Origin of the sequence: Mesorhizobium jarvisii (genome assembly GCF_003601985.1) — a bacterium.
Lineage (GTDB): Bacteria > Pseudomonadota > Alphaproteobacteria > Rhizobiales > Rhizobiaceae > Mesorhizobium > Mesorhizobium jarvisii.
Map to the genome: position 1 here is coordinate 342,415 of NZ_QZXA01000004.1, position 114,119 is coordinate 456,533.

Sequence of the window (114,119 nt, forward strand, 5' to 3'; positions counted from 1 at the left end):
AGGACAACTGGTCCCAATTGTCCGAGACGATGCCGCGCAACGGGAACCAGTCCCAGAACGAGCCGCCGGCGAACAGCACCATCAGCATGATGCCGAACAGGAAGCCGGGAATGGCATAGCCGACGATGACGACGCCGCTGGTCCAGACGTCGAAGGGCGTGCCGTCCTTGACCGCCTTGCGGATGCCGAGCGGAATGGAGATCAGATAGGACAAGAGCGTGATCCAAAGGCCGATCGAGATCGAAACCGGCATCTTCTCGAGGATCAGGTCAAGCACCGAGATATCGCGGAAATAGCTGTTGCCGAAATCGAACCGGATGTAGTTCCACAGCATCATGCCGAAGCGCTCAAGCGGCGGCTTGTCGAAGCCGAACTGCTTCTCCAGCTTCTTGATGAATTCCGGATCGAGCCCCTGCGCGCCGCGATATTTCGAGCTGACGTCGCCGGCGACGTCGAAATTGGAACCGCCCGCATCGCCGCCGCCACCGCCGAGGCGGTCGCTGCCGCCCTGATTGGTCAGCTTGGCGATGACCTGCTCGACCGGGCCGCCCGGCGCGAACTGGATGACGGCGAAGGAGATCGCCATGATGCCGAACAGGGTCGGGATCATCAAAAGGATGCGGCGCAGTATATAGGCGCCCATCAGGCTTCCTGCCCTTTTTGGACTGAGATCTCAGCCTTTGCCAATTTTTGCCGCCTTGCCCTTATCGACCCACCACAGCGCCTCGACCGGAAAGCCGAAATCGGGTTTTTGCTCGGGAAAGCCGAACATGTCCCAATAGGCGCTTCGGTGATTCGCCAGGAACCAACTAGGAATCCAATCGCACCGCGCGCGCAAGACCCGGTCGAGCGCCCGCATTGCCACGGTCAGGCTTTCGCGGTCCTTTGCGGCCCCCACCGCGTCGATCAGCGTGTCGATAGCCGAGTTTGCGACACCCGGCAGGTTGCGCGAGCCGGAGAGATTTGCAGATCTGGAATGGAAGAAACCTTCGAGATCGTCGCGCGTCGGTGTCGCGCTGAAGGAGAAGGCGGCAGACAGCAGATCGAAATCGAATGTGGCCTGTCTGGCCTGGTATTGGGCCGAGTCCACCAGCCGGATCGTGGCGTCGATACCGATCGCCTTCATATTGGCGACCCAGGGCGAATAGACCTGAACGAAGGTATCGTCGTCGACCATGAACTCGGCCGAAAGCCGGCCGCCCTTGTCGTTGACGACGAAATCGCCGGACCGTTTCCAACCCGCCGCGGCCAGAAGTTTTGCCGCCTGGCCAAGCAGCTTGCGATCACGGCCGGTGCCGTCCGATGCGGGCTGGCTTACCGCCGTGCCGAACGCTTCTGCCGGGAGCTGGCCGCGCAGCGGCTCCAGCAGCGCCAGCTCTTGCAGGGATGGTACACCCTCGGCGCGAAAATCCGATTTCTCGAAGCAGGACTGCGAGCGCTCGTAAGAGCCATAGAAGAAGTTCCGTCGTGTCCACTCGAAATCGAAGCAAAGCGCAATTGCCTGGCGCACCCGCGCATCGCGAAACTGTTCGCGCCGCTGATTGACCGCCGTTCCCTGCATCGTCGGTCGCTTCTCGGCCGGGAATTCGTGCTTGACCACCTTGCCTGCGGTCAGTGCCGGAAAGTCGTAGGCGGTCGCCCAGACGCGTGAGGTGAATTCCTCGCGGTAGGTGATCTCGCCCTTCTTGAATGCCTCGAAGGCGGCGGTGCGGTTCTGGTAGAATTCGATGCGGATACGATCGAAATTGTTTTGTCCCCGATTGACCGGGAGTTGGCGGCCCCAATAATCCGCGACCCGATCGTATTCGATCCAGGCGCCGGCCGAGAAGCGGCCGACCTTGTAAGCGCCGGAGCCGAGCGGCGGGTTCAACTGCGAGGAGTCGAACGGATTGGCCGTGTAGAAAGCCTTCGACAGGATGGGGAATTCCACGACGTTGAGCACGGTGCGAGCCGATTGCTTGCCGGAAAAGGTAAGCCGCAATGTGTGGTCGTCAACGGCAACGGCCTCGACCATGTGTGTCAGCGACAGCGACAGGTCTGGGTGGCCCTTGTCCTTGTAGAGCGAGAAGGTGAAGGCGGCATCCTGTGCCGTCAGCGGTGACCCGTCATGGAAGCGCGCTTCGGCACGAAGCGAGAAGGTGAAGGAGTTCCGGTCGTCCGACAGCGTTACGCCGTCGGCGATCTGGCCGTATACGGCGTCGGGCTCGTCGAGCGCGCGCACCATCAGCCCGTCGAAACACATCTCCATGCGCGGCGGCGCATCGCCCTTGTCGGTGAAGGAGTTCAGCGTGTTGAAGGTCTGAGTATCCTGGTTGTAGCCCCAGTTCGGCGGCGAGAAATTGAAGATCCCCCCAGCCGGCGCGTCCGGATTGACATAGTCGAAATGCGCAAAATCCGGTCTGTATTTGAGGTCGCCGAAGGCGGAGAGCCCATGCAATTTCACGCCGGTCGCGATATCGGCGAAGGCTCTGCCCGGCAACAGGGCCCCGGCAGCGGCGGCCCCGCTCAATGCCAGGAAATCGCGGCGCGGCAGCATCGTCATCAATTGCCGCCCTTGTATTTGGCGGCCAGCGCCTTCTCCTTGTCGAGGTCGATCCACCAGGAGTCGATATCGGCACCGACATAGGCAGGCTGCTTGTCGGGGAATTTGAACTTGTTCCAATAGGCCAGCCAGACCGCCGATCGATAATATTGCGGCACGACGTAGAAGTTCCACAGCAGCACCCTGTCGAGCGCATGTGTGGCGGCGACAAGATCCTCGCGGTCCGTGGCGAAGATGATGCGGTCGACCAGGGCGTCGACGGTCGGATCCTTGATTCCCATCAGATTGCGCGAGCCTGGCGTGTCGGCGGCCTTCGAGCTCCAGAAGTCCCGCTGTTCATTTCCTGGTGAATCCGATTGGCCGAACAGACCCGTGACGACGTCGAAATCGAAATGGTTGACCCGGTTGATGTACTGCGTCTGATCGATGATGCGCAGGGAAGCGTCTACGCCGATCTTGCGCAGGTTGGCGATATAGGGACTGGCGATCACCTGGTCGGTGTCGTTCCAGCCGAGGATCTCGAACTTGAACGGAGCGCCTGTCTTGGCGTTGACCATCTTGCCGCCCTTGATCACCCAGCCTGCCTTGGCGAAGAGATCGACCGCCTGTTTCAGGTACTTCCGTTCTGCCTGCGGCGAATCGTAGACCGGCAGCTTGAATTGCTGCGTGAAGAGTTCGGGTGGCAGCTTGTCGCGATATTTCTCGAGGATCTCCAATTCCTTGCCTTGTGGCAGCCCGCTCGACGCCAATTCGGTACCCTGGAAATAGCTCGACATGCGGGTGTTGAAGCCGAAGAACAGTGTGCGATTCATGCTCTCGAAATCGAACGGGATGGTCAGTGCCTCGCGGACAAGCCGGTCCTGGAACAGCGGCCTTCGCTGGTTGAGGACAAAGCCCTGCATCGGCTGCGGCGATTGGGTTTGGAAGTCCTTCTTGATGACGTCACCGGCCTGGACGGCTGGGAAATTATAGGCGGTCGCCCATTTGCGGGAGCTGTATTCGCGATTGATGTCTTCCAATCCGCCCTTGGTGAAAGCCAGCCAGGCGGCATTGTCGTCGAGGATGTAGGTATATCGGCGCGTGTCGAAATTCTCGCGGCCGATCTTCACCGGCAGCTTGGCGGCCCAATAGTCCGGCACGCGCTGCCAGACGATTTCCGAGCCCGGCTTGAAGCTGGCGATCTTGTAGGCCGCCGATCCCAGCGGAATCTCCAGCGTTGGCTTGGTGACGTCGCGCTTCTTGCCATTGGCGTCGGTGCCTTCCCACCAGTGCTTCGGCAGCACGGCGAGGTCGCCGATGATCTTCGGCAGTTCTCGGTTACCCTTCTGGTTGAAATGGAACTCGACCTCGCGGTCGGAGATCGCCACCGCGTCGGTGACGTTCTCGAAATAGCGGCTGTATTGTGGGCTGTTCGCTTTCAACACCTGGAACGACCAGATCACGTCGTCGACGGTGATCGGCTGGCCGTCATGCCATTTCGCGCGCGGGTCGAGCCGGTAGGTCGCCGAGGAATAGTCAGCCGGATATTTGTAAGCGTCGGCGATCAGCGGGTGGCTGGTGCTGCCCTCGTCGGTCGCTTGCTCCATCAGCGTGTCGTAGAGCAGGCCGCCGCCGAAGCCGACGAGCCCCGCCGCCGGCGATCCCTGAACAATGTAGGGGTTGAAGCTGTCATAAGTGCCGAGCAGCACCGAATTCAACGTGCCGCCCTTGGGCGCGTTCGGGTTCACGTAGTCGTAGTGCTGAAAATTGTCGCCGTACTTGGAATCGCCGATCAGCGATGAGGTGGTCCGCCACTCGTCGGCCAGGGTCGCCTGCAGTCCCGCCGCCAGAAGGGCCGCTGCCAGCAACGACCTGAGAAGCGTTCGGCCAACCGTCATGCACTATCCTCTTCGCGATGCGTTTCTCCGGACCATCCAGAAAGGGCAATCTAGATGATTTGGCGCTCGTGAAAACCGCCATGCGCGGCTTTGTCGCCGCATATGCGTTTTTCCTAACAAAAAGCCGGGCAGAACCCGGCTTTTCTATGAACGCTTTGATGACAATTCGGTTATTTGGCCGGTGCTGCCGGAGCCGCGGGAGCGGCAGGTTTGGCCGGTGCAGCGCCATCAGCCGGCTTCGCCGGAGCGGCGCCATCGGCCGGCTTGGCGGGCGCGCTGGCGTCGGCGGCGGCACCCGGTGCCGGCAGCGGCTTGGGATTGTCCGACAGCGTGCGCAGATAGGCGATGACGTTGGCGCGGTCCTCGTCCTTGGGCAGGCCGGCGAAGCCCATGGCCGTGCCCTTCACGAATTTCTTCGGCGAGGTGATGAAGTGGTTGATGTTGTCGTAGGTCCACTTCTCGGTGCCGCCCTTGGAAAATTCCTTCATGCCGGCCGAATAGGCGAAGCCTTCATGTTCGGCGACAGGACGGTCGACGAGGTCCCACAGATCGGGGCCGACCTTGTTGGGTCCGCCCTTTTCACCGGAATGGCAAGCCTGGCATTTCTTGAAGACGGCAGCACCCGCCTCGACATTGGCAGTCTGCAGCAGATCAGCGATCGGCTTGGCTGCGGCGGCCGGCGCTGCTGCGCCGCCTTCGGCGGGCTCGGCTGCCTCGATGGCGAAACCGGGCTTTTCAGGAGCCGGCGAGGCAAACAGCGCGTCAGATACCAGGCCGACCGAGAAAACGACGAAAACGGTTCCGAGCAATCCGGCGAGCAGTTTGTTGACTTCGTTGGAATCCATACGCCCCTTGCTCCCTTTTCCGGCGGACCGAACCGTCCACTCCGTCCGTCGGTATCGAGACCTGCCCTCCAGAGCCGGTCAAATCGGGCGGAAACTAGGTCTTTTGCTCCGGCGTTGCAACACCTATAAGGGCGCTGCCAGTGAGACCTTTTGCCACTTTTCCCCTCCTCTTTTCGAACGCCTTGCCACAGCGATGTCCACCTTGATCCTGATACCGGCCCGCATGGCCTCCACCCGCCTGCCGGGCAAGCCGCTGGCCGACATATCCGGCGCGCCCATGATCGTCCATGTCGCCCGCCGCGCGGCCGAAGCCGGCCTCGGCCGGGTGGTGGTGGCGACCGACACGCAAAGCGTCGCCGAAGCGGTGCGCGCGCATGGTTTCGAGGCGGTGATGACGCGCATCGACCATGAATCCGGCTCCGACCGCATCCACGAGGCGCTGGCCGCGCTCGATCCCGGACGCAAGGTCGAAACAATCGTCAATGTGCAGGGCGACCTGCCGACCATCGATCCCGGCATCATCGCCGCCTCGCTCAGGCCGTTCGAGAACGCGGCGGTGGATATTGCCACGCTTGGCGTCGAGATTGTCCGCGACGAGGAAAAGACCAACCCGAACGTCGTCAAGATCGTCGGTTCGCCGCTCTCCGGCACACGGCTGAGGGCGCTCTATTTCACCCGCGCCACAGCACCTTGGGGCGAGGGGCCGCTCTATCACCATGTCGGCCTCTACGCCTATCGGCGTGCCGCGCTCGAACGCTTCGTCGCGCTGAAACCGTCGCCGCTGGAGCGCCGCGAGCGGCTGGAGCAGTTGCGGGCGCTGGAAGCCGGCATGCGCATCGATGCCGAGATCGTCCGGTCGCTGCCGCTCGGCGTCGACACGCCGCAAGACCTTGAGCGCGCCCGAACCATCCTTTCAAACTGAGAAATCCTTCGACACCCGTGAATCGAGACCTGGCCCATGCCTGAAAAGACCAACAGAATATCCTTCCAGGGCGAGCCGGGCGCCAATTCCGACACCGCCTGCCGCAACGTCTATCCCTCGATGGAGCCGTTGCCGTGCCCGACCTTCGAGGATGCGTTCAACGCGGTCGAGACCGGCAAGGCCGACCTCGCCATGATCCCGATCGAGAACACCATCGCCGGACGCGTCGCCGACATCCACCATCTGCTGCCGGAATCGCGGATGCACATCGTCGGCGAATATTTCCTGCCGATCCATTTCCAGCTGATGGTGCTGCCCGGCGTCAAACGCGACGAGATCAAGACCGTGCACAGCCACATCCACGCGCTTGGCCAGTGCCGCAAATACATCCGCAAGAACGGCTGGAAGGCGGTCGTCGCCGGCGATACGGCCGGTGCCGCCAAGATGATCTCCGAGGTCAAGGATCGCACCATGGCCGCGCTGTCGCCGGCGCTGGCCGCGACGCTCTACGGGCTCGATATCATCGAGGAAAATGTCGAGGACACGGACTCCAACGTCACCCGTTTTGTCGTCCTGACCAAGAGCAAGCAATGGGCCGAGCGGCCGTCAGCCGACACCAAGATGATGACGACTTTCATCTTCCGCGTCCGCAACGTGCCGGCGGCCCTCTATAAGGCCATGGGCGGTTTCGCCACCAACGGCATCAACATGACCAAGCTGGAGAGCTACCAGCTCGGCGCCTTCACCGCGACGCTGTTCTACGCCGACATCGAGGGCCATCCCGACGATCCGCTGGTCAAGCTGGCGCTGGACGAGCTTCGCTTCTTCTCCCGCGAAGTGCGGATCCTGGGCGTCTACCCGGCCAGCGAGTCGCGTGAACAGTGGAAAGTGGCTGACTGATTGCCTTGAGCGTGATCGCTGGACAAACGGAAACCGTTTGTCCGAGAAAACCGGTTCCCACTTTACAAGATCATCTAAATCACAGCGCCCAGCGGCACATAGTCGATCTCGAGAAATTTCTCGACCTCAGGCACCCAGCGGTCGCGCACGAAGGCGACATGGTCGGGATGGTCGTTGTATCTGGTGTAGGCTGCCTGGTCGGCGAACTCCATCGAGAAGCCGAATCGATAGTCGTTCTTGGGGCTGATCTGCCGCAATTGCTCGAAATGCGTGACGCCCCGGATCGCCGTCAGGATTTTCTTGGCGTCGACGAGGAACCGCTTTTCCTCGAGCGAGTGCGGTGGGTGCTTCAACGTGAAGACGACGGTGTGACGGATCATTTGTCTCTCCTGCAATGACTTTCAGTATTCGCTGTCGACCCAGGCGCGGATGAGGTGATGCGCGATCGCCCCTTTCGGCGGCGTGACCAGATTGTCGGCATGCTCCCGGGCCAGCATCAGACGCACCTCGTCGCGGCCGAACCAGCGGCAGTCTTCCAACTCGTTGAGGTCGGCCTGGATGTCCTCGTTGAGCGGCTCGCCGAAGCAGCCGATCATCAGCGAATAGGGAAACGGCCAGGGCTGGCTGGCATGGTAGACGACGCGGCCGAGCCGGATGCCGGCTTCCTCCAGCGTTTCGCGGCGCACCGCGGCCTCGATCGTCTCGCCCGGTTCGATGAAGCCGGCAAGCGCCGAATACATGCCCGGCGCGAAATGCCGGCCGCGCCCGAGCAGGCATTTTTCCCGCGTCGCCGTCAGCATGATCGCCACCGGGTCGGTGCGCGGAAAATGCTCGGTGCCGCAATTCGGGCAATGGCGTTTGTAGCCGCCGGCCCGCATTTGCGATTGCGTGCCACATTTGCTGCAGAAACGATGGCTGGCATGCCAGGCGAGCAGGGCCGCCCCTTGCGCCATCGCCCCCGCCGCCGCTTCGTCGATCAGCCCTTGCATGTAGACCGACCGATAGTCGATCGCCTTGACGGTCTCGGGCAGCTGTTCGGCCTCGATTGCGACAGGCATCGCCAGCACCGGCCCCTGTTCGGAAAAGCCGAGCAGCACAGCCCCGGCGAAGGACGGCTTGAAGGGTTCGCTCCCCGCGGCGTCGAACCAGGGATCGAGACTGCCGCTATTACCAAGCTTCAGGTGGAGCCGGCCGCCATTCATCAGCAAAAGCCGCGTCGTTGGATCCGCCAGCGCCTTGTCGACCGAATCGTCGGCTCGATTCTCGGATTGCCGGTCGATCGTATTGCCGGCAAAGCCGACGAACTGGCTCGGCTCGCGCAAAGGCGCGTCAAACAGGCGGAAGCTCATGCGGTCTCTGATGCTTTGGGATGGACATGTCTGGGAATGAACGTGTCTTGGAATAAACACTGGGGAAGGCTTATAGCGCCGCCCTTATGGTTTCGGCAAACCGGCGCAGGTCGGAACGCTGATAGGGCTCGCGCAGGCCATACCCCCACACCGGGCCGGGCCAGCCGGGATCGCCTTCTGACCGAGCGACGATATGGATATGCAGTTGGCGCACTATATTGCCGAGCGCGCCGGTGTTGATTTTGGTGCAGCCGCTGACTTTCTTCAGCGCCTGCGCCACCATATTGGTCTCGAAGGTCAGCATCGCCTGGTCGAGCGGCGTCATGTCGTGGATTTCTTCCGCGCCCGGCCGCTGCGGCACCAAGACCAGCCATGGCCAGCGGCGATCGTTCATCACCCGCAATTCGCACAGCCCAAGCCACATCAACTGCTCGCTGTCCGCCTCCAGCCGGGCATCCAGCGTGAATCCGGCCTTCAGGCCCGGCAACATCGGCGTTTCCCTTGCTTTTCTTGGTTTCTTCAAACCATGAACGCTAGAGCGGCTGCATCGGGGCTGCAAGCAAATCTCTTGTGTGATCGCGCCGATTTGCCTGCGCACTTGCATTTCGTCGCGCAATTGCCGATATGGACAGCGGGAGGTTGGTGGTGGACGATCCACTCGCCAACCGGGTCAGGTCCGGAAGGAAGCAGCCCTAACGAGCCCGGAACGGGTCATTGTTCCAGCCTCCCACCTCATCGGCCCTCCTCGCGACATTGACGACGCATTGCAGCGCGGGCGAGACTATGCGCAGGAACGGCGCCTTGGGGCGCGGCCTTTTGGAGCTTAACGGGCGAATGAGCGAAGCCGGAAATTCGGGGCCAAAAAGCCCGGAGAATGGAAAGGCCGCCGCCTACCGCGTGCTGGCGCGCAAATACCGTCCTTCGAATTTTTCCGAGCTGGTCGGCCAAGAACCGATGGTTCGCACCCTCACCAACGCCTTTGCCACGGGCCGCATAGCCCAGGCCTGGATGCTGACCGGCGTGCGCGGTGTCGGCAAGACCACCACGGCGCGTATCCTGGCACGGGCGCTGAACTACAAGACCGCGACCGTCGACCAGCCTTCCGTCGACCTCGCCGTGCTCGGCGAGCATTGCCAGGCGATCATGGAAGGCCGCCATGTCGACGTCATCGAGATGGACGCCGCCTCGCACACCGGCATCGACGACATCAGGGACATCATCGAGCGCGTGCGCTATGCGCCGGTCGCGGCCCGCTACAAGGTCTACATCATCGACGAAGTGCACATGCTGTCGACGCAGGCCTTCAACGGCCTGCTGAAAACGCTGGAAGAGCCGCCGCCGCACGTCAAATTCATTTTCGCCACCACCGAAATCCGCAAGGTTCCGATCACCGTCCTGTCGCGCTGCCAGCGCTTTGACCTCAGGCGCATCGACGCCGGCGCGCTGGTCGCGCATCTCTCCTCGATCGCCGACAAGGAAGGCATTTCGGTCGACGACGACGCGCTGGCGATGATCGCGCGCGCGGCCGAAGGCTCGGCTCGCGATTCGCTCTCCATCCTCGACCAGGCGATCGCGCACGGAGCCGGCGCCGTCAGCGCCGAAGCGGTGCGGGCCATGCTGGGCCTGGCCGACCGCGCCCGCATCGTCGACTTGTTCGAACATGTGATGAAGGGCGACGTGGCGGCGGCACTCGCCGAATTCCGCACGCAATACGACACCGGCGCCGATCCGGCTGCCGTGCTGACCGATCTTGCCGAATTCAACCATCTCGTCACCCGGTTGCGTTTCGTGCCGACCGCCATGGACGATGCATCGCTGTCGCAGGACGAGCGCCAGCGCGGCGCTGATTTCGCCAGGGCGCTGTCGGTCCGCGTGCTGTCGCGGACCTGGCAGATGTTGCTCAAGGGCATTCCCGAGGTGCAGTCCTCCAACCGGCCGGTCAGTGCCGCCGAAATGGTGTTGATCCGGCTGGCGCACGCCGCCGACTTGCCGACTCTGGACGAGGCGTTGCGATCACTGGACAGGGCAGCAACAGCTCAGAATGGCGCACCGCGCCCGAATGGCGCCCCTGCCGGTCCTGGCAATGGCGGCGCGGCCAGCGCGGTGGCGCAGGCGCGCATGCCATCCGGTTCCGGTGGCGCGCAGACCATGCGGCTGGTCGAGGCCTCGCCGGCGCCGGCCGCCTTCGTCGCACCGCCCGCGCCGGTTTCCGAGCCACAGCAGGTGCCGGTCAGGTCGCTGGCCGACATCGTTGCGCTTGCCGACGCGCAGCGGGACATAGCCTTCAAGGTGCTGGTCAAGCGTTGCATCCGTCCCGTCCGCTTCGAGCCTGGCCGCATCGACGTCAGCCTGACCGACGATGCGCCCAAGCTGCTGCTCAACGACCTGACGACGAAACTGCGCGCCTGGACCGGCCGCAACTGGCTGGTGTCGCTGTCGAAGGAAGAGGGCGGCCAGACACTAGCCGAAATGGAATCGACCAAGCGCGAAAATGCCTTCCTCGATGCCAAGAGCGATCCGACTGTCGCCGCCATCCTGGCGCGCTTTCCCGGCGCCAAGATCATCGACGTGCGCATTCCCGACGCGCCGGAGGCAGACGCGACCGAAGCCGAAGTGCCGGTCGAGCCGCCGGCGGATGATGACGAGACCTGATAAACCAAGACAAGGATCGGACCATGAAAGATCTTCTCGGCCTGATGGGTAAGGCGAAGGAAATGCAGGCCAAGTTCCAGGCCATGCAGGATGAGATCGCTACGGTCGAATCCGTCGGCCAGGCCGGCGGTGGCCTGGTCAGCGTCACCTTGAGTGGTAAGTTCGAGATGAAGTCGCTGAAGATCGACCCGTCTTTGTTCAAGGAGGACGAGGTCGAGATCCTCGAGGATCTGATTCTGGCCGCCCACAACGACGCCAAGGCCAAGGTCGAGCAGATCATGCAGGAAAAGACCAAGGCGCTGACTGCTGGCCTGCCGATCCCGCCGGGAATGAAACTGCCGTTCTGATGCGTCTCGCCCAAGACCGTGCAGCGGTTTTGGGGCAACGGCATGCATGAAAGTTTAACTCAGCGGCGATGCGCCCATGACCGAAGAGCCGTCCGAAAGACTGATCGAGCAACGTATCCGCAACAGGATCTACGAGATTCTGGAAATTCTGGCCGATTGCGATGCCGGCGTCGATATTGTCGGCATCAAGGGCTACTTCTACCTGTTCGAGGATTTCGTGCACCGGCCGTCGATCGAGGCCGGCACGTCGGCGCTTTCGAAGGACGAGCGCGCTGTCGTGCTGGAGATCGCCGAATTCCTCGAGGCGGCCTCCGAAACAAATCCCGATTTCACCAAAGCCGAATTCATCGACAGCGACTGGCCGGGCAAGATCGCGCCGGCGGCCAGGGACGCGCGGGCGCTGTTTCTCAGGCGCGGCCTGTTTTCAGAGAAATTCGAGGAGCTCGAGCCTGGTCAGCCGGCTGCGATTGCGGCCGGGCGGTAGCGATTCCCCGGACAAACGGGACGCAGTTTGCCCTCGGCAATTGCGGCGAAACCAAGAGAGAGCGGTCATCGCTTTCGTGAAATGACGGCTCGATCTATCTGGAAAGGCTCAAAATTGTGCCTTTTCGGCAACAGTACGTTGTTAATAACGTTTTGGCCATCATTTTGCCCGAAAGTGTCTCATTCTTGCCGCAGCCTGGGGGCGGGCATCGAAGTGAGAGGGTAACCTGTTGATCGTTACGCGATGGAAGACGCCGCTGTTGCTCGGCGTCATCACGTCTCCCCTGTTTTTGGCTGCCTGCAGCCAGACCACTTCGCACGGCATGTCTGTTGCAGGCCTGACAGACGCCATCACGCCGAGCTTCCTGACGTCGCGCGCCTCCAGCCACTCGCCGAAGGACAGGGAGTGCCTGGAAAGGGCGATGTTCTTCGAATCCAACCGCTCGAGCCGCGATGGCATGATCGCTGTCGGCACCGTGGTCATGAACCGGTTGCGCTCCGGCAACCACGGCAGCACCATCTGCCAGGTGGTCGGCGAGCCGGGGCAATTCGCGCCGGGCGTCATGACCAGGCCGATGAATTCGCGCGCCATGCCCGATGTCGAGGAAGCGGCCGATGCAGTGCTCAAGGGCGAGCGCAAGGCCAAGCTGAAGAACACGATGTATTTCCACACGGCGGGTCTGCGCTTCCCCTACAAGAACATGCACTACACCATGGTTGCCGGCGGCAATGCTTTCTACGAGAAGCGCGGCCGCAACTGGCAGCCGCTGCCGGATGAACCAATGGTGGCGGTTGCCTCGGCCGGGTCCGAGATCGTGAAACCGGCCGCGCCGGTGACGATGGTTGCCTCGGCCGAGCCGGCGCGCCCCGCCAAAACGTCCCGGACCGCTCCGGCGCAGCAGGTCTTCATGACCGCCGCCGCGGAACCGGCTCGCCAGCTCAAGACCAAGACCGCCCCGGCTCAAGAGACCTTTATGACCGCGGCTGCGGCGCCCGCGGCGAAGTCGGCGCGCGTGGCCGTGAAGCCGACAATGGTCGCGATGCAGGAGCCGATGGAAGAACCGGATGCCGCCCGTTTCGGCGGAACCTTGAACACCCGCGTCATTTCCTCGGTTCAGGGTGCGCCGCAAGAGGCGGCGATGGGATTCCAGTCGACGCCTGAGAACACCGACGCCATCGGTGCGATGATCGTCAGCCAGTCTCGACCGCTCGAGGTCAACTGATTCGTACCGCCACGGCTTCGCGTGGCAGCATGGCGACCATGCGCGAACGCGGGATGTTCCAAAGCGCTCCAATATTTTTTTGACGCAATTCCCATGGGAAAGCGCTTTGCGCTTTTCCCGGGAAAACCGCTTCGCACTTTTCCTGAAATTGCTCTAGATCAGAGCAATGTCCAAGCGAATCGCCGGTCCCGAGATCGAACGCCTGATCCAGCTCCTGGCCAAGGTGCCGGGGCTCGGGCCCCGTTCGGCCAGGCGCGCTGCCCTGCATCTGATCAAGAAGAAGGAACAGCTGCTGTCGCCGCTCGCCGCCGCCATGGGCGAGGCGGCCGACAAGGTGCGCATCTGTTCAACTTGCGGCAATGTCGACACATCGGACCCTTGCATGATCTGCACTGATCCGCGCCGCGACGCCGCCACCCTCATCGTCGTCGAGGACGTCTCGGATCTCTGGGCGTTGGAGCGGGCAGCCGCCATGAACGTGCGCTACCATGTGCTCGGCGGCACGCTGTCGCCGCTCGACGGCATCGGCCCCGACCAGCTCAACATCCGCTCGTTGATCGACCGCGTCGCCGGCGGCGAGGTCAAGGAGATCATCCTCGCCGTCAACGCAACGGTCGAGGGCCAGACCACCGCGCACTACCTCACCGACCAGCTGTCCGGCTTCGACATCAAGGTGACGAGGCTGGCGCATGGCGTACCGGTCGGCGGTGAACTCGACTATCTCGACGAGGGCACGCTCGCCGCCGCGCTGCGCTCACGGACGGCGTTTTGACGCAATTAGCGGGAAGGGTGCGGATCATGATTGTTGCGCGCCCTTCGAGGCTGGTGCCAAGCACCGATACTGAACGCGGACTTCGCCAGCTCTGTCTGGCATTTTTCCTGGCTGCGCTTGCCTTCCTCGTCTTTTCTGCCCCCGCCTCGGCCGCCAAGATCGACGACCAATTCCGCGCCTGGCTGCAGAACGACCTCTGGCCCGAGGCCAAGGCCAAAGGCATTTCCAAGCAGACATTCGATGCCGCCTTCGATGGCATAAAGCCCAATCTGAAGCTACCCGACCTTGTCATGCCCGGCGAGAAGCCGAAGACGCCGCAGAAGCAGCATCAGGCCGAGTTCGGCTCGCCCGGCGCCTATTTCGCCGAGAAGACGGTTCGTGCGGTGACGTCAGGCGGCCGCGCGCGCGAAGCCGCCAACGCCAGGACGCTTGCCGCGATTGAAAAGCGCTATGGCGTGCCCGGCGAGATCCTCCTGGCGATCTGGGGCCGTGAGACCGGCTTCGGCGCGGCAAAGATGCCTTACGACGCCTTCGAGGTTCTCGGCACCAAGGCATTCATGTCGACGAAGCAGGATTTCTTCCGCACCGAGCTTTTGGCCGCGCTGGAAATCGTCCAACGCGGACTGGCCCCGGTCGGCGCGATGAAATCGTCCTGGGCCGGTGCGCTTGGCCAGCCGCAATTCATGCCGACCTCCTTTCTCAAGCATGCCGTGGATTTCGACGGCGATGGACGTGTCGACATCTGGAATTCGACGCCCGACGTGCTCGCCTCGATCGCCAATTATCTCGTCCATTATGGCTGGGTGAGGGGACGCGGCTGGGGTTTCGAGGTGACCGTACCCGAGAGCGTCTCCTGCTCGCTGGAAGGTCCCGATCAGGGCAAGAAGATCTCTGAGTGGGCTGGTATGGGCATCAAGCGAGTCGGCGGCAAGCCGTTTGCGGCGAGCGAGTTGAAGGCGCAGGGCTTCCTGCTCATGCCGGCCGGCCGCAGCGGGCCGGCTTTCATCGCCACCCCCAATTTCTATGTGCTGAAGGAATACAACACCAGCGACCTCTATGCGCTGTTCATCGGCCACGGCGCCGACCGCATTGCGCATGGCGACCAGAATTTTTCCGGCAGCTGGGGTCCGGTCGGCGATCTCCATCGCTCCGACATCGCCGCCCTGCAGCGGGCGCTGGAGGCCAAGGGCTATGATGTCGGCAGCGCCGACGGCCTGCCGGGCTTCAAGACCCGCCGTTCGATCGGCAAGTGGCAGGCCAAGAATGGCCAGGCCGCGACCTGCTTTCCCGATGCGGGCCTGGTCACCGCGCTGAAATAACTCAAAAATTGGCAGATCTTTCTCGTTCGGCTGCCTCGATCGGTCGGCGTATGCGTCGACGCGCCATCCGCCATTCGCCTTCAATAGGCCGTTCTGCAAATGCTCGTTGCCCGTCACAAAGTGGCCGGATATGCTGTTGACCAATTGGACAAAAACCACGACGGTAAGGGGTTAGAGGCCGTCCTTTGGCCCCGACAAGAATTCTACAATCCTGAGCCGGGAACTCAGGTCAACAACCAACAAAACAGGGAACAATCACCATGATGATGGAAAAGTTTGCTCTTCGCTCGCGTGCCTTGCTAGCGGGCGCGGCGGTGTCCGCGCTGCTTATTGGCGCAGCACCCGCCTTCGCCGTCACACCCGCCGACACGCTGGTCGAGGGCTTCGCCATCGACGACATCATCTCCATGGATCCGGGCGAAGCGTTCGAACTGTCGACCGCCGAAGTCACCGGCAACACCTATGACCTGCTGGTCCGTCTCGACCTCAGCGACACCTCCAAGGTCAAGCCGGATCTCGCAGAGAGCTGGACCGTCTCCGACGATGGCCTGACCTATACGTTCAAGCTCAAGCCAGGCCTCAAATTCGCCTCGGGCAATCCGATCACCGCGGCCGACGTCGCCTATTCGTTCGAGCGCGCCGTCAAGCTGGACAAGAGCCCGGCCTTCATCATCGACCAGTTCGGCATCAGCGGCGACAACGTCACCGAAAAGGCCAAGGCAATCGACGACACCACCTTCCAGTTCACCGTCGACAAGGCCTATGCGCCGAGCTTCGTGCTGAACTGCCTGTCGGCCACGGTCGCTTCCGTTGTCGACGCCAAGCTGGTCAAGGAGCATGTCGCCGCGGTGACGCCGAGCGCCGACTACAAATGGGACAATGACTTCGGCAATGCCTGGCTGAAGACCGGCTATGCCGGCTCCGGCGCCTACAAGCTGCGCGAATGGCGCGCCAACGAAGCCGTCGTCATGGAGCGCAACGACAATTATCACGGTGAAAAGGCCAAGCTCGCCCGCGTCATCTACCGCAACATGAAGGAAAGCTCGGCCCAGCGCCTGGCGCTCGAAGCCGGCGACATCGACGTTGCCCGCAACCTCGAGCCGAACGACCTCGACGCCATCGCCAAGAACGCCGATCTCACCACCACCAGCGCGCCGAAGGGCACGGTCTATTACATCAGCCTGAACCAGAAGAACCCGAACCTCGCCAAGCCCGAGGTTCGCCAGGCCTTCAAATACCTGGTCGACTACGATGCGCTGAGCTCGACCATCCTCAAGGGTATCGGCGAAATCCACCAGTCATTCCTGCCCAAGGGCGATCTCGGGGCCATCGACACCAATCCCTTCAAGCTCGACGTTGCCAAAGCCAAGGAATTGCTGGCCAAGGCCGGCCTGGCCGACGGCTTCAGCGTCACCATGGACGTACGCACCGGCCAGCCGACGACCGGAATGGCCGAATCGATCCAGCAGACGCTCGGCCAGGCCGGCATCAAGCTGGAGATCATTCCAGGTGACGGCAAGCAGACGCTGACCAAGTACCGCGCCCGCAACCATGACATCTATATCGGCAATTGGGGCCAGGATTATTTCGATCCGAACTCCAACGCCCAGACCTTCGCCTCCAACCCCGACAATTCGGATGCCGGCAAGTCGCACACGCTCGCCTGGCGCAATTCCTGGGACATTCCGGACCTGACCAAGGAAACCGAAGCGGCACTGCTGGAGAAGGATGCAGGCAAGCGGGCTGATATGTACAAGGATTTGCAGCAGAAGATCCTCGACACCAGCCCCTTCGTGATCATCCATCAGCAATTGGAAGTGGCCGGGCTGCGCAAGAACCTCAAGGGCTTCGCGCTTGGTCCGAGCTTCGACAGCAACTTCGTCGGCCCGGTCTCGAAAGAATAAAGCCGACGGACGCGCCGCATGAGCGCGATTGAAAACGAGAGCGGGCGCGGCAGTGCCCGCGCGGTCGCCATTGCCTCGGCGATCGGCCGTTTCCTGGTCATCGCGGTCACGACCTATCTTGGTCTTCTCGCGGTGACCTTCTTCATCGGCCGTGTCATCCCGATCGATCCGGTGCTGGCGGTGCTCGGCGATCGGGCGCCTCTCAATGTCGTGGAGCGCACGCGCCGCGAGATGGGCCTCGACCTGCCGCTGATCGAACAGTTCTACATCTATGTGAAAAATGCCCTGAACGGTGATTTCGGCACATCGGTGCTGACCACCAACCCGGTCATGACTGACATTCGCCGCGCCCTTCCAGCAACGACGGAACTGGCGACGCTGGGGACACTGATCGGTGCGCTGTTCGGCGTGCCGCTCGGCGTGCTGGCCGCGGTCAGGCGCGGCAGCATCATCGACCAGATCGTGCGCGTCATTGGCCTGATCGGCTATTCCGTGCCGATCTTCTGGCTCGGCCTGCTTGGCCTCGTCCTGTTCTACGCCAAATTGCAATGGGTGGCTTTTCCGGCTCGGCTCGATGTCGTCTACGAATACACCTTCACGCCGATCACCGGTTTCTACCTTCTCGATTCGGCGATGCAGGGTCAGTGGGATGTCTTCTGGGATGCCTTCCGCCACATCATCTTGCCGGCCTCGCTGCTCGGCTATTTCTCGCTCGCCTATATCAGCCGCATGACGCGCTCGTTCATGCTCAACGAACTTGCGCAGGAATACATCGTCGCCGCCCGCGCCAAGGGCCTGTCGGAAACCCGCATCATCTGGGGCCACGCGCTACGCAATGCCGCGGTGCCGATGGTGACGGTGATCGCGCTCTCCTATGCTGGGTTGCTCGAAGGCTCGGTGCTGACCGAGACTGTCTTCTCCTGGCCGGGCATCGGCCTCTACATTACCAACTCGCTGCAGAACGCCGATATGAATGCCGTCCTTGGCGGCACCATCGTCATCGGTTCGGTGTTCATCGCCATCAACCTTCTGTCGGATCTTCTCTACCGCGTGCTGGACCCGAGGACGAAGACAGGATGAGCGCAGACACCATCCAGAGCCGTCGCGACTGGCTGCTCAGCGAGCGGCCGGCCTCGCGCATGCAGGCTAGGCTCGGACGCGCCTATGTCGCGTGGCGGCGTTTCTCGGCCAACCGGCTGGCTTTTGTCGGCCTGCTGATCATCATCGCCTTGCTGGTCATCGCAGCCCTTGCCGGCGTGCTGGCGCCCTATTCGCCGACCTTCGGTGATCTCAAGAATTCCCGGCTGCTGGCGCCCAGCGCCGAGCACTGGTTCGGCACGGACGACCTCGGCCGCGATATCCTTTCGCGCATCCTCTACGGTTCGCGCTGGACGCTCTATGTCGTCATCCTGGTCGCCATCATCGCCGCCCCCATCGGCCTGCTGGTGGGCACCGTCGCCGGTTACGCCGGCGGCTGGACCGATGCCATCCTGATGCGCATCACCGACATCTTCCTCGCCTTCCCCAAGCTCGTTCTGGCGCTGGCCTTTGTCGCTGCCCTCGGCCCCGGCATCGAAAACGCGGTGCTGGCGATAGCCATCACCTCATGGCCGCCTTACGCTCGAATTGCTCGCGCGGAAACGCTGACGGTGCGCAATTCCGATTACATCAAGGCTGTGCAGCTGATGGGCGCGTCGCCCTTCCGCATCGTGCTGCGCCACATCATGCCGCTCTGCATCTCCTCGCTGATCGTCCGGGTGACGCTCGACATGGCCGGCATCATCCTCACCGCCGCCGGCCTCGGCTTCCTCGGCCTCGGCGCGCAGCCGCCGCTGCCTGAGTGGGGCACGATGATCGCGTCGGGCCGCCGCTTCATCCTCGATCAATGGTGGGTGGCCGGCGCGCCGGGCTTCGCCATTCTCATCGTCAGCCTCGGCTTCAACCTGCTCGGCGACGGCCTGCGCGATGCCCTCGATCCCCGGAGCGGTGACCAATGAGCGGCACACTGCTTGAAGTCGACGACCTTCGGGTCGATTTTCCGACCCGAACCGGCCTGGTCCAGGCCGTGCGCGGTGTGTCCTTCACGCTCGGCCGCGAGCGGCTCGGCATTGTCGGCGAAAGCGGCTCGGGAAAATCGCAGACCGGCCGCGCCATCATGGGCCTGACGCCGCCGCAGGCCAGGATATCGGCCAGGAAACTGGCCTTCGACGGCATTGACCTGCTCGGCATCTCGCCGCGCCAGCGCCGGGCATTGCGGGGCAACCGCATCGCCATGATCCTCCAGGATCCGAAATACTCGCTCGACCCGGTGATGAGCATCGGCCGCCAGATCGTCGAGACGCTGCGCACCCACGAAAAAGTCAGCAAGGCCGAAGCGCGCGAGCGCGCGCTGGCCATGCTGGAAGCGGTCCAGATCCGCGATCCCAAACGCGTCTTCGACCTGCATCCGCATGAGGTCTCAGGCGGCATGGGCCAGCGCGCCATGATCGCCATGATGCTGATCGCCGGGCCGGAAATGATGATTGCCGACGAGCCGACCTCGGCGCTCGACGTCACCGTGCAACTCGACGTGCTCGGCATCCTCGATAAATTGGTCAGCGATCGCGGCATGGGGCTGATCTTCATTTCGCACGATCTGCGCCTGGTCTCGTCCTTCTGCGACCGCGTCATCGTCATGTATGCCGGCAAGGTGGTCGAGCAGCTAAAGGCCTCCGAACTCGGCCAGGCCCAGCATCCCTACACACGCGGCCTGCTCAACTGCATGCCCAGGATCGGCTTCGAGCGCCACCCGCTGCCGGTGCTCGACCGCAAGCCGGAGTGGGCGGCATGACAGCTGCGATCACCGTCGACGGGCTGGAAGTGATCTTCGACCGGTTTCGCGCGCTGAAAGGCGTCAGCCTCGAAGTCAGGTCAGGCGAATCCTTCGGCCTGGTCGGCGAGAGTGGTTCCGGCAAGTCGACGCTGCTCAGGGCGATCGCCGGCCTCGCGCCGGTCGCATCGGGCAGCATCAACGTCAACGGCAAGACGCTCGGCACGCGCCGCGACAAGGCCTTTTATCGCGAAGTGCAGATGGTCTTCCAGGATCCCTATGGCTCGCTGCACCCGCGCCAGACCGTCGACCGCCTGCTGCAGGAACCGCTTGCCATCCACGGCTTTGCCGATGGCGAGAAGCGCATCGAACGCGCGCTCGACGAGGTCGGCCTCGGCAACGGCTTTCGCTTCCGCTACGCGCATCAGTTGTCGGGCGGCCAGCGCCAGCGCGTGGCGATCGCACGTGCGCTCATCCTCGAACCCTCGATCCTGCTGCTCGACGAGCCGACCTCGGCGCTGGATGCCTCGGTGCAGGCGGAAGTGCTCAACCTTTTGGAAGAGGTCCGCCGACGGCGCAAGCTGACCTTCCTGATGGTCAGCCACGACCTCGCCATCATCACCCATATGTGCGAGCGGCTGATGGTGATGCAAAGCGGCGAGGCGGTCGAGAATCTCACGGCGGCCCAACTTGTCGCGCACCGCGTGACAGAGGATTATACGCGCAATCTGCTCAGGGCCAGCGAGGGGTTTGTGAGGGCGTAGCCAAGCTTTTTAAATCGACTTCCTTGGCGCCACGCGAGCGTCAGGCGGCTCCGCCCTCAGGCAAGGCTCCGCTGTGTCCAGCTTGGCTCGATTGCTTCGGCTCCTTGATCCGGAACCACGTCACATAAAGCGCCGGCAGGAACAGCAGCGTGATCGCCGTACCCGCGATGATGCCGCCCATCATCGCGTAGGCCATCGGTCCCCAGAACACTTCGCGCGCGATTGGGATCAGCGCCAGGCTGGCGGCGGCCGCGGTCAGCGCGATCGGCCGCATCCGGTGTTCCGTCGCCTCGATGACGGCCGCCCAGCGGTCCTTGCCTTCGGCGACGAGGTCCTCGATCTGCACGATCAGGATGACCGAGTTGCGGATCAGGATGCCAATCAGCGCCAGCACGCCCAGGATGGCGACGAAGCCGAGCGGCGCGCCGCTCGGCACCAGGGCCGCGACCACGCCGATCAGCCCGAGCGGCGCCACCGCCACCACCAGGAACAGGCGCTGGAAGCTCTGCAACTGGATCATCAGGATCGTGGCCATGACGAAAAGCATCAGCGGCACCACGGCCGCGATCGGCCCCTGGCTCTTGGCGCTTTCCTCGACCGAGCCGGCGGTCTCGACCGAATAGCCCGGCGGCAGCTTGGCGATGAAGGCATCGACCGATGGCTTCAGCTCGTTGACCACGGTGGCAGGCAGCACGTCGCCGACCAGTCCGGCGCGCACGGTGATCGTCGGAATGCGGTCGCGCCGCCAAACCGTTGGCTGTTCGAGCTCGTAGCGGAAATTGGCCACCGCCGCGAGCGGGATCGCCTCGCCGGTGCTGGTCGGCAACTGCATGTTCTGCAGCGTCCCGATCGAGCCGCGTTCGGCATCGCGTGAGCGTGCCACGACATTGATGAGATAGGTGGCGTCGCGCACCTGCGTGATGGTGGCGCCGCCGACCGTGCTGTTGAGCGCGCTGGCGATATCGGAAGAGGTGATGCCGAGCTGGCGCGCCTTGTCCTGCAGCACGTCGACCCTCAGCACGCGTTGCGGCTCGTTCCAGTCGAAGGTGGGGGCCGCCAGTTTCGAATTGGCCGAGATCACACCGGCGAATTGTTGCGCCAGCTCGCGCACCGCCTGGATGTCGGGACCGCCGACGCGGTATTGCACCGGACGGCCGACAGGCGGGCCGAGCTCGAGCAGCTTGACGAAGGCGTCGGTGCCGACAAATTCCTCGCGCAGCAGCCTTTCCAGCGCCGGCTTGACCCGGTTGCGGGCCTCGATGCTCTTGGTGACGATCACGGTCTGGCCGAAATAGGGGTTGGCCGGCTGCACGTCGTAGGCCAGCACGAAGCGCACCGCGCCCTGGCCGATATAGGACGAGAAATGGTCGATGTCGGGATTGCCGACCAGCGCCCGCTGCTCGAAGCGCTCCATCTGGTCGCGCGTCTCCGCGATAGAGGAATTCTGCGGCAGGTTCCAGTCGACGATCAGCTCGGGCCGGTCGGAGGGCGGGAAGAACTGCTGCTGGACGAGACCGAAGCCGGCGATCGAGGCGGCAAACAACAGCACTGTGGCGATGATGGTCAGCCAGTGGTGGCGCACCGAGCCGACAAGCACGCGCCGGAACAGCGAGGTGAAGCGTCCCGGCTGGTCGTGGTGTTTCGTCTTCATCGTCGCCGGCAGGATAGTGACGCCGAGCAGCGGCGCGAACAGCACCGCCACGATCCACGACACCAGCAGCGACACGGCGATGACGACGAACAGCGTGAAAGTGTATTCGCCGGCTGCACTCGAATTGAGCCCGATCGGGATGAAGCCGGCGACCGTCACCAGCGTGCCGGTCAGCATCGGGAAGGCGGTCGATGTGTAGACATAGGTCGCCGCCTTGCGCAGATTGTCGCCGACCTCCAGCCGCGCCACCATCATCTCGACGGCGATCATGGCGTCGTCGACCAAAAGGCCGAGCGCGATGATCAGCGCGCCGAGTGAAATGCGCTGCAGCGAAATGCCGAGATAGGCCATGACCGTGAAGGTGATGGCCAGCACCAGCGGGATCGACAGCGCCACGACGAAGCCGGCGCGCATGCCGAGGCTGATGAACGACACCGCAAGCACGATGGCCACCGCCTCGAACAGGGCGCGGGTGAAGCCCGAGACGGCCTCCTCGACGATGACCGGCTGGTCGGCGACCAGGTGCACGCCGACACCGACCGGCAGGTCGGCCAGCACCTTGTTCATCTCCTCGTGCAGCGCCTCGCCGAACTGCAGCAGATTGGCATTGGGCTTCATGCCGATGGCGAGCCCGATCGCGTCCTGGCCGTTGAAGCGGAAAAGCGCCGTTGGCGGATCGGCATAGCCGCGCGTGATCGTCGCCACGTCGCTCAGCCGGAAGAAGCGGTCGTTGACGCGTAGGTTGATGGCGCGAAGGCTGTCCTCGGAGGTGAACTGGCCGCCGACGCGTACGCTGATGCGCTCCGGTCCGGACTGGATGACGCCGGACGGCGTGATCGCGTTCTGCGCCTGCAGGCTTGCCACGATCGCCTGCTGGTTGAGGCCGAGGGCGGCGATCTGGCGGGTCGAGAATTCGAGATAGATCGCTTCGTCCTGCGCGCCGACGAGATCGACCTTGCCGGCATTGGGCACGGTCAGGATCTTGGTGCGGACATCCTCGACATAGTCGCGCAATTGGCGCGGCGTCAGCCCGTCAGAAGTGAAGGCGTAGATGTTGCCGTAGACATCGCCGAAGCGGTCGTTGAAGAACGGTCCCTGCACGCCTTGCGGAAACTGCGCCTTGATGTCGTTGACCATGTTGCGCACCTGAAGCCAGTTCGGCACGACATCGCGCGCCTTGGTGGTGTCCTTCAGGTTGACGAAGATGACGGTCTGGCCGGCGGTGGTGACGGACTTGGTATAGTCGAGGCTGTCGAGTTCCTCGAGCTTCTTCTCGATGCGATCGGTTACCTGCTGCACGGTCTCCTTGACCGATGCGCCCGGCCAGTTGGCCTGGATGATCATCGTCTTGATGGTGAAGTTGGGGTCTTCCTCACGACCGAGATTGAGGTAGGAGAAGATGCCGGCCACGACGAAGACCAGCATGAAATACCACACCATGGAGCGGTGGCTGAGCGCCCAGTCGGAGAGATTGAAGCCCTTCATCAGACGCCGCCCTCCAGCACTTTGACCTTCTGGCCTTCGCTCAGGCTGTGGACGCCCGCGGTGACGACGCGCATGCCGGCGTTGAGCCCTTCAGCCACTGTGAAGGCGCCGCCATTCTTCGACGCGACCTTGATGTCGCGCGTGCTCACGCTCGATGTCTGCGGGTCGACGATCCACACCTTGTCGGCGCCGTTCTTTTCCAGCAGCGCCGAGATGGGCAGTTCGATCGTCGGCGCCACCTTGGTCACGCGGGTCGCCGTCACCGTCGAGCCGAGCCGAAAGGCCTGTGGCGGATCGGTGAGTGTCAGCTTGACGCGCCGGGTGCGGGTCGAGCCTTCGGCCTGCGGCGCGATCTCGCGCAGCTTGGCCTGGGTCTCGATCGTCGGCAGCGATTGCAGGATCACCTGGAACGGCGTGCCGGTGGTGAGATCGCCGGTCAACTGATCGGGGATATCGACCACGGCTTCGCGCAGATCCGAGCGCGCCACGGTGACGACCGTCTGGCCGGCCGAGACGGTCTGTCCGACCTCGGCGCCGACGGCGGTGACGACGCCGTCGAAATCCGAGAACAACCTGGCGTAGCCGAGCTGCTCCTGCGATTTGGCCAGCGAAGCCTTGGCCCGCTCGACATTGGCCTCCGCGGCCTTGCGTGCCTGCTGCGCGGCATCGAAGACGGCCTGCGAGGCGTTGGCCGCGGCAAGCAGCTGGCGCTGGCGCTCCTCGCTGGCGGCAGCATTGGCGAACTGTGCCTCGGCATTGGAGAGCTCGGCCTTGGCTGCTTGCACCGCCAGCTCCAGCGCGGTCGGATCGAGCGCGGCGATCGTCGTGCCCTTGCTGACGATGTCGCCGACCTTGACGTCGCGCGAGACGACCCGGCCAAGCAGGCGGAAGGCAAGGTCGGCGCTGATCTGCGGCTCGACCGAGCCGGCAAAGCCGAAGGTCTGCGTCGTGCGCGGCTCGACCACCATCGACAGCACCGGCCGGATGACCTCCGGTGGCTTTTCCTCCGATTTCGAGCAGGCGGCGAGCGCGCCAAGCGCGAACAGGCCAAGCATGATGGACCGGTTCATTGGCCCGCCCCCGATATCTCGACCGTCTGGCCGGGACTGAGCAACTGCCCGCCCGCGGTCACGACGCTTTGGCCCTCGTTCAGTCCGCTGGCGATGACGACCGTGCCCGAATCGAAAGCCAGCACCTCGACCGGCGTCGGCGCCACCGCCTTGGTCGAGGGGTCGACGATCCAGACCGCCGGTTTGCCCGCGCTGGATGTCAGCGCCTGCCAGGGCAGCAGGATCGCCTTCGCCGGCTTGGCGCTGACCGACCCGATGACGGCCGCCCCGAGCGGCATGCCGGCGGGCGTGTCGGCAATGCCGACCTTGACCCGGATCGAACCGGAAGCCTGGTCGACCGCCGGCGAGATCTCGCGCACCTTGCCTGTCGCCCGGACCTGCGGGTCGGACAACAATGTGATCGTCACCGCCGGCGAGGCCGGCGTCTTGGCGACCAGCGTCTCTTGCACGTTGAACACCGCATCGCGGTCACCGTCCTCGGCGACCGTGAAGACGGTTTGTGCCGCCTGCACCACCTGGCCGGTTTCGACCTGGCGGGCGGTGATCACACCGGCGGCACCCGCCTTGAGCTCGGTGAAGGACAGGTTCTGCTGGGCGTTGGCGAATGCGCTCTGCGCGGCATCGACGCTGCCTTGCGCCACCTTCAGCGCCTGGTCGGCGGCATCATAGTCGCGCCTTGTGGTGAAGCCCTGGGCAAGCAGCGTCTTCTGCCGCTCGAAGGCGGCGGCGGACTGGGTCAGCTGCGCTTGTGCTGCGTCAAGATCGGCCTGTGCGGAGCGCAGATCGGATTGCTGCTCCTGCGGATCGATGCGGGCAAGCACCGCGCCCTGGTCGACATGCTGGCCGACATCAACAAGCCGCTCGGCAATGCGGCCGCCGACGCGGAACGACAGATTGTTCAGCGTGCGCGCCGCGATGACCCCGGTCAGCGAGGTTCTCGGCGCATAGTCGGCCATCGCCACTGTTTCGGTGCGCACCATGATCGGCAGTTTCTTGTCCGCCGCTTCCTGCTTCTGGCAGCCGGCCAGAAGCAATGCGGCTGCGCAGACGCACATTGCCGAGGCGATTGGAAATGACAAAAGACTGGAGGTTCTGACGGATGGCGGCGAGACGAACGATGTCGCGTTCCTGCTCATGGGCTCCCCAAGCCGCGGGTTGCTGATCCTCGCGGATGTCAGGAGGATAATCGATCCCCGGAAAAAGGAAACCGGCCTCGTACGGGTATCGCCCGACTGGCTAAGGCCCGGATCTTCTCGTCGCAGGCCCAATCGCCCGCCGGTGGTGCCGACTTGAGGAAAACATGAAATAAGGTCAGAAGACATCTGATCAACGAGGACGGGCGCCGGCCCGATGAGGGATATCATGAAGAATTCAGCCATTTCCGAACGCAAAAACCAGTCGATCTCGCGCGGCGTCGGCATGACCACGCAAATCTATGCCGACCGGGCCGAAAATTCGGAAATCTGGGATGTCGAAGGCCGTCGCTACATCGACTTTTCCTCGGGCATCGCCGTCGTCAACACCGGCCACCGCCACCCCAGGGTGATCGAAGCGGTCAAGGCGCAGCTCGACCGTTTCACCCACACCTGCCACCAGGTCGTGCCCTATGAGAGCTACGTCAGGCTGGCCGAACGGCTGAATGCCATGCTGCCCGGCAAGTTCGAGAAGAAGACGATCTTCGTCACCACCGGCGCCGAGGCGGTCGAGAACGCCATCAAGATCGCCCGCAATGCCACCGGACGCCCGGCCGTCATCGCCTTCGCCGGCGGCTTCCATGGCCGCACCTTCATGGGCATGGCGCTGACCGGCAAGGTCGTGCCCTACAAGGTCGGCTTCGGCGCCATGCCGGGCGACGTCTATCACGCGCCGTTCCCGGTGCCGCTGCATGGTGTGTCGGTTGCCGATTCGCTGGCCGCACTCGACCGGTTGTTCAAGGCCGATGTCGATCCGGCCCGCGTCGCCGCCATCATTGTCGAGCCGGTTCAGGGCGAGGGCGGCTTCTACGAGGCGCCGCGCGAATTCTTGACCGCGCTGCGCAAGCTCTGCGACCAGCACGGCATGCTTTTGATCGCCGACGAGGTGCAGACCGGCTTTGCCCGCACCGGCAAGATGTTCGCGATGGATCACCATGAAGTCGCGGCCGACATCACCACCATGGCCAAGAGCCTGGCCGGCGGCTTCCCGCTGTCGGCCGTCACCGGCCGCGCCGAAATCATGGATGCGCCCGGCCCCGGCGGCCTCGGCGGCACCTATGGCGGCAGCCCGATCGGGGTTGCCGCGGCACACGCGGTTCTCGACGTGATCGAGCACGAAAAGCTTTGCGACCGCGCCAACACCCTGGGCGCGCGGCTGAAGCAGCGCCTGCAGTCGATCCGCGACGACGTGCCCGAGATCGTCGATATCAGGGGCCTCGGCTTCATGAACGCGGTCGAGTTCAACGACGTCAAGAAGGGCCTGCCGTCGGCCGAGATCGCCAACGCCATCCGGCTGAAAGCGCTCGACAAGGGCCTGATCCTGCTGACCTGCGGCGTCTACGGCAACGTCATCCGCTTCCTTGCGCCAATCACCATCCAGGACGAGGTCATGAACGAGGCGCTCGACATTCTGGAAAGCTCGATCCGCGAAGTCTGCGCCGCCTGAACCGCTTTACCTCCCCCTCGTGGGGAGGTCGGACTGAGGTCCGTGTGGGGGGCTTGGCGCCCACCCCGCTGCTTCGCAGCGACCCTCCCCACAAGGGGGAGGGTAAGGCGGCTATCCCGCAGCTCTTGCCGGCTCATCCTGCTGAAAGGCAGCCAGAGCCGCCTTCAACCCCTCGGGACCCATTGCCACCGTCTCCGGCGTCGGCGAGAAGCCGGCGCCCAGCATCTTGCGGCCAAGCATGTGGTCGCCGGGGCGGTTGACGGACTCGATGCCGAGCAACCGGTCGCCGGCATAGTGGTAGATCGAGAACTTGTTGTCGGGCAGGTCGCCCAGCACGACATGGCTGTCGCCGCCGGCGGTCAGCCCGACCATCTGCAGCTTCATGTCGCCAATATCGGACCAGAACCATGGCACCGCCGAATAGGCATCCGCGTGACCGGTGATCGTGCGCGCCGCGAGGCGGGCCTGGTCGGTGGCGTTCTGTACCGATTCCAGCCGCACATCGCCGCCGGTGAACCAGTGTCGGTAGGAGGCAACGTCGCCGATGGCCAGGATTTCCGGCACCGAACTGCGCATCTGGTGATCGACACGGATGCCGTTGGCGATGGCAAGGCCGGCGTCCTGCGCCAGTTCGACATTGGCCACGGCGCCGATGCCGACGATAACCATGCGCGCCGGCAATTTTTCACCCGACGAGGTCATGGCGGCGACGACATGACCGTTTTCGCCTTCGAGCCTTGAAATCGAGGTGCCGGTGAGGATGCGCACGCCGGCCGCTTCCAGCCTTTGGCGGACATGGCTTGCCACCACCGGCGCCACGGCGCGGCCGAGTAGCCGGTCGACCGCTTCCACCACCGTCACCGTGCGGCCGGCCGCACGCAGCGTCGCGGCGATCTCCAGCCCGATAAAGCCGCCACCGAGGATGACGACATCTTCGCTCCGTGCGCTCAAGTCGCGGATCCGCCGGGCATCGGCCAGCGAACGCAGCGACAGGACGCCGGACAGATCCGAGCCAGGCAGCGGCAGGAGGCGCGGGCGCGACCCGGTCGCCAGGATCAGATGGTCGAAGGCAAGCACGCCGCCGCCTGATATCTCCAGGCTGCGGCCGCCGGCATCGATGCGTTCGATCCGCACGCCCGGTCGGTAGTCGATGGCGTTGCCGGTATAGAAGGCCTCACCCCGAAGCGGTTGCGGTTTGGCGTCGGCATCCTTGATGAAGGTCTTCGACAGCGGTGGCTTATGGTAGGGCAGTTCGTTCTCGTCACTGATGAGGATCACCGGCCCGTCATAGCCGTCCTCGCGCAAACTGGCGGCCGCTTGCACGCCCGCATGACCGCCACCGACAATGACCACGCCGTTCTTCATCGCGTCCCAAATCCTGTTTCGATCCTAGGATCTCTCGGCAGGTGGCAATTGTCTGGCGCCGCCGCAAGAGAGCGTTTGCGGGTCGCACCCGGAACGGCGGCTGTCAATCGTACAGTTCGACAGCGAAGCCGGCGCAGCCGAGGTGTAAAGTTGACTTCTGTAGTTTAGAATAATTCTAAACTATTGTTTCAATTGGCTTTTCCCGTAGATTTTCGTTGACTTCCATCGGCGCCGAAGCTTTATGGGAGCCTGCGTATTGGCGCATCCCTTTGATGTCTGGGCCTTGAACCCGTTCGATTGGAGGCATTTTGGTGTCTTTTTTCCCCGAACCGCGCAATGGCGCGGCAAGTCTTGGCGCTTTTGGCAACGACGTGGCCCCGCGCCGGTCGCCGCGCGCGCCCCTTACGGAATTTCCGAGAAACTGGAGAGTGATGATGACAGCACGGTATGGCGGCAGGCTGGCGGCGATTGGTGCCACGGCGCTGCTGACGGCGGCGGTGTTCGTGCTGCCTGCCAAGGCGGAAACCGACGCGAAAGCGGTCATCAAGACCTATTCCGATATCGCGCTTGCCAAATATGAGGATTCACTGACCAGGGCGCAGGCTCTCGACAAGGCCGTCGATGCGCTGCTGGCCAACCCCTCGGTGGAAACGCTCAATGCCGCCCGCGAGGCCTGGAAGGCATCGCGCGTGCCCTACCAGCAGACCGAGGTCTACCGCTTCGGCAACAAGATCGTCGACGACTGGGAAGGCGAGGTGAATTCCTGGCCGCTGGACGAAGGCCTGATCGACTATGTCGCCAAGAGCTACGGCACGGAATCGGACACGAATTCGCTCTATACCGCCAATGTGATCGCCAACAAGGAAATCGAGATCAACGGCAGGAAGGTCGATGCCTCGAAGCTTTCGCCGGAATTCCTCTCCGGCACGTTGCAGCAAGCCGGCGGCGTCGAGGCCAATGTCGCCACCGGCTATCACGCCATCGAATTCCTGCTCTGGGGCCAGGACCTGCACGGCACCGGCCCGGGCGCCGGCGAGCGCCCTTACACCGACTACGACCTCAAGAACTGCACCGGCGGCAATTGTGACCGCCGTGCCGAATATCTGAAGTCCGTCACCACCCTTCTGGTTTCGGACCTGCAGAAGATGGTTAACGACTGGAAGGCAGACGGGGCCGCACGCAAGAACCTGGTCGATGGCGAGCCGAACACGGCGATCTCGGTCATCTTCACCGGCATGGGCTCTCTGTCCTACGGCGAACTGGCCGGTGAACGCATGAAACTCGGCTTGATGCTGCATGATCCGGAGGAGGAGCAAGACTGCTTCTCCGACAACACCTACAATTCGCACCTCTATGATGCGATCGGTATCCGCGCCGCCTACCTGGCCAGCTACACGCGCCTCGACGGCACTGTCGTTTCCGGACCTTCGGTGCATGACATGGTCAAGGCGGCCGATCCGGCGATCGACAAGGAACTGTCCGACAAGCTCGACGTCACCGTCGCCAAGATGGAGGCGATCAAGGCGCGGGCCGAGGCCGGCGAGGCCTATGACCAACAGATCGCCGAGGGTAACGCGGCGGGCAACGCCACCGTGCAGGCGGCGATCGACGCCTTGATCGACCAGACCAAGTCGATCGAACGTGCGGTCGGCTCGCTGAAACTCAACGCCATCGCCTTCGAAGGCTCCGACAGCCTCGACGCACCCGACAAGGTGTTCAAGTAAGCGCCGAAACCTGGAGCCTGGCCGGAAGCTGATAATCGGCTCCGGAATGGGCTCCGGGACCTGAACAAGCCACACGGCGCGGGAGGCGCCGTCAGCCATCCGAGCACTGTAAATGCTGATCTGCCATTGCAACATCATCACCGAGAAGGAGATCGAGCAGACGATCATCGGGCTGCTGGACCAGGACCCCTGGCAACTCATCGTGCCGGCCAAGGTCTATCACGCGATGCAAAAGCGTGGCCGCTGTTGCGGCTGTTTCCCAAATGTGGTCGAAACGATCATTCGGGTTACCGAAAATTACCACGCCCGCTCGGAGGCGAGCGGCGTCGATGTCGTTTCACATCTGGATCGCGTCAGAGGCCTGCGCGTCCAATACGGGAGCAGAACCCATGAAGGGCGAAAGTCTGATCATCGAGCGGCTTAACGAGGCTCTTTTCCTAGAGCTTGGAGCGGTCAATCAATATTGGGTGCATTTCCGTCTGCTGGAGGATTGGGGGTACACGAAGCTGGCCAAGAAGGAGCGGGCGGAATCGATTGAGGAGATGCACCACGCCGACAGGCTCATCGCCCGGATCATCTTCCTTGAAGGCCATCCGAACCTGCAGTCCGTGGCGCCGCTGCGCATCGGGCAGAACGTCAAGGAAGTGCTCGAATCCGACCTTGCCGGCGAATATGACGCGCGCACGGCCTACAAGCGTTCGCGCGAAATCTGCCATGAGGTGGGCGACTACGTGACGATGAAACTGTTTGAGGATCTGCTGGCTGACGAGGAAGGTCACATCGACTTCCTCGAGACGCAGCTCGACCTGCTCGCCTCGATCGGCGAGGAGAAATATGGCCAGCTCAACGCCGACTCGGCCAACGAGGCGGAGTAAAGGCATGCGGGAATGCGGCGCCTGCTAGAATTCCCGCGCCGCTTGCGGCGGGCCGACGGCTCGCCGTTCCGCCTGAACAGACCTGCTGGATTGGCTCGTCGATGCTGCGCCATTCTCGTGTTGGCGCTGACATCGTCCGCGCTTGCCGGTGAGCTTCAGTCGGCCGGGCTCGCCACCACGCGCAGCGACCTCAATGCCAAGTATCAGGCGCGCGTCGCCGCCGTCACCAGGCCGACCACGGATTTCTCCAAGCCCGAGCCGTTCGAACTGATGCAAGGTGGCGCCGGCACATCACGGAAGGACGTCAGCCGCGATTCCTTCTCCCAATCCTCAGCCAACATCACCTTCGAGGAAGAGGGCACTTTCAAGCTCGGCAACGCCCTCTTCCGCAAGAACTGGGTGTCGTCGCCATCTTCGACGCAGGCGTCGGACGGGCTGGGTCCGCTGTTCAACGAACGCGCCTGCCAGAACTGCCATCTGAAGGACGGCCGCGGTCGCCCGCCGCAAGGCGATACCGGCACCACCTCGATGTTCCTGCGGCTGGCGCGCGATGCCAGCAACGCCGAGGAAAAGGCAGCCCTTGCCGACCGCGAGCTGACCAATTTCCCCGACCCGGTCTATGGAACGCAATTGCAGGAGCTGGCTGTGCCCGGCTTGCGCGGCGAAGGCCGGATGCGCGTCGATTATCAGGAACGGCAGGTGACGCTGGCGGACGGCACGGCGGTTTCCCTGCGCAAGCCCAGCTATTCCGTCACCGATCTCGCCTATGGGCCGCTTGATCCGCGCACCACGCTGTCGCCGCGTCTGACGCCGCCGATGATCGGCCTTGGCCTGATCGAGCAGATCGCACCGGCCGATATTCTTGCTCACGCCGATCCGGAAGACCGCAATAATGACGGCATCTCCGGCAAGCCGAACATTGTGCGTGACGGGCTGAGTGGCAACCTGACGCTGGGCCGTTTCGGCTGGAAAGCACAGACCGCGACGATCCGCCAGCAGGCGGCGGACGCCTTCGCCGGCGACATCGGCATCTCGACGCCGGAAGAACCAAAGCACTGGGGCGATTGCACCGCCGCTGAGGCAAAATGCCTGGCCATGCCGAATGGCGTGCAGGCCCGCCTCGGTCCGGTCGAGGCGTCGCCGCCGGTGATGGATCTCGTCACCTTCTATTCGCAGAACCTGGCCGTGCCTGCACGCCGCGACCTCGCTGCGCCTGATGTGCTCGCCGGCAAGAAGCTCTTTTACGAGATCGGCTGCGTTTCCTGCCACACGCCGAAATTCGTCACCCGCCGCGACGCGCCCAAAAAGGCGCAGGCCTTCCAGTTGATCTGGCCTTATTCTGACTTCCTGCTGCACGACATGGGGCCTGACCTGGCCGACGGCCAGGCGGTGGGCGATGCGACGGGCAGCGAATGGCGCACCCCGCCGCTGTGGGGCGTCGGCCTCACCGAAACCGTCAACGGCAATTCCTTCTTTCTGCATGATGGCCGCGCGCGCAGCCTGACCGAGGCGATCCTGTGGCATGGTGGCGAGGCGCAGAAGGCGCGCGACCGCTTTGCCTCCGCCAACGCGGCCGAGCGCGATGCGCTGGTCAAATTCCTGGAGTCACTGTGATGTTGAAGCGCTCTACACTGGTTCTCGTCCTTCCGCTGGCTCTGCTCGGTATTTTCCCCGCTTCGGCGGCGGTAAAAGCCTCCGACATCATCCAGCGGGCGATCGACGGCTTTGTCCGTCCGGCCTATGCCGGCTTGCACCAGCATGCCGAAGCGTTGACGCAAGCGATGCACAGGCTCTGCGAAGCGCCCTCGCAAGGGGAACTCGATGCGGTGCGGGCCGAATTTTCCGCCACGGTCTATGCCTGGTCGTCGGCCGAAATCATCGGCTTCGGACCGATCAAGGAGAACAACCGGCTGGAGCGCACGCTCTACTGGCCGGATCGCAAGAGCATTGGCCTCAAACAGGTGCAGGCGGCGCTGGCGGACAAGGATCCGACCGCCACCGATCCGAAACAACTGGCCGGCAAGAGCGTCGCCATGCAGGGGCTGGGCGCGCTGGAATTCGTGCTTTTCGGCGACGGTGCCGATGCGCTGGCGGGCAAGGACGATCCCTATCGCTGCGCCTATGGCGCGGCGGTTGCCGGCAATATCGAAACCATGGCCGGTGACGTCAGCGCGGCCTGGAACAAGCCGGACGGCTTTGCGGCGCTTTGGGCCAATCCGGGACCGCAGAACGCGCTCTACCGCGACGGCAACGAAGCGGTCACCGAACTAGTCGGTGTTTTCATCAACGAGCTGGAAATGATGAGGGATGTCCGCCTGAAGGGGTTCCTTGGCGGCAAGCCGGATGCCGACAAACCGAAACAGGCGATCTACTGGCGGTCGCAAAACACCGCCAATGCGCTGGCCGGGAATCTCGCCGGCGTGGACGCGCTGTTCCAGGCCTCGAAACTTGGCGATGCTCTGCCGCCCGATGCACGCTGGATGGCGGAGTCCGTCCATATCCAGCTGGTCAACGGCGTCGCCACCGCAAAATCCATTCAGGGTCCGATCGACAAGACGCTCGCCGATCCGGCGCTGCGCGAAAAACTCGAGCATTTCGCGCTGATCACCTCCAGCCTGTCGACCCTGATCGGGACCCGGCTGACCGCAGAATTCGGCCTGACGGCCGGGTTTTCCTCGCTGGATGGGGACTGAGCATGCGTACGCCGCTTATCGATCGCCGGGATTTCCTCAAGGCCGGGGGTGTCGGCTTCGTTGCCGCGATGGCGCCGTCGGCCTGGGCGAAGACGCTTGCCGCCGACGCCGTTTTCGCCACCGCTTTCGTCAAGCGCGACGGCAGTTTTGGTGCCGCCGTGCTGTCCGAGGCCGGCAAGGTGCTGCATGCGATCGACCTGCCCGATCGCGGCCATGACGTCACCTTTGATCCCGTATCGAAGCGTTCGGTGGTCTTCGCCCGCCAGCCCGGCACCTTCGCCGTCGTTTTCGATCATTCGGGCCGTGACGCGCCGCAGACCATCGCCAGCATCGCCGGCCGGCATTTCTTCGGCCATGGCGTGTTCTCGCCCGACGGCGCGCTGCTCTATGCTACCGAGAACGATTTCGACAATGCGGCCGGCGTCGTCGGCGTCTACGATGCGCGGGCGAAATTCACTCGCATCGGCGAATTCCCGACCTATGGCGTAGGCCCGCACGAACTCCTGCTCATCGGCGACGGCCGGACGATCGCGGTCGCCAATGGCGGCATCGAGACCCATCCCGATTATGGCCGTGCCGAGCTCAACATCGCCACCATGAAGCCGTCCTATGTGCTCATCGACCGCCTCACCGGTGACCTGATCGAAAAGCATGAATTGCCGGCTTCCCTGCACCAGCTGTCGATCCGCCACATGGACACCGACCCATTTGGCACCGTCTGGTTTGGCTGCCAGTACCGGGGGCCGGGTACGGATCGTCCGCTGCTGGTTGGCCGCGCCGTGCGCGGCAAGGAGTTGCGGCTTCTCGACATGCCGCGGGACGTGCTGTCCGGCTTCCGCAACTATATCGGCTCGGTTGCCGCAAATTCGGCTGCCGGCACCATTGCCGTCTCGTCGCCGGAAGGCAATTCGCTTGTCGTGATCGATGCGGCCAGCGGCCGGATCGTATCGTCCAGCGCGCTGGTCGAGGTCTGCGGCCTGGCGCCGGACGGATCGGGCTTCATGGCCACCACAGGCGCCGGCGAGATTATCGAGGGCAGCGGCGCGACACGGTCAGAGCCGGACTATGTCTGGGACAACCACATGCTGCGCATCGAACCGGTCTGACAGCGCGCCGGCGGAACCGAAGCCGCTTAACAAATTATGCTTGCGGTGGCGCGCCCTGGCGGGCACAGGGAAGTGTTTCTCGGAACCGGTCGTTTCATGAAAGTGCTTGCCATCGACTGTGCCGCCAGCCTCTGCGCCGCCTGCGTCTACGACGCGGCGGCCGGGCGGGAGCTTGGCCGCGCGGTGCTCGATCTCGGCAAGGGCCATGCCGAGCACCTGATGGCCGTCATCGCCGAGGCGCTGAACGCCGCCGCAACCGACTATCCCGGCCTTGGCGCCATTGCCGTTTCCGTCGGCCCCGGCTCCTTCACCGGTCTGCGCGTCGGCGTGTCGACCGCGCGTGGCTTGGCACTGGCATTAAAGATTCCGGCGATCGGCGTGACGACGCTCGAAGCGCTCGCCGCCGAAGCCGCAACTGCGTTTCCCGGCCGCGTGGTGCTGGCGGCGCTCGATGCCGGCCGCGAGGAGATCCACGCAGCGTTGTATGACAAAGCGTTAGTTTTAACTTACGGCCCAGCAGTGACCACGCTGCCTGAAGCCACTGCCTTGGCGATGGACAACTCTGCTGTGCTGGCAGGTACCGCAGCGGCACAGGTCGCGGGCTTGGACGGCCGTGGTTTCGATATCGGGCCACAGACGGCGACCGCTGATATTCTCACCTACGCCCGTCTGGCCGCCGCCAAGGGCGAGGGCGAAAGGCCGAAACCACTTTACCTGCGCGGCGCGGATGCAAAGCCGCAAGCCGGATTTATTCTTTCGAGGCAACAAAATTAATGCGCATACCCTTTCTCCAACCACGCCGCCGGGACTATGCGCTCGAGCCGCTCAGGATCACCGACAGCCCCGCGGTCTCGGTGCTGCATCGTGAGGATTTTGTCCGTCCCTGGACCGATGGCGAGTTCGCCGCCCTGCTCGAACAGGACACCGTGTTCGGTTACGCCGCACGCGAGACCGGACAGGGCGGCAAGCCGCCTGTCGGCTTCGTGCTGGCCCGTCTGGCCGCTGGCGAGGGCGAGATCCTGACGGTCGCGGTGGCGCGCTCGCACCGCCGCCAGGGACTAGGCTGGCAGCTGATGGATGCGGTGCTGCGCGAACTGCACGCCCAGCGCGCCGAAGCGCTGTTCCTCGAGGTCGACGAGACCAATGTCGCCGCGATCGCCCTCTACCGTCGCTTGGGCTTTCGCGAAGTCGGCAAGCGCCCGGACTACTACAAGTCGCCCGATCGCGGACCGACCGGCGCGCTTGTCATGCGCCGCGATCTTCGCTAGCGAGACGCCGCATGATCCCGACAATCGGTTCCGATTTTCGGAAAGGATCATGCGCCACAATTAGGGTGTTACAGCGTCCTTTGCGCATCCAAGAGGACGCGCGGCGCTGTAATGGCAGGGCCAGGACAGTATGATCGGAAAAATCAGGATTTTCCTGGCCCTGGGCCTTGTCGTCGCCGGTTCGCTGGTCCTGGTGCCTTTGCAGATCCTGTCGATGAAGACCGGCTGGTGGCCGGAAACCGTCATTCTCAAGATCTGGCACAGGCTGATCCTCAGGGCGCTCGGCATGTGCGTCCATGTCAAGGGAACGCTATCCGACAAGCGCCCCTTGCTGGTTGCCTCCAACCACATCTCCTGGACCGACATCATGGTGCTTGGGTCCTTTGCCGATGTGAAGTTCATCGCCAGGGCCGATATGGAAGGTTGGCCGCTGATCGGCATGCTGTCGAAACTGCAGCGCACTGTCTTCATCGAGCGCGAACGCAAGCGTTCTTCCGGCGACCAGGCAAGCGAGATCGCCAATCGCATGGCCAAGGGCGATGCCATGGTGCTGTTCGCGGAGGGATCGACCGGTGACGGCAATGCCGTCCTGCCGTTCAAGAGCACGCTCTTCGGCGCCGCCTCGATGGCGCTTTCGGAGGGCGCGGCCGAGCAAGTGTTCATCCAGCCCGTGGCGATCGCCTATACGCGCCTGCACGGCGTGCCGCTCGGCCGTCGCCACCGGCCGATCTCGGCCTGGATCGGCGACGAGGACCTGATGCCGCATCTCAAGGTGCTGATGGCGGAGGGCGCGCTCGACGTCGAAGTGCATTTCGGCCAGCCGGTCGCCTTTGCCAAGGGCTCGAATCGCAAGGAAACGGCCAGGCTGATGGAAAGCCAGGTGCGCGAGATGATGCAGGCGGCACTCGCCGATCCGCGCCCGAGCCGCTAGCCCGGACCCTGCGCCTGCGCATGCACACCGAGAATCGTCTGTTTTTTGTCACGGAAAGGCGTTAGAAGCCGCCGGATGGACTTGAACACGATTGAAAGCGACGACATTGGCACGGTGGCCGGACAGTCGGCAAAGCGCGCCACGGCAGCGAAAAAGGTCTTCATCAAGACCTATGGCTGCCAGATGAACGTCTATGATTCACAGCGCATGGGCGATGCGCTGGCCGCCGACGGCTACGCCGCGACCGATGCCATCGACGAGGCCGATCTGGTGCTGCTCAACACCTGCCATATCAGGGAGAAGGCGGCCGAAAAGGTCTATTCCGAGCTCGGCCGCATCCGTGACATGAAGGCGGAGCGCGCCCTTGCCGGCCGCGAACTGCTAATCGGCGTCGCCGGCTGCGTGGCGCAGGCCGAGGGTGCCGAGATCATCCGGCGCTCGCCGGCCGTCGACCTGGTCATCGGACCGCAGACCTATCACCGTCTGCCCGACGTGTTGGCGCGGGTGCGCGGCGGCGAGAAGATCGTCGAGACCGACTACGCCATCGAAGACAAGTTCGACCATCTGCCGCAACCCAAGCGCGCCGAGGTCATCAAGCGCGGAGTAACCGCCTTCCTCACCGTGCAGGAAGGCTGCGACAAGTTCTGCACCTTCTGCGTCGTGCCTTATACAAGGGGCTCGGAAGTGTCGCGGACGGTGGCGCAGATCGTCGCCGAGGCCGAGCGCCTGGCCGAGGCCGGCGTGCGCGAGGTGACGCTGCTTGGCCAGAACGTCAATGCCTGGCACGGCCAGGGCGAGAACGGCGAGGAATGGGGCCTTGGCCGCCTGCTGTTCCGGCTGGCCGAAATTCCCGGCCTGGCGCGGCTGCGCTACACCACCAGCCACCCGCGCGACATGGATGACGAACTGATATCAGCCCACCGCGACCTGCCGTCGCTGATGCCCTATCTGCATCTGCCGGTGCAATCGGGCTCCGACCGCATCTTGAAGGCGATGAACCGCAGGCATACGGCCAGGGACTATCTGGCGCTGCTCGACCGCATCCGCGCTGCCCGACCCGATATCGCTTTGTCCGGCGATTTCATCGTCGGCTTCCCCGGCGAGACAGAGGCCGATTTCGAGGCGACGATGGAACTGGTGCGCCAGGTGAAATACGCCTCGGCCTTTTCGTTCAAATATTCGCCGCGTCCCGGCACGCCGGGCGCCGAAATGGCCGATCATGTCCCGGAAACGGTCAAGGACGAGAGACTGCAGCGCCTGCAGGCATTGCTGTTGAAGCAGCAGCAGGACTTCGGTTCGAGCCTGGTCGGCAGCACCATCGACACGCTGATCGAGAAGCCCGGCCGGCAGGCCGGCCAGAAGGTCGGCCGCTCACCTTGGCTGCAGCCGGTTATTGTTGATGAAAAGGCCGGCGAAATCGGTGACATTATCCAGGTGCGAATCACGAAGACGGGCTACAATAGCCTGTTCGCCGAATTGGCCTGATGGTTTCGGCAGATGAGGAGAGACGGTTGAGCGCAGCAGAGCTGAAGAACCTGCCCCCGGTACCGGCATCTGGGGCTTCTGACATGGCGCACATCGTTCTGACTTTCGACAACAACAAGCTTGCCAGCGCCCTTTACGGTCAGTTCGACGAGAACCTCGCCCGGCTCGAGCAGAAGCTCGGCGTCGACATCCGCTCGCGCGGCAACCAGCTGACCATCAAGGGGTCGGCTTCGGCCGCCGAACAGGCGCGCCGTGCCTTGGACAATCTCTACGGCATTCTGCAGAAGGGCGTCGATATCGGCCAATCCGACGTTGACGGCGCCGTGCGCATGGCGGTCGCCGCCGACGATCAGCTGACGCTGCCGACGCTGGAGCGCAAGGGCAAGGTCTCCGCGGCCCAGATCGCCACCCGCAAGAAGACCATCTATGCCCGTTCGCTGAACCAGGACGCCTATATGCGGGCGCTGGAACGGTCGGAACTCGTGTTCGGCATCGGTCCGGCGGGCACCGGCAAGACCTATCTGGCGGTGGCGCACGCGGCGATGCTGCTCGAGCGCGGCATGGTCGAGCGCATCATCCTGTCGCGGCCGGCCGTCGAAGCCGGCGAACGGCTGGGCTTCCTGCCCGGCGACATGAAGGAAAAGGTCGATCCCTATCTGCGGCCGCTCTACGATGCGCTCTACGACATGATGCCGGCCGACAAGGTCGAGCGCGCTATTGCCGCCGAAGTCATTGAAATCGCGCCGCTCGCCTTCATGCGCGGCCGTACGTTGGCGCATGCCGCGGTCATCCTCGACGAGGCGCAGAACACCACGCCGATGCAGATGAAGATGTTCCTGACCCGTCTCGGCGAGAATTCGCGCATGATCGTCACCGGCGATCCGACGCAGATCGACCTTCCCCCGAGCACCAAATCGGGCCTGGTCGAAGCCTTGCGTGTCCTCGATGGCGTGGCCGGCGCGGTCACTGTGCGTTTCAACGATGTCGACGTCGTTCGCCATCCGCTGGTGGCGGAAATCGTCAGGGCCTATGACCGCGACGCCAAGCTGGCGCGCGGCCTCGGCGCCGAGAATTGATTTTTGACGATGCGGCTTCATGCCTGAGGACAATTCATCCGGCGACGGGGAGCCTCCCGTCGACATCGATATATCGGTCGAAGCGGGTGATTGGCCCGATGAGGCAAGCCTGACACGGCTAGTCGATCGGGCGGTTGGTGCTGCTTTCACCGAGACCGGTGTGATGGGCCGTTCCGAACTCAGCGTCGTTTTTTCCGACGACGCCCATATACGTATGCTCAATGCCGAATGGCGGGGTAAGGACAAACCTACCAACGTCTTGTCTTTCCCGGCTTTTCCGTTTGTGCAAGGCGGCCCACTGCCGCCGATGCTGGGCGATATCGTGCTCGCCGCCGAGACGGTTTCTCGCGAGGCGGCACTGGAAGACAAGCCAGTGCAGAACCATATCACCCATCTTGTGATCCACGGCCTGCTGCATTTGCTGGGCCATGATCACGAGACCGACGCCGAGGCCGAGGAGATGGAGGCCATCGAACGCGCAGCGCTCGCAAGGCTTGCCATTCCCGATCCCTACGCGTAACTACATCTGACAATTGACCGGACGACGATGAACGACAAACCAGAGACTGCCGCCCGCCCCGACGCCGGCAGTGCGCCCAAGGCTTCCGATACGTCGGAAGAGGGATCAAGTCCGAGTACCGTTACCACTGGTGTTGCCAACACCGGCGGCGCAGCCAGCGAGCCTTCGCCTGCCGGACCCTCCCTGTTCGATCGTGTTTTGGGCCTGTTTCGGCAGCGCAACGGCACCAGCCTGCGCGAGGAAATCGCTGACGCTCTGGCCGAGACGGCGAGCGATGCCGAATCCTTCTCGCCTGGCGAGCGCGCCATGCTCAACAACATCCTGCGGCTGCGCGAAGTGCGCGTCGAGGATGTCATGGTGCCGCGCGCCGATATCGAGGCGGTCGAGATCACCACGACGCTCGGCGATCTCCTGGGCACCTTCGAACAATCCGGCCATTCCCGCATGCCGGTCTATTCCGAGACGCTCGACGATCCACGTGGCATGGTCCATATCCGCGACGTGCTGGCCCACATCACCAAGCTCGCGCGCGTCAAGAAGGGGCGCACGACCAGGAAGACGCCCGTCGCCACGCAGCTCGATCTCGCCCAGGTCGACCTCGCGCGCACCATCGGCGAGCTCAATCTGATCCGCCAGGTCCTGTTCGTGCCGCCCTCGATGCTTGCTTCCGACCTGATGGGCCGCATGCAGACGACGCGCACGCAGATGGCGCTGGTCATCGACGAGTATGGCGGCACGGATGGCCTTGTCTCGCTCGAGGACATTGTCGAAATGGTCGTCGGCGACATCGAGGACGAGCATGACGACGACGAGCCGATGATCACCCAGGCCGGCGACGGCGTCTTCATCGTCGACGGCAAGGCCGAGATCGACGAGGTCGCCAAGATGATCGGCGAGGATTTTGCCGCCGGCGAACATGGCGAGTACGTCGACACGATCGGCGGCATGATCTTCAACACGCTTGGCCGCGTGCCGGCGCGCGGCGAGGTGGTGCAGGCCATTCCGGGCTTCGAGTTCCATGTCCTCGATGCCGATCCGCGCCGCGTCAAGCGCGTGCGCATCGTGCAAAGCCAGAAGGGCGAGCGCCGTCGCCGCGCCACGGCCCGCACCGAACAGGCCTGAGTTTCCGCTGCCGATGACGGTTGACGACCCGTTCAAGCATTCAAGTCTGGGTTCCGGTGTCTTATACAGGGATCCGCGTGCCGCGCTGGCGTGGCTCGAAGCGGCTTTCGGCTTCGAGCGCAGCATGGTGGTGAGCGATGCCGATGGAAACCTCGTCCACGCCGAGATGCGGTTCGGCGACTGCACTATCATCGTCGATTCCGAATGGAGCGATTATGTCGCGAGCCCGGCTTCGGTCTCGGGCAAGAACACGCAGTCGGTCTATGTCGGGCTGAAGGATGGCCTGGATGCGCATTGCGAGCAGGCGCGGGCGGCCGGCGCCGACATAATCCAGGAGCCGATGGACCAATTCTACGGCGAACGCCAGTATCGGGCTCGCGATCCCGAGGGCCATGTCTGGACCTTCACCCAGCCCATCCGTTGCGTTTCCCGCGAAGAGGCCGAGCGGCTGAGCGGTCTCAGCATCGACGGCTGGCACCGGTAGAGCTGTGGCTGGGTCATTGCGGCTGATCAGCCGGCGTTTGGAGCGCGGGCCGCGGCCTGATAAATCTTGCGTCCTGATTCGCGCGACTCGGAAGTATGCATGGAGCGCCTGGCCGGCCGGATAATTCTGCTTTGGGGTTGGCGGCGTGCGCTCGTGGCCTTTCTTGCCGGGGCGCTGGCTGTGCTCGGCCAGGCGCCCTACGATTTCTTCGCCGCCTGCTTCATCTCGTTTCCGCTGCTGGTCTGGCTGCTCGACGGCGCGACCGGCGAAGCTTCAGGCAGCCTTTTCAGACGCTTGCGGCCGGCCTTCGCCGTCGGCTGGTGGTTCGGCTTCGGCTATTTCCTCGCCGGTCTCTGGTGGATCGGCTCGGCGCTGCTGGTCGAGGCCGATGAGTTTGCCTGGGCGCTTCCCTTCGCCGTGGTCGGCATTCCCTTCGCACTCGCCTTTTTCTATGGCTTCGCGACGATGGTCGCCCGGCTTCTGTGGAGCAGCGATATCGGCCGCATCGCCGCCCTTGCCTTCGGCTTCGGGCTGATGGAGTGGCTGCGCGGCTTCCTGTTCACCGGTTTTCCCTGGAATGCCATAGGCTACGCGGCAATGCCGGTGCCTCTCCTCATGCAGAGCGTGTCGGTGACCGGCATGATCGGCATGAACGTGCTTGCCGTGTTCCTCTTTTCATTACCGGCGCTGCTGGCGGCGCGCCGGCATCTGCGCCTGGGTGCGGCACTGTTCATCCTGCTTGCGTCAGCCCATGTCGGTTTCGGCTACATCAGGCTTACCGCTCCTGAAAAACCGGCGGAGCGCAGTCTCGATGTCCGCATCGTTCAGCCTTCCGTCGACCTCAGTGAAAAATGGGACGCCTCGGTGCGCGACCGCATCTTCGCCACCTTGCTCGGCCTGTCCGCCAAGGCGCCGGACCCTGGTCACGGCAAGCCGCAACTCATTCTTTGGCCGGAAACCTCGGTTCCGTTCCTCTTCACCGAGCGCCCCGACGCGTTGACGGCGCTGGGCGACATGCTGGCCGATGGCCAGATGCTGATCGCCGGCGTCGTTCGCGAGGAAGGCGGCTCGGCGGCCAGCACCGACAGCCGCTATTACAATTCCGTGGTGGCGATCAACGACAGAGGCGAGATCGTCGATGCCGTCGACAAGGTCCATCTGGTGCCGTTCGGCGAGTACCTGCCTTTTGCCGACCTGCTCAACCGTTTCGGCATCGCGCAGCTTGTCGCCGGACCGGTGACGTTCACCGCCGGCAACGAGCGCCACGCCATCACACTGCCGGGCGGCATCCGTGCCCTGCCTTTTATCTGTTACGAGGTGATCTTTCCCGATCTGGTGGCAGTTGACGCTACGTCAGCGCAGCTTATTGTGAACGTTACCAATGATGCCTGGTTCGGGGACACACCGGGACCGTATCAGCATTTCAGGCAGGCCCAGATTCGCGCGGTGGAGAACGGATTGCCCTTGCTGCGTGCTGCCAACAACGGCATCTCGGCCGTCGTCGACCCACACGGACGCATCGTCGATGCACTGGCCATCGACGCTCGCGGAGCCATCGATGTGAAGGTGCCGATTGCCGGACAGACGGTCATTTCCTCGGGCCAGCGGCGCATTAACGGAATCCTGATCATGTTGCTGTTTGCGCTCGGAGGAGCGCTATTGAGCGTAAGGCAAAGGCTACGGGTGAATTGACAGTCGACACATTAGAAACTCATACTGTATCGCCTGAAAATTTCTCGAAGTCGGTGGATCGGTCTGTTGGGGCAGTCGCCCCCGGCTTTTTTTGGGCGGGAAAAAATCACAAAGCCGAAAAAATTCGGCGAGGAAAAAATGACAGAAGAAAACAAGAAGAAACCCAATCCCATAGACATTCACGTTGGAAGCCGCATCCGGCTTCGCCGCAACATGCTCGGAATGAGCCAGGAAAAGCTGGGCGAGAATCTCGGCATCACATTTCAACAGATCCAGAAATATGAAAAGGGCACCAACCGCGTCGGCGCCAGCCGGCTACAGGCGATAGCCTCGATACTCGGCGTGCCCGTCGCCTTCTTCTTCGAGGATGCGCCGGGCCAGGAAGCGGTGGCCGGCCGCGGCTTTTCCGAGGATGCGTCGATGGCTTTCGCCGTCGAATTCTGCGGCAGTCCCGAAGGCCTTCAGCTCAACCGGGCCTTCGTCAAGATCGCCGACGTCAAGGTGCGCCGCAGGATCATCGACCTGGTGAAGTCACTCGCCGCCGACGATCTCGACTGACCCTCGATACGCCTCGAACCGGCGGCATTCGCCGCCGGTGGCACAAGATATCGACATCGACAGTCGTGCCAGAATGGCGGCAACGCTTGACGAGCGGCGCTTTGCCCCGCTAACACGTGGCGCGCCAAAATCGGCAGCCTGCCGATCGTTTTTCAAGAGGGGACACCCGTGACGCGGCAGAACTACTTCTTTACCTCGGAATCCGTTGCCGAGGGCCATCCCGACAAAGTCTGCGACCGGATCTCCGACGAGATTGTCGATCTGGTCTACCGTGAGGCCAAGAAGACCGGCATGGACCCATGGAAGGTCCGTGTCGCCTGCGAGACGCTCGCCACCACCAACCGCGTCGTCATCGCCGGCGAAGTGCGCGTCCCCGAGACGCTGCTGAAAAAGGACAAGGCTGGCAACATCCTCAAGGACGCCGCGGGCCACCCGGTGGTGAATCCGGCAAAATTCAAATCAGTCGCCCGCAAGGCGATCCGCGAGATCGGCTACGAGCAGGCCGGCTTCCACTGGAAGACGGCCAAGATCGAGGTTCTCCTGCATGGCCAGTCGCCAGACATCGGCCAGGGCGTCGACAACGCCGCCGACCGCCAGGGCGAGGAAGGTGCGGGCGATCAGGGCATCATGTTCGGCTATGCCTGCCGCGAGACGCCGGACCTGATGCCGGCGCCGATCTACTACAGCCACAAGATCCTCGAACTGCTGGCCGCCGCCCGCCACCAAAACAACGGCGAGGCCGGCAAGCTCGGCCCGGACGCCAAGAGTCAGGTCACCGTCCGCTACGTCGACGGCAAGGCCGCCGAGGCAACCCAGATCGTGCTGTCGACCCAGCATCTCGACGCGACATGGGACTCCAAGAAGGTCCGCAAGGTTGTCGAACCCTACATCCGCGAGGCGCTTGGTGATCTCAAGATCGCCGACGATTGCATGTGGTATATCAATCCGACCGGCAAGTTCGTCATCGGCGGCCCGGACGGTGACGCTGGCCTCACCGGCCGCAAGATCATCGTCGACACTTATGGCGGCGCGGCACCACATGGCGGCGGCGCCTTCTCGGGCAAGGACACCACCAAGGTCGACCGGTCGGCAGCCTATGCGGCGCGCTATCTGGCCAAGAATGTCGTGGCGGCGAAGCTTGCCGACCGTTGCACCATCCAGCTTTCCTACGCCATCGGCGTCGCCCAGCCTCTGTCGGTCTATGTCGACCTGCACGGCACCGGCAAGGTCGACGAGGCAAAGCTCGAGGACGCGCTGCGCACCGTGATGGACCTGTCGCCGTCGGGCATCCGCCGTCACCTCGACCTTAACAAGCCGATCTATGCCAAGACGTCGTCCTACGGCCATTTCGGCCGCAAGGCCGGCCGCGACGGATCTTTTTCCTGGGAAAAGACCGATCTCGCCAAGGCGCTCAAGGATGCTGTCGCGGCCTGAAGCTGCGACAGACCCAGCACCGCCAGATGAGCCCGCAAGACAGGCCAAGCCGTACGACCGAAGCCTTTTTCGGTCGTCGGCGCGGCAAGCCCGTCCGTCCGCAGCAGGCGGCGGCCCTGGAAAGCGGGCTTGATGCCTATCGGCTCGATCTGACGGCTGATGCGCCGTCGGATCTGCGCACTCTGTTTGAAACTGAAGTTTCGGCCGTCCGGCTCGAGATCGGCTTTGGCGGCGGCGAGCATCTTCTGCACCGCGCCATCGAGGCGCCGACAACGGGCTTCATCGGCGTCGAGCCCTTCGTCAACGGCATGGCCAAGATGATGATGGCGGTGCGGACAAGGCCGCTGGCCAATTTGCGGGTCCATGACGATGACGCCACCCGGCTGCTCGACTGGCTGCCGCCGGCCTCGCTCGACGGCATCGATCTTCTCTATCCCGATCCATGGCCGAAGAAGAAGCACTGGAAGCGGCGTTTCGTCAGTCCGGTCAATCTCGAGCGTTTCGCGCGCGTCTTGAAACCGGGCTCAAAATTCCGCTTCGCGTCCGATATCGATACCTATGTAAACTGGACCTTGCTGCATTGCCGGGCGCATGGCGCCTTCGCATGGCAGGCGGCCGAAGCCGCCGACTGGCATCGTCCCTATGAGGGCTGGCCTGGCACGCGTTACGAGGCGAAGGCCGTTCGCGAAGGCCGGCGGCCTGCCTATCTGACCTTTGTCAGGAAATAGGCGCGCGCCCCCTCGCCAGATTTTCAGAAACGGCCGATTCTGTTGAAGATGGCCGGATCCATGCCGAGCTTGCGCAAGTCGTCGGCGCGCGGCTTGCGGCCGGCTTCCACGGCGCGCGACGCGGCAACCGCGCCGCCAAATGCGGTGAAGAGGTCGCCCAGGGCGGAAAATAGTCTGCGATTGCTCATGATCTTGTCCTTTCGCGCGCCACCGCGCGCCGCTCCTGTTCGTGTCGTGGCTAATAAATAAGAGCGCCCCTCCGGATGTCACAGGGGGATTGGCGCATGGTGGCCATGCGCCTGGAGCAATGCTGACGCTGTCGACCCTTTTGCCGGTTCGGCACGGCGGGCTTGAAACACCGGCCATGTTCGTTTATATCAGCGTCAAATTCTTGGTCGGTATGACGAAGAGTGGGTCCACCCGGTCCCGCTCTTTTTTATTACCTGCCGATAGGTTCGAAACGACAGGTACTTGATGACTGCAACGGCAAGCGAAGGTGACGACCGCATCATCCGCGAAAGCGGCATTGATGCGCGCATTGCGCTGATCGTCCAGCCGGTGCTGCGCGGCATCGGCTTTCGCCTCGTGCGGGTGCATCTGTCCGGCCAGAACGGGCTGACGCTGCAGATCATGGCCGAACGCGAGGACGGCACCATGACCGTCGAGGACTGCGAAGAGGTCAGCCGCGCGGTGTCACCGGCGCTCGATGTCGATGATCCGATCGAAAAGGCCTATCATCTCGAAGTCTCTTCGCCCGGCATCGACCGGCCGTTGGTGCGAAAATCGGATTTCGTGACCTGGACCGGTCATCTGGTAAAGATGGAAACATCGGTCATCGTCGCGGATCGCAAGCGATTCAAGGGCAAGATCGCCGAGGCCGGTGAGAACGACGTGTTGATCGAGCGCGACAAGGCGGCCTATGGCGAGGAACCGACAGTGCGCGTGCCTTACGACGCCATTGCCGAAACCCGGCTGATCCTGACCGACGACCTCATTCGCGATGCGTTGTCGAAGGACAACAGGGCGCGCAAGGAAGCCAAGAAACGCCGCGGCGAACCGGATGACGACGTGCCCGAGGGTGCTGAGACGGACGCCACGGAAGAACACGAACAGGAAAGTTGATTGAGCTGCCGGCCCCAAAGGTCCGGCAAACAGGCTCGGGAGAAAAACATGGTAGTAAGCGCCAACAGACTTGAACTGCTGCAGATTGCCGATGCGGTCGCGCGTGAAAAGTCGATCGACAAGTCGATCGTCATCGCCGCCATGGCCGATGCGATCCAGAAGGCGGCGCGTTCGCGTTACGGCCAGGAGACCAACATCCGCGCCGACATCAACCCGAACACCGGCGAGATGAAGCTGCAGCGGCTGATGGAAGTGGTCGAAAAGGTCGACGACTACGCCACCCAGATCGCCATTTCCTCGGCTCGCGAGCGCAATCCCGACGCGCAGCTCGGCGACTTCATCGCCGAACAGCTGCCGCCAATGGATTTCGGCCGCATCGCCGCGCAGTCGGCCAAGCAGGTCATCGTCCAGAAAGTGCGCGAGGCCGAGCGCGACCGCCAGTATGACGAATACAAGGACCGCATCGGCGAGATCGTCAACGGCACCGTCAAGCGTGTCGAATATGGCAATGTCATAGTCGATCTCGGCCGTGGCGAGGCGATCATCCGCCGCGATGAGCTGATTCCGCGCGAAAACTACAAATATGGCGACCGCGTCCGCGCCTATGTCTACGACGTGCGCCGCGAGCAGCGCGGCCCGCAGATCTTCCTGTCGCGTACGCATCCGCAGTTCATGGCCAAGCTGTTCACCATGGAAGTGCCGGAAATCTATGACGGCATCATCGAGATCAAGTCGGTCGCCCGCGACCCGGGCTCGCGCGCCAAGATCGCCGTCATCTCGCGTGACAGTTCGATCGATCCGGTCGGCGCCTGCGTCGGTATGCGCGGCAGCCGCGTCCAGGCCGTCGTCGGCGAATTGCAGGGCGAGAAGATCGACATCATTCCGTGGTCGCCCTCGGCCGCCTCCTTCATCGTCAATGCGCTTCAGCCGGCGGAAGTCGCCAAGGTCGTGCTCGACGAGGACGCCGAGCGCATCGAGGTGGTGGTTCCCGACGATCAGCTGTCGCTGGCCATCGGCCGTCGCGGCCAGAACGTGCGTCTCGCCTCGCAACTCACCGGCTGGGATATCGACATCCTGACGGAAGCCGAGGAATCCGAGCGCCGCCAGAAGGAATTCGTCGAGCGGTCGGCGCTGTTCATGGAAGCCCTCGATGTCGACGAGATGGTCGGCCAGGTGCTGGCCTCCGAAGGCTTCACCAGCGTCGAGGAAGTCGCCTATGTCGACGCCGGCGAAATCGCCTCGATCGACGGCTTCGACGACGACACCGCTTCCGAAATCCAGACCCGTGCCCGCGAGTACCTCGAAAAGATCGAGGCCGAGCATGACGAGAAGCGCAAGGCGCTGGGCGTCAAGGACGAACTGCGCGAAATTCCCGGCATCACCACCGCCATGATGGTGACGCTCGGCGAGGATGGCGTGAAGACGATCGAGGATTTCGCCGGCTATGCCGCCGACGACCTGACCGGTTGGAAGGAACGCAAGGACGGCGAGACCAAGGTCTATCCGGGCGTGCTGGCCAATCACGGTGTTTCGCGCGCCGATGCCGAACAGATGGTGCTCAATGCCCGTCTCAAGGCCGGCTGGATTTCCGAAGACGAGCTTGTGGCCGAAGAAGCATCGGCTGACGAAGCCGTTGGTGCGTGAGGTGAAACCGCATCGCACACAACCCGCCCTTGGACGAGATGAACGATCGCACCTGCATCGTTACCCGCAAGCAGGCCGAACCGGATGAACTGATCCGGTTCGTCGTCGGCCCGGATTCGGCCGTCGTTCCCGATCTCAAGAGAAATCTGCCCGGCCGCGGTTGCTGGGTGAGCGCCGACCGCCTACATATCGAGAAGGCGGCGGCCAAGAACCTTTTTGCCCGCGCCTTCAAGGCACAGGTGGTTGTGCCGCCGGATCTTGGCGGCATGGTCGATGGGCTGCTTTCCAGATCCGCTCTGGGCATGCTGGGTCTCGCCCGCAAGGCAGGCGCGATTTCTCTTGGCGCCACCAAGGTTGAGAGTGCCGTGCGCGGCGGGCTGGCGCTTTTCGTGCTCCACGCGACCGAAGCATCGGACGATGGCGTACGCAAGATCAGCCAGGCGCGGCGGGCGACCGTCCATATTGGCGGCCCTTCCATACTTGCCTACAAACTTTTCTCCGAGGCCGAGTTGAGCTTGGCATTGGGGGGTACAAATGTGATACATGCTGCCGTTCTCGCGGGAGACGCGGGTAAGGCGGTCCAGAAGCGCATGGTTGCGCTCGACCGGTATCGGGGCGGTACCCCGGACGATCTGGCAATGCTTGCGGCCGTTGCTGACGAAGATGAGGCCGCAGAGGATATGGAATGAGCGATACGAAATCGGGCGACGACAAGACGTTGAGTGTTACACCTAAGAAGACCTTGACGCTGAAGCGCCCCGGCATGGAACAGGGCACCGTGCGCCAGAACTTCTCGCATGGCCGTACCAAGTCGGTCGTGGTCGAGACCAAGAAGCGCAAATTCTCCCTGCCCGGCGACAAGCCGGAGCCGGTTGCCGCTGCCCCTGTGCCCGTCTTCACGCCGAAGCCGCCCGTCGCCGCGGCCCCTGTCGTGCAGGAAGCGCCGAAGGCTGCGCCTCCGGCTCCCCCGCCGGCTCCGGTCGAGCGCAGCGGCATGGTGCTGAACGAACTGTCGCGCAGCGAAATGGAAGCCCGCCGCAGAGCGCTGGAAGGGTCCAAGGTCCGCGAGGTCGAAGACCGTCAGCGCGCCGCCGAGGAAGCCAAGCGCCGGGCCGAGGACGAAGAGCGCCGCAAGCGCGAGCGCGAGGAATCCGCGCGCCGCCAGGCCGAGGAAGAGGCACGGCTGCAGGCCGAGGCCGAATCGCGCCGCCGCGCAGAAGAAGAGGCCCGCCGCCGCGCGCCGCTGGCCGCGGAGCTGGCAACGGCCGACGAAGAGGAAGAGGTCAAGCCGAAGCGGGCTGGCGCCGGCGCCCCGGTGCGTCGCCTGGTCACGCCCGAAGTGGCGCGTCCGGCCAAGCCGACCAAGGGCGAGGAAGACCGTCGCCGTGGCAAGCTGACTCTGAATTCCGCGCTTTCCGATGAGGATGCGCGGGCCCGTTCGCTGTCGTCGATGCGTCGCCGCCAGGAGAAGTTCAAGCGCGCGATGCACAATGAGCCGCGCGAGAAAGTCATGCGCGAAGTGATCCTGCCCGAGACCATCACCATCCAGGAACTGGCGCAGCGCATGTCCGAACGTGCGGTCGATGTGGTCAAGTTCTTCATGAAGCAGGGCCAGATCCTGAAGCCGGGCGACGTCATCGACGCCGACACGGCCGAGTTGGTCGCCACCGAATTCGGCCACACGGTCCGCCGCGTTGCCGAATCCGACATCGAGGAAGGCCTGTTCAACATCGCCGACAACGCCGAGGATCTGGTGTCGCGTCCGCCGGTCGTGACCATCATGGGCCACGTCGACCACGGCAAGACCTCGCTGCTCGATGCCATCCGCAACGCCAATGTCGTCTCCGGCGAGGCCGGCGGCATCACCCAGCATATCGGGGCCTATCAGGTCGAGAAGAACGGTCAGAAGATCACCTTCATCGATACGCCCGGCCACGCCGCCTTCACGGCGATGCGTGCTCGCGGCGCCCAGGCCACCGACATCGCTATCCTGGTGGTGGCGGCCGACGACAGCGTGATGCCGCAGACGATCGAATCGATCAGTCATGCCAAGGCGGCCGGCGTTCCGATCATCGTGGCCATCAACAAGATCGACAAGCATGACGCCGATCCGCAGAAGGTGCGCTCCGAACTGCTGCGCCATGAGGTCTTCGTCGAATCGATGGGCGGTGAAGTGCTTGACGTCGAAGTGTCGGCGACCAAGGGCACCAATCTCGACAAGCTGCTCGAGGCGATCCTGCTGCAAGCCGAAATCCTCGACCTGAAGGCCAATCCGGACCGTACCGCCGAGGGTGTCGTCATCGAAGCGCAGCTCGACAAGGGCCGTGGCCCCGTCGCCACCGTGCTGGTGCAGACCGGCACCTTGATGCCGGGCGACATCCTCGTCGCCGGCAACGAATGGGGCCGCGTGCGCGCTTTGGTCAACGATCGCGGCGAGCAGATCAAGGAGGCGCCGCCGGCGATGCCGGTCGAGGTGCTCGGCCTTCAGGGTACTCCGTTGGCCGGCGACCGCTTCGCCGTGGTCAACAATGAGGCCCGCGCCCGCGAGATCACCGAGTATCGCCAGCGCCTGGCGCGTGAGAAGGCGGTGGCCAAGCATGCCGGCCAGCGCGGCTCGCTCGAACAGATGATGTCGCAGTTGCAGACGAGCGGGTTGAAGGAATTCCCGTTGGTCATCAAGGGCGACGTGCAGGGCTCGATCGAGGCGATCAACGCCGCGTTGGACAAGCTCGGCACCGACGAGGTGCGTGCGCGCATCGTCCATGCCGGAGCCGGCGCCATCACCGAAAGCGACGTCTCGCTGGCGGAAACGTCTGGTGCGGCAATCATCGGCTTCAACGTCCGTGCCAACGTACAGGCACGTGCCGCGGCAGCCGCCGCGGGCATCGAAATCCGCTACTACTCGATCATCTACAACCTCGTGGATGATGTGAAGGCGGCTTTGTCGGGCCTGCTGTCGCCGGAGCGTCGCGAGACCTTCATCGGCAATGCCGAGATCCTCGAGATCTTCGACATCACCAAGGTCGGCAAGATCGCCGGCTGCCGTGTCACCGAAGGCAAGGTCGAGCGTGGCGCGGGCGTGCGCCTGATCCGCGACAACGTCGTCATCCACGAAGGCACGCTGAAGACGCTCAAGCGCTTCAAGGACGAGGTTTCGGAAGTCCCCGGCGGCCAGGAGTGCGGCATGGCCTTCCAGAACTACGAGGACATGCGCGTCGGCGACGTCATCGAGTGCTTCCGCGTCGAGATGGTAACCCGGACGCTCTGAGTTCGCGTGACTTGTCCATGCCGGGCGGTGGTCGAAAGACCGCCGCCCGGAGTTTATTGTGAAATTGCGCATCGTGCTTTTCGAAACCGAATTCGATTTCGGGCTGATGCGTTGACATGTGAGACATGCGGCACGGTCCCATCCCGTGCCTCACGCTTTCAGGATTGAGAAAAAATGCCCCGTCCAACCACATCCAGCCCGTCCCAGCGTATGCTGCGCGTTGCCGAACAGGTGCGCCACGCGCTCTCCGAAACGTTGCAACGCGGCGAAATCATCGATCCGTTGATCGAAAATACCGTTGTGTCGGTCTCGGAAGTGCGCATGTCGCCCGACCTGAGGGTTGCCACCGCCTTCGTTTCGCCGCTTGGCGCCAAGGACACCGACGCTGTTGTCGAGGCGTTGAACAAGCATGCGAAATTCGTCCGTGGCCGTGTCTCCGGCGCTCTGCGGCAGATGAAGTTCATGCCGGAGTTCCGCTTCAAGCTCGACACTTCCTTCGACAATTTCGCCAGGATCAATGATCTGCTGAAGTCGCCTGAAGTGGCACGCGATCTCGATGCGGACGACGACAAGACCAAAGACGACAAGGCCAAAGACGATAAGGCCAAAGACGACAAGGCCAAAGACGACAGGGACAGCGAATAATGGGGCGCCGCGGCAAGAAGAAGGGCCGGCCGGTCTCCGGCTGGGTGGTGCTGGACAAGCCGGTAGGCATGGGCTCGACCGAGGCCGTGTCGAAGATCAAATGGCTGTTCCAGGCGGAAAAGGCCGGCCATGCCGGCACGCTCGATCCGCTGGCTTCCGGCATGCTGCCGATCGCGCTCGGTGAGGCCACCAAGACCGTTCCCTACGTGCAGGACGGCGCCAAGATTTACCGCTTCACCGTCGCCTGGGGGCAGGAGCGCTCGACCGATGATCTTGAAGGGCCGGTGACGAAGAGTTCAGACCTCCGTCCGGCGGAAGTAGAGGTCAAGGCGCTGCTGCCGAAATACACCGGCGTCATCATGCAGACGCCGCCGCAATTCTCGGCCATCAAGATCGCAGGCGAACGCGCCTACGACCTCGCCCGCGAAGGCGAGACTGTCGATATCCCCGCGCGCGAGATCGAGATCGGCCGCCTCGACGTCATCGAACACCACGCGGACCACACCGTTTTCGAGGTCGAATGCGGCAAGGGCACCTATGTGCGCTCGCTGGCCCGTGACATGGGCCGCGACCTTGGCTGCTTCGGCCATATCAGCGATTTGCGCCGAGTCGAGGTCGAGCCGTTCACATCCGAGGATTTCGTCACCATCGCCGAACTGGAAGCGGCCCGTTTCGGTGCGCAAGGCGAGGACAAGCCGGAGCCTGCCGACGACGCCGATGCGATTGACGTGCCGGTAGACTTCAGCGCGATCGACGCGCTTCTGGTCGACACGTCGGCGGCTCTCGACTGCCTGCCGCAGATCGCCATCAGCGACGATGCGGCGACCAAGATCCGCCTCGGCAATCCGGTCATCATTCGCGGCCGCGATGCGCCTGTCGAGGCCGAGGAAGCCTGTGCGACGGCTCGCGGCAAGCTGGTGGCCATCGGCGCGATCGAACAAGGCATGTTCAAGCCCAAGCGGGTCTTTGCCGGGTGACGGCTCTCGTCTAACTTCACGTCGATTCTACGATCGAGGGGCAGATGGCAAAGGCCGATGCGGTGAAGAAGCGGGCGCCGGTGAAGACGCGGCGGCCGCCCGTCGGCGCTTCGCCGGGCACGCTGATCGCCGATCCGGCGGCGCGACGCTCCGAATTGCGGCTGACCCTGATCTCGCCGCAGAAGTTCAAGACCATCGACAATGCCAGCATCGACGATGTCGAGGCCAATTGCCACAAATGGCCGGTGATCTGGCTCGACTGCACCGGCCTCGCCAACATCCCGCTGATCGAGGAGATCGGCCGCATCTTCAGCCTGCATCCGCTGGCGCTGGAGGATGTCGTCAACACCGGCCAGCGGCCCAAGGTCGATTTCTTCGAGGATCATGCCTTCGTCGTCGTGCGCATGATCGACGATGTCACCGCCCATCGCTACGAACAGATCGCCCTCTTCGTCGGCGAGAACTTCGTCGTCACTTTCCAGGAGCGCGAGGGCGATCCGTTCGACCCGGTGCGCAAGCGCATCGAGAGTTCGGCGCCCAACCGCTTGCGCACGCGCGGCGCCGACTATCTGGCCTACGCGCTGATCGACGCCATCGTCGACAGCTATTTCCCGCCAATCGAGGCGGCCGGCGACCTGGTCGACGGCATCGAGGATGAGATGCTGCATTCCACGCACAAGCATCAGATGCGGCAGCTGCACGAATTGCGGCGCGACGCCAATGTGCTGAAGGGCGTGCTGTGGCCGATGCGCGATGCGCTGGCGACGCTGATCCGCAACGACGTGCCCTATGTCAGAGCCGAGACCAAGGTCTTCCTCAATGACACGCTCGACCACTCGCTCAGGCTGATCGAACTGGTCGAGACCCAGCGCGACATGCTGACCGGGCTGATCGAGATGCACCTGTCGCTGAGCCAGGCGCGCACCAACGACGTCATCAGCTATCTCACCATCGTCTCGGTCATCTTTATGCCGCTCACCTTCCTGGTCGGCGTCTGGGGCATGAATTTCAGTCCCGATACCTCGCCATGGAACATGCCGGAGCTGCGGTCTTACTATGGTTATCCGGCGGCACTCGTCTTCATGCTGCTTGTCGCGGTCGGCCTGATTGCCTTCTTCAAATGGAAGAAATGGCTTTAAAGCCGACAAAACTTGCCATTTTGAGCTGAAAAGCCGGCTTGGTGAATTGGGCTGGTGTTTTGCCGGGAATTGCACTATATGCGCCGCAGCATAGCGCCACGACGCTTTGCCTGCACCGGCCCCTGCTGGACGACATCCCGGCTGAGGGCGACCCGTTTCCTCAAACAGATAAGGAAAAACACGATGTCGATTACTGCCGAGCGCAAAAAGGAATTGATGGGTGAATTCGCGACCGCCAAGGGCGATACCGGGTCTCCGGAAGTCCAGGTGGCCATCCTTTCCGAGCGCATCAAGAACCTGACCGACCATTTCAAGGACCACAAGAAGGATAACCATTCCCGCCGTGGTCTGCTCGCTCTCGTGTCCCAGCGCCGCAGCCTGCTTGATTACCTCAAGCGCAAGGACGACGCGCGCTATCAGACACTGATCGAGAAGCTCGGTCTGCGCCGTTGACGAATTGACCGGCGGGCTCCCTCAAGGAGTCCGCCGGTCGCGCATTCGAGCACCGGGGCCAATCCGATCTCGAATGCAGGACTGGAGCGCCGCGCACCCCATCGGGATGCCGGACGGACGCTCCGAAAAGCTGAATTGCGCATGACGTGTTCCGTAAACCGGGGTCGTGCGCGGGCCGGTCGATCGATTGGCCATATCCGGCTTCGAGCGCGCAGAGGGCCACTCGGAGCCACCCATGGACGGTCATGGGGCAGGATTGCAGGACGCTCGTATGGCCACCGTGCCGACAGACCCGAGCCTCCCGTTGTCTTGCCCGTGGCTGCCCGAGAAAGGAAGCCAGGGGAAAGGGCACCCGCGCACGCTGAAACGGCGCGGCCCTTCCTCATACAAAGGACAAGACATGTTCAATCAGCACAAAGTGGAAATCGAATGGGGCGGTCGCCCGCTCATCCTCGAAACCGGCAAGATCGCCCGTCAGGCTGACGGCGCCGTGCTCGCCACCTACGGCGAGACCAAGGTTCTGGCCACCGTCGTTTCGATGAAGGAGCCCAAGCCCGGCCTCGATTTCTTTCCGCTGACCGTCAACTACCAGGAAAAGACCTATGCCGCCGGCAAGATCCCGGGCGGCTATTTCAAGCGGGAAGGCCGTCCGAGCGAAAAGGAAACGCTGGTTTCGCGCCTCATCGACCGCCCGATCCGTCCGCTCTTCGCCGACGGCTACAAGAACGACACGCAGATCGTCGTCACCGTCGTCCAGCACGATCTCGAAAATGATCCGGACATCCTGTCGATCGTCGCCACCTCGGCCGCCCTGACCCTGTCGGGCGTTCCCTTCATGGGCCCGGTCGGCGGCGCGCGCGTCGGCTACATCAACGGCGAATACGTCCTGAACCCGCACATCGACGAAATGCAGGAATCCAAGCTCGACCTCGTCGTCGCCGGCACCGCTGACGCCGTGCTGATGGTTGAGTCGGAAGCCAAGGAACTTGGCGAAGAGCTGATGCTCGGCGCTGTCATGTTCGGCCACAAGGGCTTCCAGCCGGTCATCGACGCCATCATCAAGCTGGCCGAAGTCGCCGCCAAGGAGCCGCGCGACTTCACCGCGCCGGACTATTCCGCGCTTGAAGGCGAGATGCTGAAGATCGTCGGCGACGAGCTCAGCAATGCCTACAAGATCACCGACAAGCAGCAGCGCTATGCCGCCGTCGACGCCGTCAAGGCGAAGGTCAAGGCAGCCTTTGCTCCGGCCGAAGGCGAAGAGGCCAAGTACACCTCCGAGCAGATCGGCTCGGTGTTCAAGGAACTCCAGGCCAAGGTCGTGCGCTGGAACATCCTCGACACCGGCTCGCGCATCGACGGTCGCGACCTGAAGACGGTCCGCAAGATCGTTTCGGAAGTCGGCGTCCTGCCGCGCACCCATGGTTCGGCCCTGTTCACGCGCGGCGAGACCCAGGCGCTGGTCGTTGCCACGCTCGGCACCGGCGAAGACGAGCAGTATGTCGATTCGCTGACCGGCATGTACAAGGAGAAGTTCCTCCTTCACTACAACTTCCCTCCCTATTCCGTCGGTGAGACCGGCCGCATGGGTTCGCCGGGCCGCCGCGAAATTGGCCACGGCAAGCTCGCCTGGCGCGCCATCCGTCCGATGCTGCCGAGCGCTGACCAGTTCCCCTACACGCTGCGCGTCGTCTCGGAGATCACCGAGTCCAACGGCTCGTCCTCGATGGCCACCGTCTGCGGCACCTCGCTGGCGCTGATGGATGCCGGCGTGCCGCTGGCCAAGCCCGTTGCCGGTATCGCCATGGGCCTGATCAAGGAAGGTGAGCGCTTCGCCGTGCTCTCCGACATCCTGGGCGACGAGGATCACCTCGGCGACATGGACTTCAAGGTCGCCGGCACCGCCAACGGCATCACCTCGCTGCAGATGGACATCAAGATCGAGGGCATCACCGAGGAGATCATGAAGATCGCGCTGGATCAGGCCAAGGACGGCCGCCAGCATATCCTCGGCGAAATGGCGCATGCCCTGACCGGCGCCCGCCCCGAACTCGGCGAGTTCGCGCCGCGCATCGAGGTCATGCATATCCCGACCGACAAGATCCGCGATGTCATCGGTTCGGGCGGCAAGGTCATCCGCGAGATCGTCGAGAAGACCGGCGCTAAGATCAACATCGAGGACGACGGCACGGTGAAGATCGCTTCCTCGAACGCCAAGGAGATCGAGGCGGCGAAGAAGTGGATCCACACCATCGTCGCCGAGCCGGAAGTCGGCGAGATCTACGAAGGCACGGTCGTCAAGACCGCCGACTTCGGCGCCTTCGTCAACTTCTTCGGTCCGCGTGACGGCCTCGTCCACATCTCGCAGCTCGCCAATGAGCGGGTCGCCAAGACCTCGGACGTCGTCAAGGAAGGCGACAAGGTCTGGGTCAAGCTGATGGGCTTCGACGAACGCGGCAAGGTCCGCCTGTCCATGAAGGTCGTCGACCAGGCCACAGGCAAGGAAATCGTGCGCGACAAGAAGGCCGAAGGCGAAGAAGACGCCGCCTGAGCGCTCTGACAGAAAAATCGAAGCGGGCGCGGCTTATGTCGCGCCCGTTTTCGTTTGGAGCAGTTTCAGGAAAGTATGAGGCGCTTTCCCTTGGGAATTGCGCAAGACTCTGGGAGCACTTCTATGGCTGCTGAAGCGCTGAAGACGCTTTTCCATCCGTTCGAGGCCGAGGCTCTCTCCTTGCCGCGAAAGGGCGAACGCATCCTCTTCCTCGGCGCCGAGCCCGGCCTGCGCGTGCCGTCGGGTTTCGAGGCCACGCTGCATCTCGTGCAGGGCTTCCGGCCATATTTCCGTGCATTGCAGGCGGCCGGCTTTGCCGTCACACCGCAAACCGAGGGGGACGGGTTTGATGCCGCGCTGGTGCTCGCGGGCCGTCACCGCGGCCAGAACGAACTGCGTGTCGCCGAGGCCCTCGAGCGCGTGGCGCCAGGCGGACTTGTCGTCGTCGCCGGCGGCAAGGACGACGGCATTGCCAGCCTGCGCAAGCGCGTCGACGAGCTCGTGCCGCTCCACGGCCATATGCCGAAATATCACGGCATCGCCTTCTGGCTGCGCCGCCCGGTGGATATGCAGGCCGCAGCCACGCTTCGCGCCGCCAATCCCGCTTTGCTGATCGAGGAGCGGTTCCACACCGCACCCGGCATGTTCTCCTTCGATCGCGTCGATGCGGGTTCGAAGCTGCTGGTCGACAATTTGCCTGGTGACCTGCGCGGCAATGCGGCCGATTTCTGCGCCGGCTGGGGGTATGTCGCGGCTGAGATGGCTGCCCGCTCGTCAGGCCTGTCGGGCCTCGATCTCTATGAGGCCGATTTCGATGCGCTGGAGGCGGCCAAGGGCAACCTCGCCAACACAGTGGCGCAGGGCTTCTTCTGGACCGATCTGCTCGCCGAGCCTGTCGAGCGCCGGTATGACGTCATCGCCATGAACCCGCCCTTCCACCGCAGCCGTGCGGCCGAGCCGGAGATCGGTGCCGGCATGATCCGCGCGGCGGCCAAGGCGTTGAAGCCCGGTGGCAGGCTGTTCATGGTCGCCAACCGCCAGCTTCCCTACAAGCCCGTGCTGTCGGCTGCCTTTGCCAGTCACGCGGAGCTTGCCCGCGATGGCATGTTCAAGGTGTTTTCCGCCCGGCGCTGACTTGCCTAATGCAGGTTGGCGACGCGCCGGACCTCGTCGGTGGCGTGCTCGTCGCCAAGCCTGAACTTGAGTGGCGCCGGACGGCCGAACAGGTAACCCTGCACCACCTCGCAGCCGGCGGCCCGCAACAGCGTCGCCTGGCTCTCGGTCTCGACGCCTTCGGCGATGATGCTGACGCCGAGCGCGCGCGAAAGCCCGACGATGGTCGAGACGACAGCGCCGGAGCTGGAATCGGTATCGATGCGGCTGACGAAGGAACGGTCGATCTTTAGCTTGCCGAATGAGAAGTCGATGAGGTAGCTGAGGTTGGAATAGCCGGTGCCGAAATCGTCGACGGCAACCGAGATGCCCATTTCGGCAAGCTCTTTCAGGATGGCGGCCGCGCGGTCGCGGTCCTGCATCATCGCCGTCTCGGTGACTTCCAGCTCAAGCCGCGACGGCTTGATGCCGGTGGCCCGCATGGTGTCACGCACGATGCCGACGAAGTCCTTGGTCATGAACTGAACCGGCGAGATGTTCACGGCGACGAAACAGTCGTCCGGCAGATGGCGGGCGTCGCTGCAGGCCTTGCGCAGAACCCATTCGCCGATCGGGTTGATCATCCCGGTTTCCTCGGCGATTTGGATGAACTCCATGGGCGGGATCATGCCACGTTCGGGATGGTTCCAGCGGATCAGCGCCTCGTAGCCGATGATGCGGCCGGTCGGCAGGTCGAGCTGCGGCTGATAGTGGAGGTCGAAGTCTCCGCGCTCGAAAGCGGTGTGCAGTTCGGATTCGACCCATTGACGATGATCGGCGACACGCCCCATCTCGCTGTCGAACACCGACCAGTTGCCGACCCCGCCGGCGCGCGCATTCTGCAGCGCCAGGTTGGAGCGGCGCAGGATAAGGACCGGATCGACGCCATCCTTGGGCATGGCCACGATACCCACCGACAGGCTCACCGACTGCTGATGGGTGCTCAGCTCATAGGGCTCCATCATTTCGTCGATGAGCCTTTCGACCATGCTTTCCATCGTTCCCTGGATCTGATGATCCGCAAGCAGCACCGCGAACTCGCCGGCGCCGATACGCCCGACCAGGGCGCGTGCGGGCACGCAGGCCTGCAGCCGCTTGGTGAAGGCGCGGATCAACTCGTCGCCCTGCGTATAGCCGATCGCGTCGTTGATCTGCTTGAACCGGTCGATGTCGATGTCGATCAGGAACACCGGTTCTCCGGTCCGGCTTGTCGCGCATGCCGCCTCGGCGATCTTGCCGACCATCGCCGGGCGCGCCAGCAGTCCGGTCAGCTTGTCGAAATGGGTTTCGTTGAAGACGAAATCGGCCGATTCATCGACGCCGGCGAAGAACGACATGGCCGCCACCGACGCCGCCAGCGCGCAGAGCGCAGCCATGATCGCGACCATCATGTCCATCGATATGCCGGCAAACCCGTCGCCGAGGCCGTGCTTCAAGCCCCAGATGCCGAGGACAAAACTGCCAATGCCCGAACTCGCTATCGTGAGCAGTCGGAACACCGGTGTTCGCTTCGGGTTGCTGACGGCAGTCATTCAAAGGTCCCCAGATTGCGGGACTCTATAGCGGAAATCTACTTAAAATGAGTTTCCGCGAATGTATCCAATTTTACTGGAGAAGATTATTTTCTTTACTGGAAAAGAGCCATTTTTCCAAAACGGTTGCCCATAGCTTGGCGCCTTGATTCTTAACGGCCAGTTAGCCATCCGTCTGCTTCAACTCGTCGAGCGTCGGCATCGAGACGATGTGATAGCCGGAATCGACATAGTGGATTTCGCCGGTGACGCCCGATGCGAGGTCGGACAGCAAATAAAGCGCGGAGCCGCCGACCTCGTCTATGGTCACCGTGCGGCGCAACGGCGAGTTGCGCTGCTGGTAGGAGAACATGTGACGGGCGTCCGAAATGCCGGCGCCGGCGAGCGTGCGCACCGGGCCCGCCGAGATGCCGTTCACCCGGATGCCACGCGGACCGTAGTCGTTGGCAAGGTAGCGCACGCTGGCCTCGAGGCCGGCCTTGGCGACGCCCATGACATTGTAGTTCGGCATGACGCGGACCGAACCGGCATAGGTCAGCGTGATCATCGAGCCGCCTTCGGTCATCAGTGCCGCCGCGTTGCGGGCCACTTCGGTGAAGGAGTAGCAGGAAATCACCATGGTGCGGACGAAATTGTCCCGGCTGGTGTCGGCGTAGAGCCCCTTCAACTCATTCTTGTCGGAAAAGCCGATGGCGTGGACGACGAAGTCCAGTCCGCCCCATTCCTTGCCGAGCGTTTCGAACGTGGCGGCGACCGAAGCGCTGTCCTCGACATCGCAGGGAACGACCAGTGAGGCGCCGAGCTTGTCGGCGAGCGGCTTGACCCGGCGGCCGAAGGCCTCGCCCTGGTAGGTGAAGGCGAGCTCCGCCCCATGTTCGGACAATTTCTTGGCGATGCCCCAGGCGATCGAATGATCGTTGGCAACACCCATGACAAGCCCGCGCTTGCCCTTCATCAATCCGTCCATGGCAGGCAATCCCCTTAGAAAACCGCTGGCCTTATGCGGAATAGCGCTGGAAAACGAGCGTTGCGTTGGTGCCACCGAAACCGAAGGAATTTGACAGGACGGTGTCGATCTTGGCGTTGTCGATGCGCTTGCGCACGATCGGCATGCCCTCGAATTCGGGGTCGAGGGTTTCGATATGGGCGCTTTCGCCGATGAAGCCGCCTTGCATCATCAGGATCGAATAGATGGACTCCTGAACGCCGGCCGCGCCCAGCGAATGGCCGGTCAGCGACTTTGTCGAGGTGATGAACGGCATCTTTTCGCCGAAGACTTCGCGGATGGCGCCCATTTCCTTGGAATCTCCCACCGGCGTCGAGGTGCCGTGGGTGTTGATGTAGTCGACGGGCGTGGAGACCGTCGCCAGCGCCTGGCGCATGCAGCGGACCGCGCCTTCGCCGGAGGGGGCCACCATGTCGTAGCCGTCCGAGGTCGCGCCGTAGCCGACGATCTCGGCGTAGATCTTGGCGCCGCGCGCCTTGGCATGCTCAAGCTCCTCAAGCACCAGCACGCCGGCGCCGCCGGCGATGACGAAGCCGTCGCGATTGACGTCATAGGCGCGGGACGCGGCCGAGGGCCTGTCGTTGAACTTGGACGACATGGCGCCCATTGCGTCGAACAGATCCGACATCGTCCAGTCGAGATCCTCGTGGCCGCCGGCAAAGACCATGTCCTGCTTGCCCCATTGGATCAGCTCGTAGCCATTGCCGATGCAATGCGCCGAGGTCGAGCAGGCCGACGAGATCGAATAGTTGACGCCGTGGATTTTGAACCAGGTGGCCAGCGTTGCCGACGCGGTCGACGACATCGCCTTCGGCACCGCGAAGGGGCCGATGCGCTTGGGGCTGCCGTTCTTCAGCGTGGTTTCGGCCGCCTCGACGATGGTGCGGGTGGAGGGGCCGCCCGAGCCCATGACGATGCCGGTGCGCTCATTGGTGATGTCGCTTTCGCCGAGGCCCGCATCGGCGATCGCCTGGTCCATGGCGACGTGGTTCCAGGCAGCACCTTGGCTCAGGAAGCGCATCGCGCGGCGATCGATCATGGCCGAGGGGTCGAGTGTCGGTGCGCCCCAGACCTGGCAGCGGAAGCCGTGCTCGGCAAAGGAATCGGAAAAGCTGATGCCGGATCTGGCGTCATGCAGCGAGGTCTGCACCTCGTTGGCATTGTTGCCGATCGACGACACGATGCCGAGGCCTGTGACTACGACACGTCTCATTCGCAACTCCTTCCAGGGATGCTGGCCAGTGGGTCGGCCAAGGGTGCGGTCAAGCGACCGCCGACTGCTTGGACAGACCGACCTTCAGGTCCGTCGCCGCATATATGGGCTCGCCATCCGCCTTCATCCAGCCATCGGCGATGCCCAGCACCAACCGGCCGCGCATGACACGCTTGAAATCCACGCCATACTCGACCTTCTTGACCGATGGCGTGACCATGCCCTTGAACTTGACCTCACCGGTCGACAGCGCCATTCCCTTGCCGGGTTCGCCGAGCCAGCCAAGATAGAAGCCGGTCAACTGCCACAAGGCGTCCAGGCCGAGGCATCCTGGCATGATCGGATTGCCGATGAAATGGCAGGCGAAGAACCACAGGTCCGGTTTGATGTCGAACTCCGCACGGATGAAGCCCTTGTCGAAGGCACCGCCGGTCTCGCTGATCTCGGTGATACGATCGAACATCAGCATCGGCGGGTAGGGCAGCTGGGCATTGCCCTCTCCGAACAGCTCGCCGCGGGCGCAGGCCAGCAATTCTTCGTAGTCGTAGCTGGATTTACCCGCCATCAATCTCGTCCCCATATCGTCCGGGCGGTAGCGCGCCCTTGTCGTTGGTGTCCTAACACAATCTGTTTCAGGCCGGAAACCGGCGTTTGCGCTTAACCCGCCAGTCTGCTCGGGTCAATGCGCGCTATTGATCGCATTCGGACGACAGAATATATGTCAACAGGGGTCCGGTTTCGGCAGACATTCATTTTTTTGCCATTCTGGGCGTGTCTTGAAGCGGGACTGTTGGCTTGGAAGACCAGATGGACCGGGGCTGCCGGAAGGAAAATGTCGCTGTGGACAAGCGGGTACGTGAAGCCGGCCTAAGGCCGACGCGGCAGCGCATTGCGCTGGCCGACCTGCTTTTCGCCAAGGGCGATCGCCATCTCTCGGCCGAGGAACTGCACGAGGAGGCGCTGGCCGCCGGCGTGCCGGTGTCGCTGGCCACGGTCTACAACGCGCTCCACCAGTTCACCCAGGCGGGTCTGCTGCGCATCCTCGCCGTCGAGGGCGCCAAGACCTATTTCGACACCAACACCTCCGACCACCATCATTTCTACATCGAAGGCGAAAACCGGATTTTCGACATCGCCAATGGTCCGGTGACGGTCACCAACCTGCCGGATCCGCCCGAGGGCATGGAAATCGCCAATGTCGACATCGTGGTGAGGCTGCGCCCCAAGCGCCAGGAATGAACCGGTGAGGCCAGAACGATCGGCCCGGCCGGGAATGATCTGTCCGGCCAGAATAATCTGTCCGGGATGAAACCCCTCGAGCTGATAATCCGGCTCGAATGGGCTGTCGTGGCGGCCGTTGCGATCGTCTTCTACGCTTGGTCAGGCGTTTCCTGGTGGCTCTTCGGATTGCTCATCCTGGCGCCGGACCTGTCAATGTTCGGCTATCTCGGCGGGCCGCGCATCGGCGCCATCGCCTACAACGCCTTGCACATCCTCATCGTACCGGTGCTGCTGCTGCTCGTCGGGTCCCTGTCCGGTCATGCGGTCGCGGGCGCGGTCGCACTGATCTGGATCGCCCACATCGCCATCGACCGTGCACTGGGCTACGGCCTGAAACTGTCAACCGGTTTTCAGGACACCCACCTTGGCCCCATCGGGCGCAAGCGGGACGGCCTCAGTCCTTGACCCGCTCGCCGGGATAGGCGCCCCAGACCGCCGCCTGGGCGAGCCAGCCGGTGTGGCCGTCGAGCGTCATTTCGCACCACTGGCCGTCGCAGGACTTAATCGTGCCCATGACGCCCGGCTCGACGATCGCCACCACACGGGCATCCTTGTCGGGGCTTTTCATAAGGTTGATCTGGGCGCCCTTGCCGCGCTGCCAGGGCGCGATGATCGCCGTGCGCCGGCCTGACAGCAGCGACTGATTGATCCAGCCCTCCGAGCCATCCGCATCGCGCACGCGGCGCCACGTGTCGAATTCCTGGACGACCTCCATCGGCAGGCCGGCCTTCATATACATCCAGTCGACCGAGTAGTTGGCGCCGGGGCCGACGCGCGAATTGACGCGGCCGGACTTCAGGCTGACGAATCGCGGCAGCGGCAGGCCGCTCGGCCCGAGCGTGACGGCGCTCTGGGCGGGCGCGGCCGCGCTCTGCGCCGCGGCAAGCGGGGGATAGAGGAGAGCGCCGAGAAATGCTGCGCTGAGGGCCAGGCGAAGCGACGCGAAACCAGACACTTTCGTTCCTTTCGGCGCCGGCCTGGTGGCCTTGGCACCCCTTTTTCTTTGTCTTCGGCGGCACCGCTTGTTACATGGGTAAATCGGCTACCGCGACCGGCTTTCAGTTTCGCCGGTCTTGGTTAAAGAGGTCTCAACGAGGGAAACAATGGTAGGCAAAAAGAAGCCTCTCGTGGTCATCACGCGAAAGCTGCCCGACCCGGTCGAGACCCGCATGCGCGAGCTGTTCGACGCCAGGCTGAATGTCGAGGACAGGCCGATGACGCAGCCGGAGCTGGTCGCCGCGGTCAAGGAAGCCGACGTGCTGGTGCCGACGGTGACCGACCAGATCGACGCGGCGCTGATCGCCCAGGCCGGCGACAACCTCAAGCTGATCGCCAATTTCGGCAACGGCGTCGACAAGATCGACGTGGCCGCGGCCGCCAAGAGGGGCATCACCGTCACCAACACGCCCAATGTGCTGACCGAAGATACCGCCGACATGACAATGGCGCTGATGCTGGCGGTGCCGCGCCGGCTCGCGGAGGGCGCCAATGTGCTCACCGGCGACAAGAAATGGGCCGGCTGGTCGCCGACCTGGATGCTTGGCCGGCGCATCTGGGGCAAGCGGCTGGGCATTGTCGGCATGGGCCGCATCGGCACGGCCGTCGCGCGCCGGGCCAAGGCTTTCGGCCTTTCCATCCACTATCACAACCGCCATCGCGTTTTGCCGGCGGTCGAGGACGGGCTGGAGGCGACCTATTGGGAGAGCCTCGACCAGATGCTGGCCCGCATGGACATCATCTCCGTCAATTGTCCGTCGACGCCCGCGACCTTCCATCTTTTGTCGGCACGGCGCCTGGCACTGCTGCAGCCCACGGCCTATGTCGTCAACACCGCGCGTGGCGACATCATCGACGAGGAAGCGCTGGTCAAGCTGATTCAGGACGGCAAGATCGCCGGCGCCGGCCTCGACGTCTACGAGCATGAGCCGGCGCTCAATGCCAAGCTGCTCAAGCTCGCCGCCCGGCACAAGGTCGTGCTTTTGCCGCATATGGGTTCGGCGACGCTCGAGGGCCGCATCGACATGGGCGAGAAGGTCATCATCAACATCCGCGCCTTCGTTGACGGTCACCGCCCGCCGGACCGCGTGCTGCCGCTCAGAACCTGACGGTATCGCGGCGGCGCGCTCCTGGTTCGTTCTTCAAATGCAAGCCAAGGCTTACGAAAGAGCCTTGCGCATGGTGATAGAGGTCGGCCTGGCGTAGCCCTCATGCGCCGTCCGCCCAGTCTCGTGAAAGCCGAGGCGGGCAAAGGCGGCGTGATTGGCGGTGAGTTCGATACGCGTCTGCAACTTCAGCGCCGCCTTGCCGCGGTCGAGCGCGAGACGTTCGACCGCCTGTATCAGCCGCCGGCCAATGCCTCGCCTCTGGCAGTCCGGGGCGACGGCGAGCTTGCCGACATAAAGATCGTCAGCCCTTTCCTGGGCAAAGACGCAGCCGACGATCCTGTCGTCATCGAGAGCCACGAAACCGGTCTCGCGCAAGGCCTTGTCGCGCAGTGTATCGACGGTGAGCAGGTGAGCCGAGGACGGCGGGTCGATGACGCCGTCCATGAAGGCGAAGGCATGCATGATCAAGGCAAGCGCCTCGTCCCAGCGGCCGAAATCGGCCGGAATGCGGTCGATTGTCAGGGGCATGGTCCGCTCCAAGATCAGCGTCTGCCGTAGCGGATCGTCTCAAAGCGCGCGGCGAGCGCATCGTAGAGCAGCAGCCGGCCGACCAGCGGCTCGCCAATGCCAGTGATCAGCTTGATGGCCTCCATCGCCTGCAGCGTGCCGACGACGCCGGTCAGCGCACCAAGCACCCCGGCCTCGGCGCAGGAGGGCACCAGGCCGGGCGGTGGCGCTTCGGGAAAGAGATCGCGATAGCCCGGGTTAGGCTTGCCATCCTTGCCGACCCCGAAAGGCTTCAGCACCGTCACCGAGCCGTCGAAGCGGCCAACGGCGGCATGCACCAGGGGTTTACGCGCGCTCGCACAGGCGTCGGCCACAGTATAACGGGTCTCGAAGTTGTCGGAACCGTCGACCACTATGTCATATCGGGCAACGAGGGCAGGGGCGTTGTCCGCGCTCAGCCGGAACGTGTGCGTCTCGACCGCGGTGTTGGGATTGATGCGGGCGATTGCCGCCCTGGCGCTGTCGGTTTTCAGCTTGCCGACCGTATCGGTGTCGTGGATGACCTGACGCTGCAAATTGGAGAGCGACACGGTGTCGTCGTCGACAATGCCGAGCGTGCCGACGCCGGCCGCCGCAAGGTATTCGAGCACCGGCGCGCCCAGCCCGCCGGCGCCTATCACCAGTACGCGCGCCTGCTTGAGCTTCTGTTGGCCCGCACCGCCGACCTCCGGCAGCACGATGTGGCGGGCATAGCGTTCGATCTCGTCGGCGGTGAGGGTGGTCGTCATGTCAGGACAATACAGCGGCCGAAAAACCTTGTCAGGCGTCTTCGGTTGGCCCAACCGTGCCATGGTCGACCGTCAGGAACTGTGCGCGCCCCTTGAGGCTGGAAAACAGCGCGGCATCGGTTCCCGTCATGAAGGCCTGGCAGTTCAACTCCTCGAGGATCGAGAACAGTGCCGCCCGCCGCCCGCCGTCGAGGTGTGCTGCGATCTCATCCAGCAGCAGAATCGGCGTCATACCGGACATCTCGCCGGTTAGCCGTGCGTGCGAGAGCACGATGCCGACCAGCAAGGCCTTCTGCTCGCCGGTCGAACAGAGCTCGGCCGGCATCGCCTTGGGCCGGTGCCGCACCAGAAGATCGGAACGGTGCGGGCCTTCCAGCGTTCGTCCCGCGGCACGATCGCGATCACGTCCGCCGGCGAGCGCCCGGCGGAACCGCTCCTCGACATCGACCGCCGGTGCGCTGGAAACCTCGGCTTCCAGATCGCCTGAAAGGCTGATGTCGGCCTGAGGGAAAGGCCCTGTGTCGGGCAGCCTGTCGATCATGGCGGCGAGCAAGCGCACCAGTTCGGCGCGCGCCGCCGCAATAGCGACGCCCGTTTCGGCCATCTGCGTCTCGATCGCCTCGAACCAGCGATCATCCCGAGATCCGTCCGTAAGTAGGCGATTACGGCTCCGCATCGCCTTTTCGTAGTCGAGCGCACGCTGGCCGTGGCCGGGATCGATCGCCAGCACCAGCCGGTCGAGAAAGCGCCGGCGATCCGCGGCCGGGCCGGTGAACAGCGCATCCATGGCCGGCGTCAGCCACACCACGCGCAGCCATTCCAGCATGTCTTCGGCCGATCGGGCGGTCGCGCCGTTGATGCGAACCCGCCTGCCACCCTCGCCTTCGCCAACCGAAATGCCCGTGCCGATCTCGACCTGGCCGTCGGGCCCGTCGAGCCGGGCATGCAGCGCAAAGCCGCCGTCGCCGCCTTCGCGCGCGACATCGGCGTAAGGGGCACGGCGCAGGCCACGCCCGGGCGTCAGAAAGGAAATCGCTTCGAGCAGGTTGGTTTTGCCGGCACCATTGTCGCCGGAAAACACAACGGCGCCCGGGGCGAGATCGATCGCCAGCGCCGCATAGTTGCGGAAATTAGTAAGTGTAAGCTTACTTATATGCGTCTGTGCCGGCAACCGCTATCCGCCTATAGAAGTGCCGCAACCATTGCTGAGTCGGATCGATGACCCGCAGGCTACACCCGCATCGGCATCAGCACGTAAAGCGCGGTCTCGTCGGCCATGTCGTGGATCAGGGTCGGCGAACCGGCATCGGCCAGCATGAATTTGGCTTCCGTGCCGGTCAACTGCGCGGCGACATCGAGCAGATATTTGGCGTTGAAGCCGATCTCGATCGGGTCGGACGAGTAATCGGCCGCCAGTTCCTCGGTGGCGCTGCCGGAATCCGGGTTGTTGACCGCAAGCGTCACCTGGCCTTCGCTGATCGAAAGCTTCACCGCGCGGCCGCGTTCGGAGGAAATGGTCGAGACGCGATCGACCGCGGCGGCAAAGCTCTGGCGGTCGAGGATCAGCTTCTTGTCGTTGCCCGTCGGAATGACCCGCTGATAATCGGGGAAGGTGCCGTCGATCAGCTTCGAGGTCAGGACCACGCTGCCGATGGTGAAGCGGATCTTGGTATCGGACAGTTCGGTGGTCACGGCGACATCCGGATCGTCGACCAGTTTCTGCAGCTCGCTCACCGTCTTGCGCGGAATGATGATGCCCGGCATGCCTTCGGAACCCGCCGGCGCGTCGATTTCGGCGCGCGCCAGGCGGTGGCCGTCGGTCGCCACCGAGCGCAGCTTCAGCTTGCCGCCGACTTCATGCGTGTGCAGGTAGATGCCGTTGAGATAATAGCGCGTCTCCTCGGTGGAAATGGCGAACTGCGTCTTCTCGATCAGCCCCTTCAGGGCAACCGAGTCGAGCCGGAAGATATGCGAGAAGGATCCGGCCGAAAGTTCGGGGAAATCGGATTGCGGCAGGCACTGCAGGCGGAAGCTCGAGCGGCCCGACGTCACCGTCATGGCGTTGCCGTCCTCGTCCGTCTTCAGCATCACCTCGGCGCCGTCCGAGAGCTTGCGCACGATGTCGTAGAGCAGATGCGCGGGAACCGTCGTCGCCCCGCCACGCTCCACCTTGGCTGGGGTTGCTTCCGTCACCTCCAGGTCGAGGTCGGTGGCCTTCATTTCCAGGCTGGCGCCTTCGGCGCTGAGCAGCACATTGGACAGGATCGGTATCGTGTTGCGCCGTTCGACCACACGGTGGACGTGGTTGAGCGACTTCAGGAGATTTGACCGTTCCAGGATAACACGCATGACGAAACAGGCTCGCTTGAAAGGATGAGCGGGTCTCCGGCTGGCGGCGCCCCGCGAAAGGTCTGAACAGGCTCAGAATCTGCGTAAACTGACAGGAAAAAGCCAGCAAACGCAAGCCCGCGACACCGGTTCGGGCCGGCTGCGCGGGCTTTCTGGGGATAAACACCGCGAAGACCGTCAGTCGGTGTGCTGAATCCGGAATCCGGATCGTCGCCAGCCGATGCCGCGAGCCCATTCCGGGCTCACCGCCGGGCAGGTAAGCTGTTGAATTCCAGCGCAGTTCCGGCTTGCCTGTCCGGAACGGTCAGGCCTGGTCGTTGATCAGCCGTCGCAACAGCTCGAGTTCCTGTGCCAGCGTGTTGTCGTTGCCGGAAAGGTCCTCGATCTTGCGCACGGCGTGCAGCACCGTGGTGTGGTCGCGGCCGCCGAAGCGCCGTCCGATCTCGGGCAGGGAACGCGGTGTCATCACCTTCGACAGGTACATCGCGACCTGCCGCGGCTTGACGATGGTGCGCGTGCGCCTATTGGACAGCAATTCGGTCTTCGACACATTGTAGTGGCGCGCCACGATGCGCTGGATATCCTCGATGCGAACCCGCTTCGGCTCGCCGGTGCGATAGATGTGCCCGAGGATCTCATCGATGCGGTCGATGGTGATCTGCGGCTCGAACGACTGCCGGAACAGCAGTTGATTGAACGCGCCCTCCAGTTCGCGTCCGCTGCCGGTCACGGTGCGGGCGACGTGATTGAGGATCTCTTCGGAAATGTCGAGCGATGCGTCGTCGATCCTGGCCGTGGCCAGGCGCAGTTTGAGCATGCCGAGGCGCATGGCGAAATCGGGCGCCGACATTTCAAGCGCGACGCCGCCATTGAGGCGCGAGCGGACGCGCGGCTCCAGCGATTCCAGCTCCGACGGCGGCCGGTCGGCAGCGACAACGACCTGCTTGGCGCTGTCGAGCAGCATGTTGATCAAATGGCAGAATTCATGCTGGATCGACTTGCCCTGCAGGAACTGCATGTCGTCGATGATCAGGAGGTCGATGTCGCGCAGCTGCTCCTTGAGCGTCAGCGCGTTGTTGTCGCGGATCGCCGTGGCGAAGCGCCACATGAAATATTCCGCGGTGAGATAGACGACGCGGGACTTCGGGTTCTGCTTCAGCGATTCCGCCGCGATGGCCTGCAGCAGGTGGGTCTTGCCGAGCCCGACGGTCGCATGCAGGAATAGCGGATTGAAGCGCACGGCGCTCGACTGCGATTCCGCCACGGCCTTGGCGGCGGCGAAGGCCACCCGGTTCGACGGCCCCTCGATGAAGGAGCCGAACGTGTAGCGCGGATCAAGCGGCGACCCCAGCACATTGTGGCGGAACTCGCTCTCGACCGCCGCACCCGGGCGCGGCACGGGGGGGCGTTCCACCCTGCCGGGGCTTACGGTGCCGGCGGCCAGCGCCGTCTGCGTCTGTCGTGTCATCTTGCGCGCCGGCGCCAATTCCGGTTCGACATGGCTGCGCCCCTGACGGGTGGCCGTGCGCACCACGATCTCGATCTTGAGGAGATCGGCATCCTCCTGCTTCCACAGGTCGGAGATCAGGTCGAGATAATGGCCATTGATCCACGAGCGCAGGAACGCGGTGGGGACCGAGATGCGGACAATGCCCTTGGACGCTTCCGCGACCTTCATGCGGCCGAACCAGCTCGAATAGACTTCAGCTCCCAGACGCGCCTTCAACTGGGCCTTGACCCGGTCGAACTTCTGTTCCGCGTCGCTGGAGACCGCCATCTCGTTTGCTCCGATCAAAGTTCCAGGAAATGGGAGGTCGCCCGTAAGCTCCCTTTCGATGCCGCTCTGCATGATCGAGTTCCTTGTCTTTCTAGTACCTGTTTTTTCGCCGGGGATGCGCCTCCTGCATCCTTGTTTCCAGCGACTGTGTCTTCGCTACGATGCCCGTTGCCGCCGCCGGCAATGAACGTCGCCCAGTATCGAAGGGAACCGGTGCCGGCCCATGGAAGCCAGTCCGCGTTGGGTATGTCCGGGCAATACAACATCGTCCGGCGAAAAACGCCGGCGCGCTGTCAACCTGCCATGTCTCGTTACGCCAGTCCCCTACCGTATCGAAAAGAGCAAACCAAAGCCGTCCGCGGACTTGATCCGCGTCGCAAATCCCGCCAATTTAAGCTGGCCGCGTCAGGCTGGGTTAAGGGCCAGAGGCCCGTCCCCTTCGATGGATGGACATTACCGAAATCGCTGTGGATAGGGCAAGGCCACGTCTAACGGATTTTTAAGGAATCTGGTTACCTCCGGCGCCTTCGGGCGCCATACCGCAGCTGCGTATTTTGACAAAGCCATTGTGATTCAAACCCTTTTCCGGCGAATATGAAAAAGCCGGGGCGATACGAAATATTCTGAAATAATTCGCTTGACAGGCAGTTGTCCTCCCGTCCCTTTGGGGTGCTGTGGACAGGCTGTGGATGACCGTGAGTAACTATCTGAAAAATATTGCTTATTTATGATAATCGAGAATTTCTAGAGCGGCACTTTTTAAGCATATCAACCATCAGCGGGCATGTATGTGCCGGCAAAGCATTTCGAAGCTTGGAATCCGCCTTGGGCGACGTCTCCGAGCATTCTTTTTAAGTACTTGCCGGCAAACGAAAAAAACCCGGCACAATCGGCCGGGTTTTAGACAAGCTAGTCTGTATAGGCGATGTTAGGCCGACAGCACCTTGAGTCGTGCAGCCAGACGCGAGACCTTGCGGGACGCTGTGTTCTTGTGGATGACGCCTTTGGTTGCGGCACGCATCAATTCCGGCTCGGCGGCCTTGAAGGCGGCCTGCGCGGCAGTCTTGTCACCGGAGGCGAGCGCCTCCTCGACCTGGCGGACATAGGTGCGCACGCGCGAGCGGCGGTTCTTGTTGATCGCTGCGCGGCGGGCGATCTTGCGCGTTGCCTTTTTGGCCGAGGATGTGTTGGCCATGATGCCTCTCTTCTGATCTGGTCGGCGCACGCGGCATGCCGCAGGGCGCAAAAAACAAACGGGCAGCCACAGGGCCGCCTCGGTTGGTGCGGCTTATAGTTCAGCTTTTCCGGCGCGTCAACGCTGCCTGGCGTTCTTTTTGGCCGACGCCACAGGGTTTCGATCGCGGGCGGGCACGGCTCTACCGGTTGGCGAAATTCGGCTTCCGCTTTTCGGCGAAGGCCGCCATGCCTTCCTTCTGGTCTTCGAGCGCGAAAAGCGAGTGGAACAGACGACGTTCGAACCGCAATCCCTCGGCCAGCGTCGTCTCATAGGAACGGTTGACGGCTTCCTTCGCCATCATCACCGACGGAAGCGAGAAGTCGGCGATCTTGGCCGCCGCCTTGACCACCTCCTCGACAAGCTCGGCGGCGGGCACGACCCGCGACACCAGGCCTGAGCGCTCGGCTTCCGCCGCATCCATCATCCTTCCGGTCAGGCACATGTCCATCGCCTTCGACTTGCCGACAAACCGGGTCAGGCGTTGCGACCCGCCCATGCCGGGAATGACGCCGAGGGTGATTTCGGGCTGGCCGAATTTGGCCGTGTCGGCGGCAATGATGAAGTCGCACATCATTGCCAACTCGCATCCGCCGCCGAGCGCGTAGCCGGCCACCGCGGCGATAACGGGTTTCCGCACCCGCGTCAGCTCTTCCCAGCCGACGAACAGGTCCTGCAGATACGCATCTGCAAAGGAGATTGCCTGCATTTCCTTGATGTCGGCGCCGGCGGCAAAGGCCTTGTCGGAACCTGTAATGACCACGGCGCCGATGCCGGCGTCGGCATCGAAGTCTTTCACGGCTGCGACCAGTTCGGCGAGTAGCTGAAGGTTCAGCGCATTGAGCGCCTTTGGCCGGTTCAGAGTGACCAGTCCGACCTTGCCGCGCGTCTCGGTGATGATCGTTTCATAGGCCATGGCTGCTTCTCCTCGCTCGACCCCGGTCTAACTAGCTCTGACACGTCCGGCAATAGAAGGTCGAGCGTCCGCTCTGCACGACGCGCTCGATATGGCCGCCGCAGCCGGGCTTCGGGCAGGGCTCGCCCTCACGGTCGTAGACGGCGAAGGAATGCTGGAAATAGCCCAGCGATCCATCGGTGTGCATGTAGTCGCGCAGCGAAGACCCGCCGGCGGCGATGGCGTCCGATATGACAGAGCGGATCGCCTCGGCCAGGCGTTCGCTTTGTTGTCTGGCCTTCTTGCCCGGCTTGGCGATGGTGCCCGCCTCGCGCAAGGGCGACAGGCCGGCGCGCCAAAGCGCCTCCGAGACATAAATATTGCCTAGTCCCGCGATCAGCTTCTGGTCAAGAAGTGCTGCCTTCAGCGGCGATCCGCGGCCTTGCAGCAACGAGGCGAGCAGCGCGCCGTCCAGCGTATTGCCCGTTGGCTCGACGCCCAGTCCGGCCAGCATCGGGTGCGTCTCCGGCGATCCTTCCGCAAACAGCATGAAACCGAAGCGGCGCGGGTCGTTGAAGATCACGCGTGACCGGGCGCCGTCGGCACCGACCACATCGAACACGACATGGTCGTGTGCCGTGCTTTTCGAGCGCTCGTGGTGGAACACGCCGGGTGTCTCGCCGTCGTCGCCGGTCTCGATGCGAAAGGAGCCCGACATGCCGAGATGGCAGATCAGCACCGGGCCGTCCTGCACATGCATGGTCAGATATTTGGCCCGGCGGCCGAGTGCAGTGATGGTCCTGCCGGTCAGCCTTTCCGAAAACCGTTCGGGAAAGGGAAACCGCAGGTCTGGCCGACGCGCCTCGACCCTGGTCAGACGGGCACCTTCCAGGACCGGCTGCAGGCCACGCCGGACCGTTTCGACTTCGGGCAATTCAGGCATGGCCGCCAATCATCGCATGGAAAGAAGTGCCGTGGCGGCCAGGCGCCAGCCCGAGGTGTTCGGCGACGGTTTCGCCGATATCGGCGAAGGTCGTTCTCAGTCCGATGTCGCCACCTGCCAGACCCGGTCCCATGCCGATCACCGGGATGCGTTCACGCGTGTGATCGGTCCCTCGCCAGGTCGGATCATTGCCGTGGTCGGCCGTCAGGATGAGCAGGTCGCCCTGCCGCAGCTTGGCGAATGCTTCCGGCAGCCGTCGGTCGAAGGCCTCGAGCGCGGCGGCATAGCCGGCGACGTCGCGGCGATGGCCGAATTCGGTGTCGAAATCGACGAAATTGGCGAAAACGAGATCGCCGTCGCCGGCATCGTCCATCGCACCGAGCGCCTTGTCGAACATGGCCATGTTGCCGGCAGCCTTGCGCACTTCCGAAATCCCGCGATGGGCGAAGATGTCGCCGATCTTGCCGACGGCGATGACGCGGCTTCCCCGCGCCGTCAGCCGGTCAAGCAAGGTCGGCTCCGGCGGTGGCACGGCATAGTCATGGCGGTTGTAGGTCCGCTGGAAGGTGGCGGCGGTCTCGCCGACGAACGGCCGTGCGATCACGCGTCCGATTCTGAGCGGATCAACCAGCCGGCGCACCACCTGACAGAATTCATAAAGCCGATCCAACCCGAAATGAACTTCATGCGCGGCGATCTGCAGGACCGAGTCGACGGAGGTGTAGCAGATCGGCTTGCCGGTACGGATGTGTTCCTCGCCGAACCGTTCGATGATCTCGGTGCCCGGCGCATGGCAGTTGCCGAGAATGCCTGGCACCTCGCCCTCGCGGATCATCGCCGCGGTCAGATCTGCCGGAAAGGCGGGAACCGTATCCGGAAAGTAACCCCAGTCGAAACGCACCGGCAGCCCGGCGATCTCCCAGTGGCCGGAGGGCGTGTCCTTGCCGCTCGAAACTTCCTGTGCCGCGCCATGGAAGGCGTTGGCGACCAGATCCGTCCCGAAATGGGCAAAACCCAACCCTGTCGCCGTCTCCGCTGCCTTGCCAAGCCCGAGCGACGCCATATGCGGGACGAACAGCGGCCCTTGCCGAAGCCGCTCGCGATCCGCGCGCCCTTCGGCGCAAGCTTCGGCGATATGCGCAAGCGTGTTGGCGCCGGCGTCGCCATAGCGTTCGGCGTCGGCCGCACCGCCGATGCCGAAAGAGTCCAGGACGAAGAGGAAAGCGCGCGCCATCGGGTCATTGTTGCCAGTTTGGACGCCCAGACATAGGGTTCCAAGGCGGCATTGGCAATTCGGAAACCAAACGGCAACGGCTTGGCGCGATAGTCCTGTCCATGTCGCCCGAAAGTGCGCAGCGGTTTTGGGTCAACGACATGGACAAACCAAGAGAGCATGTCGCCCATAAGTGCGCGCAGGTTTGGGGCAACGACGGCAGGCCCAATCCGACATGTAAAGCGTCACGACGCACGGGCTTGGGCATGGATCGAAGGAAATGCAGGACGGTCTTGTCATGAACGCCGCGCTGAAGACATGTGCTGCCCTTGTGGTTATGCACGGCGCGCTCTGCTGTGGTCCGGCGCGGGCCGACTGGCGCGACGATATCGGCACATTCCGCATTGGCATCGTCGCCGAGCCCGGCGCCGGCAACACCGTTCCGGGACTGGCGCTGCTGACGCAATCCTTTACCAACGCCCTTGGCATGAAGGTGGAGTTCGTCGTTGCGCGCGATTACGCGGCACTGATCGAGGCGCAGGCCAACGCCCGGATCGAGTATGCCATCTATTCGACGACGGCCTACGCGACGGCGCTGCAGCGTTGCGGATGTGTCGAACCGCTTGTGGCTCCGGTCGATTCCGATGGTGCGGCCGGCATCCGCTCCGTGCTGTTGACCCGGGACGGCAAGCTGTCCGGCCTGGCGGCGATGGAGACGCACCGGATCGCCATGCCGCCGCCGGACAGTGTCGGGGGCTCGCTTTTGCCGCTGACAGAGCTGGCCGCCGAACACGCTGAGATTGCGGACGATGCCCCGTTTCTCATCCATACCGATACGGCGTCCGCGGCGGAAACCATGCTTGTCGACGGCCGGGCCGACGCCACGTTCGGCTGGGTGAGGGCCGCGGCCGACGGCCAGCCGCTGCTATCCGGTGGCACGCAGGCCAGGCTCGAAGCGGCCGGCCTTTCGCCATCGGCCCTCCAGGTCGTGTGGATGTCGAGCCTGCTGAGATACGGTCCCCATGCCGTGCGCAGCGATCTCGACCCGGAAGCCAGGCGCCGGCTGACCGTGTTTCTCACCAACCTCAAATCGACGACGCCGGATGTCTACGATCTCCTGGAATCGAAGCACTCCGGCGGCTTTCTGACCGTGGCCCGAAAGGATTATGCGACGGCCGAGGCCATCGTGCGCCTGGGGTCGGCCGATGGTGGCCGGCAGTAAAAGGCTTCAGCAATCGCCGCAGGGGATGGTCAGGCTTCTGCGCGGACGCAGATAGTAGGTCTCGCCCATCGGGATCGTGGTGGTGAGGGATTTGGTCAGCCCAAGCTTTTGTTGGGTGTCCGTCGTCCAGCCTATGATCGGCGTATAGCTCAGATTGCTGTCCACGCGGATGAGAAAGGTGCCGGCCACCTTGAGCGTTGCCGGAACCGTTGTGGCCGTGCCCGCGGCGGCCGCGGCACTATAGACGCCAGTGTCAACCTTGCGCGACCACACGACCAGGACCTTGGGCGGTGTATCGGTGGTGACCTGTATTGCCGTGATGGTGATGTTCGGGGTCGAGCGGTTGTAGGGCTGAATGGTCGAGGTGCCGATTTTCATGATGGCGTCGAGATCCGCCTTGACGATGGTCGGCTGCTGCGTGACGAGATCGGCAACCATGCTGCCGATGCGGCTGACCTTCTTGCTGGTCTCGATGGCCTGCGAAGCCTCCATGGTCATGAAATACATGACCAGCAGAATCGGAACGATAAGAGCGAACTCGACCGCCGCGATGCCCTTGCGGTTAGACCAGAATCCGATCGCCCTGCTCCAGGACTCCGCAATTTTCAGATGTGCCCCCGCACGCATCATGGCATTTGCCTTTTTCTTGTTGGTAGTTCCGAACTCAATTGTCGAACGGCTCGTTCTGCCAGGTCACCGACGCAAAATGCAGCGTCCTGCCACCACTCAGATTGGCCATCGACTTGGCCATCAGATCGGTCATGACAGGCCATTTATAGAAGACCCGCAGCATGTTCTTCGATTCCGCCAGGCCAGGCGTGTTTGCGAAAGTCTGTGAGTTCGTGCCTTGCATCAGCACGACATCGCCGTTCTGAATCTTGAAGGTCGCGGTGGCCGCGTCCGCGAAGGTCGGATACTCGCGAAGGTCCACCAGCAGCTGTTGCGGGCAATCCGTGGAGACGATGATCTGCAGCCTGCCGCAGATCAGGGTCGTCAATTTGCTCCCGGCGACATCGGCCGGCCGCAGCTGGCCCGTGCGCAACTGACGCGCGACATCGTCGGTGATGTTGGCCATCACTTCCTGGCCGGCGAACGAGATGCAGCTTTCAAGGATGGCGAATACGAGGAGGGCGAACGGCAATGCAAGTATCGAGAATTCGATGGCCGTGCTGCCACGGCGATTGCGAACGAAGCGCGTCAGAAACCCGGCGCGCTCCGCCTTGTGCTGATCTGTCGAGCTGAATTCGTTGCCCATGTCCTGTTCCTGCCACCCCTGGACGGTTCCGACAGGTGTATTAGCGCAAACCAATTGAGGCCCGGTTTGAATGATCGTTAAAGTCGGCGCGGGCGCCTTAACCGGCCGGTAACCTGGACAGGCTGGTGGGGCGCGCAGCCTACTTGCTTGCGCTCATCTCGGCCTCGGAGGATTTTTCGGCCTCGCTCTTGTAGGAGCTTTCGCAATAGGGCGTGCAAGACATGGTCTGGACCTCGGCACGCCGGTAAATGCGAACCGACGAGGCCGCCTGCCGCACGACGGTAACCTGCGCGTCGACGATCGGGCTGCCCTCCTGGTCGAGAACGACGAGATTGGTGACACCGAAACCCTTGCCGGTGAGCACGATCGTGGAGGCGTCCTGGACGGAGGCATCGGCGATGGCCGGGTTGCCGACGACGATCGTGTCGGCGGGACGCGACAACTTCACGATCTTGGCCTGATTCATCGTCACTTCGATATCGGCGGCGGCCATGGCTGGCGTGATCAAGCTCGTGGCGGCAAGAAGCACGGCAATCAGGATTGAGGATCTCTGCACGGCCATCGATGCGCTCCCGCAAGCAAACTGTTCAACGGAACATGAACGAGATTGGTGAACCAACGGTTAAGTCCGCTTGCCGACGCCGGATGTGACGATCGGCGTGGCTGTTCACATGGCCGGATCCGCGCCGGTCGCAAGCTTTGCCAAAGCCCTTGCCTTTTGCGGCATTGGCTTGGGAAACAGTACATTAGCCAGCGCTTAGCGTCGGGTTAACCACGCGCTCCGTTCGAGCCGGGAAAGGAATCGGTAAGGCTGTTTATTAAGCCGATCGAAAGAGCTTCTCCCTAGATTGGCAGCATCCGATCAACCATCACAGAAGTTGACGGAAGTGCTGTAACACGTGGAGTAGGAGCTCTCGAATGTCTAACCTTTTTGCACGTTTCGTGAAGGACGAATCCGGCGCGACCGCTATCGAATATGGTCTGATCGCCGCCCTCATCGCGCTCGCCATCATCACCGGCGCCGGCGCCCTCGGCAATGCAATCAATGCCAAGTTCTCAAACATCGGCAACACCCTGAACTCCAGCGGCAGCTAATCCGCTTATTGCTGAACGTTCAGATTGTCTTTCGGACAGGGGCCGCCCATGTGGGCGGCCCTTGTTTATTGTTGCTTGTCGAAGTCGCGGCCGACAGAGCCGCGTGTTCATCCCAGACCTCATCAATCGTTAATCGATCCATTCTAGATTGAGCCCGTAACAATAGGCATGGCGCCGATGCTTGAAGCCCTGATCTTCGTCGTCTTTCCGTTCTGCATGCTGTTTGCAGCGATTTCCGACATGCTGTCGATGACAATTGCCAATCGCGTGTCGGTGCTGCTTGTCGTCGTGTTCGCGCTGGTCGCGCCGCTGACGGGTATGGAATGGGCAGCCTATGGCTGGCATTTCGCCGCCGGCGCCTTGGTCCTTGCCGTGACGTTCGGCCTGTTCGCGATGGGTGGCATGGGAGGCGGCGACGCCAAGCTGCTGGCCGCGACGGCCGTGTGGATGGGGCTGAACATCCAGCTCGTCCAATACCTTGTGGTCTCGACACTCATCGGCGGCCTGCTGACGATCGCCATCCTGCTGTACCGGAAGTCGCCGCTGGCGGTTATGACGGGCCGCAATCCGTTCCTGCGCCATTTCGCGGAAGAGTCGGTCGGGATTCCCTACGGGATCGCGCTCGGCCTTGGCGGGCTGCTGACCTATCCGGATTCGCCTTTGATGGTGTGGGCGCTGGCCAGGCTTGCGAGCTGAACGCGATCTGTTTTCCATTTCCCCGACCGCATTGCCAGGCCGGCTTTGAAATGAGCATTGGCCAGGCCCCTTGAATCCGTGGCGGCACGATCCAGCTAATTTATGTAAACCTTAAATTAATCACGATCGTAAGCATTACATTAACCTTGTTTTGACGATTGCCGCTGCAAAGTCCGGCTTGGCTACGTGGTTTGCCAAGGGCGAGGTTCGGACAGATGCCAGCATCCCGACTTATTATTCTGAGCGTGGCGGTGGCCGCGGCGGGTGGCGCTGGCTATGTCGCGAAGAACATGGTCGCAGCGCCGCCGCCGCAGATCGTGGTCGATTCCGGCCCCCAAGCTCCCGCCGTGCCCCTGCAGGACGTGCTTGTGCTCTCGGGCGATGTCGCGATGGGCAACGCGCTTCAGAACAACATTTCCTGGCAATCCTGGCCGGCCGACGGCGTCAACGCGAATTTCATCACCAAGGCCAATGCTCCCGACGCCCTGGAGAAATTGAAGGGATCGATCGCCCGTGTGCCGATGTATGCCGGTGAGCCGGTGCGGCGTTCCAAGCTGATCGGCGAGGGGCAGAGCTTCATGTCGTCCATCCTGCCCTCCGGGATGCGGGCGGTCGCCACGACCATCTCGGCCGACACTTCGGCCGGCGGCTTCATCCTTCCCAACGATTTCGTCGACGTCATCATGACCCGCAGGGCGGATGCCAACAGCGGCAGCACCGGCTTCAACACCGAAACCATCCTCAAGAACATCCGCGTCCTGGCAATCGACCAGACGATCCAGGAAGACGAGGAGGGCAAGAAGACCAGGGTGGGCCAGACCGCCACGCTGGAGCTGACGCCCAAGCAGGCGGAGATCATCACCGTCGCCCAGCAGATGGCGGATCGCCTGACGCTGGCCTTGCGCGCGGTCGCGGACACCCAGGAAAAGAATGTGGGCGAGGCCGACTATCTCGTTTCCGGCAATGGCCGCAAGGGAACGGTGAGACTGATCAAGTCGGGCGAAGTCTCCGAAGTAGGGGCAAGGAAATGAGGCTAAGCGGTAAACTGCCGGCAATCGCAGCCGCGGCATTGGGCCTGCTGCTCGTCGGAACGAATGTGCAGGGCGTCGTCGAGGCGAAGAGCACGCAGGTATCGGCCACGACAGCCACGCAGCGCGTCAAGCTCGGCCTCAACAAATCGGTGGTCATCGACCTGCCGAGCGATGCCTACGACATTCTCGTCGCCAACCCGACCGTTGCCGATGCGGTGACCCGCACCGCAAGGCGTATCTATCTGTTCGGCAAATCGGTCGGCGAGACCAACATTTTCGTCTTCGGTCCGAACGGCGAACAGATCGCCAGCCTGGACCTGGCAGTCGAACGCGACGTCGCCGGCCTGGAGGACTATATCAAGCGTTTCCTTCCGACCTCGGACGTCAAGGTGGAACTGCTGAACGACAACGTCGTCTTGACCGGAATGGTCGATACACCGTTGGACGCGAAGCGGGCGGTCGACCTGGCGACGATCTTCGTCTCCGGCGGTGAAGCAACGACCGGACAGTATTCGCAGACCGCGGCCGGCGGCTCGGCCCAGGGCGGCGTCGACATCAACAACCCCGACCAGGAACGACGCGTCTCGAAGATCGTCAATCTTCTGCAGATCATCGGCGACGACCAGGTCACGCTCAAGGTGACCGTCGCTGAAGTCAGTCGCTCCGTGATGAAGCAGCTCGGCGTCAACATGATCGCCAGCGGCAACAGCAACGGTATCAGCTGGAATGCGCTGGGCTCGCAGAATTACGGCTTGGGCAAACCGCTATCGCAGTACTCAGGCTTTGGCCTCGGCAACCCAGGCTCGCCCTTTCAGGCCTACATAAATGCGATGGAACAGTCGGGAGTCATGAAAACCCTGGCTGAACCGACGTTGACGGCGGTCTCGGGTGAGAAGGCGACATTCAAGGTCGGCGGTGAGTTCAACATCATTACCCAGCGCTCACAGAACGTATCACAACAGAACCAGACCGGTCAGATTACGTACACCAACCAGCAGATCGAATACGGCATTGGCCTCGAGTTCCAGCCAGTCGTGCTGTCGGCCGGCCGGATCAGCCTCAAGGTCAGGACCTCGGTGTCGGAGCCAACGACGGAAGGCGCCACCACCGTCGAAGGCGCGGGCAACTTGCCTGGAACCACATTGTTGTCGATCCGCAAGCGCCTGGCTGACACAACGGTCGAGTTGCCTTCCGGCGGCTCCATGATGATTGCGGGTCTGGTCCGAGACGACGTGCGACAAGCGGTCTCCGGACTGCCAGGTCTGGCCAAGATACCGGTCCTTGGCACCTTGTTCCGCAGCCGGGACTTCGTGCGCAACGAAAGCGAGCTGGTGATTTTCATCACGCCCTATCTGGCGAAGCCGGTGGCACGCAACGATCTCGCCAAGCCAGACGACAACTTCAACCCTGCCAGCGACGGCGCCGCCAACTTCCTTGGCAAGGTCAATCGCGTCTACGGCACCATGCAGACCGATAAGCCCAACGGCCGTTACCACGGCGTTGTCGGCTACATCTACAAGTGAATGGGGAAGCCGACATGTCTCAGTCAGCGTTGAAGACAAGGACCATCGCCACGACGATGCGCGCCAGCCATTCGCGGACCGGCCTGCGGGTGCTGCCGGTTCTGGCGGCAGCGATGACCGCCCTGCTTGCCGGGTGCGCCCAGCGCGACAGCATCACCGTCGGCGCCATTCCGGACGACTATCGCACCAACCATCCGATCGTCATCGCGGAGAAGAACCAGAAGATCGACCTGCCTGTCGGCGCCGGCGACCGCGGCATGACCGGTTCGCAGCGCGACACGCTGCTGGGTTTCCTTGACGGCTATGACAAGAGTGCCGCTCCGTCATTGACCATCCAGATACCGAGCGGATCGGCCAACGAGGTTGCCGCGACGGCGGCCGGACGTGATTTCGCCAGGCTCGCGGTCGCCAGCGGTATCAAACGCAACCGCATCGTCGTCACCTCCTATCAGGCCGGATCGAGCGAGACATCGGCTCCGGTTCGCGTCTCCTATATCGCGGTGAGGGCGCAGACAGACAAATGCGGGCGCTGGCCCGATGATCTGCTCGAGACGTCGGAAAACAAGCATTATGCCGACTTCGGCTGCTCCTATCAGAACAATCTCGCTGCCCAGATGGCCAACCCGGGTGATCTGCTCGGGCCGCGCAAACAGAGCACCATCGACGCGGAAAATCGCGGCGCGGTGATCGATGTCTACCGCGCCAGGGGCATTTCGGGTGAATTCCTGGGCAATTCAGAAGTGACCTACTAAGCCACCTTCGGGAAAGAGACGCCACGGAAAGAAAAAGGCCACGGAAAAGAGCATGACCATGAGCAATCTTGCCTATGACGCCACCGCGGACGGCGGTGATACATCGCCGCAGGACATCGCCGCGATGCAGGCGTTGCGGCCGGTTCCGCGCATCTCGATCCAGGCATTCTGCGAGACCGAGGGCGTTGCCAATCCGGTCGAGCGCGCCGGCGAGGACCGCCGTATGACCAAGGCCCATCTCAAGGTCCATATGGGCGGCATTCCCACGGCGATCGAGTTCTACCAGTCGGCGCCGACCCCGAACCTGATCCTGCTGGAGTCACGCAGCGAACCCAAGCAATTGCTGGAGCAACTCGCCCAGCTCTCTGAGTACTGCGATCCATCCTCGAAAGTGGTGGTGATCGGCCATTACAATGATGTCGGTCTCTATCGCGAACTCATCCGCTCCGGCATCTCCGAATATGTCATCGCGCCCGTTTCGATGGCCGACATCGTCAGTGTCGTGTCGTCGATTTTCGTCGATCCGGAGGCTGAACCGATCGGCCGTTCGATCGCCTTTGTCGGCGCCAAGGGCGGTGTGGGCTCTTCGACCATCGCCCACAATGTCGCCTGGGCAATGTCCTCCCTGTTCAAATCCGAGGTCGTCGTCGCCGACCTCGATCTCGCCTTCGGCACGGCCAACATCAATTTCGACCAGGATCCGGCACAGGGCATCGCCGAAGCGGTTTTCTCGCCCGAACGCGTCGACGAAGTCTATCTCGATCGGCTGCTGACGCAGTGCGCCGAGCATTTGTCGTTGCTCGCCGCGCCCTCGACGCTGGAACGCGTCTACGACTTCGATCCCGATGCCTTTGCGCAGCTTGTCGATACCGCGCAGCGCAGCGTGCCGCTTCTGGTCCTGGACGTCCCCCATGTCTGGACGGGCTGGGCCAAGAACACGCTGGTCAAGGCCGACGAGATCGTCATCACGGCGACCCCGGAACTGGCCAATCTGCGCAACACCAAGAACATGGTCGACATGCTCAAGCGGCTTCGCCCCAACGACCCGCCGCCGAAGCTGATCATCAACCAGGCCGGCGTTCCCAAGCGGCCGGAAATTTCGCCGTCCGATTTCGCCGAGCCGCTCGGCCTGACGCCGATGTCGGTCATCGGCTTCGATCCATTGCTGTTCGGCAATGCCGCCAACAACGGGCGGATGCTCGGCGAGATGGACGCCAAGAACCCGGTTGTCGCGATCATCAACGAGATTGCGCACGTGCTGACCGGGCGAAGCGAAATCCGCACGAAAAAGAAGGCTGGCCTGGGCAGTCTGCTCGGCAAGCTCTCGCGCAACAAGAAGTGACGTTTTTGGAACCGGTAGTCGATCATGTTCGGTAAAAGAGGCAACGACGACGGCAACCGGTTCACGCCGGAATTCCGCCAGCCGGCACCGGCGCCGGCCGCGCCGCCGCCCGCGGGTTCGACGGATACGGCGGTTCTTGCCCGGCCCGCGGCACCGCTGCAGCCAAGCGCGCCTGTGGCGCCGCCGGCTCGCCGCGCCGTCGAGGCGCCGCCGATCGCGCCGGAGGCGAAGCGGCCCCAGCGCGAAAAGAGCGAAACCTATTACGACACCAAGAGCCAGGTTTTCTCGGCGCTCATCGACACGATCGACCTGTCGCAGCTGGCCAAGCTCGACCCGGAGACCGCGCGCGAGGAAATCCGCGACATCGTCAACGACATCATCGCGATCAAGAATTTCGCAATGTCGATCGCCGAGCAGGAGGAATTGCTCGAGGACATCTGTAACGACGTGCTTGGTTACGGGCCGCTCGAGCCATTGCTCGCCCGCGACGATATCGCCGACATCATGGTCAACGGCTCCAAGAACGTCTACATCGAAGTCAATGGCAAGGTCGAGCAGACCGGCATTCGCTTTCGTGACAACCAGCAGCTTCTCAACATCTGCCAGCGCATTGTCAGTCAGGTCGGTCGCCGCGTCGATGAATCCAGCCCGATCTGCGACGCCCGCCTTCCCGACGGCTCTCGCGTCAACGTCATCGCTCCGCCGCTCGCCATCGACGGCACCGCACTCACCATCCGCAAATTCAAGAAGGACAAGCTGACGCTCGATCAGCTGGTCAAGTTCGGTGCCATCTCGCCGCAGGGCGCCGAAGTCCTCAAGATCATCGGTCGTGTTCGCTGCAACATCGTCATCTCGGGCGGCACCGGCTCCGGCAAGACGACTCTGCTCAACTGCCTCACCAACTACATCGACCGCGACGAGCGCGTCATCACCTGCGAGGACTCGGCCGAACTGCAACTGCAGCAGCCGCATGTCGTACGTCTGGAAACCCGCCCGCCCAACCTCGAAGGTGAAGGCGAGGTAACGATGCGCGACCTGGTCAAGAACTGCCTGCGTATGCGGCCCGAGCGCATCATCGTCGGCGAGGTGCGCGGACCCGAAGTGTTCGATCTTCTGCAGGCGATGAACACCGGCCATGACGGCTCGATGGGAACGATCCACTCGAACAGCCCGCGCGAATGCCTGAATCGTATCGAATCCATGATCGCCATGGGCGGTTATTCGCTGCCGCAAAAAACCGTGCGTGAAATCGTCGTCGGCTCCATCGACGTGATCATCCAGGCGGCGCGTCTGCGCGACGGATCGCGCCGCATCACTCACATCACCGAGGTGATCGGGATGGAAGGCGACGTCATCATCACGCAGGACATCGTCCTCTACAACATCAAGGGCGAGGACGCCAACGGCAGGCTGCTGGGCGAGCATGTCTCGACCGGCATCGGCCGCCCGCATTTCTGGGACAGGGCTCGCTACTACGGCGAGGAGCAGCGCCTCGCCGTTGCGCTCGAGGCAATGGAGAAACGCGCTGACTGACGCGGCGTTGAGGGTTCTGGTCGATGTTTGGAATTGACGGCACCGTATTGGCGTTTGTCGTGCTCGCCGGCTTCAGCGCCGGCGCGGTCGCCTATGCATTCCTGTTCAACCAGATCAGCAATGAGAAGCAGGCTGGCAAGCGGCTGGAGACGATCAAGGCCGCGGAGACGGACCGGTCGGTTGTCAAGGCCTCCCGCGACCGCGCGACGGATGCGGCCAAGCGTCGGAAATCCGTGCAGGATTCGCTGAAGGAACTCGACGAGAAGCAGAAGACCAAGGACAGCGCCATCAAGAAGCCGCCGCTGAAGGCGCAACTCCGGCAGGCCGGGATGAAGGTCCCAATCGAGCGTTTCTACATTTATTCCGCCATATGCGGTCTCGCGCTGACGGTGGTCGCATTCGTGGCCGGCGCGCCGATGCTTGTCTTGCCCGGCGTGCTGTTGGCCGGCGCGCTCGGCCTGCCGCGCTGGTTCGTATCGTTTCGCCGCGCGCGCCGGGTCAAGGCATTCCTCAACGAATTTCCAAACGCACTCGACATCATCGTGCGCGCGGTCAAGTCCGGCCTGCCGCTGAACGATGCCGTGCGCCTCATCGCCAACGAATCCCCCGAGCCGGTGAAGGCGGAGTTTCGCCGCATCGTCGATTCGCAGCAGATGGGAATTTCGATCCCCGATGCGACCTTGCGTATGCCCGAAACCATGCCGTGCACAGAGGCGAGTTTCTTCGGCATCGTCATCCAGATCCAGTCGCAGGCCGGCGGCAATCTGTCCGAGGCGCTGGGCAACCTTTCACGCGTGCTTCGTGATCGCAAGAAGATGAAAGCGAAGGTTCAGGCGCTGTCCATGGAGGCGAAGGCGTCCGCCGCCATCATCGGCGCGCTGCCCTTCATCGTTGCTTTTCTCGTCTATCTTTCCAGCCCCGACTATCTGATGCCGCTGTTCAACACCAGCGTTGGCAATCTGATACTGGGTTGTGCCGCTGTCTGGATGTCGATCGGCATCCTGGTCATGCGCAAGATGATGAACTTTGAAGTCTAGGGCCGCGGCATGACCGAACAAGTCATCAAATCACTGACGGACCCCAGCCTGCTGATCGCGCTGCTGGTCGCCATCGCCGTGTTCGCGACGGTCTTTACATTGCTGCCGGCATTCGGCGGAAACCAGCTCAAGTCGCGCATGAAGTCGGTCGCGCTGGAGCGCGACGAGCTTCGCGCCAAGCAGCGCGCGCGGCTTGCGAGCGAGGCCGATCGCCGCCGCAAGGGCCTGCGCGAGCAACAGTCGGTCGGTATGCGCAACATTGTCGATCGGCTCGACCTGCGGCGCGCGCTGGCCGACGAGAGCACCTTGCAGAAGCTCAAGGTCGCCGGCTTTCGCGGGCAGAACCCGCTGACGCGGTTTCTCTTCTTCCGCCTCGTTCTGCCTTTTGTCGGCTTCGCGCTGGGGCTGGTCTACATATTCGTGCTCGGAGGATTGCCCGACAAACCCCTGGTCATCCGGCTGTTCGTCTGCATCCTGGTCGCCTATGGCGGCTTCTACGCGCCGGTCGTCTATGTCAACAATCGCGCCACCAAGCGCAAGCAGTCGATCCAGATGGCGTGGCCGGATGCGCTCGACCTGATGCTGATCTGCGTGGAGTCGGGCATGTCGGTGGAAGCCGCGCTCCGCAAAGTCGCCGACGAGATCGGCGCGCAGTCGGTGGCTCTGGCGGAAGAATTCATCCTGACCAACGCCGAGCTCTCCTATCTGCAGGAACGCAAGCAGGCCTATGAGAATCTTGCGAACCGTACCGGTCTGGAATCGGTCAAATCGGTGTCGCAGGCGCTCGTCCAGGCCGAACGCTACGGCACACCGGTGGCGCACGCATTGCGCGTGCTTGCCGCCGAAAGCAGGGACCAGCGCATGAACGCCGCCGAAAAGAAGGCCGCCGCCCTGCCGCCCAAGCTCACCGTGCCGATGATCCTGTTCTTCCTGCCTGTGCTTTTCGCCATCATCCTGGGCCCTGCCGGCATCCAGGTCAGCCAGCGCGGCATCTTCGGCACCGATCATCCGTCATCATCGGCCAAGTAGCCGCGGGGCACGCGGAGATAAACGAAGAAGCCGCGCTGAGCTCAGCGCGGCTTCTTCGTTCAATTGGGACCTTTGCAGATCGTCGCCCTCAGTTGGTTGCAGGCTTCGCCTTGTCCTGATCCTTGAGCTGTCCCCAGGCATTCTGCTGCGCAAGCATCTGCCTGAGATAGGCGACATTGGCCTGTGCCTGCTCGGGCGAGAGCTCCTGCGAGGCGATCTTCTCGGCTTCGTCGAAGCGGCCCTGCAGGCCGACGACCAGCGCCAGGTTCTGGCGCACGCGGCTGTCGGCGTTGGGCTGCTGGGCGGCCGAACGCATATAGGTTTCCGCGGTGCGCAGATCCCCTTCCAGCACATAGGACATGCCCAGATTGGAGAGAACCGAGGGGTCGTTCGGCTTGAGTTCGAGCGCCTTGCGGTAGAGCTGGCGTGCATCGTCCTTCTGGCCGAGCTGGTCAAGGATGGCCGCTTCCGCCGACACCAGCTTCCAGTCGGGATATTCCGGCGTCTGTGCGCGGCGCACGGCGTCGAGCGCTGCCTCGAGCTGGCCATTGGCGGCCAGCGCCTTGCCATAGGCGGCGAGCACGTCGCGATCCTTGGGATAGGCGATCGCCAGTTTGCGCATCACGGCCAGCGACTGGTCGGCATCGCCGTCCATCTGCAGCGCGGCCGCGAAGTTGGTTGCGATTCGCTTGTCGTTGGGATTCTTTGAGTAGGATTGGCCGAGAGCGGCCGTGGCATTGTGCACTTCTCCCGCCGACATGCTCTCCAGCGGCTTGCCGCTGGTACGTTCGATCGAGCCGGTAGTCATCCTGCTGGTTCCGCATCCGGCGACGCCCGCGGCGAGCGCCAGCATGAGGGCGGTGGTGGCGAGCCGTTTTCCTCTGGCATTCACTGTGCGGTTGGTCGGCATCGACACCTAAGCCTCCATTCATGCGCGCGGCCATAGCGTGGCCATCTTCCCTCCCGCAGAAATATTCTGTTAACCCTAACGGAGAGTTAAGAAACGCCGACTCGCGAAGGGTCGGCAGGAGAGAACATCGAATGCCTGTCGAACTCGTCGAGACGAAATTGCAAGGTGCGCTGCCGGTGCATTTGGTGGCCCGTGACGGCCTGGAGGCCGCGGGCCTTGCGCCATTTGCTGTCGCCTGGGCCAAGGCCAACGGCTTTTCCGGTGAGGCAGGCAGGACGCTCGCCGTGCCCAGCGAAAACGGCGCACTTGCCGGCGCCCTGTTCGGCACAGGCGACGGGGAAGGCGCACTTGCGCTCGGTGCACTGTCGAAAACCCTGCCGGAAGGCGACTGGCATTTCGCCTCCATTCCTGCCGAGCCGGAACTCGCGGCAATCGCGCTGGCGCTCGGCGGCTATGTCTTTACCCGTTACGGCAAGAAGCCGGGCAAGGCGCTGCGTTTCGACGTGCCGGCCGGCGTCGACGCGGCGCGCGTTCGCCGCATCGCCGATGGCGTCTTCCTGGCCCGCGATCTGGTCAACACACCGACCAGCGACATGGGACCGGATGATCTGGAGAAGGCGGTGCGCACCCTGGCCGCGGCTCACAAGGCCGAAGTCTCCGTCATCAAGGGCGACGAGCTGCTGACTCAGAACTTCCCGATGATCCACGCCGTCGGCCGTGCTTCGACCGGCGCGCCGCGTCTGATCGACATGATCTGGGGGCAACCGGGCGCGCCGAAGGTTACGCTGGTCGGCAAGGGCGTCTGCTTCGACACAGGCGGTCTCGACATCAAGCCGTCATCCGGCATGCTCTTGATGAAGAAGGACATGGGCGGCGCCGCCAATGTGCTTGGCCTGGCCTCGATGATCATGGCCGCCGGGTTGAACGTGCGGCTGCGCGTGCTGATACCCGCGGTCGAGAACTCGATCGCCGGCAACGCTTTTCGACCCGGCGACGTGCTGGCGAGCCGCAAGGGCATCACTGTCGAGATCGGCAATACCGACGCCGAAGGCAGGCTCGTGCTCGGCGACGCGCTGGCGCTGGCCGATGACGAGGAACCGCAGCTGCTGGTCGACATGGCGACGCTGACCGGAGCGGCCCGTGTCGCGCTTGGCCCCGATCTGCCGCCTTTCTATACCGGCGACGAGGCGCTGGCCTCGGACCTCGCCGAGGCATCGCTGGCGGTCGAGGATCCGCTGTGGCGCTTGCCGCTGTGGCGGCCTTACGATGCGAAACTGTCGTCGAAGATCGCCGACATCAACAATGTCACCACGGACGGTTTCGCCGGTTCGATTACGGCGGCACTGTTCCTCAAGCGCTTTGTCGAGAAGACGGCGAGCTGGGCGCATTTCGACATCTTTGCCTGGAACCCCGCCGACCGTGCGCATGGGCCTGCCGGCGGCGAGGCACAAGGCATTCGCGCTTTGGAGCGGATCATCTCGACACGCTTTGGCTGAAGGCGGCAAGCCGAGCCGGCAAATCGCTGAAACTGAAACGGAACCGAAACAATTTGCCGTCATGCTGGCGCGATGTCGATTGCGATGCGCCCGAGCCAGGCCTTGCGACTGTGGCAGCAAGTCATGCTGTCGCAGGTGCGCGACGATGCGCCCGACCTGACCATGCGCCAGACGGCGATCCTGTTCACCATCTATCTCGATCCGCCGCCGCACACGGTGCGCGGGCTGGCCGCCCGCCTCAATGTCACCAAGCCGGTGATCACGCGCGCGCTCGACACCATGGGCGCGCTGAAGCTGGTGTCGCGCCATCGCGACGAACTCGACAAGCGCAATGTGCTGATCAAGCGCACGGTCGAAGGCGCGCTCTTTGTCGAGCGCTTCGGCGATGGTATCATCGCCAGGGCCCACGAACTGCCCATCTGACCATTTTGCCCATACAACAGGGTTGCCGATTTTGACTGCTCACGATGCCCGTCTCCACGCCTTCCGTTCCGACCTTGCCGACGCGAGGCTGAAAGGCGAGGTTTCTGCCGAGCGTTTTGTCGCCGGCCGGCCGGCGCGTATTTCGGCCTCGGTGGCCGACATCCGCAATGCGCCGCGCGCGGATGCCGGCGTCAACACGCAGGCCCTGTTCGGTGACGATGTGTTGGTTTTCGAGGATGCCGAAGGCTGGGCCTGGATCCAGGCCGAACGCGACGGCTATGTCGGCTATGTCGCCAACACCATGCTGGGCGGGCGCGACCATGCCCCCACCCATATCGTCTCGGTGCCCCGCACCTTTCTCTATCCCGGTCCGGATCTGCGCTTTCCGATCGCGGGACAGCTGTCGATGGGGTCGACGGTGACGGTGACGGGCGCCGCCGAGACGCGCGGCACACATTATGCTGTCCTGCCATCGGGCGAAGCGATCATCGCGGGTCACCTCAGGCCAATCGGAGAAATTGCCGCCGACTACGTCGCGGTTGCCGAGACGTTTCTTGGCACACCCTATCTGTGGGGCGGCACATCCGGCTTCGGCATCGATTGTTCCGGCCTGGTGCAACTGGCGATGCGCATGGCGGACAAAAACGTGCTGCGCGATTCCGACATGCAGGCGGCAAGCATCGGCGAGCCGCTCGAGCCGGGTCCGGACTATGCCGGGTTGCGCAGGGGCGATCTCGTCTTCTGGAAAGGCCATGTCGCTGCCATGACCGACGCCGAGACCATGATCCACGCCAACGGCCACACCATGCTGGTCTCGCGCGAAGGGTTGAAGGACGCCATCGCCCGCATCGGCTACCTCTATGGCGGCCCGACCGGGTTTCGCAGGCCGTAGCACAAGCGCCTGTCCTTCTCCCACAGGGAAGGAAGGGAAGAGCTTTTCACGATCCCCTTTTGTTCCGATTTTCCTTGGCGATCGCCCGTAGCCGCGCTACCTCTGGCGCGTGACAGTTGAGCCGCGCCTTGCCGAGCAGAATGCCGCCATTGCCCTGCCCGAGCCATTCCTCCGATGGTTCGGCGAGAAAGGCTGGTCGCCGCGCGCACATCAGGTCGAATTGCTGGCGAAGGCTCAAAGCGGCCAATCGGTGCTGCTGATCGCGCCGACCGGAGCCGGCAAGACGCTGGCCGGCTTCCTGCCTTCGCTGACGGAACTGGCGGTCAGGCCGAGGCGAAAGCCGGGGCAGGGACAGCGCGGCATCCACACGCTCTACATCTCGCCGCTCAAGGCGCTGGCCGTCGACATCGAGCGCAATCTCGGCAAGCCGGTCGAGGAGATCGGTCTGCCGATCAGCATCGAGACGCGCACCGGCGACACGCCTTCCCACAAGCGCCAGCGCCAGAAGCTGGTGCCGCCGGATATATTGCTGACCACGCCCGAGCAACTTGCGCTTCTGATTGCTGCAGGCGACGCCCGACGCTTCTTCGAGGATCTGCGCTATGTCGTGCTCGACGAGTTGCATTCGCTTGTAACCTCGAAACGCGGCCATCTCTTGGCGCTCGGCCTGGCGCGGCTGCGCAACTACGTGCCCGGCCTGCAGACCATCGGCCTGTCGGCGACGGTGGCCGAGCCGGACGAGTTGCGGCGCTGGCTGGTCAGCCAGAATCCACCAGGAGACATGTCCGAACTGATTGTGGTCACAGGGGGAGCTAAACCCGAAATCTCCATTCTCGATTCCGAAGAGCGTGTACCGTGGGCGGGGCATTCGGCGCGCTATGCCACGCCGGAGATCTACCGCGAGATCAAGCGCCACAAGACGACCCTGCTGTTCGTCAACACCCGCAGCCAGGCGGAACTGCTTTTCCAGGAATTGTGGCGGGTCAACGAGGACACCTTGCCGATCGCGCTTCATCACGGCTCTCTCGATGTCGGCCAGCGGCGGCGTGTCGAGAAGGCGATGGGCGAAAACGCGCTGCGTGCCATTGTCGCGACATCGACGCTCGATCTCGGCATCGACTGGGGCGATGTCGATCTGGTCGTGCATGTCGGCGCGCCGAAGGGGGCGAGCCGGCTGGCGCAGCGCATCGGCCGTGCCAACCACCGGATGGACGAACCGTCCAAGGCGATCTTGATCCCTGCCAACCGTTTCGAGGTGCTCGAATGCCGGGCTGCCCTCGATGCCAACTATCTTGGCGCGCAGGACACGCCGCCGCTGGTTGATGGCGGCCTCGATGTGCTGGCGCAACACGTACTCGGCTGCGCCTGCGGCGCACCGTTCCGTGCCGACGATCTTTACGAGGAAGTGCGAGCGGCGGCACCCTACACCAGCCTCGATAGGATTACCTTCGACCGCGTCATCGATTTTGTCGCCACCGGCGGCTATGCGCTGAAGAATTACGAGCGCTATGCTCGTATCCGCCTGAACAAGGACGGGTTGTGGCGCGTCTCCAACCCGCGCGTGGCTCAGCAATATCGGCTGAATGTCGGCACCATCATCGAAGTGCCGGCGCTCAACGTGCGTTACGTCAAAGCAGGCAGCAAAGGCTCGGCTACACGCGGCGGGGCCGTTCTCGGCAAGATCGAGGAGGCCTTCCTCGAAACGCTGACGCATGGCGACACCTTCATGTTCGCCGGCAAGGTGCTGCGCTTCGAAGGCATTCGCGAGAATGAATGCTTCGTGTCGAACGCGCCCGGCAGCGACGCCAAGGTGCCCTACTATGGCGGCGGCAAGTTCCCGCTTTCGACCTACCTTGCCGAGCAGGTCCGCATGATGCTGGACGATCCGCAGCGCTGGAAGAAGCTGCCGGAGCAGGTGGCCGACTGGCTGCGATTCCAGGCCGACAAATCGGTTCTGCCCAAACGCGATGACCTGCTGATCGAGACCTTTCCACGCGGCAACCGCTACTATCTGGTCGCTTATCCCTTTGAGGGCAGGCTGGCCCACCAGACGCTCGGCATGTTGCTTACCCGGCGCCTCGACAGGGCAGGCGCCAGGCCGCTTGGCTTTGTCGCCACCGATTACGCCCTTGCCATATGGTCGCTGGGCGATATGGGCGCGATGTTCAAAGCCAGGAAACCGTCTCTCGGCGCATTGTTCGACGAGGACATGCTGGGCGACGACCTCGAAGCCTGGCTGGCCGACAGCTGGCTTCTCAAGCGCACCTTCCGCAATTGCGCGCTGATTTCGGGACTGATCGAGAAACGCCATCCGGGCCAGGAGAAGAGCGGCCGTCAGGTCACCGTGTCGACCGACCTGATCTACGATGTGCTGCGCAGCCATGAGCCGGACCATATCCTGCTGCAGGCGACACGCTCCGATGCGGCGGCCGGTCTGCTCGATGTCAGCAGACTTGCCGACATGCTCTCGCGCGTCCAGGGTAGAATCATGCATAAGAATCTCGAGCAGATTTCGCCACTAGCCGTGCCGATCATGCTCGAGATCGGCAAGATGCCGGTGAACGGCGAAGCCGATGAAACACTGCTGATGGATGCGGCGACTTTGGTCGAAGAGGCCATGGGGCCGGAAATGAGTGAGGGATGAATTTTTCGCTGGCGCGCACGTCGCTGATCGCCGAGGCCGACATGATAGGCATCGCCGGCGAGCGTGCGGTCTGCGATCCGCGCGGCGTGCTCTATTTTCCCGAGCTCAGGCTGATGGCGGTCTCCGACCTGCATCTGGAAAAAGGCTCGTCGCTGGCAAGGCGCGGCGCGCTGATCCCGCCCTATGATACCGGCGCGACCTTGCTCAGACTGCAGGCCGTCATATCCGACTACCAGCCGTCGATCGTCATCAGCCTGGGCGATTCCTTTCACGATGGCGGCGGCGCCGAGCGCATGCATGCGAGTTTTCGCGAGCGGCTGGAAGCGCTGATGGCAGGCCGCGACTGGTTCTGGGTCGCCGGCAACCATGATCCGGAAGCGCCGGCCGATCTGCCCGGTGAAACGGTCCGGGAACTGGCCATAGGCTCGCTGCTGTTCCGGCATGAGCCGTCGAAAGTGCGCGTCGAGGGCGAGATCGCGGGCCATCTCCATCCCTGCGCGCGCATCGTCCAGCGCGGCCGTTCGGTGCGTCGGCGCTGCTTTGCCGGCGATGGCGGCCGCATGATCATGCCGGCCTTCGGCGCCTATACCGGCTCGCTCAACGTGCTCGATCGCGCTTATGCCGGGCTGTTCCGGCCGGAATCGCTGATGGCCTATATGCTTGGCGCCGACCGCATCTTCGCCATCTCCCGCTCGATGCTGCGGCCGGGCTGAGCAGCCTATCTGCCGTAATACAGAGTGACGGTGTGCTTTGCCTCGGCGAAGAACAGCCAGCGCTCGACCAGCATGCCGGCGAACTGGACGATCGCGGCGAGCACCGACGGCACCGCCGCATAGGGCCAGGGCAAGGCGAAGGTGGCGGCGATCAGCAGGACGGGCAGGGCGAAGGCCAATGCCTGTGCGAGCATGCGCAGCTTCGCACTGTGCTTGCGTGCGATGCGAAAACCCATTTCCTTGAGCAGGTAGTTTTCCTCGGTATGCGGCCATTCCAGCGAGCGCACCGTGCCGCCAGCCAAACCGGTCGCGGTGTTGGCGGTGGTCGGGATCTCGAGACGGTCATTGTGCCGCCAGGTCGCGAGCTTCCAGCCCCAGCCGGCAAGAGTGGCAAGCAGCGACAATACCAGCACGCCCGTGGAACCGATGCCGAAGCCCTGCAGCAGCGCGTTCAACAGAACGCTGCCGGTCATGGCGGCGAAGATCAGATAGGCCGGCAAAGTATAGCGGCTGTGCCACTGCGCGATCGGCTTCAGCGACGCGTAGATCATGCCGGTGGTGCAGACGGTGACGATCGCACCGATGGCGGCCAGCAATCCGGCAATGGCCACCCAGCCCTCAGTGCGGCCAAAGAACACCCAGCCGAGGCCGAACAGTCCGGCCGGGATGAAGGTGATGACCGAGGCCACGCCTTCGCGCGACAGCCAGGAACTGCGCCATTGCGAGAACGCCCGCCATCCGCGCTCGGGTCTGCCGAGATGGCCGGTCGACGACAACAGTCCCGCCGCGATCAGGCCAAGCGCCAGCCCCAGGCCGACGAGGCCGAGCCAGAAGTCGGCGGGGACGATCTGCAACCCACCCAGCACCCCAAGCAGCGCCAGCAGGCCGTAGCCTGCACCGGTGGCGGTGGTGAAGAAGACGACGGAAAAGGCTGGATGCATGGTCAGTTCGAAAGCATGCGGTCGACCCAGCCGAGGAAGCCGCCTTCGGCCCGCACCGGCTCCAGCGCCTTCGCGGGCACCGATGCGGCGCGCTGCGTATGGGCGCGCGGCGGCAAATATTTGTTGGTCGGGTGGTAGCCGAGTTCCGGCATCAGGTCGACGCCGCCGCGCTCAGCCACCAGTTGCGAGACGGCGGACTGGGGATCGCCGAGATCACCGAAATGCCGGGCGCTGGTCGGGCAGGCGGCCACACAGGCCGGCACACGGTCTTCTTCGGCCAGATTGTCGTTGTAAATGCGGTCGACGCAGAGCGTGCATTTCTTCATCACGCCGACATCGGTGTCGAATTCGCGCGCGCCATAGGGGCAGGCCCAGCTGCACAATTTGCAGCCGATGCATTTGTCCTCGTCGATCAGCACGATGCCGTCCGAGACTCGCTTGTAAGAGGCGCCGGTCGGGCAGACGGTGACGCAGGCCGGCGTCTCGCAATGCAGGCAGGAGCGCGGGAAGTTGACCGTGCGCCCGCCCATCTCTGTCGTGTGCTCATAGCTGTGCACGCGGTTGAACCAGACGCCGTCGACATGGCCGCCATAGGGGTCGATGTCGGTCAACGGCGCCATGTGGCCGCCGGTGTTCCATTCCTTGCAGGCGGTGACGCAAGCCTGGCAGCCGACGCACGTGTCGAGGTCGATGACGAGACCAAGTTTCTTGTCGCTGTGGGCGGGAAGACAGGTCATTCGGCTGCCTCTCTTGCCCGGCGGAATTCGGCGCCGAAGCTCAATCTGTCGAGCGACGGCTCGAAATGCGGCGGTTGGCTGAAACGCTCGAATTGCGGCTCGGTGAAGCCGGCTTCCTCATCAGCGCATTTGACGATGCGCACGCGCAGATCGAACCACGCGGCCTGGCCGGTGACAGGATCGGAATTCGAGTAGCGTTTGCCCTGGGCGTCGGCCGAGGTCTGGTCGCCGATGATATGGTTGAGCAGGAAGCCGCGATTGCTCTCGGCGGCATCATCTTTCAGTCCCCAGCTGCCGCGCCTTTTGCCGATCGCGTTCCAGGTCCAGACCGTGCTTTCGTTCACCCCGTCGACCAGCTTGATTTGCCCCTTCACTCTGCCGTTGATGCTCTCGATCCACACCCAGTCGTCGTCGACGAGACCGAGACCGGCGGCGGTGCGGTGATGCACGAACAGCCGGTTCTGGCTGGTAATCTGCCGCAGCCACGCATTCTGCGAGCCCCAGGAATGATACATGTGCATCGGCCGCTGCGTCAGCGCGTGCAGCGGGTATTTTTCGAGGTCGACCACCGCTTCCTCGAACGGCATGTACCAGAACGGCAGCGGATCCATGTAGGTCTCGATGCGCTGGCGCTCGGCCTCCGGCGGCTGAACACGGCCATAGCCGCGTGCGGCGAGCCGAAACCGCTGCAACGGCTCGGAATAGAGCTGGAAGATGATCGGCTCCGCCTTCGGGATGAAACCCATCTGCACCGCGAAATCGAGATAGGAGCGGTTGGCCATCTTGTAGTAGCGCTGGTCCTGAGCGAAGTCGTGATGCCAGAAGCCGCCATTGTCGATGTAGCGCTGCAACTGGTCCGGATTGGCCTCGCCCTTGCCGATCGACGTTCCATCCTTGCCGCGCCAGCCGGCCAACGGTCCGATGCCCGGTGTGCGCTCGTGGTTGACGATATAGTCGGCATAGTCGGCATATCTGGCCGATCCGTCCTCATCGACGAAACCGGGCAGGCGCAGCCGGGCGCCCAGTTCGATCAGCACCGACTGGAACGGCCTGACGTCGCGGTCCGGCTCGACGACGGGATGGCGGATGGCATCGCCCGGCCCGTCGGCATGGCTGATCGGCCGGTCGAGCAGGCTGATGCAGTCATGCCGTTCGAGATAGGTGGTGTCGGGCAGCACGAGGTCGGCGAACGGCACGGTCTCGGAATAGTAGGCGTCGGAATAGATGATGAAGGGGATCTTGTAGTTGCCCGCCTCGTCATGGTCGGTCAGCATACGCATCGTCTCGACGGTGTTCATCGAGGAATTCCACGCCATGTTCGACATGTACATCATCAGCGTGTCGATCTTGTAGGGATCGCCCGCCCAGGCATTGCGGATGACGGTGTGCATCAGCCCGTGCGCAGCCAGCGGCGCGTCCCAGGAATAGGCCTTGTCGATGCGGGTCGGCGTGCCGTCTTCGTCGACCAGCAGGTCGTCCGGTCCGCAGACGAAGCCAAGCGGCATGCCGTCCAGCGGCGTCATCGGCTTGACCGTCTTGCCCGCGGGTTTCGGGCCCGGCGGCGCCGATCTGGGGTAGGGCGGCTTGAAGCGGAAGCCGCCGGGAACATCCACTGTGCCGAGCAGCACCTGCAGCAGATGGATGGCGCGGCAAGAGTGAAAACCGTTCGAATGGGCTGATATACCGCGCATGGCATGCATCGAAACCGGTCGGCCCTTGATCGTCTCGTGCCGGCGCCCGGCCCAGTCGGTCCAAGCCACCGGCAGTTCGATTGCCTGTTCGAAGGCGACATGGGCGAGTTCGGCGGCGATCCGGCGGATCCTATCGGTGGCAATGCCGCAGCGCTCGGCGACCGCATCCGGCGCGTAGCTGTCATCGAGATAGCGGTCGGCGATCAACTGGAACACCGGCGTACAGCGGCGGCCGCCGACTTCGAAGCTGCCGGTCAGCGCCGGCTTCGCTTCCGTGTCGGTTGCCTTGACGGCGGTCTTCGCCACCCTGTCCCAGGCCAGCGGATTGCCGTCGGCGTCGCGGACGAACAGCCCGTCGTCGGAGGCGCCAGGCTCCTGCACGACGAGGACATGGGCGTTGGTGTAGCGGAGCAGATAGTCGAGATCGACGCGGCCTGCCTTCAGCAATTCGTGGATGAGGGCGAAGACGAACAGGCCGTCCGTTCCGGGCCGGATGCCGATCCAGTCGTCGGCAATTGCATTGTAGCCGGTGCGGCAGGGGTTGATCGACACCACCTTGGCGCCGCGCGCCTTGAGCTTGCCCAGCCCGATCTTGATCGGGTTGGAATCATGGTCCTCGGCGACGCCGAACAGCATGAAATATCGTGTGTTATCCCAGTCAGGCTCGCCGAACTCCCAGAACGAGCCGCCGATCGAATAGAGCCCGCCGGCCGCCATGTTGACCGAGCAGAAGCCGCCATGGGCGGCGAAGTTCGGCGTGCCGAACTGGCTCGCCCACCAACCGGTCAAGGATTGCGACTGGTCGCGGCCGGTGAAGAAAGCGAGTTTTTTCGGATCGGTACGACGAACTGCCGAGAGACGCTCCGTCGCGATCGAGAACGCTTCTTCCCACTCGATCTCGCGGAACGCGCCGGAGCCGCGCGGACCGGTGCGCAGCAGCGGCTTCTTCAGCCGGGCCGGGCTGTAATGCTGCATGATGCCGGAACTGCCCTTGCCGCAGATCACGCCGCGATTGACCGGATGGTCCTTGTTGCCGTTGATATAGCGGACCTTGCCGTCCTTGATGTGCACGTCGATGCCGCAGCGGCAGGCGCACATGTAGCAGGTCGTCTTGGCTATGCTGTCGGAAATGCCAGGCGAGGTGTCGACGCCGTCGCCTTCATCGGGCGCGCGCGTGTCGGCAAGCGGGCGTTGCGATGGTGCCGAATTCGCGCCGCGCGGCGGTGAATGCCTCATGATCCGGATGTGCCCGCGCGGCCGGCGGATTTGGCTCGAGTCTTCGGCCCGGGGCCGCGCATGTAATGCTCTTCCGGATGGTAACGATCGCCGGTCAGCCGTCTGCGGATGCCGCGGGTCCAATGCGCGAGAAGGGACTTGAACCGCCCGATCATTTTTAGTCTCTGCCATCCGCTGGCGAATTTTTTCTAACTTCGCGCGAAAATGTAGAATGAAGCTATCGATCCGTCTAATCAGTTGTTCTTGTAAATTCGATCGATATTGGTTCTTAATGCTGACATGACCCTGGATCAGTTGCGCATTTTCGTCGCCGTCGCCGAGCGCGGCCACATGACCAAGGCGGCGGAGCTTTTGGGTATCTCCCAGTCGGCGGCGTCGGCCGCCATCCGCGCGCTTGAAGAGCAGCACGGCGTCCATCTGTTCAACCGCGTCGGCCGCAACATAGAGCTTGCCCAGACCGGCCACCGGTTCCTGCCGGAAGCCAAGGCCGTGCTGGAGCGGGCCGCCGCCGCCCGCAATGTGCTGGAACATGTCTCGCAGACGGTCGCCGGCAGCCTCTCTATCGCCGCCAGCCTGACCATCGCCAGCTACTGGCTGCCGCGAAGGCTGGCCTCCTTCCACGAGGCCTACCCCGCGGTGCGGCTGAGCGTCAGCATCGGCAACACAAGACAGGTCGAGGCCAGCGTGCTGGATGGAACAGCCGATCTCGGCCTGGTCGAGGGGCGCACCGAATCCGACATATTGCGCCGCGCCAAGGTCGACACCGACCGGTTGATGCTGGTGGTTGCCGCGTCACATCCCGAAATCGTCGAAACCGCGCCGGGCCGTCCCGACATCAGGGGCCTGCGCTGGATCATCCGCGAGGGTGGGTCGGGCACGCGCGAGGTGCTGGAGGATCTGGCGAGGCGCGAGGGAATTTCGCTAGCCGATTTGCAGGTGTTCCTGGTGCTGCCAAGCAACGAGGCGGTTCGCCAGGCGGTCGAGGCGGGTGCCGGCGCCACCATCATTTCGGAGCTCGTCGTCGGACGCGCCGTTGCCGAAGGCAGCCTGCGGTCCGTGCCGCTCGAACTGCCGAAACGCGACTTCGCCATGATCACCCACCGCGACCGCCAGGCAAGCCTGGCCCAAATGGCGCTGAAGGCGCATCTCGGCGCAGACACTAAGGGGAGCGACCTTTAGTCAGCCGAACTTGCGCTGGGCATCCAAAGCCAGGCCAAGCCCGACCGAGCCGAACATGTCGCCGTCGATGACGGAAGCCTGCGGCACCAGCGACAGGATTTCCCGTCTTGCCAGCGGAATCGCGGTCGAGCCGCCGGTCAGGAACACCGCGGTGATGTCGGACGGCTTGACCGCAGCATCGCGCATGGTCTCAGCCACCGTCGCGGTGACCCGCTCGATGTCCCGGGCGATGGTGGCGTCCAGTCCATCACGCGTGATTTCGGCGGCGAACTCCACGTCGGATAGCCTCACCGCGACTTCGGCCGATGACAGGTCGGTCAACTCTATCTTGGCCTTTTCGACCAATGCCGCCAAAGCGTGCCCATAGCGGTGCTCCACGATGTGGATAAAGCGGTCGACCAGGTCGGCGCGCGCGGCCTCGTAGCGGATCTGGCGCAGATGCGTCATCGCCTTGGCGGTGTAGACCAGGTTGATGCGCTGCCATGTCGCCAGATCGATGAAGTAGCTGGCCGGCAGATTGCGCTTGCCGTCCTTGGTCGGGGTCAAGTAGCCGAGCTGCGGCATCACATGGGCAATGCTGAGCAGCCGGTCGAAATCCGTACCGCCGATATGGACACCCCGGCTGGCCAGGATATCGTCCTTGCGGTCCGGCAATCGGGCACGCTCCGGCGAGACGCGCACGACTGAAAAGTCAGACGTGCCGCCGCCCATGTCGATGATCAGCGCCAGCTCTTCGCGCGTCACCCTCTGCTCGTAATCGAGTGCGGCGGCGATCGGCTCGAACTGGAAGGCGATGTGCTTGAAGCCTTGCGCATGCGCGGCCTTTTCCAGGTCGCTCTGGGCGTTCGCGTCGGCCTGTGGGTCGTCATCGACGAATTGTACCGGACGGCCGAGCACCACGGTCTCGACCAGATCGCCGCCATCTTCTTCAAGCTTCTTCCTCAGATGGCCGAGGAACAGGCCGATGATCTCCATGAAGCCGATCGAGCGCGCCTTGATGCGCGTCTTCTCATGCGCCAGCGAGCTGCCCAGCACGCTCTTCAGCGAGCGCATCAGCCGGCCTTCCACGCTGTCGGTGTAGTTGGCGATGGCCTGGCGGCCAAAACAGATGCGGCCGTCCTCGAAATTGAAGAACACCGCGCTGGGCAGCGTGACCTGGCCGCCTTCAAGCGCGACGAGGTGCGGTTGCCCGTTGCGGACCACGCCGACCGTGGAGTTCGAAGTGCCGAAATCGATACCGGCGAATGCTGGTCGCAAAGCAGCCTCCTGTCATTGGCGGCAGACAGCGGATCGGCGCTCGCGGGAGAAGCGTGCGCTGTGGTTCCGGGCGACCGGACCGCTCTGCCGAATTGAATTGTGCGTGCTTGCCCGTTGGGCGGGGAGGTGCGGTCTATAGCATGGCGCGGGAAAGGGAAACCCCCTTTTGGACGTCTCAGTCCTTGCGGAAGATCAGCCTGCCGAGCCAGCCCGTCAGCATGGCCAGCGATATGGCGAAGACGCCATAGAGGAAGGAGTAGTCATGGGCGACCCGGAAGATAGACTGCTCGAAGCCGGACTTGCGGATTTCGAGCTGGGCAGAGCTCTCCTTGATGAACAGGCCGCTCTTGAACAGGAACGCGCGGGCTTTGTGGGTGCCGACCGGAACATTCGGTGCCAGCCTGACGGTGGCGCGGAACAGGTTCTGCGACAGGAACTGCACGCCGCCGACATTCTCGCTGTAGAGGCCTGCCGCTCCCTTGCGCTCGCGCAACGCCGCGGTGAATTCCTCGATCGTCGCCGGGCTGTCGCCGGCGTCGGCGGGCTGCATGTAGAGATTGGAGGCGCCGAGCGACAGCTGCTTGTAGCTGTTCGGTTCTGTGATGTCCTGCAGCGGCCGCGTCGTCGCCACCGAATAGGAGACCGGCACGTTCTCGAAGGTTTCGGAGTCCAGATTGACCCAGACGCCGAGCACCCGGTCCTTGCGGCGCACCACGACCGGCTTGGGTGGCCCTTCGAGTACGACGATGACGTCGTAGCGACCCTGGCGGGCGACCAGCGGATCGGGATTTTCCAGCGAGCCGAAGATGGTCAGGTCGGCGCCGGAAAAACCGGCGGTGATCGAGACATTGTCGGTGGAGAGACCGATCTGGATGCCTTCCGTCAGCGGCGTCTGTGCCTTCGCCGGTGCGCCGGTGGCAAGCAGTGGCAGGAGTATGGCGGCTGCGAATGCTTTCGGGCCTGCCATCAGTTGAGGCCCGCGCTGGACAGCGAATAGAGATTGGGCGGGGTGACGAAGAGATCGATGGCCAGCCTGATCGCTACAGCCAGCACCAGCAAGGCCAGCAGCGCCCTGAGCTGCTCGCCACGCAGCCTCTGGCCGGCCTTGGCGCCATATTGCGCGCCGGCGACGCCGCCGGCCATCAACAGGAAGGCCAGCACGACGTCGACCGTCTGATTGGTGGTGGCGTGAACCAGCGTGGTGTAGGCGGACGTGAATATGATCTGGAATAGCGAGGTGCCGATAACGACATTGGTCGGCACTTTGAGCAAATAGATCAGCGCCGGCACCATGATGAAGCCGCCGCCGACACCCATGATCGACGACAGGAAGCCGATGCCGGCGCCAAGGCCGAGCACCGGGATGACGCTGACGAACAGTTTCGACGCCCTGAAGCGCATCTTCAGCGGCAGCCGGTGGATCCAGTTGTGCTGGCCGGATTTCTTCAGCACCGGCGCCGCACCACTGCGTGTGGCGCGCAGCGCATTGATGCTTTCGACCAGCATCAGCCCACCGACCGTGCCGAGCAGCACGACATAAAGCAGCGAGATGAACAGGTCGAGCTGGCCGAGCCGGCGCAGGAAGGCGAACACGTAGATACCGGCGGTGGAGCCGATGATGCCGCCGGCCAGGAGCACGCCGCCGAGCTTGAAGTCGAGCGTGCCCCGCTTCATGTGCGAAAGCACGCCGGAGACGGAAGAGGCGATGACCTGGTTGGCGCCGGTGGCGACCGCGATCGCCGGGGGGATGTTGTAGAAGATCAGGAGCGGCGTGATGAGGAACCCGCCGCCGACGCCGAACATGCCCGACAGGAAGCCCACCGCAGCGCCCATGGCCAGCAGCACGAAGACGTTGACGGAAATTTCCGCAATCGGGAGATAGATGCCCACCCGTCAGTCTCGATCAGTTTGCCTGTCGGCGAATGCAGCCGTTCCGGGCAGTCTCGCACCGAAAAGCCAATTTTTCCTTGCACCGACGCGGCGGCGGGGTCAAACCCCGTCGCCGCGCCGAAACAAAAAATATCTCAATCAGTTAACAGGCAAATGTGTGGCAAGAGCGTCGTGGAAACGACGCTTCGCTGTTATTTGCGCGCCAGCAGCGCCCGGACCAGTTTTTCATCGACGGCGCCGGTCGCCGGCAGCTTGTTGTCGGTCTGGAAGGCGATGATCGCGTTCTTGGTCTTCTCGCCCAAGACGCCGTCGGCGCCGCCGGCATCATAGCCGTTCTTGTTGAGGATGAGCTGGATGTTCTTGACCGCCTTCTTCATGTCGATGCCGGCGGTCGTCTGCGGCGTGCCTTCCTGCCAGGATTCGGGAATGTCGGCCGAATTGGTCGCCGCATTGAGCGGCTTGGCCTTCCACAATTCGGTCGCGGCGCGCGCCCGCTCGAGCTGCTCGGGCCGCAGCGCATTGGCGATCTCGTCGCGCTTGGCGGCCGCGTCCTTGTCGCCGGTCTTGGCGACGAGAGCGAACCATTTGTAGGATTCCTCCAAGTTCTGCTTCATGCCGACGCCCTTGGCGGCGAGGATGCCGAGATTGAACTGGCTGTCCTTGACGCCGAGATCGGCGGCCTCCTGGAACCAGTGCGCGGCCGATTCATTGTCGGTCACGCCATCGGCGGCCATGGCGAACAGCACGGCCAGATTGTGCATGGCGCTGGCATTGCCCTGCTCGGCGGCCATCTGGTACCAGGTCTTCGACTTCTTGATGTCGCGGGCGACGCCGATGCCCTTCTCATAGAAATTGCCGATGCGGTATTCGGCCGGCGCGAAACCGAGTTCCGCCGATTTCTCGTACCATTTGGCGGCCGCGGCCATGTCTTCCTTGACGCCGCGCGATTCCGCGTAGCGCGAGCCGATCTCGAACAGCGCCTTGGCGTCGCCACCCGCGGCGGCATCGCGTAGCGCGGCCGGGCCGGCATCGGCCGGAATGTCGTACTTGTTCGCGACTGCTGCACCTGCCGGCGCGACGGCGCCGGTCGTGTCCTTGGCGATGGCGTCGTTGGCCGCCGTTGGGGCTGCGACCGGCTGGGTATCGGTATCCGTCGCTTGCGCACCGCCGGTAGCAGCTGCCGGCTCTGAAGCCGTCGTATCCATCGGGGTCGTGGCAATAGGCGCAACTGGTGCTGGGGCGGCCGAAGCCGTGGGGCCGGAAGAGGCGGTGGAAGCAGCAGGCGCGGCGGGCTCTGCGACCGGCGCCGTATTCGCCATTGCGTCCGTGTCCGACGGCATCGCCATGGCGGTCTGCGCCACCATGTCGTCCTTGGTCATGGGCGCGGATTGTTCGGCCTGCCTGACGGCACGGGCCGGCGCGTTGTCCGTCGCCGCCGGCTGGGCTTGCGCCTTCGGCTGGCTCGCCGTGTCGACGGATGCCGTCTGCGCTGGCTGCGCGGCAACGATCGGTGCGGCGTCGTTGTTTGCCACCTGAACCGGATCCGAGAGGAACGCCTTGCCGAGCTGCAGGCCGGCAAGCGCCAGCATGATCGCCGCCGCCGCCATCAGGATCGGCTTGCGTCGGGCCTTGAGCAGGTCGCCGATCCTGAGCGCTTTCACCGGGCCTTTCACCGTCGACTGTCGCTTCAGGGCGTCGGCCTCGGCGGCGGCGGCCTGCGCCGCGCGCCGCGCGGCCGCGATGAAATCCGATTTCGCGGCGTCGCTTTCGCCAAGCTTTGCCGGCTGGCCACGTTCGTCGCGAACCCGCTTCATGATGGCATTGAGGTCGGGCGCGCCGGAGCCTGGTTCCAGCGGGCGGTTGGCCACTTTCGGGTCGAGCGGCTCGTCAAGATCGACAGTCGGAATATCGCTGCTCGGCGGCGAACCGGCCAGCGGCGGGACGTCCGCCGCCGCCTTCTTGCCCTTGAAGGCGCGGGCCAGCCCGCCGAACATCGATTTGCGGCCTGCCGGCCGGTCCTTTTCGGCGATGGTATCGGAACCGAGTGCGGCCATGGCGGCGGCTGCTGCTGCTTCCGCCGGCGTGCGCGTGCCCAGGTCGCCACGCGCACCCATGTCGCCACGCGCACCCTCGTTGCGCATTATAGCGGCGGCGCGGCCATCGAGATCGGCCATGTCGCCGGTCAGCGGCATCGGCTCGTCGATATCCATCGACGGCGCTTCGACAGCCATCTTGGTGGTCCGTGTGCGGCGTTTGCCGGCCGCCTCGTCCTGGCGCGTGGCCAGAAGCTCGCTCACCGCTTCGGACGGCTCGTCGGTTTCCAGCGAACCCAGCCGGTCGACGATCTTGAGCAGCGTGTCGTGGATGGCCTCGAACGTTCGCGAATTGCGCTCGTCGGAGCGCCGCGTCAGCGTTTCCAGCGTCTTCAGATCCTGGGCGAGTCCGGAAACCGCCGACGCATTGGCGTCCGACCCGGCCAGCGAACGCACCGCGTTCTCGGCCGCTTCGCGTGCCGCGCCGAGGATGGAATCGCGGGTTCCCGCCAGCGCCTTCTCGATTTCGTCGAGGCGCGGGCTGATGTCCTCGAATTCCGGCAGCGGCGTGCTGGGCCTGGACAGATGCGCGGACAGGCCGGCGACTTGCGCCTCCAGGCTGCGGATCAGCGCCGGATCGATGCCGGCGACCTGGGCCGCCGAGGCGTCGAGCCGGCTGGAAATGTCCTCAAGCCGGCTTTCCAATCCACGGATCGCCGCTTCGCCGGCGGGATCGGCGGCACGTGTCTCCATGCGCGTGGCGAGTGCGGTGAAGCGGGCGTCGATGGCCTCCATGATGCCGGCGCTATCGATCTGCGGCGCGATGCGCTGGTCGAGCCGGTCGGCGACCTCATCGAGACGGCGCTCGAGATCGCGAAACAGCATGTTGCCCTGTTCGATGGCATCGCCCTGGCGGCGTTCCATCATGCCGGACAGAACATCGAAGCGCTGCTCGAGCCCGTGGAAGATGTAGTCGGCGTCGGGCATGGCCGGCGCCTGGTCGATCTTGTCGGCAATGAGGGTGATCTGCTTGGCCAGCCGCTCCATCGCCTGCTCGGGCAAATTGGCGCGGCCGGCGAGTTCGTCAACGCGGCTCGACAGCGTGCTCAGGCGATCCATGACCGCGTTGCCGGGGCGATCCTGCGCCACTTCCTCGATCTGCCGGGCGAGCGAGTCGATGCGCTTCTCGATACGATCGAAGGCTTCGTGATCGACCGAATTGGCCTGTGCCGCGACGGTCGAGGCAACGATGGCGCGGGAAATCTCGTCCAGCCGCTCGTCGATCATGGCAAGCGTGTCGCTGCCGCGATTGTCCTGCTGGCCCGCGAAGTGTTCGACGGCGCCGGCCAGCGTGCGCACCTTTTCCTCGAGCGAGCGCAGCGACAGCGATTCCGGCAGATTGTTGACGGCGTTGCTGATCTGCTCCAGCCGGTCGGTCAGCGCCGCAAGGGCGGGATCGTCGGAACGTTTGCGCTGATCGGCGTCGACACGGTCCTCGAAAGCCGTCCAGCGGCGGTCGAAATCGTCCCAGCGGCGGTCGACCTTCTGCACGCTCTCCTCGCGCGCCAGCGTGTCGAGCGCAGCCTTCACCTGCTCGAGCTCCAGGCGCAGCATGTTGACGCTTCTGTCGTCGCTCTTCTCCGACAGCGACTTGATGGCGCCGGAAAGCCGTTCGAATTCGACGCCGAGTTCGGCGCTGCCCTTGCCAGCAATGCCGGGCCTGGCGCTGGCCTGGAAGGCGCGGTCGATATCCTTGCGCAGCGCATCGAATTCGCGTTGCAGACCCGCCGTCATCTGGTGGCGCAGTTCCTCTCGCATGCCGCGCAACTCACCGGCGATCTTGCCGACCATGGCGACGCTGTCTTCCTGGCCGCGCACGCGGTCGATGTCACGGGCGATGGCCTGGTAGTTCTGGTCGAAGCTGGGGGCCGGTGCCGGGGTCTGCGGGCGCGCCGCTGGCCGCGGATCCTCATACCAGCGCTGCTGAGCGGTTGGCTGGGCGGCGGGATAACGCGGGTCGACCGCAGGATAGCGCGGCTCGGTGGCTGGATAGCGCGGGTCGGCGCCGTATTGGTGCGGAGCGGGCCGGGCCGTCACCTCCTCGCGGGTCTGACCCAGCCGCTGTTCCAGCGTCTCCAGCGAGCGGTTCAGTTGCTCGAGCGTGGTCTGCGGCTTGCGCTGCCTGCCGGCGTTGAGTGTATCGAGATAGGACCGCTTGCTGTTCATCGGTGCGTCCGTCTTTCAGATTGGCCGGCTTTCGACCAGCTCCCCAAGTCCCTGCCGGAACGAAGGCGACCGCGCTTCCACGGTGGAAGACAAGCTTCCCGGGGTTTCACCCGCGCTCCGAAAAACCGTGAAAAATTCGATACAGGATAAACACGGGTAGCCGACGCGCCCACATTTCCCCCAACGTGGTAAACAACGCGTTAACCAAGCTTAAGAAGTTGGAAGGAAGTTAGCTCTCGCTTTCACGGTGCGGCATAAAGCACCTTCACAGAACGCCCCTTGCGTCATGAGGCGGCTATCGGTATAGAATTGACGTAAACGTAAAAGGCGCATTTGAGTGTGCTGTTTGCGATTTTGTTTGTCGAAACCACGGCCGGAAGCACGCCCCCGCTTCCAGTCAGGCGACGCATGGTCCAGGACCGCGACGCCACCAGACGGGGAAAGCCAGTGACCATGAAGCTTATCTCGGCCGGCGAGACCGCGGCCAATACCAATAATGTATCTGTCGAAGCCGGTGAGGACCTCGCCCGCATCGGCGAAATGGCCAAGAAATACGGCGTGACGCTGCGCACGCTGCGTTTCTACGAAGACAAGGGCCTGCTCAACCCGCAGCGCGACGGCTCCACCCGTCTCTACACGCGCCGCGACAAGGCCCGGCTGAAGCTGATCCTGCTCGGCCGCAAGGTCGGTTTCTCGCTGCGCGACGTCAAGCAGATGATGGATCTCTATGATCCGACCGGTTCCAACACCAAGCAGCTGCGGCTGGCGCTGGACAAGTCGGAGAAGCAGCTCGCCCGCCTGCAGAAGCAGCGGGCGCTGATCGACGACGCCATCAACGAGCTCTCCGGCTCGATGTCGGCGGTGCGCCAAATGTTGGCCGAGCGCACGGCGCCGCAGGCGAGCGTCGCGAGCTAAAGCAATCTACCGGTTCCGACCCCGTCGGAGTCTCAACCATCAAAGCCGCGTGGCTCTGCCGCGCGGCTTTTTCGTTGCCTGCGTCTGCCCAACTGGTTCCCTCGGCGCTGGCCTGCATGGCGTCGCGCCGCCAGCTTAACCAAGCTGGGCTGGGCGGGAAATCTTGTCGCATCGAAAAAATTGACGTTTACGCAAACGTCAATTTTTGCTATCCCGGCTTCAACACGGGTCCGCATGCTGCCCTGACATGAATTCGGGGGCTTTCGGACCAGGTCCGCAGGGTGGAGAAAAAGCATGCCGACATACAGGGCTCCGGTCCAGGATACGCTGTTCGTACTCAACGACGTGCTGGGCTATCAGCGCTATTCGAACCTTCCCGGATTTGCCGACGCGACGCCAGACGTGCTGGAAGCGATTCTGGCCGAAGGCGCCAAGCTCGCCGAAAACGTCATGCATCCGCTCAACCGGGTCGGCGACATGGAAGGCTGTGTGCGTCACGACGACGGCTCGGTGACCACGCCCAAAGGCTTCAAGGAGGCCTTCGACCAGTATCGCGAAGGCGGCTGGATGGGGCTGGCGGCGCCGGTCGAGTTCGGCGGCCAGGGCCTGCCCTATGCCGTGCACACCGCCGTCGCTGAATATATGGTCTCGGCCAACATGTCGCTGATGATGTATCCGGGCCTGACCCAGGGCGCCATCGCGGCGATCATCACCCACGGCACCGACGAGCAGAAGGCCAAATGGCTGCCGAAGATGGTCGAGGGCTCCTGGACCGGCACCATGAACCTGACCGAACCGCATTGCGGCACCGATCTCGGCCTGCTGCGCACCAAGGCGGTGCCGAACGGCGACGGCACCTACAAGATCTCGGGCCAGAAGATTTTCATCTCGGCCGGCGAACACGACATGTCGGACAACATCGTCCATCTCGTGCTGGCCCGCATCGAGGGCGCGCCGGAAGGCGTCAAGGGCATTTCGCTGTTCATCGTGCCGAAGCTCAAGCTCGATGCTTCGGGCAATCCGGGCGAACGCAACACGCTCTCCTGTGGCTCGATCGAGGAGAAGATGGGCATCCACGGCAATTCGACCTGCGTCATGAACTATGACGAGGCCGAAGGCACGCTGCTCGGTGAGGAGAATGGCGGCCTCAAGGCGATGTTCACGATGATGAACGAGGCCCGCCTCGGCGTCGGCCTGCAAGGGCTTTCGCTGTCGGAGATCGCCTACCAGAACGCCGTCGCCTACGCCAAGGACCGCTTGCAGGGCCGTTCGCTGTCGGGCGCCAAGGCGCCGGACAAGAAGGCCGACCCGATCATCGTCCATCCCGACATCCGTCGCTCTTTGATGACCATGAAGGCCTTCAACGAGGCCGGTCGCGCGCTGGCGCTGTGGACGGCGATCAAGTCCGACATCGCGCATCGCTCCGCCGACGACAAGGATCGCCAGGCGGCCGACGACTACACCGGCCTGATGACGCCGGTGGTCAAGGGCGTGCTCACCGACAAGGGTTTTGACCACGCCGTCATGGCCCAGCAGGTATTCGGAGGCCACGGCTACATCGAAGAGCACGGCATGAGCCAGTTCGTGCGCGATGCCCGCATCGCCATGATCTATGAGGGCGCCAACGGCATCCAGGCGCTCGACCTCGTCGGCCGCAAGCTCGGCCTGAATGGCGGCCGCGCCATCCAGGCTTTCTTCAAGGAGGTCGGCGAATTCTGCGAGGAAAACCGCGCCGACGAGAAGATGGCGCCCTTCACCAAGGGGTTGAAAAAGGGTCTCAATGATCTGCAGGCGGCGACTATGTGGCTGGTGCAGAACGGCATTTCCAAGCCCGACAATGCCGGTGCGGCCTCGACCGACTACATGCATCTCTTCGGCCTTGTCGCACTGGGCTACATGTGGGCGCAGATGGCCAAGGCGGCTCAGGGCAAGACCGGCGCCAACGGCACCCAGTCCTTCTATGACAACAAGGTGGTGACGGCGCGCTTCTTCATGGAGCGGATCATGCCGGAGACGTCGGCCCATCTCGCCCGTATTTCGAGTGGTGCGGACACGCTGATGGCCCTGCCCGCGGAAGCGTTCTAAAGATGGTTGCCCTCCTCCCTCGGGGGAGGGTCGGTTGAGGCCAGCCTGACGTGCGCCGGCCTCAACGCTGACGATGCGCTCTGGGAGGAGTACCATATCCAAATGACCAGCCCCGCCGAAATACTTGGCCTTCCCAAGCCCGCCTGGGCGGCGGACGAGGTCGGCATGCTCTACGACATGGCAACCCGCTTCATGTCGGAGGAGATCGCGCCGCGCTACGACGAGTTCGAGAAGAACGAGATGGTCGACCGCGAAAGCTGGCTGAAGGCCGGCGCCGCCGGGCTGCTCTGCGCCTCGATGCCGGAGGAATATGGCGGCTCCGGCGGCACCTTCGCGCATGAGAGCGCCATCATCGAGGCCATCGGCCATGTCGGCGTCGACGGTTTTGGCATCGGCCTGCACAATTCGATCGTCGCGCCCTACATCCTTCACTACGGTTCGCAAGAGCAGAAGAAGAAGTGGCTGCCGAAGCTCGCCACCGGCGAGCTCATCGGCGCCATCGCCATGACCGAACCGGGCGCCGGTTCCGACCTGCAAGGCGTCAAGACGCGGGCCGAGAAGGACGGCAACCAGTACAGGATCAATGGGTCCAAGACCTTCATCACCAACGGCCAGCTGGCCAACTTCATCATCGTCGTCACCAAGACCGATCCGGAAAAGGGCGCCAAGGGCACCTCGCTGATTATCGTCGAGACCGACGAGGTCGAAGGTTTTGAGCGCGGCCGCAACCTCGACAAGATTGGCCTGAAGGCCAACGATACGTCGGAACTGTTCTTCAACGACGTGCGCGTCCCGACCTCGAATTTGCTCGGCCACGAGGAAGGGCAGGGCTTCATCCAGCTGATGCAGCAATTGCCGCAGGAGCGGCTGCAGATCGGCACCGGCGCCATCGCCATGATCGAGCGCGCGCTGGCGCTGACCATCGACTACGTCAAGGAGCGCAAGGCTTTCGGCAAGGCGATCATCGACTTCCAGAACACCCAGTTCAAACTGGCCGAGCTCAAGACCGAGGCGACCATCGGCCGCGTCTTCTACAATGACTGCGTCACGCGCCACATCAATGGCGGCCTCGACCCGGTAACGGCCTCGATGTCCAAGTACTGGCTCAGCGACCTGCAGGGAAAAGTCGTCGACGAATGCCTTCAACTGCACGGCGGCTATGGCTACATGAATGAATATCCGATCGCCCGCATGTTCCGCGACGCTCGCGTCCAGCGCATCTACGGCGGCACCAACGAGATCATGAAATTGCTGATCGGCCGCTCGCTCTGAGAGCGGCGACCGGCAAACCCAAGGAGCACGAAAATGGCTGAGGCTTACGTCTACGACGCCGTGCGCACGCCGCGCGGCAAGGGCAAGAAGGATGGATCGCTGCATGAAGTGCCGGCGGTGCGGCTTGCCGCAAGGACGCTGGAAGCGCTGCGCGACCGCAACGGGCTGGACACCGGCACCGTCGACGACATCATCTTCGGCTGCGTCGATCCGGTCGGCGAGGCGGGTTCGGTCATTCCACGCGCCGCCGCCTTCGAGGCCGGCTACGACACCAAGGCGCCCGGAATGCAGATCTCGCGCTTCTGCGCCTCGGGTCTCGACGCCATCAATTTCGGCGCCGCCAAGATCGCGCAGGGCGCCGACGAGATCGTCATCGCCGGTGGCGTCGAATCAATGTCGCGCGTCGGCATGGGTGCCTCCGGCGGTGCCTGGTTCATGGACCCTTCGGTCGGCCTGCCTGGCTGGTTCGTGCCGCAAGGCATTTCGGCCGACCTGATCGCCACCAAATACGGTTTCTCACGCGACGACGTCGACGCCTATGCGGTCGAGAGCCAGAAGCGCGCCGCCAAATCCTGGGCCGACGGCCGCTTCAAGAATTCGGTCATTCCGATCAGGGATCAGAACGGCCTGACCATACTCGACCATGACGAGCACATGC

General features: G+C 63.5%; 102 protein-coding genes and 1 other RNA gene (2 of these 103 only partly in view). 66 read left to right on the plus strand and 37 right to left on the minus strand.

Going from position 1 to position 114,119, the window contains the following annotated elements; translation table 11 throughout:
- The 4 genes from D3242_RS12675 to D3242_RS12690 form a co-directional block, all read right to left on the minus strand.
- Positions 1-643: the 5' portion of a microcin C ABC transporter permease YejB gene (locus tag D3242_RS12675; RefSeq protein WP_064984589.1), read on the minus strand. 452 nt of this gene lie to the left of the window's left edge; the window shows 643 of its 1,095 coding nt (coding positions 1-643); it begins with the start codon at positions 641-643; its stop codon lies beyond the left edge, outside the window.
- A 30-nt stretch (positions 644-673) separates the two neighbouring features.
- Positions 674-2,542 carry an extracellular solute-binding protein gene (locus D3242_RS12680; RefSeq protein WP_064984591.1) on the minus strand — a complete coding sequence of 623 codons (1,869 nt, stop codon included), beginning with the start codon at positions 2,540-2,542 and terminating at the stop codon, positions 674-676.
- Positions 2,542-4,419, minus strand: a complete 1,878-nt coding sequence (locus tag D3242_RS12685) for an extracellular solute-binding protein (protein ID WP_064984592.1) — start codon at positions 4,417-4,419, stop codon at positions 2,542-2,544. Before D3242_RS12685 ends, D3242_RS12680 begins: the two co-directional genes overlap by 1 nt.
- A gap of 170 nt (positions 4,420-4,589) precedes the next feature.
- Positions 4,590-5,264: a c-type cytochrome gene (locus tag D3242_RS12690; protein ID WP_019863032.1), complete on the minus strand. Its 675-nt coding sequence runs from the start codon at positions 5,262-5,264 to the stop codon at positions 4,590-4,592.
- A gap of 193 nt (positions 5,265-5,457) precedes the next feature.
- Here D3242_RS12690 and D3242_RS12695 point away from each other — a divergent pair, with 193 nt between their 5' ends.
- Positions 5,458-6,186 carry a 3-deoxy-manno-octulosonate cytidylyltransferase gene (locus D3242_RS12695; RefSeq protein WP_038651988.1) on the plus strand — a complete coding sequence of 243 codons (729 nt, stop codon included), beginning with the start codon at positions 5,458-5,460 and terminating at the stop codon, positions 6,184-6,186.
- A gap of 36 nt (positions 6,187-6,222) precedes the next feature.
- On the plus strand, positions 6,223-7,086 hold the full coding sequence (locus D3242_RS12700) for a prephenate dehydratase (protein ID WP_064984594.1): 864 nt from the start codon (positions 6,223-6,225) through the stop codon (positions 7,084-7,086).
- Between the two features lie 74 nt (positions 7,087-7,160).
- Here the strand turns inward: D3242_RS12700 and D3242_RS12705 are convergent, their stop codons facing one another.
- The 3 genes from D3242_RS12705 to D3242_RS12715 form a co-directional block, all read right to left on the minus strand.
- Complete coding sequence (locus D3242_RS12705; RefSeq protein WP_019863036.1) at positions 7,161-7,466, minus strand: Dabb family protein; 306 nt, start codon at positions 7,464-7,466, stop codon at positions 7,161-7,163.
- Positions 7,467-7,487: 21 nt separating this feature from the next.
- Positions 7,488-8,435 carry an NAD(+) diphosphatase gene (gene nudC, locus D3242_RS12710; protein ID WP_019863037.1) on the minus strand — a complete coding sequence of 316 codons (948 nt, stop codon included), beginning with the start codon at positions 8,433-8,435 and terminating at the stop codon, positions 7,488-7,490.
- A gap of 70 nt (positions 8,436-8,505) precedes the next feature.
- Positions 8,506-8,925, minus strand: a complete 420-nt coding sequence (locus tag D3242_RS12715; RefSeq protein ID WP_019863038.1) for an HIT domain-containing protein — start codon at positions 8,923-8,925, stop codon at positions 8,506-8,508.
- Between the two features lie 144 nt (positions 8,926-9,069).
- Between D3242_RS12715 and ffs the strand changes: the two genes are divergently transcribed.
- The 12 genes from ffs to D3242_RS12775 all read left to right on the plus strand — a co-directional run bounded on the left by ffs (position 9,070) and on the right by D3242_RS12775 (position 20,708).
- Positions 9,070-9,166, plus strand: an RNA gene (gene ffs / locus D3242_RS12720) — signal recognition particle sRNA small type.
- Positions 9,167-9,269: 103 nt separating this feature from the next.
- A complete protein-coding gene (locus D3242_RS12725; protein ID WP_064984596.1) occupies positions 9,270-11,087 on the plus strand; it encodes a DNA polymerase III subunit gamma/tau in 1,818 nt (605 codons plus the stop codon).
- A 23-nt stretch (positions 11,088-11,110) separates the two neighbouring features.
- Positions 11,111-11,434: a YbaB/EbfC family nucleoid-associated protein gene (locus D3242_RS12730; RefSeq protein WP_019863040.1), complete on the plus strand. Its 324-nt coding sequence runs from the start codon at positions 11,111-11,113 to the stop codon at positions 11,432-11,434.
- A 76-nt stretch (positions 11,435-11,510) separates the two neighbouring features.
- The gene (locus tag D3242_RS12735) at positions 11,511-11,918 is read left to right on the plus strand and encodes a hypothetical protein (protein WP_027047715.1); all 408 of its coding nucleotides are present in this window, start codon (positions 11,511-11,513) and stop codon (positions 11,916-11,918) included.
- A 229-nt stretch (positions 11,919-12,147) separates the two neighbouring features.
- A complete protein-coding gene (locus D3242_RS12740; protein WP_064984597.1) occupies positions 12,148-13,140 on the plus strand; it encodes a cell wall hydrolase in 993 nt (330 codons plus the stop codon).
- Positions 13,141-13,306: 166 nt separating this feature from the next.
- Complete coding sequence (recR, locus tag D3242_RS12745) at positions 13,307-13,912, plus strand: recombination mediator RecR (RefSeq protein WP_019863042.1); 606 nt, start codon at positions 13,307-13,309, stop codon at positions 13,910-13,912.
- Between the two features lie 26 nt (positions 13,913-13,938).
- Positions 13,939-15,231: a lytic murein transglycosylase gene (locus tag D3242_RS12750; protein WP_019863043.1), complete on the plus strand. Its 1,293-nt coding sequence runs from the start codon at positions 13,939-13,941 to the stop codon at positions 15,229-15,231.
- 260 nt (positions 15,232-15,491) lie between these two features.
- Positions 15,492-17,135 carry an ABC transporter substrate-binding protein gene (locus D3242_RS12755; RefSeq protein ID WP_027047717.1) on the plus strand — a complete coding sequence of 548 codons (1,644 nt, stop codon included), beginning with the start codon at positions 15,492-15,494 and terminating at the stop codon, positions 17,133-17,135.
- Between the two features lie 18 nt (positions 17,136-17,153).
- Entirely contained in the window at positions 17,154-18,215 is a 1,062-nt protein-coding gene (locus D3242_RS12760; RefSeq protein WP_019863044.1) for an ABC transporter permease, read from the plus strand.
- Positions 18,212-19,132: a nickel transporter permease gene (gene nikC, locus D3242_RS12765; RefSeq protein WP_019863045.1), complete on the plus strand. Its 921-nt coding sequence runs from the start codon at positions 18,212-18,214 to the stop codon at positions 19,130-19,132. Before D3242_RS12760 ends, nikC begins: the two co-directional genes overlap by 4 nt.
- The gene (locus D3242_RS12770) at positions 19,129-19,965 is read left to right on the plus strand and encodes an ABC transporter ATP-binding protein (RefSeq protein ID WP_064984599.1); all 837 of its coding nucleotides are present in this window, start codon (positions 19,129-19,131) and stop codon (positions 19,963-19,965) included. The genes nikC and D3242_RS12770 overlap by 4 nt, the downstream gene beginning before the upstream one ends.
- Complete coding sequence (locus D3242_RS12775; RefSeq protein WP_064984725.1) at positions 19,962-20,708, plus strand: ABC transporter ATP-binding protein; 747 nt, start codon at positions 19,962-19,964, stop codon at positions 20,706-20,708. Before D3242_RS12770 ends, D3242_RS12775 begins: the two co-directional genes overlap by 4 nt.
- A gap of 40 nt (positions 20,709-20,748) precedes the next feature.
- Here the strand turns inward: D3242_RS12775 and D3242_RS12780 are convergent, their stop codons facing one another.
- The 3 genes from D3242_RS12780 to D3242_RS12790 are packed head-to-tail and all read right to left on the minus strand — an operon-like array spanning position 20,749 to position 26,050.
- Positions 20,749-23,844, minus strand: a complete 3,096-nt coding sequence (locus tag D3242_RS12780) for an efflux RND transporter permease subunit (RefSeq protein WP_064984601.1) — start codon at positions 23,842-23,844, stop codon at positions 20,749-20,751.
- The gene (locus tag D3242_RS12785) at positions 23,844-24,914 is read right to left on the minus strand and encodes an efflux RND transporter periplasmic adaptor subunit (RefSeq protein ID WP_019863050.1); all 1,071 of its coding nucleotides are present in this window, start codon (positions 24,912-24,914) and stop codon (positions 23,844-23,846) included. The genes D3242_RS12780 and D3242_RS12785 overlap by 1 nt, the downstream gene beginning before the upstream one ends.
- A complete protein-coding gene (locus D3242_RS12790) occupies positions 24,911-26,050 on the minus strand; it encodes an efflux RND transporter periplasmic adaptor subunit (RefSeq protein WP_064984603.1) in 1,140 nt (379 codons plus the stop codon). Before D3242_RS12790 ends, D3242_RS12785 begins: the two co-directional genes overlap by 4 nt.
- Before the next feature lie 226 nt (positions 26,051-26,276).
- Between D3242_RS12790 and D3242_RS12795 the strand changes: the two genes are divergently transcribed.
- On the plus strand, positions 26,277-27,554 hold the full coding sequence (locus tag D3242_RS12795; RefSeq protein ID WP_064984726.1) for a 4-aminobutyrate--2-oxoglutarate transaminase: 1,278 nt from the start codon (positions 26,277-26,279) through the stop codon (positions 27,552-27,554).
- A 111-nt stretch (positions 27,555-27,665) separates the two neighbouring features.
- Here D3242_RS12795 and D3242_RS12800 read toward each other — a convergent pair whose 3' ends face one another.
- The gene (locus D3242_RS12800; RefSeq protein WP_064984604.1) at positions 27,666-28,919 is read right to left on the minus strand and encodes an NAD(P)/FAD-dependent oxidoreductase; all 1,254 of its coding nucleotides are present in this window, start codon (positions 28,917-28,919) and stop codon (positions 27,666-27,668) included.
- Between the two features lie 434 nt (positions 28,920-29,353).
- Between D3242_RS12800 and D3242_RS12805 the strand changes: the two genes are divergently transcribed.
- The 18 genes from D3242_RS12805 to trmB all read left to right on the plus strand — a co-directional run bounded on the left by D3242_RS12805 (position 29,354) and on the right by trmB (position 46,615).
- On the plus strand, positions 29,354-30,643 hold the full coding sequence (locus D3242_RS12805) for an imelysin family protein (RefSeq protein WP_064984728.1): 1,290 nt from the start codon (positions 29,354-29,356) through the stop codon (positions 30,641-30,643).
- A 112-nt stretch (positions 30,644-30,755) separates the two neighbouring features.
- Positions 30,756-31,067 (plus strand): (2Fe-2S)-binding protein, encoded by a 312-nt coding sequence (locus tag D3242_RS12810; protein WP_010913299.1) that lies wholly within the window; start codon positions 30,756-30,758, stop codon positions 31,065-31,067.
- On the plus strand, positions 31,033-31,518 hold the full coding sequence (bfr, locus tag D3242_RS12815; RefSeq protein ID WP_019863056.1) for a bacterioferritin: 486 nt from the start codon (positions 31,033-31,035) through the stop codon (positions 31,516-31,518). The genes D3242_RS12810 and bfr overlap by 35 nt, the downstream gene beginning before the upstream one ends.
- A 12-nt stretch (positions 31,519-31,530) precedes the next feature.
- Positions 31,531-33,132 (plus strand): di-heme oxidoreductase family protein, encoded by a 1,602-nt coding sequence (locus tag D3242_RS12820; RefSeq protein ID WP_064984606.1) that lies wholly within the window; start codon positions 31,531-31,533, stop codon positions 33,130-33,132.
- Complete coding sequence (locus tag D3242_RS12825) at positions 33,132-34,211, plus strand: imelysin family protein (protein WP_019863058.1); 1,080 nt, start codon at positions 33,132-33,134, stop codon at positions 34,209-34,211. Before D3242_RS12820 ends, D3242_RS12825 begins: the two co-directional genes overlap by 1 nt.
- Before the next feature lie 2 nt (positions 34,212-34,213).
- A complete protein-coding gene (locus D3242_RS12830) occupies positions 34,214-35,317 on the plus strand; it encodes a DUF1513 domain-containing protein (protein ID WP_064984607.1) in 1,104 nt (367 codons plus the stop codon).
- 96 nt (positions 35,318-35,413) lie between these two features.
- Complete coding sequence (gene tsaB / locus D3242_RS12835; RefSeq protein ID WP_038652020.1) at positions 35,414-36,091, plus strand: tRNA (adenosine(37)-N6)-threonylcarbamoyltransferase complex dimerization subunit type 1 TsaB; 678 nt, start codon at positions 35,414-35,416, stop codon at positions 36,089-36,091.
- Complete coding sequence (gene rimI / locus D3242_RS12840; RefSeq protein WP_019863060.1) at positions 36,091-36,585, plus strand: ribosomal protein S18-alanine N-acetyltransferase; 495 nt, start codon at positions 36,091-36,093, stop codon at positions 36,583-36,585. The genes tsaB and rimI overlap by 1 nt, the downstream gene beginning before the upstream one ends.
- Before the next feature lie 130 nt (positions 36,586-36,715).
- Complete coding sequence (gene olsA / locus D3242_RS12845; protein ID WP_064984609.1) at positions 36,716-37,516, plus strand: lyso-ornithine lipid O-acyltransferase; 801 nt, start codon at positions 36,716-36,718, stop codon at positions 37,514-37,516.
- Between the two features lie 75 nt (positions 37,517-37,591).
- Positions 37,592-39,001, plus strand: coding sequence for a tRNA (N6-isopentenyl adenosine(37)-C2)-methylthiotransferase MiaB (gene miaB, locus D3242_RS12850; protein WP_064984611.1), 1,410 nt, complete (start codon positions 37,592-37,594; stop codon positions 38,999-39,001).
- Positions 39,002-39,084: 83 nt separating this feature from the next.
- The gene (locus tag D3242_RS12855; RefSeq protein ID WP_019863063.1) at positions 39,085-40,077 is read left to right on the plus strand and encodes a PhoH family protein; all 993 of its coding nucleotides are present in this window, start codon (positions 39,085-39,087) and stop codon (positions 40,075-40,077) included.
- Positions 40,078-40,096: 19 nt separating this feature from the next.
- Positions 40,097-40,597 carry an rRNA maturation RNase YbeY gene (gene ybeY / locus D3242_RS12860; RefSeq protein WP_019863064.1) on the plus strand — a complete coding sequence of 167 codons (501 nt, stop codon included), beginning with the start codon at positions 40,097-40,099 and terminating at the stop codon, positions 40,595-40,597.
- A 27-nt stretch (positions 40,598-40,624) separates the two neighbouring features.
- Complete coding sequence (locus D3242_RS12865; protein WP_019863065.1) at positions 40,625-41,719, plus strand: hemolysin family protein; 1,095 nt, start codon at positions 40,625-40,627, stop codon at positions 41,717-41,719.
- Between the two features lie 13 nt (positions 41,720-41,732).
- On the plus strand, positions 41,733-42,203 hold the full coding sequence (locus tag D3242_RS12870; RefSeq protein ID WP_064984613.1) for a VOC family protein: 471 nt from the start codon (positions 41,733-41,735) through the stop codon (positions 42,201-42,203).
- Between the two features lie 99 nt (positions 42,204-42,302).
- On the plus strand, positions 42,303-43,895 hold the full coding sequence (gene lnt / locus D3242_RS12875) for an apolipoprotein N-acyltransferase (RefSeq protein ID WP_064984615.1): 1,593 nt from the start codon (positions 42,303-42,305) through the stop codon (positions 43,893-43,895).
- A 138-nt stretch (positions 43,896-44,033) separates the two neighbouring features.
- Positions 44,034-44,453: a helix-turn-helix domain-containing protein gene (locus tag D3242_RS12880; protein WP_027047724.1), complete on the plus strand. Its 420-nt coding sequence runs from the start codon at positions 44,034-44,036 to the stop codon at positions 44,451-44,453.
- A 168-nt stretch (positions 44,454-44,621) separates the two neighbouring features.
- Positions 44,622-45,887 carry a methionine adenosyltransferase gene (gene metK, locus D3242_RS12885; RefSeq protein ID WP_010913316.1) on the plus strand — a complete coding sequence of 422 codons (1,266 nt, stop codon included), beginning with the start codon at positions 44,622-44,624 and terminating at the stop codon, positions 45,885-45,887.
- Positions 45,888-45,913: 26 nt separating this feature from the next.
- Complete coding sequence (trmB, locus tag D3242_RS12890; RefSeq protein ID WP_064984617.1) at positions 45,914-46,615, plus strand: tRNA (guanine(46)-N(7))-methyltransferase TrmB; 702 nt, start codon at positions 45,914-45,916, stop codon at positions 46,613-46,615.
- Positions 46,616-46,638: 23 nt separating this feature from the next.
- Here trmB and D3242_RS12895 read toward each other — a convergent pair whose 3' ends face one another.
- On the minus strand, positions 46,639-46,803 hold the full coding sequence (locus tag D3242_RS12895; protein WP_019863068.1) for a hypothetical protein: 165 nt from the start codon (positions 46,801-46,803) through the stop codon (positions 46,639-46,641).
- Between the two features lie 286 nt (positions 46,804-47,089).
- Here D3242_RS12895 and rimP point away from each other — a divergent pair, with 286 nt between their 5' ends.
- The 10 genes from rimP to D3242_RS12945 all read left to right on the plus strand — a co-directional run bounded on the left by rimP (position 47,090) and on the right by D3242_RS12945 (position 59,545).
- Entirely contained in the window at positions 47,090-47,737 is a 648-nt protein-coding gene (rimP, locus tag D3242_RS12900; protein ID WP_064984619.1) for a ribosome maturation factor RimP, read from the plus strand.
- Between the two features lie 48 nt (positions 47,738-47,785).
- Positions 47,786-49,381, plus strand: coding sequence for a transcription termination factor NusA (nusA, locus tag D3242_RS12905; protein ID WP_019863071.1), 1,596 nt, complete (start codon positions 47,786-47,788; stop codon positions 49,379-49,381).
- 38 nt (positions 49,382-49,419) lie between these two features.
- Complete coding sequence (locus D3242_RS12910) at positions 49,420-50,070, plus strand: RNA-binding protein (protein WP_019863073.1); 651 nt, start codon at positions 49,420-49,422, stop codon at positions 50,068-50,070.
- A complete protein-coding gene (gene infB, locus D3242_RS12915; RefSeq protein WP_064984621.1) occupies positions 50,067-52,649 on the plus strand; it encodes a translation initiation factor IF-2 in 2,583 nt (860 codons plus the stop codon). Before D3242_RS12910 ends, infB begins: the two co-directional genes overlap by 4 nt.
- 174 nt (positions 52,650-52,823) lie before the next feature.
- A complete protein-coding gene (gene rbfA, locus D3242_RS12920) occupies positions 52,824-53,294 on the plus strand; it encodes a 30S ribosome-binding factor RbfA (RefSeq protein ID WP_064984623.1) in 471 nt (156 codons plus the stop codon).
- Positions 53,294-54,271: a tRNA pseudouridine(55) synthase TruB gene (truB, locus tag D3242_RS12925; RefSeq protein WP_038652041.1), complete on the plus strand. Its 978-nt coding sequence runs from the start codon at positions 53,294-53,296 to the stop codon at positions 54,269-54,271. Before rbfA ends, truB begins: the two co-directional genes overlap by 1 nt.
- A gap of 44 nt (positions 54,272-54,315) precedes the next feature.
- Positions 54,316-55,410 (plus strand): magnesium/cobalt transporter CorA, encoded by a 1,095-nt coding sequence (gene corA, locus D3242_RS12930; RefSeq protein ID WP_064984625.1) that lies wholly within the window; start codon positions 54,316-54,318, stop codon positions 55,408-55,410.
- 183 nt (positions 55,411-55,593) lie between these two features.
- Positions 55,594-55,863 carry a 30S ribosomal protein S15 gene (gene rpsO, locus D3242_RS12935; RefSeq protein WP_006337962.1) on the plus strand — a complete coding sequence of 90 codons (270 nt, stop codon included), beginning with the start codon at positions 55,594-55,596 and terminating at the stop codon, positions 55,861-55,863.
- Positions 55,864-56,263: 400 nt separating this feature from the next.
- The gene (gene pnp / locus D3242_RS12940) at positions 56,264-58,411 is read left to right on the plus strand and encodes a polyribonucleotide nucleotidyltransferase (protein WP_038652046.1); all 2,148 of its coding nucleotides are present in this window, start codon (positions 56,264-56,266) and stop codon (positions 58,409-58,411) included.
- 123 nt (positions 58,412-58,534) lie between these two features.
- Entirely contained in the window at positions 58,535-59,545 is a 1,011-nt protein-coding gene (locus tag D3242_RS12945) for a class I SAM-dependent methyltransferase (protein WP_064984626.1), read from the plus strand.
- Positions 59,546-59,550: 5 nt separating this feature from the next.
- On the opposite strand, the gene D3242_RS12950 is transcribed toward D3242_RS12945, so the two are convergent.
- The 4 genes from D3242_RS12950 to fabA form a co-directional block, all read right to left on the minus strand.
- Positions 59,551-61,095, minus strand: coding sequence for a putative bifunctional diguanylate cyclase/phosphodiesterase (locus D3242_RS12950; protein ID WP_038652050.1), 1,545 nt, complete (start codon positions 61,093-61,095; stop codon positions 59,551-59,553).
- A 163-nt stretch (positions 61,096-61,258) separates the two neighbouring features.
- On the minus strand, positions 61,259-62,062 hold the full coding sequence (gene fabI, locus D3242_RS12955) for an enoyl-ACP reductase FabI (RefSeq protein WP_019863081.1): 804 nt from the start codon (positions 62,060-62,062) through the stop codon (positions 61,259-61,261).
- Positions 62,063-62,093: 31 nt separating this feature from the next.
- A complete protein-coding gene (gene fabB / locus D3242_RS12960; RefSeq protein WP_064984628.1) occupies positions 62,094-63,314 on the minus strand; it encodes a beta-ketoacyl-ACP synthase I in 1,221 nt (406 codons plus the stop codon).
- Positions 63,315-63,363: 49 nt separating this feature from the next.
- Entirely contained in the window at positions 63,364-63,879 is a 516-nt protein-coding gene (gene fabA, locus D3242_RS12965; RefSeq protein WP_010913332.1) for a 3-hydroxyacyl-[acyl-carrier-protein] dehydratase FabA, read from the minus strand.
- 242 nt (positions 63,880-64,121) lie between these two features.
- Here fabA and irrA point away from each other — a divergent pair, with 242 nt between their 5' ends.
- Positions 64,122-64,553, plus strand: coding sequence for an iron response transcriptional regulator IrrA (irrA, locus tag D3242_RS12970; RefSeq protein ID WP_010913333.1), 432 nt, complete (start codon positions 64,122-64,124; stop codon positions 64,551-64,553).
- Between the two features lie 66 nt (positions 64,554-64,619).
- Positions 64,620-65,000 carry a DUF4260 domain-containing protein gene (locus tag D3242_RS12975; RefSeq protein WP_081296122.1) on the plus strand — a complete coding sequence of 127 codons (381 nt, stop codon included), beginning with the start codon at positions 64,620-64,622 and terminating at the stop codon, positions 64,998-65,000.
- On the opposite strand, the gene D3242_RS12980 is transcribed toward D3242_RS12975, so the two are convergent.
- The gene (locus D3242_RS12980) at positions 64,990-65,550 is read right to left on the minus strand and encodes an SH3 domain-containing protein (protein ID WP_064984631.1); all 561 of its coding nucleotides are present in this window, start codon (positions 65,548-65,550) and stop codon (positions 64,990-64,992) included. The two genes, D3242_RS12975 and D3242_RS12980, sit on opposite strands and share 11 nt — an antisense overlap.
- Before the next feature lie 148 nt (positions 65,551-65,698).
- Here D3242_RS12980 and D3242_RS12985 point away from each other — a divergent pair, with 148 nt between their 5' ends.
- On the plus strand, positions 65,699-66,700 hold the full coding sequence (locus D3242_RS12985) for a 2-hydroxyacid dehydrogenase (protein WP_019863085.1): 1,002 nt from the start codon (positions 65,699-65,701) through the stop codon (positions 66,698-66,700).
- 51 nt (positions 66,701-66,751) lie between these two features.
- Here D3242_RS12985 and D3242_RS12990 read toward each other — a convergent pair whose 3' ends face one another.
- The 9 genes from D3242_RS12990 to D3242_RS13030 all read right to left on the minus strand — a co-directional run bounded on the left by D3242_RS12990 (position 66,752) and on the right by D3242_RS13030 (position 76,427).
- On the minus strand, positions 66,752-67,228 hold the full coding sequence (locus D3242_RS12990; RefSeq protein ID WP_064984730.1) for a GNAT family N-acetyltransferase: 477 nt from the start codon (positions 67,226-67,228) through the stop codon (positions 66,752-66,754).
- Positions 67,229-67,242: 14 nt separating this feature from the next.
- Complete coding sequence (locus tag D3242_RS12995) at positions 67,243-67,995, minus strand: molybdopterin-synthase adenylyltransferase MoeB (RefSeq protein ID WP_019863087.1); 753 nt, start codon at positions 67,993-67,995, stop codon at positions 67,243-67,245.
- Between the two features lie 31 nt (positions 67,996-68,026).
- The gene (gene recF / locus D3242_RS13000; protein WP_038652060.1) at positions 68,027-69,166 is read right to left on the minus strand and encodes a DNA replication/repair protein RecF; all 1,140 of its coding nucleotides are present in this window, start codon (positions 69,164-69,166) and stop codon (positions 68,027-68,029) included.
- A gap of 59 nt (positions 69,167-69,225) precedes the next feature.
- Complete coding sequence (gene dnaN, locus D3242_RS13005; RefSeq protein WP_010913340.1) at positions 69,226-70,344, minus strand: DNA polymerase III subunit beta; 1,119 nt, start codon at positions 70,342-70,344, stop codon at positions 69,226-69,228.
- Between the two features lie 304 nt (positions 70,345-70,648).
- Positions 70,649-72,193: a chromosomal replication initiator protein DnaA gene (dnaA, locus tag D3242_RS13010; RefSeq protein ID WP_064984633.1), complete on the minus strand. Its 1,545-nt coding sequence runs from the start codon at positions 72,191-72,193 to the stop codon at positions 70,649-70,651.
- A gap of 856 nt (positions 72,194-73,049) precedes the next feature.
- Positions 73,050-73,316 carry a 30S ribosomal protein S20 gene (gene rpsT, locus D3242_RS13015; RefSeq protein ID WP_019863090.1) on the minus strand — a complete coding sequence of 89 codons (267 nt, stop codon included), beginning with the start codon at positions 73,314-73,316 and terminating at the stop codon, positions 73,050-73,052.
- Positions 73,317-73,497: 181 nt separating this feature from the next.
- Positions 73,498-74,271: an enoyl-CoA hydratase gene (locus D3242_RS13020; protein WP_019863091.1), complete on the minus strand. Its 774-nt coding sequence runs from the start codon at positions 74,269-74,271 to the stop codon at positions 73,498-73,500.
- 31 nt (positions 74,272-74,302) lie between these two features.
- Positions 74,303-75,193, minus strand: a complete 891-nt coding sequence (gene mutM / locus D3242_RS13025; RefSeq protein ID WP_019863092.1) for a bifunctional DNA-formamidopyrimidine glycosylase/DNA-(apurinic or apyrimidinic site) lyase — start codon at positions 75,191-75,193, stop codon at positions 74,303-74,305.
- Positions 75,186-76,427: a phosphopentomutase gene (locus D3242_RS13030; protein WP_064984634.1), complete on the minus strand. Its 1,242-nt coding sequence runs from the start codon at positions 76,425-76,427 to the stop codon at positions 75,186-75,188. Before D3242_RS13030 ends, mutM begins: the two co-directional genes overlap by 8 nt.
- Positions 76,428-76,704: 277 nt before the next feature.
- Between D3242_RS13030 and D3242_RS13035 the strand changes: the two genes are divergently transcribed.
- Complete coding sequence (locus D3242_RS13035; RefSeq protein ID WP_064984731.1) at positions 76,705-77,628, plus strand: phosphate/phosphite/phosphonate ABC transporter substrate-binding protein; 924 nt, start codon at positions 76,705-76,707, stop codon at positions 77,626-77,628.
- A gap of 6 nt (positions 77,629-77,634) precedes the next feature.
- Here D3242_RS13035 and D3242_RS13040 read toward each other — a convergent pair whose 3' ends face one another.
- The 3 genes from D3242_RS13040 to D3242_RS13050 form a co-directional block, all read right to left on the minus strand.
- Positions 77,635-78,258, minus strand: coding sequence for a TadE/TadG family type IV pilus assembly protein (locus D3242_RS13040; RefSeq protein WP_038644392.1), 624 nt, complete (start codon positions 78,256-78,258; stop codon positions 77,635-77,637).
- A gap of 34 nt (positions 78,259-78,292) precedes the next feature.
- Complete coding sequence (locus tag D3242_RS13045) at positions 78,293-78,883, minus strand: TadE/TadG family type IV pilus assembly protein (RefSeq protein WP_019863096.1); 591 nt, start codon at positions 78,881-78,883, stop codon at positions 78,293-78,295.
- A gap of 139 nt (positions 78,884-79,022) precedes the next feature.
- The gene (locus D3242_RS13050; RefSeq protein ID WP_019863097.1) at positions 79,023-79,445 is read right to left on the minus strand and encodes a pilus assembly protein N-terminal domain-containing protein; all 423 of its coding nucleotides are present in this window, start codon (positions 79,443-79,445) and stop codon (positions 79,023-79,025) included.
- A gap of 356 nt (positions 79,446-79,801) precedes the next feature.
- Here D3242_RS13050 and D3242_RS13055 point away from each other — a divergent pair, with 356 nt between their 5' ends.
- The 9 genes from D3242_RS13055 (at position 79,802) to D3242_RS13095 (ending at position 88,921) form a co-directional block, all read left to right on the plus strand.
- Positions 79,802-79,978 carry a Flp family type IVb pilin gene (locus D3242_RS13055; RefSeq protein WP_019863098.1) on the plus strand — a complete coding sequence of 59 codons (177 nt, stop codon included), beginning with the start codon at positions 79,802-79,804 and terminating at the stop codon, positions 79,976-79,978.
- 177 nt (positions 79,979-80,155) lie between these two features.
- Entirely contained in the window at positions 80,156-80,674 is a 519-nt protein-coding gene (locus D3242_RS13060) for an A24 family peptidase (protein WP_027047727.1), read from the plus strand.
- Between the two features lie 215 nt (positions 80,675-80,889).
- Positions 80,890-81,705: a Flp pilus assembly protein CpaB gene (gene cpaB, locus D3242_RS13065; protein ID WP_010913352.1), complete on the plus strand. Its 816-nt coding sequence runs from the start codon at positions 80,890-80,892 to the stop codon at positions 81,703-81,705.
- On the plus strand, positions 81,702-83,228 hold the full coding sequence (locus tag D3242_RS13070; protein WP_027047728.1) for a type II and III secretion system protein family protein: 1,527 nt from the start codon (positions 81,702-81,704) through the stop codon (positions 83,226-83,228). The genes cpaB and D3242_RS13070 overlap by 4 nt, the downstream gene beginning before the upstream one ends.
- A gap of 14 nt (positions 83,229-83,242) precedes the next feature.
- Positions 83,243-83,980, plus strand: coding sequence for a CpaD family pilus assembly protein (locus D3242_RS13075; RefSeq protein WP_064984733.1), 738 nt, complete (start codon positions 83,243-83,245; stop codon positions 83,978-83,980).
- Positions 83,981-84,038: 58 nt separating this feature from the next.
- Positions 84,039-85,322 carry a CpaE/TadZ family protein gene (locus D3242_RS13080; protein WP_394811864.1) on the plus strand — a complete coding sequence of 428 codons (1,284 nt, stop codon included), beginning with the start codon at positions 84,039-84,041 and terminating at the stop codon, positions 85,320-85,322.
- A gap of 24 nt (positions 85,323-85,346) precedes the next feature.
- The gene (locus D3242_RS13085) at positions 85,347-86,855 is read left to right on the plus strand and encodes a TadA family conjugal transfer-associated ATPase (RefSeq protein ID WP_019863103.1); all 1,509 of its coding nucleotides are present in this window, start codon (positions 85,347-85,349) and stop codon (positions 86,853-86,855) included.
- Positions 86,856-86,878: 23 nt separating this feature from the next.
- A complete protein-coding gene (locus D3242_RS13090) occupies positions 86,879-87,892 on the plus strand; it encodes a type II secretion system F family protein (RefSeq protein WP_019863104.1) in 1,014 nt (337 codons plus the stop codon).
- Between the two features lie 9 nt (positions 87,893-87,901).
- A complete protein-coding gene (locus tag D3242_RS13095) occupies positions 87,902-88,921 on the plus strand; it encodes a type II secretion system F family protein (protein ID WP_019863105.1) in 1,020 nt (339 codons plus the stop codon).
- A gap of 88 nt (positions 88,922-89,009) precedes the next feature.
- On the opposite strand, the gene D3242_RS13100 is transcribed toward D3242_RS13095, so the two are convergent.
- A complete protein-coding gene (locus tag D3242_RS13100) occupies positions 89,010-89,831 on the minus strand; it encodes a tetratricopeptide repeat protein (RefSeq protein ID WP_038644404.1) in 822 nt (273 codons plus the stop codon).
- Between the two features lie 131 nt (positions 89,832-89,962).
- On the opposite strand from D3242_RS13100, the gene D3242_RS13105 reads away from it, so the two are divergent.
- The 5 genes from D3242_RS13105 to pdeM all read left to right on the plus strand — a co-directional run bounded on the left by D3242_RS13105 (position 89,963) and on the right by pdeM (position 95,999).
- Positions 89,963-91,327: a leucyl aminopeptidase family protein gene (locus tag D3242_RS13105; protein WP_081296124.1), complete on the plus strand. Its 1,365-nt coding sequence runs from the start codon at positions 89,963-89,965 to the stop codon at positions 91,325-91,327.
- Positions 91,328-91,399: 72 nt separating this feature from the next.
- Positions 91,400-91,750 carry a MarR family winged helix-turn-helix transcriptional regulator gene (locus D3242_RS13110; protein WP_010913361.1) on the plus strand — a complete coding sequence of 117 codons (351 nt, stop codon included), beginning with the start codon at positions 91,400-91,402 and terminating at the stop codon, positions 91,748-91,750.
- 31 nt (positions 91,751-91,781) lie between these two features.
- Complete coding sequence (locus tag D3242_RS13115; protein WP_064984735.1) at positions 91,782-92,642, plus strand: C40 family peptidase; 861 nt, start codon at positions 91,782-91,784, stop codon at positions 92,640-92,642.
- A gap of 109 nt (positions 92,643-92,751) precedes the next feature.
- Positions 92,752-95,286, plus strand: coding sequence for a ligase-associated DNA damage response DEXH box helicase (locus D3242_RS13120; RefSeq protein WP_064984639.1), 2,535 nt, complete (start codon positions 92,752-92,754; stop codon positions 95,284-95,286).
- Positions 95,283-95,999, plus strand: a complete 717-nt coding sequence (gene pdeM / locus D3242_RS13125; protein ID WP_064984641.1) for a ligase-associated DNA damage response endonuclease PdeM — start codon at positions 95,283-95,285, stop codon at positions 95,997-95,999. The genes D3242_RS13120 and pdeM overlap by 4 nt, the downstream gene beginning before the upstream one ends.
- A 5-nt stretch (positions 96,000-96,004) precedes the next feature.
- Here pdeM and D3242_RS13130 read toward each other — a convergent pair whose 3' ends face one another.
- From D3242_RS13130 to D3242_RS13140, 3 genes are read right to left on the minus strand one after another with little or no spacing between them, the layout of a single operon-like run.
- Entirely contained in the window at positions 96,005-96,940 is a 936-nt protein-coding gene (locus tag D3242_RS13130) for a dimethyl sulfoxide reductase anchor subunit family protein (protein ID WP_064984643.1), read from the minus strand.
- Between the two features lie 2 nt (positions 96,941-96,942).
- Positions 96,943-97,677, minus strand: coding sequence for a 4Fe-4S dicluster domain-containing protein (locus D3242_RS13135; RefSeq protein ID WP_064984644.1), 735 nt, complete (start codon positions 97,675-97,677; stop codon positions 96,943-96,945).
- Entirely contained in the window at positions 97,674-100,604 is a 2,931-nt protein-coding gene (locus D3242_RS13140) for a molybdopterin oxidoreductase family protein (protein WP_064984646.1), read from the minus strand. The genes D3242_RS13135 and D3242_RS13140 overlap by 4 nt, the downstream gene beginning before the upstream one ends.
- A gap of 279 nt (positions 100,605-100,883) precedes the next feature.
- Here D3242_RS13140 and D3242_RS13145 point away from each other — a divergent pair, with 279 nt between their 5' ends.
- Positions 100,884-101,783, plus strand: coding sequence for a LysR family transcriptional regulator (locus D3242_RS13145; RefSeq protein ID WP_038644427.1), 900 nt, complete (start codon positions 100,884-100,886; stop codon positions 101,781-101,783).
- Here D3242_RS13145 and D3242_RS13150 read toward each other — a convergent pair whose 3' ends face one another.
- The 4 genes from D3242_RS13150 to D3242_RS13165 all read right to left on the minus strand — a co-directional run bounded on the left by D3242_RS13150 (position 101,784) and on the right by D3242_RS13165 (position 109,189).
- Entirely contained in the window at positions 101,784-103,040 is a 1,257-nt protein-coding gene (locus D3242_RS13150) for an Hsp70 family protein (RefSeq protein ID WP_019863116.1), read from the minus strand. It lies immediately after the preceding gene.
- Positions 103,041-103,215: 175 nt separating this feature from the next.
- Positions 103,216-104,007 (minus strand): TIGR02186 family protein, encoded by a 792-nt coding sequence (locus D3242_RS13155; protein ID WP_064984648.1) that lies wholly within the window; start codon positions 104,005-104,007, stop codon positions 103,216-103,218.
- The gene (locus tag D3242_RS13160) at positions 104,007-104,930 is read right to left on the minus strand and encodes a sulfite exporter TauE/SafE family protein (RefSeq protein WP_064984650.1); all 924 of its coding nucleotides are present in this window, start codon (positions 104,928-104,930) and stop codon (positions 104,007-104,009) included. Before D3242_RS13160 ends, D3242_RS13155 begins: the two co-directional genes overlap by 1 nt.
- A gap of 191 nt (positions 104,931-105,121) precedes the next feature.
- Complete coding sequence (locus D3242_RS13165) at positions 105,122-109,189, minus strand: peptidoglycan-binding protein (RefSeq protein ID WP_064984652.1); 4,068 nt, start codon at positions 109,187-109,189, stop codon at positions 105,122-105,124.
- Between the two features lie 453 nt (positions 109,190-109,642).
- On the opposite strand from D3242_RS13165, the gene D3242_RS13170 reads away from it, so the two are divergent.
- From D3242_RS13170 to D3242_RS13185, 4 genes are all read left to right on the plus strand, one after another.
- Positions 109,643-110,104, plus strand: coding sequence for a MerR family transcriptional regulator (locus tag D3242_RS13170; protein WP_081296132.1), 462 nt, complete (start codon positions 109,643-109,645; stop codon positions 110,102-110,104).
- 294 nt (positions 110,105-110,398) lie between these two features.
- Positions 110,399-112,189 carry an acyl-CoA dehydrogenase gene (locus D3242_RS13175; protein ID WP_064984654.1) on the plus strand — a complete coding sequence of 597 codons (1,791 nt, stop codon included), beginning with the start codon at positions 110,399-110,401 and terminating at the stop codon, positions 112,187-112,189.
- 102 nt (positions 112,190-112,291) lie between these two features.
- On the plus strand, positions 112,292-113,461 hold the full coding sequence (locus tag D3242_RS13180; protein ID WP_081296125.1) for an acyl-CoA dehydrogenase family protein: 1,170 nt from the start codon (positions 112,292-112,294) through the stop codon (positions 113,459-113,461).
- Positions 113,462-113,494: 33 nt separating this feature from the next.
- A protein-coding gene (locus D3242_RS13185) for an acetyl-CoA C-acetyltransferase (RefSeq protein WP_064984656.1) crosses the window boundary here: on the plus strand, positions 113,495-114,119 show its 5' portion. It continues 584 nt past the right edge of the window; only the first 625 of its 1,209 coding nucleotides appear in the window; it begins with the start codon at positions 113,495-113,497; its stop codon lies off the right edge, out of view.

Excerpts from the sequence above, each read along its gene's own strand:
- D3242_RS13055 (WP_019863098.1), top strand. The coding sequence starts at position 79,802 with ATGTCTAACCTTTTTGCACGTTTCGTGAAGGACGAATCCGGCGCGACC.
- D3242_RS12855 (WP_019863063.1), top strand. The coding sequence starts at position 39,085 with ATGGCGCACATCGTTCTGACTTTCGACAACAACAAGCTTGCCAGCGCC.
- mutM (WP_019863092.1), bottom strand. The coding sequence starts at position 75,193 with ATGCCTGAATTGCCCGAAGTCGAAACGGTCCGGCGTGGCCTGCAGCCG.
- D3242_RS13095 (WP_019863105.1), top strand. The coding sequence starts at position 87,902 with ATGACCGAACAAGTCATCAAATCACTGACGGACCCCAGCCTGCTGATC.
- D3242_RS12700 (WP_064984594.1), top strand. The coding sequence starts at position 6,223 with ATGCCTGAAAAGACCAACAGAATATCCTTCCAGGGCGAGCCGGGCGCC.
- D3242_RS13145 (WP_038644427.1), top strand. The coding sequence starts at position 100,884 with ATGACCCTGGATCAGTTGCGCATTTTCGTCGCCGTCGCCGAGCGCGGC.
- pnp (WP_038652046.1), top strand. The coding sequence starts at position 56,264 with ATGTTCAATCAGCACAAAGTGGAAATCGAATGGGGCGGTCGCCCGCTC.
- D3242_RS13100 (WP_038644404.1), bottom strand. The coding sequence starts at position 89,831 with ATGCCGACCAACCGCACAGTGAATGCCAGAGGAAAACGGCTCGCCACC.
- irrA (WP_010913333.1), top strand. The coding sequence starts at position 64,122 with ATGGACCGGGGCTGCCGGAAGGAAAATGTCGCTGTGGACAAGCGGGTA.
- D3242_RS12865 (WP_019863065.1), top strand. The coding sequence starts at position 40,625 with ATGAACGACAAACCAGAGACTGCCGCCCGCCCCGACGCCGGCAGTGCG.
- D3242_RS13130 (WP_064984643.1), bottom strand. The coding sequence starts at position 96,940 with ATGCATCCAGCCTTTTCCGTCGTCTTCTTCACCACCGCCACCGGTGCA.
- D3242_RS12800 (WP_064984604.1), bottom strand. The coding sequence starts at position 28,919 with ATGAAGAACGGCGTGGTCATTGTCGGTGGCGGTCATGCGGGCGTGCAA.
- D3242_RS13060 (WP_027047727.1), top strand. The coding sequence starts at position 80,156 with ATGCTTGAAGCCCTGATCTTCGTCGTCTTTCCGTTCTGCATGCTGTTT.
- rbfA (WP_064984623.1), top strand. The coding sequence starts at position 52,824 with ATGCCCCGTCCAACCACATCCAGCCCGTCCCAGCGTATGCTGCGCGTT.
- D3242_RS12780 (WP_064984601.1), bottom strand. The coding sequence starts at position 23,844 with ATGAAGGGCTTCAATCTCTCCGACTGGGCGCTCAGCCACCGCTCCATG.
- D3242_RS13080 (WP_394811864.1), top strand. The coding sequence starts at position 84,039 with ATGAGCAATCTTGCCTATGACGCCACCGCGGACGGCGGTGATACATCG.
- D3242_RS13085 (WP_019863103.1), top strand. The coding sequence starts at position 85,347 with ATGTTCGGTAAAAGAGGCAACGACGACGGCAACCGGTTCACGCCGGAA.
- nusA (WP_019863071.1), top strand. The coding sequence starts at position 47,786 with ATGGTAGTAAGCGCCAACAGACTTGAACTGCTGCAGATTGCCGATGCG.
- truB (WP_038652041.1), top strand. The coding sequence starts at position 53,294 with ATGGGGCGCCGCGGCAAGAAGAAGGGCCGGCCGGTCTCCGGCTGGGTG.
- olsA (WP_064984609.1), top strand. The coding sequence starts at position 36,716 with ATGATCGGAAAAATCAGGATTTTCCTGGCCCTGGGCCTTGTCGTCGCC.
- D3242_RS12680 (WP_064984591.1), bottom strand. The coding sequence starts at position 2,542 with ATGACGATGCTGCCGCGCCGCGATTTCCTGGCATTGAGCGGGGCCGCC.
- D3242_RS12725 (WP_064984596.1), top strand. The coding sequence starts at position 9,270 with ATGAGCGAAGCCGGAAATTCGGGGCCAAAAAGCCCGGAGAATGGAAAG.
- D3242_RS12910 (WP_019863073.1), top strand. The coding sequence starts at position 49,420 with ATGAACGATCGCACCTGCATCGTTACCCGCAAGCAGGCCGAACCGGAT.
- D3242_RS13030 (WP_064984634.1), bottom strand. The coding sequence starts at position 76,427 with ATGGCGCGCGCTTTCCTCTTCGTCCTGGACTCTTTCGGCATCGGCGGT.
- D3242_RS12685 (WP_064984592.1), bottom strand. The coding sequence starts at position 4,419 with ATGACGGTTGGCCGAACGCTTCTCAGGTCGTTGCTGGCAGCGGCCCTT.
- D3242_RS12705 (WP_019863036.1), bottom strand. The coding sequence starts at position 7,466 with ATGATCCGTCACACCGTCGTCTTCACGTTGAAGCACCCACCGCACTCG.
- D3242_RS12995 (WP_019863087.1), bottom strand. The coding sequence starts at position 67,995 with ATGACGACCACCCTCACCGCCGACGAGATCGAACGCTATGCCCGCCAC.
- D3242_RS13075 (WP_064984733.1), top strand. The coding sequence starts at position 83,243 with ATGTCTCAGTCAGCGTTGAAGACAAGGACCATCGCCACGACGATGCGC.
- D3242_RS13040 (WP_038644392.1), bottom strand. The coding sequence starts at position 78,258 with ATGATGCGTGCGGGGGCACATCTGAAAATTGCGGAGTCCTGGAGCAGG.
- D3242_RS12945 (WP_064984626.1), top strand. The coding sequence starts at position 58,535 with ATGGCTGCTGAAGCGCTGAAGACGCTTTTCCATCCGTTCGAGGCCGAG.
- fabB (WP_064984628.1), bottom strand. The coding sequence starts at position 63,314 with ATGAGACGTGTCGTAGTCACAGGCCTCGGCATCGTGTCGTCGATCGGC.
- bfr (WP_019863056.1), top strand. The coding sequence starts at position 31,033 with ATGAAGGGCGAAAGTCTGATCATCGAGCGGCTTAACGAGGCTCTTTTC.
- lnt (WP_064984615.1), top strand. The coding sequence starts at position 42,303 with ATGGAGCGCCTGGCCGGCCGGATAATTCTGCTTTGGGGTTGGCGGCGT.
- D3242_RS12775 (WP_064984725.1), top strand. The coding sequence starts at position 19,962 with ATGACAGCTGCGATCACCGTCGACGGGCTGGAAGTGATCTTCGACCGG.
- pdeM (WP_064984641.1), top strand. The coding sequence starts at position 95,283 with ATGAATTTTTCGCTGGCGCGCACGTCGCTGATCGCCGAGGCCGACATG.
- cpaB (WP_010913352.1), top strand. The coding sequence starts at position 80,890 with ATGCCAGCATCCCGACTTATTATTCTGAGCGTGGCGGTGGCCGCGGCG.
- D3242_RS12785 (WP_019863050.1), bottom strand. The coding sequence starts at position 24,914 with ATGAACCGGTCCATCATGCTTGGCCTGTTCGCGCTTGGCGCGCTCGCC.
- recR (WP_019863042.1), top strand. The coding sequence starts at position 13,307 with ATGTCCAAGCGAATCGCCGGTCCCGAGATCGAACGCCTGATCCAGCTC.
- D3242_RS13105 (WP_081296124.1), top strand. The coding sequence starts at position 89,963 with ATGCCTGTCGAACTCGTCGAGACGAAATTGCAAGGTGCGCTGCCGGTG.
- D3242_RS13050 (WP_019863097.1), bottom strand. The coding sequence starts at position 79,445 with ATGGCCGTGCAGAGATCCTCAATCCTGATTGCCGTGCTTCTTGCCGCC.
- nudC (WP_019863037.1), bottom strand. The coding sequence starts at position 8,435 with ATGAGCTTCCGCCTGTTTGACGCGCCTTTGCGCGAGCCGAGCCAGTTC.
- D3242_RS13170 (WP_081296132.1), top strand. The coding sequence starts at position 109,643 with ATGAAGCTTATCTCGGCCGGCGAGACCGCGGCCAATACCAATAATGTA.
- D3242_RS13110 (WP_010913361.1), top strand. The coding sequence starts at position 91,400 with ATGTCGATTGCGATGCGCCCGAGCCAGGCCTTGCGACTGTGGCAGCAA.
- infB (WP_064984621.1), top strand. The coding sequence starts at position 50,067 with ATGAGCGATACGAAATCGGGCGACGACAAGACGTTGAGTGTTACACCT.
- corA (WP_064984625.1), top strand. The coding sequence starts at position 54,316 with ATGGCAAAGGCCGATGCGGTGAAGAAGCGGGCGCCGGTGAAGACGCGG.
- D3242_RS12805 (WP_064984728.1), top strand. The coding sequence starts at position 29,354 with ATGACAGCACGGTATGGCGGCAGGCTGGCGGCGATTGGTGCCACGGCG.
- miaB (WP_064984611.1), top strand. The coding sequence starts at position 37,592 with ATGGACTTGAACACGATTGAAAGCGACGACATTGGCACGGTGGCCGGA.
- D3242_RS13165 (WP_064984652.1), bottom strand. The coding sequence starts at position 109,189 with ATGAACAGCAAGCGGTCCTATCTCGATACACTCAACGCCGGCAGGCAG.
- D3242_RS12810 (WP_010913299.1), top strand. The coding sequence starts at position 30,756 with ATGCTGATCTGCCATTGCAACATCATCACCGAGAAGGAGATCGAGCAG.
- D3242_RS12760 (WP_019863044.1), top strand. The coding sequence starts at position 17,154 with ATGAGCGCGATTGAAAACGAGAGCGGGCGCGGCAGTGCCCGCGCGGTC.
- D3242_RS12770 (WP_064984599.1), top strand. The coding sequence starts at position 19,129 with ATGAGCGGCACACTGCTTGAAGTCGACGACCTTCGGGTCGATTTTCCG.
- fabI (WP_019863081.1), bottom strand. The coding sequence starts at position 62,062 with ATGGACGGATTGATGAAGGGCAAGCGCGGGCTTGTCATGGGTGTTGCC.
- D3242_RS13020 (WP_019863091.1), bottom strand. The coding sequence starts at position 74,271 with ATGGCCTATGAAACGATCATCACCGAGACGCGCGGCAAGGTCGGACTG.
- D3242_RS12880 (WP_027047724.1), top strand. The coding sequence starts at position 44,034 with ATGACAGAAGAAAACAAGAAGAAACCCAATCCCATAGACATTCACGTT.
- D3242_RS12990 (WP_064984730.1), bottom strand. The coding sequence starts at position 67,228 with ATGCCCCTGACAATCGACCGCATTCCGGCCGATTTCGGCCGCTGGGAC.
- D3242_RS12950 (WP_038652050.1), bottom strand. The coding sequence starts at position 61,095 with ATGACTGCCGTCAGCAACCCGAAGCGAACACCGGTGTTCCGACTGCTC.
- D3242_RS13155 (WP_064984648.1), bottom strand. The coding sequence starts at position 104,007 with ATGGCAGGCCCGAAAGCATTCGCAGCCGCCATACTCCTGCCACTGCTT.
- D3242_RS13070 (WP_027047728.1), top strand. The coding sequence starts at position 81,702 with ATGAGGCTAAGCGGTAAACTGCCGGCAATCGCAGCCGCGGCATTGGGC.
- D3242_RS13035 (WP_064984731.1), top strand. The coding sequence starts at position 76,705 with ATGAACGCCGCGCTGAAGACATGTGCTGCCCTTGTGGTTATGCACGGC.
- D3242_RS13135 (WP_064984644.1), bottom strand. The coding sequence starts at position 97,677 with ATGACCTGTCTTCCCGCCCACAGCGACAAGAAACTTGGTCTCGTCATC.
- D3242_RS12975 (WP_081296122.1), top strand. The coding sequence starts at position 64,620 with ATGAAACCCCTCGAGCTGATAATCCGGCTCGAATGGGCTGTCGTGGCG.
- dnaN (WP_010913340.1), bottom strand. The coding sequence starts at position 70,344 with ATGCGTGTTATCCTGGAACGGTCAAATCTCCTGAAGTCGCTCAACCAC.
- D3242_RS13180 (WP_081296125.1), top strand. The coding sequence starts at position 112,292 with ATGACCAGCCCCGCCGAAATACTTGGCCTTCCCAAGCCCGCCTGGGCG.
- D3242_RS12735 (WP_027047715.1), top strand. The coding sequence starts at position 11,511 with ATGACCGAAGAGCCGTCCGAAAGACTGATCGAGCAACGTATCCGCAAC.
- D3242_RS12790 (WP_064984603.1), bottom strand. The coding sequence starts at position 26,050 with ATGAGCAGGAACGCGACATCGTTCGTCTCGCCGCCATCCGTCAGAACC.
- rimI (WP_019863060.1), top strand. The coding sequence starts at position 36,091 with ATGCGCATACCCTTTCTCCAACCACGCCGCCGGGACTATGCGCTCGAG.
- fabA (WP_010913332.1), bottom strand. The coding sequence starts at position 63,879 with ATGGCGGGTAAATCCAGCTACGACTACGAAGAATTGCTGGCCTGCGCC.
- tsaB (WP_038652020.1), top strand. The coding sequence starts at position 35,414 with ATGAAAGTGCTTGCCATCGACTGTGCCGCCAGCCTCTGCGCCGCCTGC.
- ybeY (WP_019863064.1), top strand. The coding sequence starts at position 40,097 with ATGCCTGAGGACAATTCATCCGGCGACGGGGAGCCTCCCGTCGACATC.
- nikC (WP_019863045.1), top strand. The coding sequence starts at position 18,212 with ATGAGCGCAGACACCATCCAGAGCCGTCGCGACTGGCTGCTCAGCGAG.
- D3242_RS12820 (WP_064984606.1), top strand. The coding sequence starts at position 31,531 with ATGCGGCGCCTGCTAGAATTCCCGCGCCGCTTGCGGCGGGCCGACGGC.
- rimP (WP_064984619.1), top strand. The coding sequence starts at position 47,090 with ATGACTGCAACGGCAAGCGAAGGTGACGACCGCATCATCCGCGAAAGC.
- trmB (WP_064984617.1), top strand. The coding sequence starts at position 45,914 with ATGAGCCCGCAAGACAGGCCAAGCCGTACGACCGAAGCCTTTTTCGGT.
- D3242_RS12795 (WP_064984726.1), top strand. The coding sequence starts at position 26,277 with ATGAAGAATTCAGCCATTTCCGAACGCAAAAACCAGTCGATCTCGCGC.
- D3242_RS12830 (WP_064984607.1), top strand. The coding sequence starts at position 34,214 with ATGCGTACGCCGCTTATCGATCGCCGGGATTTCCTCAAGGCCGGGGGT.
- dnaA (WP_064984633.1), bottom strand. The coding sequence starts at position 72,193 with ATGCAGAGCGGCATCGAAAGGGAGCTTACGGGCGACCTCCCATTTCCT.
- D3242_RS13175 (WP_064984654.1), top strand. The coding sequence starts at position 110,399 with ATGCCGACATACAGGGCTCCGGTCCAGGATACGCTGTTCGTACTCAAC.
- D3242_RS12695 (WP_038651988.1), top strand. The coding sequence starts at position 5,458 with ATGTCCACCTTGATCCTGATACCGGCCCGCATGGCCTCCACCCGCCTG.
- D3242_RS12690 (WP_019863032.1), bottom strand. The coding sequence starts at position 5,264 with ATGGATTCCAACGAAGTCAACAAACTGCTCGCCGGATTGCTCGGAACC.
- D3242_RS12985 (WP_019863085.1), top strand. The coding sequence starts at position 65,699 with ATGGTAGGCAAAAAGAAGCCTCTCGTGGTCATCACGCGAAAGCTGCCC.
- D3242_RS12870 (WP_064984613.1), top strand. The coding sequence starts at position 41,733 with ATGACGGTTGACGACCCGTTCAAGCATTCAAGTCTGGGTTCCGGTGTC.
- D3242_RS12755 (WP_027047717.1), top strand. The coding sequence starts at position 15,492 with ATGATGATGGAAAAGTTTGCTCTTCGCTCGCGTGCCTTGCTAGCGGGC.
- D3242_RS13090 (WP_019863104.1), top strand. The coding sequence starts at position 86,879 with ATGTTTGGAATTGACGGCACCGTATTGGCGTTTGTCGTGCTCGCCGGC.
- rpsO (WP_006337962.1), top strand. The coding sequence starts at position 55,594 with ATGTCGATTACTGCCGAGCGCAAAAAGGAATTGATGGGTGAATTCGCG.
- D3242_RS12895 (WP_019863068.1), bottom strand. The coding sequence starts at position 46,803 with ATGAGCAATCGCAGACTATTTTCCGCCCTGGGCGACCTCTTCACCGCA.
- D3242_RS13140 (WP_064984646.1), bottom strand. The coding sequence starts at position 100,604 with ATGAGGCATTCACCGCCGCGCGGCGCGAATTCGGCACCATCGCAACGC.
- D3242_RS12730 (WP_019863040.1), top strand. The coding sequence starts at position 11,111 with ATGAAAGATCTTCTCGGCCTGATGGGTAAGGCGAAGGAAATGCAGGCC.
- D3242_RS13045 (WP_019863096.1), bottom strand. The coding sequence starts at position 78,883 with ATGGGCAACGAATTCAGCTCGACAGATCAGCACAAGGCGGAGCGCGCC.
- D3242_RS12715 (WP_019863038.1), bottom strand. The coding sequence starts at position 8,925 with ATGTTGCCGGGCCTGAAGGCCGGATTCACGCTGGATGCCCGGCTGGAG.
- D3242_RS12750 (WP_019863043.1), top strand. The coding sequence starts at position 13,939 with ATGATTGTTGCGCGCCCTTCGAGGCTGGTGCCAAGCACCGATACTGAA.
- rpsT (WP_019863090.1), bottom strand. The coding sequence starts at position 73,316 with ATGGCCAACACATCCTCGGCCAAAAAGGCAACGCGCAAGATCGCCCGC.
- D3242_RS12825 (WP_019863058.1), top strand. The coding sequence starts at position 33,132 with ATGTTGAAGCGCTCTACACTGGTTCTCGTCCTTCCGCTGGCTCTGCTC.